General features: G+C 70.0%; 103 protein-coding genes and 2 pseudogenes. 63 read left to right on the top strand and 42 right to left on the bottom strand.

Going from position 1 to position 102,478, the window contains the following annotated elements; translation table 11 throughout:
• Positions 1–102: 102 nt before the first annotated feature.
• Together ACIREE_RS33275 and ACIREE_RS33280 are read left to right on the top strand one after the other, a co-directional pair.
• The gene (locus tag ACIREE_RS33275; RefSeq protein WP_404160621.1) at positions 103–1,164 is read left to right on the top strand and encodes an SMI1/KNR4 family protein; all 1,062 of its coding nucleotides are present in this window, start codon (positions 103–105) and stop codon (positions 1,162–1,164) included.
• Positions 1,165–1,272: 108 nt separating this feature from the next.
• On the top strand, positions 1,273–1,644 hold the full coding sequence (locus ACIREE_RS33280; RefSeq protein ID WP_404160623.1) for an STAS domain-containing protein: 372 nt from the start codon (positions 1,273–1,275) through the stop codon (positions 1,642–1,644).
• Positions 1,645–1,655: 11 nt separating this feature from the next.
• Here the strand turns inward: ACIREE_RS33280 and ACIREE_RS33285 are convergent, their stop codons facing one another.
• The gene (locus tag ACIREE_RS33285; RefSeq protein ID WP_404160626.1) at positions 1,656–2,543 is read right to left on the bottom strand and encodes a LysR family transcriptional regulator; all 888 of its coding nucleotides are present in this window, start codon (positions 2,541–2,543) and stop codon (positions 1,656–1,658) included.
• 93 nt (positions 2,544–2,636) lie between these two features.
• Between ACIREE_RS33285 and ACIREE_RS33290 the strand changes: the two genes are divergently transcribed.
• Genes ACIREE_RS33290 through ACIREE_RS33300 form a run of 3 tightly spaced genes read left to right on the top strand, consistent with a single transcriptional unit; the run spans position 2,637 to position 5,181 of the window.
• On the top strand, positions 2,637–3,848 hold the full coding sequence (locus tag ACIREE_RS33290) for a thiolase family protein (RefSeq protein WP_404160629.1): 1,212 nt from the start codon (positions 2,637–2,639) through the stop codon (positions 3,846–3,848).
• Positions 3,845–4,516, top strand: coding sequence for a 3-oxoacid CoA-transferase subunit A (locus tag ACIREE_RS33295; RefSeq protein WP_404160632.1), 672 nt, complete (start codon positions 3,845–3,847; stop codon positions 4,514–4,516). Before ACIREE_RS33290 ends, ACIREE_RS33295 begins: the two co-directional genes overlap by 4 nt.
• Positions 4,513–5,181, top strand: a complete 669-nt coding sequence (locus ACIREE_RS33300) for a 3-oxoacid CoA-transferase subunit B (protein WP_404160635.1) — start codon at positions 4,513–4,515, stop codon at positions 5,179–5,181. The genes ACIREE_RS33295 and ACIREE_RS33300 overlap by 4 nt, the downstream gene beginning before the upstream one ends.
• Before the next feature lie 139 nt (positions 5,182–5,320).
• Here ACIREE_RS33300 and ACIREE_RS33305 read toward each other — a convergent pair whose 3' ends face one another.
• Entirely contained in the window at positions 5,321–5,977 is a 657-nt protein-coding gene (locus ACIREE_RS33305) for an NADPH-dependent F420 reductase (protein ID WP_404160638.1), read from the bottom strand.
• 79 nt (positions 5,978–6,056) lie between these two features.
• Entirely contained in the window at positions 6,057–6,911 is an 855-nt protein-coding gene (locus tag ACIREE_RS33310) for an inositol monophosphatase family protein (protein WP_404160640.1), read from the bottom strand.
• 150 nt (positions 6,912–7,061) lie between these two features.
• On the opposite strand from ACIREE_RS33310, the gene ACIREE_RS33315 reads away from it, so the two are divergent.
• From ACIREE_RS33315 to ACIREE_RS33325, 3 genes are all read left to right on the top strand, one after another.
• Positions 7,062–7,979: a LysR family transcriptional regulator gene (locus tag ACIREE_RS33315; protein ID WP_404160642.1), complete on the top strand. Its 918-nt coding sequence runs from the start codon at positions 7,062–7,064 to the stop codon at positions 7,977–7,979.
• A gap of 116 nt (positions 7,980–8,095) precedes the next feature.
• The gene (locus tag ACIREE_RS33320) at positions 8,096–8,533 is read left to right on the top strand and encodes a phage holin family protein (RefSeq protein ID WP_404160645.1); all 438 of its coding nucleotides are present in this window, start codon (positions 8,096–8,098) and stop codon (positions 8,531–8,533) included.
• A complete protein-coding gene (locus tag ACIREE_RS33325; protein ID WP_404160648.1) occupies positions 8,530–8,958 on the top strand; it encodes a DUF3618 domain-containing protein in 429 nt (142 codons plus the stop codon). Before ACIREE_RS33320 ends, ACIREE_RS33325 begins: the two co-directional genes overlap by 4 nt.
• A gap of 121 nt (positions 8,959–9,079) precedes the next feature.
• Here ACIREE_RS33325 and ACIREE_RS33330 read toward each other — a convergent pair whose 3' ends face one another.
• Both ACIREE_RS33330 and ACIREE_RS33335 read right to left on the bottom strand, forming a co-directional pair.
• Positions 9,080–9,595, bottom strand: a complete 516-nt coding sequence (locus ACIREE_RS33330; RefSeq protein WP_404160650.1) for a putative immunity protein — start codon at positions 9,593–9,595, stop codon at positions 9,080–9,082.
• Positions 9,596–9,911: 316 nt separating this feature from the next.
• Complete coding sequence (locus tag ACIREE_RS33335) at positions 9,912–10,070, bottom strand: hypothetical protein (RefSeq protein WP_404160652.1); 159 nt, start codon at positions 10,068–10,070, stop codon at positions 9,912–9,914.
• 879 nt (positions 10,071–10,949) lie between these two features.
• Here ACIREE_RS33335 and ACIREE_RS33340 point away from each other — a divergent pair.
• A complete protein-coding gene (locus tag ACIREE_RS33340; protein ID WP_404160655.1) occupies positions 10,950–11,417 on the top strand; it encodes a lamin tail domain-containing protein in 468 nt (155 codons plus the stop codon).
• A gap of 237 nt (positions 11,418–11,654) precedes the next feature.
• The gene (locus ACIREE_RS33345) at positions 11,655–12,425 is read left to right on the top strand and encodes a hypothetical protein (RefSeq protein WP_404160657.1); all 771 of its coding nucleotides are present in this window, start codon (positions 11,655–11,657) and stop codon (positions 12,423–12,425) included.
• 32 nt (positions 12,426–12,457) lie between these two features.
• Here ACIREE_RS33345 and ACIREE_RS33350 read toward each other — a convergent pair whose 3' ends face one another.
• Together ACIREE_RS33350 and ACIREE_RS33355 are read right to left on the bottom strand one after the other, a co-directional pair.
• The gene (locus tag ACIREE_RS33350; protein WP_404160660.1) at positions 12,458–13,123 is read right to left on the bottom strand and encodes a DUF4232 domain-containing protein; all 666 of its coding nucleotides are present in this window, start codon (positions 13,121–13,123) and stop codon (positions 12,458–12,460) included.
• Positions 13,124–13,238: 115 nt separating this feature from the next.
• Positions 13,239–14,345: a LacI family DNA-binding transcriptional regulator gene (locus tag ACIREE_RS33355; protein WP_404160663.1), complete on the bottom strand. Its 1,107-nt coding sequence runs from the start codon at positions 14,343–14,345 to the stop codon at positions 13,239–13,241.
• A gap of 145 nt (positions 14,346–14,490) precedes the next feature.
• On the opposite strand from ACIREE_RS33355, the gene ACIREE_RS33360 reads away from it, so the two are divergent.
• Positions 14,491–15,864, top strand: a complete 1,374-nt coding sequence (locus ACIREE_RS33360; RefSeq protein WP_404160666.1) for an NCS2 family permease — start codon at positions 14,491–14,493, stop codon at positions 15,862–15,864.
• A 53-nt stretch (positions 15,865–15,917) separates the two neighbouring features.
• Positions 15,918–17,627 (top strand): adenine deaminase C-terminal domain-containing protein, encoded by a 1,710-nt coding sequence (locus tag ACIREE_RS33365; protein ID WP_404160669.1) that lies wholly within the window; start codon positions 15,918–15,920, stop codon positions 17,625–17,627.
• A gap of 73 nt (positions 17,628–17,700) precedes the next feature.
• On the opposite strand, the gene yicI is transcribed toward ACIREE_RS33365, so the two are convergent.
• Entirely contained in the window at positions 17,701–19,929 is a 2,229-nt protein-coding gene (yicI, locus tag ACIREE_RS33370; protein ID WP_404160671.1) for an alpha-xylosidase, read from the bottom strand.
• 581 nt (positions 19,930–20,510) lie between these two features.
• On the opposite strand from yicI, the gene ACIREE_RS33375 reads away from it, so the two are divergent.
• The 5 genes from ACIREE_RS33375 (at position 20,511) to ACIREE_RS33395 (ending at position 25,755) form a co-directional block, all read left to right on the top strand.
• The gene (locus tag ACIREE_RS33375) at positions 20,511–21,749 is read left to right on the top strand and encodes an ABC transporter substrate-binding protein (RefSeq protein ID WP_404160907.1); all 1,239 of its coding nucleotides are present in this window, start codon (positions 20,511–20,513) and stop codon (positions 21,747–21,749) included.
• A gap of 14 nt (positions 21,750–21,763) precedes the next feature.
• A complete protein-coding gene (locus ACIREE_RS33380; protein ID WP_404160674.1) occupies positions 21,764–22,711 on the top strand; it encodes a carbohydrate ABC transporter permease in 948 nt (315 codons plus the stop codon).
• Positions 22,712–22,716: 5 nt separating this feature from the next.
• On the top strand, positions 22,717–23,553 hold the full coding sequence (locus tag ACIREE_RS33385; protein ID WP_404160676.1) for a carbohydrate ABC transporter permease: 837 nt from the start codon (positions 22,717–22,719) through the stop codon (positions 23,551–23,553).
• 8 nt (positions 23,554–23,561) lie between these two features.
• On the top strand, positions 23,562–24,962 hold the full coding sequence (locus tag ACIREE_RS33390) for a GH1 family beta-glucosidase (protein ID WP_404160679.1): 1,401 nt from the start codon (positions 23,562–23,564) through the stop codon (positions 24,960–24,962).
• A gap of 91 nt (positions 24,963–25,053) precedes the next feature.
• Positions 25,054–25,755, top strand: a complete 702-nt coding sequence (locus tag ACIREE_RS33395; protein WP_404160681.1) for an alpha/beta fold hydrolase — start codon at positions 25,054–25,056, stop codon at positions 25,753–25,755.
• A 17-nt stretch (positions 25,756–25,772) separates the two neighbouring features.
• Here the strand turns inward: ACIREE_RS33395 and ACIREE_RS33400 are convergent, their stop codons facing one another.
• Positions 25,773–26,393 (bottom strand): histidine phosphatase family protein, encoded by a 621-nt coding sequence (locus ACIREE_RS33400; protein ID WP_404160684.1) that lies wholly within the window; start codon positions 26,391–26,393, stop codon positions 25,773–25,775.
• Between the two features lie 347 nt (positions 26,394–26,740).
• Between ACIREE_RS33400 and ACIREE_RS33405 the strand changes: the two genes are divergently transcribed.
• From ACIREE_RS33405 to ACIREE_RS33430, 6 genes are all read left to right on the top strand, one after another.
• Positions 26,741–27,037, top strand: coding sequence for a WhiB family transcriptional regulator (locus tag ACIREE_RS33405; RefSeq protein WP_404160687.1), 297 nt, complete (start codon positions 26,741–26,743; stop codon positions 27,035–27,037).
• A 516-nt stretch (positions 27,038–27,553) separates the two neighbouring features.
• Entirely contained in the window at positions 27,554–27,748 is a 195-nt protein-coding gene (locus tag ACIREE_RS33410; protein ID WP_404160690.1) for a hypothetical protein, read from the top strand.
• A 56-nt stretch (positions 27,749–27,804) separates the two neighbouring features.
• Entirely contained in the window at positions 27,805–28,542 is a 738-nt protein-coding gene (locus ACIREE_RS33415) for a hypothetical protein (protein WP_404160692.1), read from the top strand.
• A complete protein-coding gene (locus ACIREE_RS33420; RefSeq protein ID WP_404160694.1) occupies positions 28,539–29,468 on the top strand; it encodes a DUF6895 family protein in 930 nt (309 codons plus the stop codon). Before ACIREE_RS33415 ends, ACIREE_RS33420 begins: the two co-directional genes overlap by 4 nt.
• Positions 29,468–30,568 (top strand): serine hydrolase domain-containing protein, encoded by a 1,101-nt coding sequence (locus ACIREE_RS33425; RefSeq protein WP_404160696.1) that lies wholly within the window; start codon positions 29,468–29,470, stop codon positions 30,566–30,568. Before ACIREE_RS33420 ends, ACIREE_RS33425 begins: the two co-directional genes overlap by 1 nt.
• A gap of 128 nt (positions 30,569–30,696) precedes the next feature.
• The gene (locus ACIREE_RS33430; RefSeq protein ID WP_404160698.1) at positions 30,697–31,122 is read left to right on the top strand and encodes a DUF6299 family protein; all 426 of its coding nucleotides are present in this window, start codon (positions 30,697–30,699) and stop codon (positions 31,120–31,122) included.
• Between the two features lie 154 nt (positions 31,123–31,276).
• Here the strand turns inward: ACIREE_RS33430 and ACIREE_RS33435 are convergent, their stop codons facing one another.
• From ACIREE_RS33435 to ACIREE_RS33455, 5 genes are all read right to left on the bottom strand, one after another.
• The gene (locus ACIREE_RS33435) at positions 31,277–31,669 is read right to left on the bottom strand and encodes a VOC family protein (RefSeq protein ID WP_404160701.1); all 393 of its coding nucleotides are present in this window, start codon (positions 31,667–31,669) and stop codon (positions 31,277–31,279) included.
• A 62-nt stretch (positions 31,670–31,731) separates the two neighbouring features.
• Entirely contained in the window at positions 31,732–32,811 is a 1,080-nt protein-coding gene (locus tag ACIREE_RS33440) for a hypothetical protein (RefSeq protein ID WP_404160703.1), read from the bottom strand.
• 227 nt (positions 32,812–33,038) lie between these two features.
• Positions 33,039–34,019 (bottom strand): TIGR03557 family F420-dependent LLM class oxidoreductase, encoded by a 981-nt coding sequence (locus tag ACIREE_RS33445; RefSeq protein ID WP_404160706.1) that lies wholly within the window; start codon positions 34,017–34,019, stop codon positions 33,039–33,041.
• Positions 34,020–34,091: 72 nt separating this feature from the next.
• A complete protein-coding gene (locus ACIREE_RS33450; RefSeq protein WP_404160709.1) occupies positions 34,092–34,418 on the bottom strand; it encodes a plasmid stabilization protein in 327 nt (108 codons plus the stop codon).
• A gap of 208 nt (positions 34,419–34,626) precedes the next feature.
• A complete protein-coding gene (locus tag ACIREE_RS33455; protein ID WP_404160712.1) occupies positions 34,627–36,171 on the bottom strand; it encodes a trypsin-like serine protease in 1,545 nt (514 codons plus the stop codon).
• Positions 36,172–36,323: 152 nt separating this feature from the next.
• Here ACIREE_RS33455 and ACIREE_RS33460 point away from each other — a divergent pair, with 152 nt between their 5' ends.
• Complete coding sequence (locus tag ACIREE_RS33460) at positions 36,324–36,587, top strand: hypothetical protein (protein ID WP_404160715.1); 264 nt, start codon at positions 36,324–36,326, stop codon at positions 36,585–36,587.
• A 95-nt stretch (positions 36,588–36,682) separates the two neighbouring features.
• Here the strand turns inward: ACIREE_RS33460 and ACIREE_RS33465 are convergent, their stop codons facing one another.
• From ACIREE_RS33465 to ACIREE_RS33475, 3 genes are all read right to left on the bottom strand, one after another.
• Positions 36,683–38,113, bottom strand: a complete 1,431-nt coding sequence (locus tag ACIREE_RS33465) for an alpha/beta hydrolase (protein ID WP_404160718.1) — start codon at positions 38,111–38,113, stop codon at positions 36,683–36,685.
• A gap of 273 nt (positions 38,114–38,386) precedes the next feature.
• Positions 38,387–38,998, bottom strand: a complete 612-nt coding sequence (locus ACIREE_RS33470) for a hypothetical protein (protein ID WP_404160721.1) — start codon at positions 38,996–38,998, stop codon at positions 38,387–38,389.
• A 299-nt stretch (positions 38,999–39,297) separates the two neighbouring features.
• Positions 39,298–39,975 carry a hypothetical protein gene (locus ACIREE_RS33475; protein WP_404160724.1) on the bottom strand — a complete coding sequence of 226 codons (678 nt, stop codon included), beginning with the start codon at positions 39,973–39,975 and terminating at the stop codon, positions 39,298–39,300.
• A gap of 281 nt (positions 39,976–40,256) precedes the next feature.
• Here ACIREE_RS33475 and ACIREE_RS33480 point away from each other — a divergent pair, with 281 nt between their 5' ends.
• The gene (locus ACIREE_RS33480; RefSeq protein ID WP_404160910.1) at positions 40,257–41,183 is read left to right on the top strand and encodes an NADP-dependent oxidoreductase; all 927 of its coding nucleotides are present in this window, start codon (positions 40,257–40,259) and stop codon (positions 41,181–41,183) included.
• A gap of 95 nt (positions 41,184–41,278) precedes the next feature.
• Here the strand turns inward: ACIREE_RS33480 and ACIREE_RS33485 are convergent, their stop codons facing one another.
• Genes ACIREE_RS33485 through ACIREE_RS33500 form a run of 4 tightly spaced genes read right to left on the bottom strand, consistent with a single transcriptional unit; the run spans position 41,279 to position 43,965 of the window.
• Positions 41,279–41,575, bottom strand: a complete 297-nt coding sequence (locus ACIREE_RS33485) for a hypothetical protein (protein ID WP_404160727.1) — start codon at positions 41,573–41,575, stop codon at positions 41,279–41,281.
• Positions 41,572–42,474 carry an alpha/beta fold hydrolase gene (locus ACIREE_RS33490; RefSeq protein ID WP_404160730.1) on the bottom strand — a complete coding sequence of 301 codons (903 nt, stop codon included), beginning with the start codon at positions 42,472–42,474 and terminating at the stop codon, positions 41,572–41,574. Before ACIREE_RS33490 ends, ACIREE_RS33485 begins: the two co-directional genes overlap by 4 nt.
• A 13-nt stretch (positions 42,475–42,487) precedes the next feature.
• Positions 42,488–43,732 carry a beta-ketoacyl-[acyl-carrier-protein] synthase family protein gene (locus ACIREE_RS33495; protein WP_404160732.1) on the bottom strand — a complete coding sequence of 415 codons (1,245 nt, stop codon included), beginning with the start codon at positions 43,730–43,732 and terminating at the stop codon, positions 42,488–42,490.
• Complete coding sequence (locus ACIREE_RS33500) at positions 43,729–43,965, bottom strand: phosphopantetheine-binding protein (RefSeq protein ID WP_404160735.1); 237 nt, start codon at positions 43,963–43,965, stop codon at positions 43,729–43,731. Before ACIREE_RS33500 ends, ACIREE_RS33495 begins: the two co-directional genes overlap by 4 nt.
• 202 nt (positions 43,966–44,167) lie before the next feature.
• On the opposite strand from ACIREE_RS33500, the gene ACIREE_RS33505 reads away from it, so the two are divergent.
• Positions 44,168–44,569: a hypothetical protein gene (locus tag ACIREE_RS33505; protein ID WP_404160738.1), complete on the top strand. Its 402-nt coding sequence runs from the start codon at positions 44,168–44,170 to the stop codon at positions 44,567–44,569.
• Between the two features lie 29 nt (positions 44,570–44,598).
• Here the strand turns inward: ACIREE_RS33505 and ACIREE_RS33510 are convergent, their stop codons facing one another.
• Positions 44,599–45,366 carry an SDR family NAD(P)-dependent oxidoreductase gene (locus ACIREE_RS33510; protein WP_404160740.1) on the bottom strand — a complete coding sequence of 256 codons (768 nt, stop codon included), beginning with the start codon at positions 45,364–45,366 and terminating at the stop codon, positions 44,599–44,601.
• Positions 45,367–45,516: 150 nt separating this feature from the next.
• Between ACIREE_RS33510 and map the strand changes: the two genes are divergently transcribed.
• Positions 45,517–46,299: a type I methionyl aminopeptidase gene (gene map / locus ACIREE_RS33515; protein WP_404160743.1), complete on the top strand. Its 783-nt coding sequence runs from the start codon at positions 45,517–45,519 to the stop codon at positions 46,297–46,299.
• A 44-nt stretch (positions 46,300–46,343) separates the two neighbouring features.
• On the opposite strand, the gene ACIREE_RS33520 is transcribed toward map, so the two are convergent.
• Genes ACIREE_RS33520 through ACIREE_RS33535 form a run of 4 tightly spaced genes read right to left on the bottom strand, consistent with a single transcriptional unit; the run spans position 46,344 to position 50,178 of the window.
• Positions 46,344–46,802, bottom strand: coding sequence for a MaoC family dehydratase (locus ACIREE_RS33520; protein ID WP_404160746.1), 459 nt, complete (start codon positions 46,800–46,802; stop codon positions 46,344–46,346).
• A 14-nt stretch (positions 46,803–46,816) separates the two neighbouring features.
• Entirely contained in the window at positions 46,817–48,337 is a 1,521-nt protein-coding gene (menE, locus tag ACIREE_RS33525) for an o-succinylbenzoate--CoA ligase (protein ID WP_404160749.1), read from the bottom strand.
• A gap of 24 nt (positions 48,338–48,361) precedes the next feature.
• Positions 48,362–49,264: an amidohydrolase family protein gene (locus tag ACIREE_RS33530; protein ID WP_404160752.1), complete on the bottom strand. Its 903-nt coding sequence runs from the start codon at positions 49,262–49,264 to the stop codon at positions 48,362–48,364.
• Complete coding sequence (locus ACIREE_RS33535; RefSeq protein ID WP_404160754.1) at positions 49,261–50,178, bottom strand: SDR family NAD(P)-dependent oxidoreductase; 918 nt, start codon at positions 50,176–50,178, stop codon at positions 49,261–49,263. Before ACIREE_RS33535 ends, ACIREE_RS33530 begins: the two co-directional genes overlap by 4 nt.
• Before the next feature lie 186 nt (positions 50,179–50,364).
• On the opposite strand from ACIREE_RS33535, the gene ACIREE_RS33540 reads away from it, so the two are divergent.
• The 4 genes from ACIREE_RS33540 to ACIREE_RS33555 all read left to right on the top strand — a co-directional run bounded on the left by ACIREE_RS33540 (position 50,365) and on the right by ACIREE_RS33555 (position 54,947).
• Entirely contained in the window at positions 50,365–50,826 is a 462-nt protein-coding gene (locus ACIREE_RS33540; RefSeq protein WP_404160757.1) for a MarR family winged helix-turn-helix transcriptional regulator, read from the top strand.
• Between the two features lie 35 nt (positions 50,827–50,861).
• Positions 50,862–51,692, top strand: a complete 831-nt coding sequence (locus ACIREE_RS33545) for a PaaX family transcriptional regulator C-terminal domain-containing protein (protein WP_404160760.1) — start codon at positions 50,862–50,864, stop codon at positions 51,690–51,692.
• A gap of 265 nt (positions 51,693–51,957) precedes the next feature.
• Entirely contained in the window at positions 51,958–53,346 is a 1,389-nt protein-coding gene (locus ACIREE_RS33550) for an alpha/beta hydrolase (protein WP_404160763.1), read from the top strand.
• Positions 53,347–53,369: 23 nt separating this feature from the next.
• On the top strand, positions 53,370–54,947 hold the full coding sequence (locus ACIREE_RS33555) for an MFS transporter (protein WP_404160766.1): 1,578 nt from the start codon (positions 53,370–53,372) through the stop codon (positions 54,945–54,947).
• Here ACIREE_RS33555 and ACIREE_RS33560 read toward each other — a convergent pair.
• From ACIREE_RS33560 to ACIREE_RS33580, 5 genes are all read right to left on the bottom strand, one after another.
• Complete coding sequence (locus ACIREE_RS33560) at positions 54,937–55,224, bottom strand: SHOCT domain-containing protein (RefSeq protein ID WP_404160769.1); 288 nt, start codon at positions 55,222–55,224, stop codon at positions 54,937–54,939. The two genes, ACIREE_RS33555 and ACIREE_RS33560, sit on opposite strands and share 11 nt — an antisense overlap.
• 75 nt (positions 55,225–55,299) lie before the next feature.
• The gene (locus tag ACIREE_RS33565) at positions 55,300–55,749 is read right to left on the bottom strand and encodes a DUF6325 family protein (protein WP_404160772.1); all 450 of its coding nucleotides are present in this window, start codon (positions 55,747–55,749) and stop codon (positions 55,300–55,302) included.
• A 120-nt stretch (positions 55,750–55,869) separates the two neighbouring features.
• Complete coding sequence (locus ACIREE_RS33570; protein ID WP_404160775.1) at positions 55,870–56,715, bottom strand: cytochrome c oxidase assembly protein; 846 nt, start codon at positions 56,713–56,715, stop codon at positions 55,870–55,872.
• Positions 56,715–57,269: a DUF2243 domain-containing protein gene (locus tag ACIREE_RS33575; protein ID WP_404160777.1), complete on the bottom strand. Its 555-nt coding sequence runs from the start codon at positions 57,267–57,269 to the stop codon at positions 56,715–56,717. Before ACIREE_RS33575 ends, ACIREE_RS33570 begins: the two co-directional genes overlap by 1 nt.
• 153 nt (positions 57,270–57,422) lie before the next feature.
• Positions 57,423–57,986 carry a TetR/AcrR family transcriptional regulator gene (locus tag ACIREE_RS33580; RefSeq protein WP_404160780.1) on the bottom strand — a complete coding sequence of 188 codons (564 nt, stop codon included), beginning with the start codon at positions 57,984–57,986 and terminating at the stop codon, positions 57,423–57,425.
• A gap of 118 nt (positions 57,987–58,104) precedes the next feature.
• Between ACIREE_RS33580 and ACIREE_RS33585 the strand changes: the two genes are divergently transcribed.
• The 3 genes from ACIREE_RS33585 (at position 58,105) to ACIREE_RS33595 (ending at position 61,481) form a co-directional block, all read left to right on the top strand.
• Positions 58,105–59,313, top strand: coding sequence for an MFS transporter (locus ACIREE_RS33585; RefSeq protein ID WP_404160783.1), 1,209 nt, complete (start codon positions 58,105–58,107; stop codon positions 59,311–59,313).
• Between the two features lie 198 nt (positions 59,314–59,511).
• Positions 59,512–60,336, top strand: a complete 825-nt coding sequence (locus ACIREE_RS33590; protein ID WP_404160786.1) for a PP2C family protein-serine/threonine phosphatase — start codon at positions 59,512–59,514, stop codon at positions 60,334–60,336.
• 107 nt (positions 60,337–60,443) lie between these two features.
• Positions 60,444–61,481 (top strand): MASE1 domain-containing protein, encoded by a 1,038-nt coding sequence (locus tag ACIREE_RS33595; protein ID WP_404160789.1) that lies wholly within the window; start codon positions 60,444–60,446, stop codon positions 61,479–61,481.
• A gap of 27 nt (positions 61,482–61,508) precedes the next feature.
• On the opposite strand, the gene ACIREE_RS33600 is transcribed toward ACIREE_RS33595, so the two are convergent.
• Positions 61,509–62,390 carry an alpha/beta fold hydrolase gene (locus tag ACIREE_RS33600; protein ID WP_404160792.1) on the bottom strand — a complete coding sequence of 294 codons (882 nt, stop codon included), beginning with the start codon at positions 62,388–62,390 and terminating at the stop codon, positions 61,509–61,511.
• Between the two features lie 151 nt (positions 62,391–62,541).
• On the opposite strand from ACIREE_RS33600, the gene ACIREE_RS33605 reads away from it, so the two are divergent.
• From ACIREE_RS33605 to ACIREE_RS33620, 4 genes are all read left to right on the top strand, one after another.
• Positions 62,542–64,587 carry a BTAD domain-containing putative transcriptional regulator gene (locus ACIREE_RS33605; RefSeq protein WP_404160795.1) on the top strand — a complete coding sequence of 682 codons (2,046 nt, stop codon included), beginning with the start codon at positions 62,542–62,544 and terminating at the stop codon, positions 64,585–64,587.
• A 168-nt stretch (positions 64,588–64,755) separates the two neighbouring features.
• Positions 64,756–65,679, top strand: a complete 924-nt coding sequence (locus ACIREE_RS33610; protein WP_404160798.1) for an SGNH/GDSL hydrolase family protein — start codon at positions 64,756–64,758, stop codon at positions 65,677–65,679.
• A 91-nt stretch (positions 65,680–65,770) separates the two neighbouring features.
• On the top strand, positions 65,771–66,136 hold the full coding sequence (locus ACIREE_RS33615; protein ID WP_404160800.1) for an STAS domain-containing protein: 366 nt from the start codon (positions 65,771–65,773) through the stop codon (positions 66,134–66,136).
• A complete protein-coding gene (locus ACIREE_RS33620) occupies positions 66,133–67,065 on the top strand; it encodes an anti-sigma factor RsbA family regulatory protein (RefSeq protein ID WP_404160803.1) in 933 nt (310 codons plus the stop codon). The genes ACIREE_RS33615 and ACIREE_RS33620 overlap by 4 nt, the downstream gene beginning before the upstream one ends.
• Here the strand turns inward: ACIREE_RS33620 and ACIREE_RS33625 are convergent.
• From ACIREE_RS33625 to ACIREE_RS33635, 3 genes are read right to left on the bottom strand one after another with little or no spacing between them, the layout of a single operon-like run.
• Entirely contained in the window at positions 67,050–68,648 is a 1,599-nt protein-coding gene (locus tag ACIREE_RS33625) for an FAD-dependent oxidoreductase (protein ID WP_404160806.1), read from the bottom strand. The two genes, ACIREE_RS33620 and ACIREE_RS33625, sit on opposite strands and share 16 nt — an antisense overlap.
• The gene (locus ACIREE_RS33630) at positions 68,645–69,367 is read right to left on the bottom strand and encodes a class I SAM-dependent methyltransferase (protein WP_404160809.1); all 723 of its coding nucleotides are present in this window, start codon (positions 69,365–69,367) and stop codon (positions 68,645–68,647) included. Before ACIREE_RS33630 ends, ACIREE_RS33625 begins: the two co-directional genes overlap by 4 nt.
• Positions 69,368–69,393: 26 nt before the next feature.
• Complete coding sequence (locus tag ACIREE_RS33635; protein WP_404160812.1) at positions 69,394–70,596, bottom strand: lycopene cyclase family protein; 1,203 nt, start codon at positions 70,594–70,596, stop codon at positions 69,394–69,396.
• A 233-nt stretch (positions 70,597–70,829) separates the two neighbouring features.
• On the opposite strand from ACIREE_RS33635, the gene ACIREE_RS33640 reads away from it, so the two are divergent.
• The 9 genes from ACIREE_RS33640 (at position 70,830) to ACIREE_RS33680 (ending at position 80,541) form a co-directional block, all read left to right on the top strand.
• Complete coding sequence (locus ACIREE_RS33640) at positions 70,830–72,083, top strand: polyprenyl synthetase family protein (protein ID WP_404160815.1); 1,254 nt, start codon at positions 70,830–70,832, stop codon at positions 72,081–72,083.
• 34 nt (positions 72,084–72,117) lie between these two features.
• Positions 72,118–73,692, top strand: a complete 1,575-nt coding sequence (locus ACIREE_RS33645) for a phytoene desaturase (RefSeq protein ID WP_404160817.1) — start codon at positions 72,118–72,120, stop codon at positions 73,690–73,692.
• A complete protein-coding gene (locus ACIREE_RS33650) occupies positions 73,689–74,717 on the top strand; it encodes a phytoene/squalene synthase family protein (protein WP_404160819.1) in 1,029 nt (342 codons plus the stop codon). Before ACIREE_RS33645 ends, ACIREE_RS33650 begins: the two co-directional genes overlap by 4 nt.
• Positions 74,714–75,739 carry a DUF5914 domain-containing protein gene (locus ACIREE_RS33655; RefSeq protein ID WP_404160822.1) on the top strand — a complete coding sequence of 342 codons (1,026 nt, stop codon included), beginning with the start codon at positions 74,714–74,716 and terminating at the stop codon, positions 75,737–75,739. The genes ACIREE_RS33650 and ACIREE_RS33655 overlap by 4 nt, the downstream gene beginning before the upstream one ends.
• 76 nt (positions 75,740–75,815) lie before the next feature.
• Positions 75,816–76,136, top strand: a complete 321-nt coding sequence (locus tag ACIREE_RS33660) for a hypothetical protein (protein ID WP_404160825.1) — start codon at positions 75,816–75,818, stop codon at positions 76,134–76,136.
• Positions 76,137–76,352: 216 nt separating this feature from the next.
• Positions 76,353–76,715: an STAS domain-containing protein gene (locus ACIREE_RS33665; protein WP_404160828.1), complete on the top strand. Its 363-nt coding sequence runs from the start codon at positions 76,353–76,355 to the stop codon at positions 76,713–76,715.
• Positions 76,716–76,824: 109 nt separating this feature from the next.
• Positions 76,825–77,157 (top strand): ANTAR domain-containing protein, encoded by a 333-nt coding sequence (locus ACIREE_RS33670; protein ID WP_404160831.1) that lies wholly within the window; start codon positions 76,825–76,827, stop codon positions 77,155–77,157.
• Between the two features lie 43 nt (positions 77,158–77,200).
• Positions 77,201–78,586 carry a mycothione reductase gene (locus ACIREE_RS33675; RefSeq protein WP_404160834.1) on the top strand — a complete coding sequence of 462 codons (1,386 nt, stop codon included), beginning with the start codon at positions 77,201–77,203 and terminating at the stop codon, positions 78,584–78,586.
• 740 nt (positions 78,587–79,326) lie between these two features.
• Positions 79,327–80,541, top strand: coding sequence for a carbohydrate-binding protein (locus ACIREE_RS33680; protein ID WP_404160837.1), 1,215 nt, complete (start codon positions 79,327–79,329; stop codon positions 80,539–80,541).
• Between the two features lie 95 nt (positions 80,542–80,636).
• On the opposite strand, the gene ACIREE_RS33685 is transcribed toward ACIREE_RS33680, so the two are convergent.
• Positions 80,637–81,074: an STAS domain-containing protein gene (locus ACIREE_RS33685; protein WP_404160840.1), complete on the bottom strand. Its 438-nt coding sequence runs from the start codon at positions 81,072–81,074 to the stop codon at positions 80,637–80,639.
• A gap of 372 nt (positions 81,075–81,446) precedes the next feature.
• Positions 81,447–82,661 (bottom strand): mannosyltransferase family protein, encoded by a 1,215-nt coding sequence (locus ACIREE_RS33690; protein WP_404160843.1) that lies wholly within the window; start codon positions 82,659–82,661, stop codon positions 81,447–81,449.
• A 651-nt stretch (positions 82,662–83,312) separates the two neighbouring features.
• On the opposite strand from ACIREE_RS33690, the gene ACIREE_RS33695 reads away from it, so the two are divergent.
• Positions 83,313–84,311 (top strand): D-alanyl-D-alanine carboxypeptidase family protein, encoded by a 999-nt coding sequence (locus tag ACIREE_RS33695; RefSeq protein ID WP_404160846.1) that lies wholly within the window; start codon positions 83,313–83,315, stop codon positions 84,309–84,311.
• Between the two features lie 132 nt (positions 84,312–84,443).
• Here the strand turns inward: ACIREE_RS33695 and ACIREE_RS33700 are convergent, their stop codons facing one another.
• The gene (locus ACIREE_RS33700; protein WP_404160849.1) at positions 84,444–84,938 is read right to left on the bottom strand and encodes an Lrp/AsnC family transcriptional regulator; all 495 of its coding nucleotides are present in this window, start codon (positions 84,936–84,938) and stop codon (positions 84,444–84,446) included.
• A 73-nt stretch (positions 84,939–85,011) separates the two neighbouring features.
• On the opposite strand from ACIREE_RS33700, the pseudogene ACIREE_RS33705 reads away from it, so the two are divergent.
• The 4 genes and pseudogenes from ACIREE_RS33705 to ACIREE_RS33720 all read left to right on the top strand — a co-directional run.
• Positions 85,012–85,860 (top strand): annotated as a pseudogene (locus tag ACIREE_RS33705) (EamA family transporter); the annotation flags it as partial.
• A 92-nt stretch (positions 85,861–85,952) separates the two neighbouring features.
• Positions 85,953–86,090: pseudogene (locus ACIREE_RS33710) on the top strand (cupin domain-containing protein); the annotation flags it as partial.
• 174 nt (positions 86,091–86,264) lie between these two features.
• Positions 86,265–86,753, top strand: coding sequence for a spore-associated protein A (locus ACIREE_RS33715; protein ID WP_404160852.1), 489 nt, complete (start codon positions 86,265–86,267; stop codon positions 86,751–86,753).
• A gap of 51 nt (positions 86,754–86,804) precedes the next feature.
• Positions 86,805–87,722, top strand: a complete 918-nt coding sequence (locus ACIREE_RS33720) for a GNAT family N-acetyltransferase (protein ID WP_404160854.1) — start codon at positions 86,805–86,807, stop codon at positions 87,720–87,722.
• A gap of 91 nt (positions 87,723–87,813) precedes the next feature.
• Here ACIREE_RS33720 and ACIREE_RS33725 read toward each other — a convergent pair whose 3' ends face one another.
• Positions 87,814–88,020 (bottom strand): hypothetical protein, encoded by a 207-nt coding sequence (locus ACIREE_RS33725; RefSeq protein ID WP_404160857.1) that lies wholly within the window; start codon positions 88,018–88,020, stop codon positions 87,814–87,816.
• A gap of 355 nt (positions 88,021–88,375) precedes the next feature.
• A complete protein-coding gene (locus ACIREE_RS33730; RefSeq protein WP_404160860.1) occupies positions 88,376–89,506 on the bottom strand; it encodes an NADH:flavin oxidoreductase in 1,131 nt (376 codons plus the stop codon).
• Between the two features lie 164 nt (positions 89,507–89,670).
• Here ACIREE_RS33730 and ACIREE_RS33735 point away from each other — a divergent pair, with 164 nt between their 5' ends.
• From ACIREE_RS33735 to ACIREE_RS33780, 10 genes are all read left to right on the top strand, one after another.
• Positions 89,671–90,102, top strand: coding sequence for a DUF2809 domain-containing protein (locus ACIREE_RS33735; RefSeq protein WP_404160862.1), 432 nt, complete (start codon positions 89,671–89,673; stop codon positions 90,100–90,102).
• Between the two features lie 48 nt (positions 90,103–90,150).
• Positions 90,151–90,948, top strand: a complete 798-nt coding sequence (locus ACIREE_RS33740) for a thymidylate synthase (protein WP_404160864.1) — start codon at positions 90,151–90,153, stop codon at positions 90,946–90,948.
• A gap of 254 nt (positions 90,949–91,202) precedes the next feature.
• Positions 91,203–92,585 carry a ricin-type beta-trefoil lectin domain protein gene (locus tag ACIREE_RS33745; RefSeq protein ID WP_404160867.1) on the top strand — a complete coding sequence of 461 codons (1,383 nt, stop codon included), beginning with the start codon at positions 91,203–91,205 and terminating at the stop codon, positions 92,583–92,585.
• Positions 92,586–92,772: 187 nt separating this feature from the next.
• Entirely contained in the window at positions 92,773–94,929 is a 2,157-nt protein-coding gene (locus tag ACIREE_RS33750; RefSeq protein ID WP_404160870.1) for an RICIN domain-containing protein, read from the top strand.
• A gap of 231 nt (positions 94,930–95,160) precedes the next feature.
• The gene (locus ACIREE_RS33755; protein ID WP_404160873.1) at positions 95,161–95,361 is read left to right on the top strand and encodes a hypothetical protein; all 201 of its coding nucleotides are present in this window, start codon (positions 95,161–95,163) and stop codon (positions 95,359–95,361) included.
• Positions 95,362–95,722: 361 nt separating this feature from the next.
• Complete coding sequence (locus ACIREE_RS33760; protein WP_404160876.1) at positions 95,723–95,926, top strand: cold-shock protein; 204 nt, start codon at positions 95,723–95,725, stop codon at positions 95,924–95,926.
• A 318-nt stretch (positions 95,927–96,244) separates the two neighbouring features.
• A complete protein-coding gene (locus ACIREE_RS33765) occupies positions 96,245–97,534 on the top strand; it encodes a PP2C family protein-serine/threonine phosphatase (protein ID WP_404160879.1) in 1,290 nt (429 codons plus the stop codon).
• 122 nt (positions 97,535–97,656) lie between these two features.
• Positions 97,657–97,926, top strand: coding sequence for a hypothetical protein (locus tag ACIREE_RS33770; RefSeq protein ID WP_404160882.1), 270 nt, complete (start codon positions 97,657–97,659; stop codon positions 97,924–97,926).
• A gap of 401 nt (positions 97,927–98,327) precedes the next feature.
• Positions 98,328–98,792, top strand: a complete 465-nt coding sequence (locus ACIREE_RS33775) for a DUF2267 domain-containing protein (RefSeq protein ID WP_404160885.1) — start codon at positions 98,328–98,330, stop codon at positions 98,790–98,792.
• A gap of 100 nt (positions 98,793–98,892) precedes the next feature.
• Positions 98,893–99,738: an alpha/beta fold hydrolase gene (locus ACIREE_RS33780; RefSeq protein WP_404160888.1), complete on the top strand. Its 846-nt coding sequence runs from the start codon at positions 98,893–98,895 to the stop codon at positions 99,736–99,738.
• Positions 99,739–99,774: 36 nt separating this feature from the next.
• Here ACIREE_RS33780 and ACIREE_RS33785 read toward each other — a convergent pair whose 3' ends face one another.
• Positions 99,775–100,473 carry a nucleotidyltransferase domain-containing protein gene (locus ACIREE_RS33785; protein WP_404160891.1) on the bottom strand — a complete coding sequence of 233 codons (699 nt, stop codon included), beginning with the start codon at positions 100,471–100,473 and terminating at the stop codon, positions 99,775–99,777.
• Positions 100,474–100,502: 29 nt separating this feature from the next.
• Positions 100,503–101,660 carry a serine hydrolase domain-containing protein gene (locus tag ACIREE_RS33790; protein ID WP_404160894.1) on the bottom strand — a complete coding sequence of 386 codons (1,158 nt, stop codon included), beginning with the start codon at positions 101,658–101,660 and terminating at the stop codon, positions 100,503–100,505.
• 94 nt (positions 101,661–101,754) lie between these two features.
• Between ACIREE_RS33790 and ACIREE_RS33795 the strand changes: the two genes are divergently transcribed.
• Positions 101,755–102,387, top strand: coding sequence for a TetR/AcrR family transcriptional regulator (locus tag ACIREE_RS33795; RefSeq protein ID WP_404160896.1), 633 nt, complete (start codon positions 101,755–101,757; stop codon positions 102,385–102,387).
• The last annotated feature ends 91 nt before the right edge of the window (positions 102,388–102,478 follow it).

Consider the following 102,478-nt stretch of genomic DNA (forward strand, 5'->3'; position numbering starts at 1 on the left):
CCCGCCTGATCACACTGACGGCATGACGACCCACCCACCGGCAGGCGACGAACTTCGGCTGTAGACCGACACAGCGTCCCACCCTCGGATACGGTGCCCGGCGTGAAGGACGACATACAGCGGGTTCAGGCGATCGAGGAACGGCAGGTGACCGACGCCTGGCAGCGCGTCGAGTCCTGGCTGCGCCGCTACGCTCCGGCGACCCGGGAGGCCCTTCGGCCCGGAGCCGGCGAGGAAGAGATCGAGGCCCTGCAGCAGACGCTCGGGGTGCGTATCCCCGCGGGTCTGAAGGCGTTGTGGCGCCAGTGCGCGGGGGTGTACCGCATGCCGGGCACCGAATTCCTGCTGGATCAAGGGGGTTTGATGCCCTTCGACGCGGTGGCCACCGTGTATCGGCTGAAGATGACACGACAGAAGCGGGAGCAGGAGAAGGAGCGGGACCACGACGACGAGTTCCTGTTCTGGCGGGCCGCGTGGATCCCGTTCTGCTCGCTCGATGTCGACCACATGTCCGGGCTGTGTCTGAATGCCGAGACCGGCAGGCTCCTGACGTGGAGCAGGTACTACGGGCATGACGTCGCCTACGAATCGCTGACCACGTACTTGGAGGAAATGGCCGACATACTGGAGGCGCCCGCGTTGGCCGTCGGACATGAGCCGGGTCTGTTGAACGGCACCTTGGTGTGGGGGCGGCCACGGGCCCCTGAAGATGCGGCACTGTGGCGGCCGTTCACCGGGGGAGCGGAGCAACCGCCCGCGCCTGACGTGGACTTCGAGGCTCTGGTGCGGCAGGTGAGGGACACCGGAGAGCGGGTGTGCCTGGATGCGGGCGGCGGGCAGGCCGCCGTCCTCTTCCCGGCGGCGGAGCTCGCCGAGCTGGACGAGCTGGCAGGAGGGCTCGGCCGGTTGCCGTCGGCGGACGACGACGGGACGCTCGTCCCCGCACCGGTGGAAGTCGGTGACTTCATCGGGCACACCCACATCGGGGGTGGGGGAAAGACCTTCACCAAGGACGGTGAGGCTGTGGCGATTCTGCTCACGACCGTTGAGGTCGAGCGCCTGGAAGAGCGTGCGGCGATTGCGCGGCAGAGCAGGATGAGCCCCGAACAGGCCGCGGCGTTCGAGGAGTTCCTGGCCCGGCAGCCCTCGGGGCCTGACGCTTGACCGCGCTTGACCGCGATGGCCCGGATCAGGGCGCGTCGGGCGCGGCGATGCACGGCTCCGCACCGCCGAAAGTGCGGGGCCGGCCCCGTCTGTGCCAGGGTGGCGCCCATGACGTCCGGCAGCGGAAAAGTACGGGTTGACCAGCAGGAACGGGTGGCAGTGATCACCCCACACGGCGATGTGGACCTGAACGACCTCACCGAGGTCGTCGACTCTTTCGCGCAGGTGCTCTCCGACGCGTCCACGGACGCGACGTTGATCGATCTCTCCCGGATGACGTTCGCCGACAGCGTCTTCCTCAACCAGATCCTGGTCACCTTCTCCGGGCATGCGCTGAAGCGCCGCCCGCTCCTCCTGTGCGGACCGCTCCAGCCGGACGTGTACCGCCTTCTGCACGTCACCGGCGCCGACACCGTCCTGCCGTTCGTGGCCACCCGGCTGGACGGCCTCCGGCAGCTGCGCGCCCCCGGCACCGTATAGCCGTACAGGGGTCACGCCGCGCCCGCGCACCGCTCGATCACCGAGGCGACCTGTTCCGCGGCGGGGGAGTTGCGGTGTGCCCGGCGGGCCAGCAGCAGATCGACGGACTCGGGGTCCTCCAGCGGCACGTAGGTCACCCCTTCGAGGCTGAGACTTCGTACCGACTGCGGTACCAGTGCTACGCCGTGACCAGCCGCCACGAAGACGACCAGGGTGGCCGTCTCCCCGACCTCGGTCAGCGAGACGGGCCGAAAGCCGGCCCGTTCGCACGCGGACAGCACGCGCTCGTACATGGAGGAGCGGGACTGGGACGGGTGGACGACGAACGCTTCGTCGGCCAGGGCCTTCAGCGGGATGTGTGACCGGCCGGCCAGCGGGTGATGCCCGGGAAGCACGGCGACCAGAGGCTCGGACCGCAGCGGCGTGACACGCAGGCCCGCGTCGGCGACCGCGCCCCGGACGACCGCGAGATCGTACGTACCGGAGAGCAGCCCCTCGACGAGTTCCGGGGTGAGGAGCTCGCCGCGCAGGTCCATGGTGATCCCGGGCAGCTCCGCCCGTACGGTGCGCGCGACCCGCGGCAGTACGTCGTAGGTGGCCGTGCCGATGAAGCCCACGCAGACCCGCCCCGCGTGACCGGTCGCCAACTCCCGCATGTGCACCCGCGCACGCTCCTCCTCGGCGACCAGGACACGCGCGTAGTCGGTGAGCCGATGGCCGGCCTCGGTCGGTTCGACGCGCCGCGTGGACCGGTGGAACAACGAGATGCCGAGCTCCCGCTCCAGCACCTTGATCTGCTGGGACAGGGCCGGCTGTGCCACATGCAGGCGGGCCGCCGCGCGGCCGAAGTGGCACTCCTCGACGAGGGCGAGGAAGTACCGGAGCTGACGGAGTTCCATGGTTCCATCGTAGGGGCTTTCATGCGACGGGCTTATCAATCGATGCCAACTAGGTCTTGGACGTGATGAACCGCCCGCTCCTACCGTGAGCAGGTGACCGACAGCTACCTGTACGCAGCAGCACGAACGCCCTTCGGACGGTTCTCCGGCGCCCTGGCGGACGTCCGGCCCGACGATCTCGCGGCCGTGGCCGTCACCGGGACGCTGGCCAAGACCCCCGGCCTCGATCCGGCGGAGATCGGCGACGTCGTCTGGGGGAACGCCAACGGGGCCGGTGAGGACAACCGGAACGTCGGCAGGATGGCCGTCCTCCTGGCGGGCCTGCCGACGTCGGTGCCCGCCACGACCGTGAACCGGCTCTGCGGATCCTCGCTGGACGCCGCCATCATCGGCTCCCGCGCCATCGAGACCGGCGACGCGGACATCGTGCTCACCGGCGGGGTCGAGTCGATGACCCGGGCGCCGTGGGTGCTCCCCAAACCCGCGAAGGCGTTCCCCGCCGGGGACATGACGGCCGTGTCGACCACCCTCGGATGGCGACTGGTCAACGCGCGCATGCCCAAGGAGTGGACCGTCTCCTTGGGTGAGGCGAACGAACAGCTCGCCGAACGCTTCGCCGTCACCCGCGAGCGCCAGGACGTTTTCGCCGCCCGCTCCCACCATCTCGCCGATGACGCCTGGACCACGGGGTTCTACGACGATCTGGTCGTCCCCGTAGCGGTGGATGCCCAGGGCGCCACACTCGACCGGGACGAGGGGATCCGCCCCGGTTCCACCGTCGAGAAGCTGGCCGGGCTCAAGCCCGTCTTCCGTTCCGACGGCGTCATCACGGCAGGCAACGCCTCGCCACTGAGTGACGGCGCCTCCGCCGTCCTGTTGGGCTCGGGCGCCGCCGCCGCGCGGATCGGCGCCGATCCCGTCGCCCGGATCGCCGGACGCGGCGTGTCGGCCCTGGATCCGCAGCTGTTCGGATACGCCCCGGTCGAGGCGGCGAACAGGGCGCTGAAGAGGGCGGGCATCACCTGGTCCGATGTGGCCGCCGTCGAGCTGAACGAAGCGTTCGCCGTGCAGTCCCTCGCCTGCGTCGAGGCCTGGGGCGTGGACCCGGACCTCGTCAACGCCAAGGGCGGCGCGATCGCACTGGGCCACCCGTTGGGCGCGTCCGGAGGACGACTCCTCGGCACCCTGGCCCACCGGCTCCGCGAGTCCGGCGAGAGGTGGGGCGTCGCGGCCATCTGTATCGGAGTGGGCCAGGCACTCGCCGTGGTCCTGGAGAACGTCACAGCCACAGGAGGCAAGCGGTGAGTACGCAGTTGTGTGCCGACGCGGACGAGGCCGTGGCCGGGATCGAGGACGGCTCCACGGTGCTGGTCGGCGGGTTCGGCATGGCCGGGATGCCGGTCGACCTGATCGACGCGCTCATCCGGCAGGGCGCCCGTGACCTCACTGTCGTCTCCAACAACGCCGGCAACGGCGACACCGGGCTTGCCGCGCTCCTGGCCAAGGGCCGGGTCCGCAAGGTGATCTGTTCCTTCCCGCGGCAGGCCGACTCGTGGGTGTTCGACGAGCTGTACCGCGCCGGCCGGATCGAACTCGAGGTCGTTCCGCAGGGCAACCTCGCGGAGCGCATGCGGGCGGCGGGGGCCGGTATCGGCGCCTTCTTCTGCCCCACCGGCGTGGGCACCCTGCTCGCCGAGGGCAAGGAGACCCGCGAGATCGATGGTCGCACCTACGTCCTCGAGTACCCGATCAAGGGCGACGTCGCGCTGATCGGCGCCCACCGCGCCGACCGCATGGGCAACCTCGTCTACCGCAGGACCGCACGCAACTTCGGCCCGGTCATGGCCACCGCGGCGACCACCGTGATCGTCCAGGCCCGCGAGATCGTCGAGACCGGCGAGATCGATCCGGAAACCGTCGTCACCCCGAGCATCTTTGTCGACCGAGTGGTGCAGGAGGTGGGTCGCGCATGAACCCGACAAGCGAATCGACCGTCGCGCAGGGCCCGTTGGGCAAGCACGACATCGCCGCCCTGATCGCGCGCGACATCCCTGAGGGTGCCTTCGTCAACCTGGGCATCGGCCAGCCGACCCTCGTCGCCGACCATCTGTCCGCCGACTCCGGGGTGGTTCTCCACACGGAGAACGGCATGCTCAACATGGGTCCTGCCGCGCAGGGCGACGAGGTCGACCCCGATCTGACCAACGCGGGCAAGGTGCCCGTGACGGAGCTGCCCGGAGCCTCGTACTTCCACCACGCAGACTCCTTCGCCATGATGCGTGGCGGGCATCTGGACATCTGCGTCCTCGGCGCGTTCCAGGTCTCGGCCGGCGGAGATCTCGCCAACTGGCACACCGGCGCGCCCGATGCGATCCCCGCTGTCGGCGGCGCCATGGACCTGGCGATCGGCGCGAAGAAGGTGTTCGTGATGATGACCCTGTTCACCAAGGACGGCACACCCAAGCTGGTGCCCGAGTGCGGCTACCCGCTCACCGGTCTCGGCTGCGTCGACCGTGTCTACACGGACCTCGCCGTCTTCGACATCACACCGCAAGGGGTCACGGTCACGCAGACCTTCGGCATCACACCGGCCGAGCTCACCGCTCGGCTGGAGGTGCCCCTGACCTTCGCCGAGTAGTCTCCGTGCAGCCTCAGGCCTTGGTCGGCGCCCCGGCCGGGCAACCGGAGTTCGTCGGGCGGAAGACGTTGTGTACGTCGATGACCTGGTGGCCACGGCGTCCTGAGAACGCCGTGTCCCAAGCTCGCCGGCGCGGGAATCAGCGTGCGAGGGAGACGGCGAACGGCTGGAATCCACTGCGGCGCAGCACGTGGGGGACGAGCAGGACGAGCGCTTCGGTGGCGCGGGCGGTGGTGATGTCGCCGAGGTCCTCGATCCATTCGGGGTGCCAGCCCAGGTCGGCGAGAAGGCCGGCGGTGACGGCCTTGGCGGGGGCGTCGTTGCCGGACAGGTAGGCGGTGGGCGGCGTGGACAGGGAGGAGGGGGCGGTCATGACCGGGAAGAGCATGGTGTTGAGCGTCTTGACGACCCGGGTGGCGGGCAGGGCCTCCTGAAGCTGCTCGGCGAGGCTGCTGCCGGGATAGCAGAGGTCCGCGGGAAGTCCGTCGGGGCTGTGGCGGGTGGCGTTGGAGACGTCGACGAGGATCTTGCCGGCCAACTCGTTCCGCAGGGCGGACAGTCGTGTCAGGGCGCTGTCGCCCGGGGTGGCGTTGACCACGATGTCGGTGGTGGCGGCCGTGGCGCGTTGATCGGCGAAGCGGATGGTCCGGGCCGCGCCGGACTCGGGGGCCGATGCCCGCTCGGGTGGCTGCCGGTGGCCGAGGGTGACTTCGTGGCCCGCGGCGGCGAGTGCGCGGGCGAGGCCGCTGCCGACGCGGCCGGAGCCGAGGACACCGATGGTGGTCGTGCTGGTCATGGTGGTGTGCTCCTTGTGGCGCAGGGGGTGTTCAAACAAGGGGGTGTTCGAGCAAGGGGGCGTTCGAGCGAGGGGGCGATCAGGCGAGGGGCGAGAGGACCGCGACGGCCGCGGCATGGATGCCCGGGGCGGCGGCCAGGAAGTCGCGGCCGGTCAGGTTCCAGGGGTTGCCGTCGAGGTCGGTGACGGCGCCTCCGGCCTCGGCGACCAGCAGGGCACCGGCCACCAGCCCCGAGCGCACGTCGGAGAACTGCCAGAAGGCATCCATGCGACCGGCGGCGACGTGGATCAGCTGCAGGGTGGCGGGCACGGAGACGCGGACGACGAGGCCGTGGATCAGCATCTGTGTGACGGACGAGCCGATCCGGCGGAACGTCTCCTCGTCCTCCCCGGGCCTGGCCTGGCCCGTTCCGGTCAGTGCGGCGCCCAGCTCGGTCTTGGCCGATACGTGCAGCGGAGCGCCGTTCACGTGGGCGCCGTGTCCGGCCACCGCGGTGTAGGTGTCGCCGGTCAGCGGAAGGTGGACGACTGTGAGGACCGGCTCGTTGTCGCGTACGAGGGTGGCGGTCACGGCCCAGTCCGGCATCCCCTGGACGTGGTTGATGTTGCCCTCGGCCGGGTCGACGATCCACCACTCGCCCGACGGCAGTGCGCCACCGGCGAGTTCGTCCTCGGCCCAGTTCGCTCCGGGCCGGGCGGACAGCAGCGGCGCCTTCAGAACGTCGAGCACCGCGTCGTCGTTGGCGTGGATCTCCGTGACGATCTCCTCGGTGCTGGTACCGCGGGCCTGTGCGGTGTAGCGCTCGCGCAGCAGGTCACCGGCTGCACGGACGGCGACAGTGACCTGGTCGAGCAAGGTGTTTCCGGTGTCGATCGGCAGGCTGGTGTCAGTCGGCAGGCTGGTGTCCGTGGTCAGGCTGGTGTCAGAGGACATGAGCTGCTCCCAGGGGATACGGCTGGACACGGTGGTTCCAGCGAAATGCGAAATGGAGGTCGGCGTGGCGTGCTCCGCCGCTGTTCCTTGACGCTAGGCACCCAGTGGATTAACAGCAAGTGCATGTTTGTTACCTCTAGCATTACCCTCATGCAATTGGATCTGAATCTGCTCACCGCGCTGGACGCGCTCTTGGAAGAAGGCAGCGTGGCCGGCGCCGCCGCCCGGCTGCACGTCACGTCCCCGGCGATGAGCCGGACCCTGGGGCGGATCCGCCAGACGACCGGCGACGAGATTCTGGTCCGCACCGGCCGGACGATGGTGCCCACCCCGTACGCCCTTGAGGTCCGCGCGCAGGTGCACGACCTCGTTCATCAGGCCCACCAACTCCTCGCCAGAGAACGGGAAGTGGACCTGCCCAACCTGAACCGGACCTTCACCGTCCGCTGGCACGACGCGCTGGCCTCGGCCTGCGGGCCCGCCCTGCTCGCCGCGGTCCACCGCCAGGCCCCGGGTGCCCGGCTGCGCCTGGTCGCCGAATCGCACTCCGACACTCCTGAACTGCGGCGCGGCGAGGTCGACCTCGAGTCGAGTTCCGCCGAGCCTTCGGTGCCCGACAGCCGCCATCAACTCATCGGCGAGGACCGCCTCGTCGTGGCGGTCCGCCCCGGTCACCCGCTGACCGAAGGGCCCCTCACACCCGAGCGCTACGCCGCGGCCGGACACATCACCGTCTCCCGGCGCGGGCGTCTGCGCGACCCCGTCGACGACGCCCTCGCCGCCCTCGGCCTCGAACGCCAGGTCATCGCCGTGGCACCGAGCGCGGCGACGGCCCTCCCGCTCGTCCTCGACACCGACCTCGTCGTCACCGTCCCCCAAGCCGTCACTGACTCGGCTCGGCGCGGTCTCGGTCTACGCACACTGCCGCTGCCCGTCACGATGCCGCCGATCCCCTTGCACCTGGTCTGGCACCAGCGTCACGACAACGATCCCGCTCACGCCTGGCTGCGCGCGCAAGCCCGCGCAGCATTGGAATCCGTGTTCGACAGTGGTCACCGTTCTGGATAGGCGCTTCGGTGTCGAGCGGGAGCCCGGCCGGCACCCCTTCAAAACGAGGACCCCGCGTGGGTGTCGTTTTCGCGGATTCGGGGGTACTTGGTCGCCACAGGAAGGAGGCCCCCAGGATGGATGAGACAGCCAGGCAGACAAGCGGCAACACGACCGTTCTCCCCGGCGCGTCCGAGGAACCGGTCGGCGATCTGGTCCAGCGTGCCTCGCAGCAGCTGACAGAGCTGGTACGCGGTGAGATGCGGCTGGCCCAGGCGGAGATGAAGGAGAAGGGCAAGCGCTACGGCAAGGGTGGCGGGCTCTTCGGCGGGGCCGGCCTGGTCGGTTTTCTGATGCTGCAGGCGCTGGTCGCCACGGCGATCGCCGCGTTGGCGGTGCCGCTGCCGGTATGGGCCGCGGCACTGATCGTGACAGGCGTACTCGGCCTCGTCGCCGCAGTGCTGGCGCTGACCGGGAAGAAGGAGGTCAGCCAGGCCGCGCCGCCGACCCCTGAACAGACCATCGACAGCGTGAAGGCCGATGTGGCCGAGATCAAGGAGAGTGCCAAGCGATGACGCAGCCGCCCCACGACGAGCCCACGGCCGCCAGCACCGAGGAGCTGCGCGAGCAGGTCGAGCAGACCCGACACGAGCTGGGCGACACGGTCCAGGCGCTGGCCGACAAGACGGACGTCAAAGCCCGGACGCAGCAGAAGGCCGCCGACCTCAAGGAGCAGACGGCGGCGAAGGCATCGGAACTGACGGCGCAGGCCAAGGTGAAAGCCTCCGAGACGGTCCAGGCGCTGCAGGATCACTTGCCCGACGAGGCCAAGGACAAGGCGGTCGTCGCCGCAGAGCAGGTGAAGGCCAAGGCATCGCAGGCACAGCGGGTGTGGCAGGAGAAGGCGCCCGAGTCGGTGCGCGACAACCGCACCGTCCTGATCGCCGCGGGCGCCGCCCTGGTGGTCGCCTACGCTCTGATGCGCCGCAAGAAGAAGTAGCAGCCGCACGGTCGGTTCCGCTCTCGGGCCTCGCCCCGCGATGCCGAGGCAACGCGTCGAGGCCCGACGGCCGACCGGCTTGCGCCCGGTCGCCGTAGCCCTGGCGGTGGGCTCCCTTGCCTCAACAGTCGAACGCCGACCAGCAGATGTCGTTGCGCAGCCGCTGGTCATCGAGGACGAGCTCGCGGATCGGGTCCGGGAGTCGATCGCGCTGCCATCGGCACTCGAGCCGTCCCGCGGTCTCGCCTTCACCGTCCGGTGCCGCTGCCCGTGCGGCTTTGATCGCGTACGCGGCCGCGCCGAGTTCGTGTGCGGCGACGTGGGCGACGGCCCCGGCCTGGCCGGCGGCGTACGCGGCATGCCGTGCGGCCCCGTGCAGGTCCCTGGCCGCCCCCATCGCATGGCCACCCGCCGCGCGTGCCTGCATCATCTTGACCTCGCCGCGCACCCAGGCCCGGGCCTGCTCGATCGCCCGGCGCGGTCGCGGGTCCCGGGGCTGGACCGACTCGAAGAGGTCCAGGACGTGCTCCGCACATGTGGCAGCCCAAAGTGCGAGAAGACGGTGGTCCGTGTCGGTGAGAGTCCCGCCGCGGCGGATCGTCACGAAGCGTGGGTCCCGCACCTTCGGGAGGATCATGACGCTCTCTCCTACGGGCATCGGCGGCACCCGCTGCGCCATGGCCGGGTGACCGGTCGGCCGCCTTGCGCAGAGGAGGACCCAGAGTACTCATCCGTGGGGCGACACGATGCTGCGGCCCGCTCGCACCCCGTCCTGGGTGGTGCCGGTGCGCTGTTCGACAGCGATCGGTCGGCCGGTGCCGCGCCCCCGAGAACGCCGAAGCCGCCCGCCGCTCGACGATTCCTCGGCCGAGCCTGCGGACGGCGCCCTCGGGCGCTGCGCCACCCGTCTACCGATGGCGCAGCACCAGAGGATTCAGTGCCTGTCGGACCGGTCAGTCCAGGTCCATGTCGCCGAAGTTGACCACGGTGGCGGTGTGGTCGATGACGTCGATGCCGTCGTTACCGAATCCGTCGGCGGCGGCGATCCCCGAGCCGCCGAGGACGGCGATGGCGGCCAGAACCGTGGCGGTGACAGCTGTACGCAAGCGCATGAGGCAGTCCTTTGCTTCGTGTGTGGAAAGATCGAATGAAGATCTATCCGGCCCGTTCGAGCCGTACACGGGCTCCGGGCCAAGCTCACTCGACTGCGTGCGGGCCATCGCCCGATACGCGGAGTGCTCTTGGGCCGTACGAGAGACTGCCGACGGCGCCGAGCCTTTGCACCCCACTACGTTCGACTCCGCCGGCGCAGGCAAGCCTGGGGGCCCGGGCGTGGGGAGGCGGGAGCGGCGTCCGGCGCAACAAAGCGAGCGGCAGGCATCGGCCACGCCGTGGTGTGGACCGGCAGCCGGCCACAACTCTGCCCCTGCGTAAGGGACTTGACTGAAGGAACGCAGGCCGCCGAGCGCTTCGGTCGGCTTGCCGAGACGTGGGGAGCGGCGCCTATGACGGCAGTGCCGACGACGTCGTACGGGGCGCGTGGGGTTTCTGTGAACCGGGACATTCCCGCAGGTCCGCACGGCGGTAGGTCGAAATGGGCGAGGCGAGGTGAGGCGAATCGAATGGAGGGACAGCCTTTGGGTACGTGTGCGAATTTTGGGGGCGGGCGGCCGTTATCGGGCTTGCGGTACGCGTAAGAGGCGCGCGCTGCGCCTCGGCCGGGCCACGGCAACCGCTTGTTGTTGAGTGTTCAAAGGATCGTTGCCGTACGCACCAATCCGTGGGAACCCTCCTATCGCGGTCGGTGCCGGATACAGGTGAGGGTTGCGGAAATATCCGCATCTAGTAACACCATCCGATGAGCCCGCGATCGGCCCCCGCTCGGGTCCGCGGCGGTCCAGAGTGTGGGTCTCCCGGCAGCACGCCGGGGAACCCGCACCGCCCAGCGTCCCGTGCATCGGGGTTCTGGACATGTTCTTGAGGGGGCACTCATGTCCACTGCACGCAGCAAGCGCCGTATCGCCGCGGCGATCCTGGCATCCGGGGTCATCATCGGATCGGCCGCCGTGCCGGCCGTCGCCGACGGGCACAGGGCACCGCACCGGTCATCCGTCGTCATCGGCGAGGTCCAGTACAAGGGGCGGGGCCACGACGACCACTCCAACCGGAGCCTCAACGCCGAGTGGGTGGAAGTGAAGAACAAGTCCCGGCACGGGGTGAACCTGCGCGGCTACACGCTGACCGACCGGGAGGGCAACCGCTACCGCTTCGAGCGCCTGCGCCTGGACGGCCGCTCCAGCGTCAAGGTCCACACGGGCCGCGGACACGACTCCCGCGGCGACGTCTTCCAGGACCGCCGCGACTACTTCTGGGACAACAACCACGACACCGCCACACTCCGCGATGCCCGTGGTCGCGTCCTGGACCGCGAATCCTGGGGCGGCCGTCATCACCGCTGACCCCAACGCGTAACCCCGCAATCCGTGCAGCCCCGCCCGTCACCGGTGCGGGGCTGCACTCTGTGCATACGGCTCGACGGCATGCCCGGCTGGTGGAACGTGGCCTATGGGACGCCACCTATCTGACGTCGCCTACTGGTCCGGACCGGGGGGCGGTCGCTACCGTCGTCCTCCGGCCTCTCGACGAGGCGAACTGCGGTCGGACCGGGCGAACGCCTGCGAGGGGGGGGTGGGGTCTTGCCGGCTTTCGTCGGGACGCTGTGGGTCGTGGGCGTGGTGCTCCTCGTCGGTGCGGTGATAGGACAGGCCGTCACCCTGGGCGGCACGGAGCTGCCCGCCCTCACCTCGGTAAGACTGCGGTGGACCATCGCCGGGATCGGGGTGTTCGCCCTCCTGCTGGGATCGCTGCTGTTCGCGCAGAACCTGTCGGCCACGTCGGGCGCGGGAGGCGGCCACGTTGCGGAACCGCCCCCGAGTACCGCGACCGGCTCGCAGCGGCCGTCGTCACCCGTAACCGGACGGACGTCCCCGTCTGCCTCGCCCACGCCCGACCCGCCCCGTGATCCTGCGGCCTCGCAGGACGAGCGGACAGAGGATCCGCCCGTCATCCCTTCACCGTCGGCGTCGAAAGCCGCGCCCGCGAGGCCCGCGGTGAAAGCGCGGTGGAAAGGCACCCTGCTCATCTACAGCAACGGCGCGCCCACGGGATGGTGGCTCGACCAAGTGCCGCCCGCGCAGGCGGTGATCGGGGATCTCGGGCTCGAATGCGACTGCCACGCCGGCGAGGTGGTCGCCAACGCCATCGCGGAATGGGACGGGCCGCAGGCGCCGACCTACCAGCAATGCTCGTCCGTGAGCGGGCAGTTGGCGCGCCGCGCGCTGGCCGTGACGGAGGGGACCAAGGCGTGTCTGCGCACCCAGAACGGCCGTCTCGGCTCCATCACGGTGACCAGCGTGGCGGGTCCGTATGAAATGAACGTGGAAGCAACGGTGTGGGACAGAGGCTGACACGCCGTGCCGAACTCTCCGCAGACAGGCTCCTACTTGCCGGAGCCGGTGTGGTAGCCGACGGGGTCGACGAAGACGTCGGGGGAGTTGCCGCTGTCGGGGGAGACGGTGATGCTTACGCCGTTGAGGTTCACGACCTCGGAGACGGTCTCGTTCGGCGGGGTGACGGAGAGGCGGGTGTAGGTCTTGCCGTGGCCGCTGGTGTCGGGGATGTAGTGGAGCAGGAACTGGGTCTCTTCGCCGGACGCGATGGTGGTGGTGGAGCCCTTGGTGTCGGTGCGGGCGGCGTCGGGGCCGGTGTCGCCGAGGCCGTCGGGGCCGATCAGCTGGACGCCGGCGAAGCCGTGCATGCTGCAGGTGTTGGCGCCGTTGTTCTTCATGTTGACGACGATCTCGTTCTTGATGCCCGAGGAGGCGGCGGTGAAGGCGAGGTTGTCGGTCTTGCACAGCGAGTTCGACGTGGTGGTGTCGGACTGCGTCTGATTCTGGGTCTCGGAGCTGAGCTTGCTGCCCGAGCCCGAGCCCGAGGTCGACGGCTTGCCGTCGGTGGTGGCGGAGTTGGAGGCGGAGCTGTTCGAGCTGGTGGACGCGCTGGTGTCGGCCGCGGCGCTCGTTCCGTCGCTGCTGCCGCACGCGGTCAGCGAGAGGCCGGCCGCGGCGGCGACGAGGGCGAGTGCGGAGATCTTCTTGACGCGCATCGGTACTCCTGGGGGGAAGTGGGGGGAGTGCTGTCCTCCCGCTCTTTCGGGCTGAGCGGGCGTTGTTGATTCATAGGACACCCATATCCGGGGAGTCGTTGCGACCGGAAGTGGATCAAGACGTCCCTGTGACATACGAGTCGACGGGCCGTGACAGAAGATCGCCGGAAGCGGGAGCAGCCGGGCGCGCCGTAGACGCGCGCAGAACCGGATGGGCGGGCAGCCGCGAGGTGACGGTGCGGCGTTGACCGGCGAGTAGCTCGTGCAGGCGGGTGACCGCAAGCGCGCCCGCCTCCTGGAGCGGGACGTCGAGCGCCGTGACCGGCGGGGTCGTCGCGCCGAGGGTGCTGAGGTCGTCGGCCGCGGCCAGACTCACGTCCTCGGGCACCCGGCACCCCGCCACGGTGAGCCCGTGCAGCAGACCGAGTGCCAGGTAGCTGTTGTACGCCAGGACGGCCGTGGCGCCGCGCGGCAGCGACCGGGAAGCCTCGATCCCGGCGTCGAATGTGGGCGGCAGGGGACCGAGCACGTGGATGCGGGCGCCCGTTTCGACCGCCTGTGCGGTCAGGGCCGTACGCCGCTGCTCGTCGGCCCAGGAGCCTGCCGGACCCGATACGTACGCGATGTCGCGGTGCCCTTGGGACAGCAGATGGCCCAGGAGTTCGGCCAGTCCCGCGGCGGTGTCGGCCACCACGGCGGGCAGCCGCCCGACCTGCCGGTCGACGAGTACGAGCGGGCAGCGGCGGAAACGCTCCCGGAGCGCCGAGTCCGTGCCGACGGGGGTCACCATGATCAGACCGTCGGCCTGCTCGGAGAGGCGGTCGGCGAGCGCCGCCTCACGCTGCGGGTCGTACTCCGATACCGCGATGAGCAGGTGGCTGTGTGTCTCCTCGGCCGCCTGCTGGGCGCCCATCACCAGGGGGGCGAAGAACGGGTTGGAGAGAGTCGGCACGATCAGCCCGACCAGGCCCGTGCGGCCGGTGGTCAGCGCGCGAGCGGCCGCGTTGGGCTGGAAGCCGAGCCGCTCGGCCGCCTCCCGCACTCGCAGACGTGTGGGTTCGGCGACCAGTTCGGGGCGCTGCAACGCCCGGGAGGCCGTGGCCTTGGACACTCCCGCCGCCCGCGCCACATCCATGAGCGTCGCCATCGTCTCCCCCTCATCGGTGTGCCGCTCCATGAGCTGCTCGGGCCCGCTGTTCACTTTCTCTTTACGACATGCCATGATACCTGCAACCGGTCTCTGCAACCGGTTTCAGTACTCGGTTGCAGAGACCGTACCCACGCCGGGTGCCCCGCACGCCCACCGCCTCCGCGCCGATACCGCCGCAGGCGGCCCTGCCCGCCCTCACCCCCGCCGAGGTCCTTGTATGTCCTCCACCGCTCCGCCGGCCGACGAGCAGACCGACGCCGCGACCGAGCCGCCCGCACCGCCCGCCTCGCTCGTCGAGCGGCTCTTCCGGGTCCGCGGCCGTGGCAGCAGCCACCGCACCGAACTTGTGGCGGGCGCGTCGATGTTCATGGCCGCCGCCTACGCGGTCGTCGTCGTGCCCGGACAACTGGCGGGCGCCGGTGTGCCGCACGGGGCCGCCACCACCGCCGTCATCATCGCGATCGCCCTCGCCACCCTGGCGATGGGCCTGGTGGCCAACCTGCCCTTCGTCGTCGCCCCCGGCCTGGGCGGAGTGGCGCTCGTCGCGTTCACCATCGTCGGCCAGGACCACGTCCCCTGGGACACGGCGCTCGGCATGGTGTTCTGGTCCGGTGTCGCCTTCCTGGTCCTGACCCTGCTCGGGATCCGCGACCTCGTCACCCGGCTGATGCCGATGAACCTCAAGTACGCCATCAGCGGCGGCCTGGGCCTCTACATCGCCCTCATCGGATTCCGGGACGCGGACCTCGTCGTGGGCAACGCGGACAAGGCGGCCCTCGCTGTCGGCGACCTGTCGAAGGCGCCCGCGCTGCTCGCGCTCGGCGGTCTGCTGCTGCTCACCGCGCTTGCCGCGCGGAAGGTGCCGGGCGCGTTCCTCATCACCATCGCGGCGGTGACGATCGTCGGCGTACCGCTGGGTGTGACGGAGGTGCCGCACAGCCTGTTCACCGCCCCGGACTCGCCCGGACCGCTGCTGTTCCACATCGACGTCCTCGGTGCCCTCAAGCCCGAGTACTTCCCGTACATCTTCGCGTTCTTCGTGTCCGAGTTCTTCTCCATGACCGGCACCCTGCTGGCCGTCTCCGGGCGTGCCGGACTCCTCGACAAGGACGGCAACATTCCGGGCGCCCGCCGCCCCTTCCTCGTCGACTCGGTGTCCGTGATGGGCGGGGCGGCCGTGGGCGCGCCCTCGATGACGGCCTATCTGGAGTCGTCGGCCGGAGCCGACGCCGGCGGAAAGACCGGTCTGGCCTCGGTGTGGGCCGCGTGCGGCTTCGGGCTGCTGCTGCTCGTCACGCCCTTCGCGACGCTGATCCCCTCGGCGGCCACTGCGCCCGTGCTGATGTACATCGGCCTGAACATGCTGGGCGCGCTGAAGAACGTCGACTTCAAGGACCCGACGAACGCGATCCCGGCGGCCCTGACCGTCGCGACGACGCTGTTCTTCGGCAACTTCGGCACCGGCATCGCGACGGGTCTCGCGGCGCACGTGCTGGTCAAGACCGTCAGCGGTCGTATCCGCGAAGTGGCCTGGCCGTTGTGGATCGTCATGATCCCGCTGGGCTACTACTTCTACACCCTCGTTCCGTGACCCCCGTTCGTCCTGTGACGAGCCCTTCCGTCCTTTCGAAGGAGTACGACCTCATGAGTGAACAGCACGACCTCCGGATCAGCGGCGGGCGCGTCGTGTCCACGTTCACCGGTGAGGAGTTCGCCGCCGACGTCCTGGTCCGGGGAGAGCTGATCAGCGCGGTGCTGCCGCCGGGCACCCCCGCGCAGGCGCGGGAGGAGATCGACGCCACCGGCATGCTGATCGTCCCGGGGTTCGTGGACGCCCACATGCACATCGAGAGCGCGTTCCTGACGCCGCAGGAGTTCGCCGCGGTGACGCTGGCCCGCGGGACGACGACGGTCCTCGCCGACCCGCACGAGATCGTCAACGTCGCAGGACGGGACGCGATGCGCTGGATGATCGACGCCGGACGGGAGACCGCACAGACCCAGCTGTGGGGCGTGCCGTCGTGCGTGCCCGCGCTGGAGGGCCTGGAACACGCCGGCGCCGCCCTGTCCGCCGAGGACATCGCGGAGATGCTCCGCTGGCCGGGCGTGATCGCGCTGGGCGAGGTCATGGACTACCGGGCGGTCGTCGCGGGTGACCGACGGATGCACGAGATCACCGGCGTGGCCCGCGAGCAGGGCGCGATCCTGGACGGCCACTGCCCGAACCTGTCCGGTGCCGAGCTGAGCGCCTACCTCGCCACCGGTGTCGACTCCGACCACACCAAGAACCGCACCGAGGTGCTGCTGGAGAAGGCCCGCCTGGGCATGACGATGATGCTCCAGGAGAAGTGCCTCAGCGAGGATGTGGCCGCGGCCCTCCTGGCGTTGCCTCAGATGCCGCCGCTGTGCCTGGTCACGGACGACCTCGCCGCCGACCACATCGTCACCAAGGGACACCTCGACCACATCGCCCGGGTCGCGGTCGCCGCGGGGTTCCCGCCGCACGTCGTCCTGCGGGCCCTCACCTGGACGCCGGCCCAGCGGATGCGGCTGTACGACCGTGGCGTGGTCTCTCCGGGCAAGCGAGCCGACCTGGTGCTCCTGCGCGGTGAACTGGCCGCGTTCGACCCCGCGTCCGTGCTGGCAGGGGGCCGGGTGGTGGGCCGGGACGGAACGCCCGTCCACGAGACTCCGCCCACGGCCGTCCCCGGTCTGGACAGCCGGGTGGACGTGGAGGCACAGCACGCGGACGGGTTCCGCTGGCAGGTGGACCTGCCGGACGGAACGCACCGCTTCCGGGCCATGCGTGTGAACCCGCGCGACACCTACACCGAGGCGGCGGAGATCGAACTGCCCGTCTCCGGTGGCGAGGTGCAGTGGGAAGGCCGGGCCGTCCTGGTCCGGGTCCGCAACCGTTACGGGCGCGACGGTGTCGTCTGCGCCCCCCTCCTCGGCCGAGATCTGGGCGAGGGCGCGGTGGCGACGACGTACGCCCACGACAGCCACAACCTGCTGACGATCGGTACGTCGCGGGCGGCGATGGCCGCGGCCGCGGCGACCGTGGTCGCCGACGGGGGCGGGGTGGCCGTGGTGCGCGGCACCGAGGGAGAGACCGTCGCGGCGCGCATGCCGCTGCCCGTGGGCGGCGTCCTGTCCGCCCGGCCTGCCGGTGAGGTCGCCGAGGAGGCCGGCGCCGTGCGGGCCGCACTGGAGGCCTGGGGCTGGGACCACCTCAACCCGTTCATGAGCGTGTCGACCCTGACGCTGGCCGTCTCGCCGGCGCTGAAGATCACCGACCGATCGCTGGTGGATGTCGTGCGCCGCGAACCGGTGGGGGCGACGGTCGCCGACTGACGTAGGGGATGAGAGACGGGCTGTGTCCCGGTCTCGCGCACGCCGTGCGCGAGACCGGGACACAGCCGTGGTGTCACAGCTCCGTGATCGTGGGCTCTGGGACCCCCTCGGACGTGGCCACCGCCACCGCGCCGCTGCCCGCGTCCCGCGTCACCCGATACGCGGCGGCCTGACGGCCGTGCTGGTCGGGGACCGTGACGGTCACGTCGTGCGCGTCGGGGGCCACGAGCAGGGTCAGGCCGTCGATCCAGTCGCCGTCCGGGCGTTGCTCGTCCGCTCCGTACGGGAGCACCGCGCCGGGACGCACATACAGCGGCAGGCTGTCGTAGCCGTGGGTTTCGCGGCGCCAGGCCGGGCCCGTGACCCGTTCGCCGGTCAGCAGGTGGGTCCAGGTGCCTTCCGGCAGGTAGAACTCGACGTCGCCGTCGGCGGCGAAGACGGGCGCGACCAGCAGGTCCGGGCCGAGCATGTACTGGCGGTCCAGGGTGCGGGCGGTCGGATCGCCGGGGAACTCCAGGAGCATCGGCCGCATCAGCGGCACGCCCGCGGCGTGGGCCTCGGCCGCGACCCCGTACAGGTACGGCATGAGGCGGTGCTTGAGCTTGGTGAACTTCCGGGCCACGTCGACCGCCTCTTCACCGAACTCCCACGGCACCCGGTACGAGCTCGAGCCGTGCAGGCGGCTGTGGGAGGAGAGCAGGCCGAAGGCGAGCCAGCGTTTGAAGACCGCCGGGTCGGGTGTTCCCTCGAAGCCGCCGATGTCGTGGGACCAGAAGCCGAAGCCGGACAGGGAGAGCGAGAGGCCGCCGCGCAGGGACTCGGCCATGGCGCCGAACGACGACCAGCAGTCGCCGCCCCAGTGCACGGGGAACTGCTGTCCGCCCGCCGTCGCCGACCGGGCGAACAGGACCGCCTCGCCGATGGCGCGCTCCTTCTCCAGGAGTTCGAAGACCACCTGGTTGTAGAGGTGCGTGTAGTAGTTGTGCATGCGCTCCGGGTCGGAGCCGTCGTGCCAGACCACATCGGTGGGGATGCGCTCGCCGAAGTCGGTCTTGAAGCAGTCGACCCCCTGGTCCAGGAGGACCTTCAACTTGCCCTGGAACCAGGCGGATGCGTCGGGATTCGTGAAGTCGACGAGCCCCATGCCGGCCTGCCACAGGTCCCACTGCCAGATGTCGCCGTCGGCCTTCTTCACCAAGTAGCCGTTTGCGGCGGCCTCGTCGAACAGGGCTGACTTCTGCGCGATGTACGGGTTGATCCAGAGGGAGATCCGCAGGCCGCGCTCCTTGAGCCGGGCCAGCATGCCCACCGGGTCGGGGAAGACGTCCGGGTCCCAGGTGAAGTCCGACCACTGGTACTCGCGCATCCAGAAACAGTCGAAGTGGAAGACACTGAGCGGGATGTCGCGCTCGGCCATGCCGTCGACGAAGGACGTCACCGTTTCCTCGTCGTACTGCGTGGTGAACGACGTCGTCAGCCACAGGCCGAACGACCAGGCCGGCGGCAGTGCCGGGCGGCCGGTCAGCGCGGTGTAGCGGCGTAGCACGTCCTTCGGGGTCGGGCCCGCAATGACGTAGTACTCCAACGCCTGGTCCTCGACGCTGAACTGCATCTGGCCGACCGCTTCGGAGCCGATCTCGTAGCCGACCCGGCCGGGGTGGTTGACGAACACGCCGTAGGCCCCGGTGGGGGAGAGGTGCAGGCTGAACGGGACGTTCTTGTACGCCTGATCGCTGCTGGTGCCGCCGTCGGCCTGCCACATGTCGACGACCTGGCCGTTCTTGACGAACGGAGTGAAGCGCTCGCCGAGGCCGTAGACCTGTTCGCCGACGCCGAGCGTCAGCTGACCGGCCATGTGGTGGGCGCCGTCGCCGGTGGTGAAGAAGGCAGTGCCCTTGCGGCCCACCGAGGTCACCTCGCGCCTGTCAGCGTCGCGGAAGGACAGCGTCCAGGGCTCGGCCGTGTTGAGGCGTACTGCCAGGGAGCCGCTCGTCAGCTCGACGACGTCGCCGTCCCGGTGTACGTGCCCGGCGGTGGTGTCCGTGCCGGTGAGCGCGAAGTGGGGGCCGGTCCGCCGCGTGCCCGCCAGGTGGGTCGTACGGACGCCGATCACTCCCTCGGCGGGAGAGAAGCAATCAGTGGTCAGCAAGGGGGAGTTGAGGGTGTCGCCGCGCCGCTCGACGCGCTTGACGGCGGCGTACGCGGTGAAGCGGCCGTCGCCCGTACGGACGTCGCGGACCTCGGTGGCGTACGAGGCCTGAACCCCGTCGCGCATCAGCCAAAAGCCGTCGGTGAACTTCATGATCTTCCCTGGGAGCAGAGGTGGTTCGGGTCAGTGGGCGGGCGTCGTCCGGTCGCCCCTTCGTGGCTCTGCCGACGCCATTTGACCGCACGGAAAACAAAAGAGCAAGGGCGCAAGGTGAAGATTCATCGAAGCGCTTCGACACCCATAAACACTGGTGAAAGTGGGGCTGCGACGTAGAGAATGCACCCTTGGGTCTAGCGCTTCGACGCTCCATGGCGTATTAGTCAACCAGGAAAACAAACACCCGGTGGACGCCGGGGCACCGCGCAGCAGCAAAGGGCCGCACCATGTCCGATCCCGTCACTCGCACCCCTCGCCGGGCCGGCTCCCCTCGCGGTCCCGCCTCGGTCGAGGCGCGACACGTACAACGCCTCCCGCACCTCCGGCCACTCGGCGTCCGCTGACGCCCGGCCCCCCTTCCGCGCAGCAGTCCACGCGGCGCGGGTCGGAGCCGTACCGGGACACGCGAACACCCCGGCGGGACACCGGAGTTCCGCCGGGCCGGCCACCCCTCTCAGGCAAGGGCAACCACCGTGACAGCAGTACCTCCACCGGACGCGACGCGCACCGGGCGCCGTATCCCCGGGCGACGGGCCCGACGAGCCCGACGAGCCACAGCCCCGCTCACAGTTGTCTCCGCGCTCGTCGCGACCGCGGCGCTCGCCGGCTGCGGCGCGCAGCGTGACGACGACGTCTACACCGTCCTCAACTCCTCGACGGACGACTCGTACCACGGCTGGGACGCCGCCACGCTGACCCGCTGCAGCAAGCAGCTGGGCATCGACATCGAGCAGCAGAGCGTGCCCGCCGCGCAGGTCATGACGAAGTCGCTGCGCATGGCCTCGTCGAAGTCGCTCCCGGACGTCATCCAGTTCGACGCCTCCGAGGTACCGACCTTCGCCGAGGCGGGCGGCCTGATCGACCTGCGCACCCTGGGCCTGTCCAGCAAGGGCATACCCGAGGGCATCGTCGACTTCGGCTCGTACAAGGGGACGTACTACGGGGCGGCGCGCACGGTGAACACCCTCGCCCTCTTCTACAACAAGGACATCCTCGACAAGGCCGGTCTCGAAGTCCCCACGACCTGGGCCGAGATGCGGGAGACGGCGAAGAAGCTCACCCAGGGCAAGCAGTACGGCATCGCCCTGAGTGCGGGCGGCGCCGAGGACGGCGTCTTCCAGTTCACCCCGTTCATGTGGTCCAACGGCGGCGACGAGACGGACCTCGCCACGCCGAAGGTCGCCGGGGCGCTCGACTACTGGAAGGGCCTCCTCAAGGACGGCTCGCTGTCCAAGTCGACGGTCAACTGGACGCAGGCCGACGTCAACGACCAGTTCATGGCGGGCAACGCGGCGATGATGATCAATGGTCCGTGGCAGGTCGAGACCCTCAACACCAAGAAGGACCTGCACTGGGGCATCGCCCAGATCCCGGTCCCGAAGGCGGGTGACAAGTCCGTCGGCCCGCTCGGCGGCGCCGTGCTGACCGTGCCCAAGACCGGTGACAGCGCGCGCGAAAAGACTGCCGCGAAGATCATCGGCTGCATGTCGAGCGAGAAGGAGCAGATCTCCTACGCGCGCAACAGCTGGATGGTTCCGGCGAATGAGAAGGCCGCGGCGATCTGGCGCAAGGACGTGCCCGAACTCGACGCGCTCGCCGACCAGGTGGCCACCGCCCGTTCCCGCACTACGAAGGTCGGGGCGCGCTGGGCGTCCGTGTCGCTGGCCCTGCAGAGCGCCTTCCAGTCGGCGCTGACCGGCCAGTCGAGCGAGGCCGCGCTGAAGAAGGCGCAGACCCGCGCCATGAGCGGGAACTGAGGAGACTCACGAACATGTCGACCACCACGGCCTCCGCCGCCACCCGCCCGGCGCCCGCCGCCACTGTGAAACAGCGCGACACGCGACGCCGCCGCAAGCTGTCCCAGTGGGGCTTCATCGCCCCCGCCGTCGTCTTCATGCTGCTGTTCTTCGGCTACCCGCTCGTGCGCAACGTCGTGATGAGCTTCCAGGACTTCTCCCCGTCCACGTTCTTCGACGGCAAGTCCCCCTTCAACGGCACCGACAACTGGAGCAAGGTCTTCCACGACGACCTCTTCGGCAAGGCGCTGTGGCACACCATCGTCTTCACCATCGGTTCCCTGCTCGGTCAGTTCGGCATCGGCCTCGCGCTCGCCGTCTTCTTCACGAAGAGGTTCCCCCTCAACGGGGTGCTGCGCTCGCTGATTCTGCTGCCCTGGCTCGTACCGATGGTCGTCTCCGGCATCGTGTGGCGGCGCATCCTCGACCAGGACACCGGTGTCCTCAACTCCTTCTTCGACACCCTCGGCCTCGGCGGCGGCCACACCCCGTGGCTGACCAGCCCCGGCATGGCCCTGTTCTCCGTGATCATGGTGAACATCTGGATCGGCATCCCGTTCAACATGGTGATCCTCTACGGGGGGCTGCAGGAGATCCCGAAGGAGTTGTACGAGGCCGGTTCCCTGGACGGCGCCTCGGCCTGGCGCACGTTCCGCTCCATCACGCTGCCCTTGCTGAAGCCGGTGATCACGGTCGTCCTCGTGCTGGGCTTCATGTCGACGGTGAAGATCCTCGACCTGATCCTGGCCCTGACCGACGGCGGCCCCGCCGACTCCACCCAGACGCTCGGCACCCTCACCTACCAGAACTCCTTCGTCCAGCTCGACTTCGGCGCAGGTGCTGTCGTCGGCAACGTCCTGATCCTGATCTCCGCCGTCTTCGCGGTGTTCTACCTGCGGGCCAACCGCTCCGAGGGGAAGTGACCGGCATGGCGACCACTCACCCGTCCGTCGTACAGAAGCCGAAGCGCCGCTGGGGCACCACCGTCGCCGGCGTGGTCATCCTGTGCGTGATGCTGTTCCCGCTGTACTGGATGATCAACACGGCGCTGCAGCCCGAGTCCGGACTGCTCGAAGTCTCGCCCGTACCGCACTCGTTGGACCTGTCCGGCTTCACCTCCGCCGTCAGCGAGCAGGGCGGTCATCTGCTCACCTCGTTCGCCGTCGCGCTCGGCGCGGTCGCCATCTGCCTCGCGATCGCCGCGCCCGCCGCGTACGGACTCGCCCAGTTCCGGCTGCGCGCCACCCGCACCATCGTCTTCGGCACACTCATCACGCAGATGGTCCCGGGCATCGTCATCGCCAACGCCCTCTACAGCGCGTACGTCGATCTCGGCCTGGTCAACTCCTACTTCGGCCTGATGCTCGCCGACGCCTCGCTCGGCATCCCCTTCGCCATCGTCCTGATGCGCTCGTTCATGGTGGCCATCCCCAAGGAGGTCATCGAGGCCGCCGAGGTCGACGGCGCCGGCAAGCTGCGCACCTTCGTCCGGGTCGTGCTGCCGATGAGCCGCAACTCCCTGATCACAGCGGGCCTGTTCTCCTTCCTCTACGCGTGGAGCGACTTCATGTTCGCGCTCACGCTCAACACCACCGACGACGTCAAACCGGTCACCCTCGGCATCTACCAGTACATCGGCGCCCACGTCGGCGACTGGGGCTCCGTCATGGCCGCGTCCGTCCTGTCGGCGATCCCGGCGGCCGTGCTGCTCGTCCTCGCCCAGAAGTACATCGCCGCCGGCATCACCGGCGGATCCGTCAAGTAAGGCTGATCATGAGCGACCTGACCCCCTTGCCCGCGTTCCCCGAAGGCTTCGTGTTCGGAGCGGCCACCGCCTCGTACCAGATCGAGGGCGCCGCCACCGAGGACGGCCGCGGCCCCTCCATCTGGGACACCTACAGCCATACGCCGGGCCGCACGGACGGCGGCGACACCGGTGATGTGGCCTGCGACCACTACCACCGCTACCCCGAGGACGTGGCGCTGCTGCGCGACCTCGGCGTGGACTCGTACCGCTTCTCCATCGCCTGGCCGCGGATCCAGCCGACGGGCGAGGGACCCACGAACCAGAAGGGCCTCGACTTCTACTCCCGCCTGGTCGACGAGCTGCTGGAGGCGGGCATCGAACCGGCCGCCACCCTCTACCACTGGGACCTGCCGCAGGCCCTGGAAGACCGCGGCGGCTGGCGTGTGCGCGAGACCGCCGAGCGGTTCGGCGAGTACGCGGGGATCGTCGCCGAACACCTCGCCGACCGTGTGCCGCGCTGGATCACCCTCAACGAGCCGTGGTGCAGCGCCTTCCTCGGCTACTCCGTGGGCCGCCACGCGCCCGGCGCGAAGGAGGGCACCGGCGCCCTTGCCGCCGCGCACCACCTGCTCGTCGGGCACGGCCTGGCGATGAAGGCGCTGCGGGCGGCCGGAGTGCGCGATGCGGGCATCACCCTCAACCTCGACCGCAACGTCCCCGCGACCGACTCGGCCGCCGACCGTGCCGCCGTGCTGCGCGCCGACACCCAGCACAACCTCGTATGGACCGAACCGATTCTCGCGGGCCGCTACCCGGCCTCGGACGAGGACACCTGGGGCGAACTGATCACCCGTCAGGAGTTCCGGCGCGACGGCGACCTCGAACTGATCGCCCAGCCAATGGACTTCCTCGGCATCAACTACTACCGGCCCATCGTGGTCGCCGACGCCCCCCACCGCGAGCCCGACCCGGCGGCGCGCGTCGCCACCGACAACCGGTACGCGGAGACGTCCTACCCGGACGTACGGAAGACGGCCATGGGGTGGCCGGTCGTCCCCGAGTCCTTCACGGACCTGCTGACCGACCTGAAGGCCAGGTACGGCGACGCCCTGCCGCCCGTCCACATCACCGAGAACGGCTCCGCCGAACACGACGCCGTCGCTGACGACGGCGCCGTGCACGACGCCGACCGCGTCACCTACCTGCACGACCACCTCACGGCGCTGCGCGCGGCCATCGACAAGGGCGTCGACGTGCGCGGCTACTACGTGTGGTCGCTCCTGGACAACTTCGAGTGGGCGCTGGGCTATGCCAAACGGTTCGGCATCGTCCGCGTCGACTACGCCACCCAGCAGCGCACCCCCAAGGACAGCTACCACTGGTACCGACGGCTGATCGCGGCGCACCGCTCAGAGGAATCCGCGTAGCGTCTCGTCGTCCGGGCTGCCGGCCTCGGGGTGGTGGGCGTGCACGGGCGTGGGCGTGCACGCCCGGACGGCACAAGGGAGAGAGCGTTCGATGGGTGGGAGCAGTACGCGCGCCGCGGGGCGATCGGCATTGCGGGTCATATCCGGTGGCGTCGATCCGCAGAGCGCGGTGCTGGTGCTGCACGGTGGCCGGGAGGCGGGGCGTGAACCGGCCAGGCCCTGGCAGCCGCCCGCCCTGCGGATGCGCCCGTTCATCGCAGCCGTCCGCCGGGCGGCACCGCACCACCGGCTCCTGGTCGGGTCGGTCCGCTACCGCTACAGGGGCTGGAACGGTGCCGCCGCCGACCCTCTGCGCGACACCGAAGACGCCCTCGCCGAACTGGCCCGCCGCGTGGGCGACATCCCCGTGGTGCTCCTTGGCCACTCCATGGGCGGCCGCGCCGCGCTGCGAGCAGCCGGTGCCTCCCCCGTACGCGGTGTCGTGGCCCTCGCCCCCTGGTGTCCCGACGGCGAACCGACGAGCCACCTGCACGACCGGACCGCGATCGTCGTACACGGAGACCTCGACCGGATCACCGACCCTCGCGCTTCTACGGCGATGATGGTGCGCGCCCGTGCCCAGGGCGCCCGCACGGCGACACTCGTCGTGGCGGGCGGCGACCATGCGATGCTGCGCCGCAGCCGGGTATGGCATCGCACGGCGACCTCGGCGGTGGCGGAGATTCTCGCGCCGGGCACCGGGTCGCCTCTCGTGCGCCGCGCCGTGAAGTCCGGTGTGCCGCACACGATGTGACGGCCGGGGCGTGGTTCTCAGGGCGTGCGGAGTTCGGAGGGGAACCCGGTCCAGCGCAATTCGTGCGGGAGGTGGCTCACGTCGTTGTGGACAAGGACGCCGGCGGGCCGGGCCTCGGCGTAGCGGATCACGGTCAGTGCCGCGTTGCCGTGGGTGAGACTCATCCAGCGCCAGGCCGGTGCGTCCAGCGCGGCACGGACCAGCCAGGCGACGAGGAACGCGTGGGTGACGACGAGGTCGTGCCGGGGCGCGTCCCCGTGGGCCGTCGGCCCGGTGAAATCCGCGAGCGCCCGGCATGCCAACTCCGCGCCCTGCGCGCGCTCTTCGGCCGAGACCGAAGCCAGGCGCGACAGCATGGCGTCGGCCGACTCCGGCGGGAGCTCGCCCCGCTCCGGTACGTACGGGACGTAGTCCCCGGCCGCCTCGCACTCGCGCAGCGGCACTCCGTTCAGCTGCTCCGCGACCAGTCGGGCGGTCTGCGCCGCACGAGGCAGCGGACCGTGGTGGACGGCTGTCAGCGGGACGCCACGAAGACGCCGACCCAGCAGCTCGGCCTGCCGTCGCCCAGCACGTGAGAGTCCGCCCTCTTCGGATGTGGCTTCACCATGACGGGCGAGGTACAGGTATCGATCTTGCATGCCGAGGGGGACGCCATCCCGGCAGCGCCGGTTCCCGGGGCCGAGCGGCGGGGCGAGGAGTGGCGGCGGGCAGGGCGGTGCGGGCCAGGCCGAACAGGTAGGTGCGGTCGTCCTCGTCCAGCCGCAGGGCCCGGGCGACCGCGGCGAGCACGCCTTCGGACACGCCGCCGGACATGGCCGACCGAAAGAGCCTGAAGCGAGCACGCCCACTGTCGTTCCCCGGGCGTAACTCCCCGTTCAAGCAATGGTGATGGGCTGCACAGGCCAGATGCGTGCCGTACAGTCACGCGCCATCTGCGGCTCAGGCCGCGCGAGCGAGATGCAAAGGGGGCGGGAGCGTGTCCGGCATGCGCGACACGTGGTGGGAGCGTGCGATGTGCCGCACGGCCGACCCGGACGACCTGTTCGTGGAAGGTGCCGCGCAGACGGGCGCCAAGCGCATCTGCGCCGCCTGCGTGGTCAAGACCGAATGCCTGGCCCATGCGTTGGACGAGCGCATCGAGCACGGCGTATGGGGAGGTATGACCGAGCGTGAGCGCCGCTCCCTGCTGCGTCGCCGCCCGACGGTTGCTTCCTGGCACCGGCTGCTGGCGGCGGCCGAGGCGGATCACGCCCCGGGCGACCGGCAGGCGAAAGCTTCCTGACCGCGCCTGCTGACCACGCTGCGCAGCGGGCTGCCTTCGCCATGCCCCACAGGCGGCAGGCATATGCCTGCCGCCTGGCATATGCCGCGACGTACTGCGGATGAGCGCACTCTTGAGCCAAGCCTTGGCGGCGACTCACGCGACAGAGGCCCGCAGGCTCGCCAAACACGCGGGGCGTCACTTCTCCCTTCGGCCATTTCTCGCCACCTGTGCAGGAGTTGGGGCAGGGGAGCGGTCATATACGACTACTGTGGGGCCCGGCTCAACGCCACATCCCCCCGTGTGTGGCGTTGAGCCGCTACTCCGTGGAGCGTCACCCGTTTGGCCTAACGGTGGTGCTCGATTTCATGTCGCCCGGGCGTGTCGCATGGACAGGTATGGCGGGCCCAGTTGGTCGGCGGTATCGGCGAGCTCCTCCTCGACGCGGCTGTATCGGTTGCTATGTGCCCTTATGTGGTGTTTCCGTGAGGTGTTCGGGCATGACGAAAGTGCCGACGTCGATACGGAGGAGCAATGATGCTCACTCTCCAGACCACGAGCCTCGTACTCGACAAGGAAGTCATCGAAGGGTTGATGGCCCCATCAGAAGCGCCCGTGAGTGACGCTCCGATCCCGTCGGTGGAAGACGCCGGCAGCGGTACCGGAGCTCTCCTGCTCGGGCTGGGCCTTCTCCTCTCGCCGAAGGAGCCGAAGGAGCCGAAGGGCCGGTGATCAGCGAATGCTCACGCACCGCCCACAACGGGTCGGCTGAGCGTTTGGCTTGTCGTGTGCTCGGCGCCCTGCAGGGCGCCGAGCACACGACGCTCGCCGCCGCCCACATGGAGCTCGCCGCGGGCCTGTCCGTGGACGAGCAGATGGTGGCCGTGGCCGCGGTGCGTCTCCTGGGCGCGGACGTGCTGGCGCCCTACGTGCTGACCGGCCGTACCCCGCCCGCCGAGGAGAGGGCCGCCATCGAAGTGGCGCTTGCCGCACTCCCGCCGGCCCAGCCTCCCCCCGCCGCGCCGCCCGAGGGCGCGGAACAGGCGTGGGTGAGGGCGTGGATCGACTGGTCCCTCGTCACCGTTCTCGCACGTATCGACCCCTCGTACATGGCGCCGGCGACGCCCGAACCTCCACCGCCACCGCGGTGCGACGCCGGAGCGGCGCGCAGGCAGCCACCCACCACCGTGCCCGGCGACGCGGCACGAGAGGGCTGGGTGCCCTGGTCGGTGCGGATGGGACAGCTGTCCTCGCTCGCCCTGCCCGGTCAGGACGGGCCGGTGCACCAAGCCGCACGTTCCGGTGTGCTGGGGCTGGCGCGCGGTGCCACCCGCGCTGTGTTGCGGCGTGATTTCCCCACCGCCGCACGCATCACCCGCTGGCTGGCCTGGCTGCACTCCGAGCGCGTGGAACTGCCGCTGGACCCGGCGCCGTTGACGGAGCACATCGCCCTGCTCGGCGCGGGCGGACGCGTCGCCCTGGACACGGCCATCTCCCGTCGGATGCTCGGCTTGGAACCCGTATGAGTCACCCTCCCGCCGATATCGCACACGCCGTGAGTTCCCGGGCACTGCGCTGGCTGCACGACAACCGCCGGTACGGCGCGTTGTCCGACCTGCCCGACGCCGACCTCAGTGCCGACAGGGGTGCGTACAAGGCCCTGGGCGAAACAGCCTTGGCGACCTCACTGGTCCTGCGCAGTGGCGCCGCCGGAACGACCGAACTCACCCTCGCCGGCGACCTGCTCACCTTCTGCTGGCAGCAGACGGGTGAGGGCACGCTGCTCTACGAGCGACTGCTGCGCAACCCCCTGAAGACAGACCCGCTGGAGACGTACGCACACTTCGTCCGCGGTGGCTTCCGCAACCGGGAACTGGACGCACTTCTCGCCCATACGGTGCCTCTGACCTCCACACACGCGGCGGAACACGTGCCCAACCGTCGTCTCGGCGTAGCCAACGCCATCCGCGTGAGCGGACTGGACGAGGGGCCCGGCACCCCCCGGTGGGCCGCGCTCACCCGCGCCACCTGGCTGGGCAACACACCCGACCCCTGGCACATCGACTGGCTGACCGCCTACGCCGTCACCCACACCGTCTACCACCTCACGGACTGGGGACGGCTCCCCGCCGGGCTTCCGGCGGACCTCGTCGACTATCTGCACCGCTGGCTTCCGGTGTGGACCGACATCTGGGCGGAGGCCGGTCACTGGGACCTGATGGCCGAACTGATGATCGCCGAGATGTGCCTGACCGACTCTCACGTGGACGCCGAGGACTGGCAGCGTCTTGCCGACGTCCAGCACGAGGACGGCATGGTGCCCCGCGACGACCAGCCCGTGGACGACGATCCCGCCCAGCGCTTCGACGATCACCAGCACCCGACCATCGTCGCCGTCATCGCCGGCAACCTGGCGCTCACCCGCGCGCTGGAAGCCCCGCAGCCGAACTGATGGCGCCCGAGCCGACCTCTCCCGACCTGGCCGCCTCGCTCCTGGACCGCACGCTCTGGCCGACGCTCCCTCTTTCCGCGCTGCTGTCCTCGGCGCCGACAGCCAGCGCTGTCGCGATCGGCCTGCACCGCGACGGGCGGCGCGCTCTCATCGTCGACGGCACCACGGAACACCACGGGGATGTACCGGTGGACGCGGCGACCCGCTTCGAACTCGGCTCGGTCACCAAGACCTTCACCGCCCTGCTGCTGGCCGAGCAGGCAGCCCGCGGCGAACTGCGCCACCACGACCCCGTCCTCCGCCATCTACCGCCCGGCACCCGCCCGCCGCCCGGCGGAACGGCCATCAGCCTGACCCACCTGGCCACCCACACCTCCGGCCTGCCCCGACTGCCGCCCGGCCTGGTGCGCACGGCGATCCCGCACCTGTTCACCAACCCCTATGCCGCCTTCACCCCCGCCGACACCCTGCGCGCTCTCTCCCGCGCCCGGCTACGGTTCCGGCCGGGCACCCGCATGCGCTACTCGAACTTCGGCGTCGGCATTCTCGGACACGCCCTGAGCGGCGCGGCCGGCGTACAGGACTATGAATCCCTGCTGAACGACCGGATTCTCCGCCCCCTCGGGCTGCACGACACGGACTGCGGCAGCACCGCGCGTGACGGCGCGTCCTACGTCACCGGTTACTGGCGCGGCCGTGCCCGGCCGCCGTTCCGCATCCCCGGGATGCCGGCGGCCGGAGCCGTCCGCGCCGGCGTGCGTGATCTCCTGACCTTCACCGAAGCGCTGCTCGCCCCGGACGATGCCGTACAGGAGTCGGCGCGGCCGGACCCACTGCGTGCTGCCCTCCACGACACGACCCGTCCGCGGCTCGCCACCCGAAAAGGCGCCCAGCAGATCTCACTGATCTGGAACATCCGCCCGCAACGCGACGGTTCGAGCATCTATCACCACTCGGGCGGCACCCGCGGCTGCACCGTCTTCGCCGGCTTCAGCCCACAACAGCGCATCGCGGTCGTCGCCCTCGCCAACTGTGCCCCCGGCGGGGGCAACGACCTCATCCAGCGGGCCTACGACACCCTGCTGGCTCTCGGCGTCTGAGTTCACGGGCGGGGTCGTACGGGGAGCATGTCCATCAACGGCGAGGACTCGCCGCCGAAGGGATGACGGTCGGCGACCCGACGCGGTGTGCCGGTTATGAATGGAGTCCCGAAATTAGGAGATTTTCCATGTCATCTCGGTCTCGCATCGTCTTGGGCACGACGGTCGGCGTCTCACTTCTGCTCGGCGCTCAGACATCCACCGCTGCCGAACCGAACGAGTTCGTCACTGTTGATTCGCTCGGCCGCGTCGCCACGGACGGCACGGTGACGCTGTCCGGTACCTACCGCTGCCATCACGCCACCGGCATCGCCTTCCTCTCCTCCTCCGTCAAGCAGGGCCCCACCCGCGTTCAGCATGGCATCGGCGGTTCCACTGCCCTGTGCGACGGGCTCGAGCACCATTGGAAGAACTCCGGCAAGGCCGGCGGCGACGTGCTCAAGCCCGGTGTCGTGCACGTGGAGGCCACCGTGATGGAACTTCGTCCGCAACACGGCCTGCCCCTCCCGTACTTCCACGCGGTGTACAAGGGGGACGTGACACTCGGCAACTGAGTCCCGGCTCCGTCCTGCCTTACGCGAACCGGCGTGTACCAGGCCAACCGCATCAGCGAAGACCCCTTTACGCCTGCGGCTTGGCCTGGGCTCCCTTTGTCCGCGGCGGGGTCGCCGGGCCGGCGCGGGCCGAGCCGCGCACGAGGCCGAGCGCCTACTGCGGTGGGGTCGCGATCTGGATCAGGTTGCCGCAGGTGTCGTCGAGGACGGCTGTGGTGACGGGGCCCATCGCCGTGGGCTCCTGGGTGAAGCGGACGCCGAGGCCCCGCAGCCGCTCGTACTCCACCTGCACGTCGTCGACGGCGAACTGGGCCAGCGGAATGCCGTCCGCGACGAGCGTGTCGCGGTAGGTCCTGGCGGCCGGGTGAGCGGCAGGCTCCAGGAGAAGTTCGGGACCGCCGGGCTCGTCGGGCGAGACGACGGTCAGCCACCGGTCCGTCTCGCCCACCGGCACGTCGTGCTTCTTCACGAACCCGAGGATCTCGGTGTAGAAATGCAGCGCTTTGGCCTGGTCGTCGACGAAGACACTGGTCAGGTGGATCTTCACGGGTGCTCTCCTACGGTTCGGATGTGCCGGGCACGGGCCGTCACGCGATGATCGCGCAGATCCTACGAGGCAGGGAGAGCCGGGGAGACAGGTGAGGCGGGGGACGGCGCGCTGCGGGGCAACACGATGCCCGCTTCCTGGGCCGCGGCGCCCGGACGCAGGGTCCAGGGGACCGTGCCCGTGGTGGTCAACCATTCGTTCGCGATCAGACGTTGCACCACGAATCCTTTGAGCGGACGGGCGAGATCCCAGCCGAGCCCCTCGCTGAGCTGCGTGTACGAAGGGCCGTGACCGTGCTGCGCGCGGAAGGACAGGGTGAACCGGGCTGCCTCGGGGCCGCGGTCAGGATGGGCGTCCTTCCACTCCCCGTAGGCCGTGCGCTGCCGACGCGGCACGGGACGCCATTGAGCGGGAACGGTGAATGCGGCGGCCACGTCCTCGACGGTACGGGCGCAGCGCGTACAGGTCTCCACGGATTGCACGTGGCGCAACAACGCGGGGCTTGCCTTCAGCTTCCATGCTTCCCACGCTGCGGGATCGAAGTCGAGGCTCCGCGCTGCCGCGTCCTCCTCAGCGGCCACGCCGTCCGGAGTCTCGGGGACCATGCCGGACAGATGCGCGACGGCGGGAGCCAGCATGAAGTGTTCGCCGTCGATCGATGTGGCCTGCGTGGCCTGCATGGCTTGCGTTGTCTGTCTGACCTTCGTGACTTGTGTGAGAAAGCCCCTGGCAACCAGCTCCGGCACCGCGTCCCGGCACGCCGCGGGCATCTCGCCGGGCAGCTCTCCACCGGTCCGGGGCGAACTGTGTGCCGCCATGAACAGGGCAGCCCAACGGGCCTCGACCGACGCCTTCTTGAGCGGCTTCGCCGCAAGCGTTTTCGTCACCCACCCGGACACCCGCGAACGCGTGAGCTTGCCGAAAGGCAACGGCTTGCCCTCACGCGCCACGAGGTCGGGCACGGCCACAGCCACCGGCGCCTCGAAGTCGGGATCCAGCAGCTCATCCGCCACGTCCCAGCCCAAGCCCCGCAGTGCGTCCAAGGTGCCGCGCGGATCGGACAGTCGCAGGCCGCGCAGATCGAGACCGGTGACGTTCCCCGAACCGCCCTGTGCCGCCCGAATGGCCACGATCGTCGCCAACAGGCGGCTCCCGTCCTCGGGAAGCCGAAGACCCACGACGTAGCGAAGGAGCTCGCGGGCCGCCCGGCCCTGCGAACTGGTCAACAAGCACGGCAGAGCGCTGGTACGCGTCTCGGGATCCTGAGGCCTGGAAGGTAGGGACATACCGCGACAACGCGCCCAAGCAGCCGCGGTTACGCGAAACCCCGCATCGGGGTCACCACCGCATGCCCAGGGTGCCGAGGTGATCAGGATGGTGTGCCGGTCGGCTTCAGTTGGCGGATGCGTGTGTCGAGTTCGCGCTGATAGAAGTCGATGAAGCCGTCGGGGTCGGGACCGGCGTTCTGCATGACCAGCCTGTCGAAACCGGCGTCGACGAAAGGCTGGGCCGCCTTGAGGAACCGGTCCGGATCGGTGCCGCAGGCGAACTTCTCCAGAATGTCCTCCTCGCGCACGGTCGAGGTCGCGGCATCGAAGTTGACCGGGTTGGGCAGCTCGCTCATGACCTTCCACCCGGTCAGGGCCCAGCGCGAGGTCTCCAGCGCCGCCTGCGCCGCGGTGTGTTCGTCGGGCGCCCAGGCCATCGGGACCTCGGCGTAGCGGGGGCCGGCGCCCCCGGCCTTCTCGTAATGCTGGACGATTTCCGGTTTCGCTTCGGTGGCGAACAGACCGTCGCCGAGTTCCGCGGCGACGCGTGCGGACAGTGAGCCGCTGGCGGCGACCGCGATCAGCGGCAGTTCGCCGGGGAGGTCGAATACGCGGGCGTCCTGCAGCTGCAGATGCTTGCCCTCGTAGGACTGGTACCCCCCGCCCCACAGCAGCCGGATGATCTCCAGGGCCTCTTTGAGCATCTCGTGCCGGGGACGGACCGTGTTGGGGAAGCCGGGGCCGACGACGTGTTCGTTGAGGCGCTCTCCGGATCCGACACCGAGGACGAACCGTCCGTCGGACATCAGGGCAAGAGTGGCGGCCGCTTGAGCGATGATCGCCGGGTGGTACCGGACGGTCGGACAGGTCACACCGGTCGCAAGCCCGATCCGTGAGGTCTTGGCAGCGATGCCGCCGAGCACCGTCCAGGCGAAGGGGGAGTGGCCTTGATTGTCGAGCCACGGGTGATAGTGGTCGCTGATCTCGACGAAGTCGAAGCCCGCCTGCTCTGCCAGAACGGCCTGTCGTACCAGCTCCACCGGGCCGAAGGCCTCGGCGGCCAGCTTGTAACCTACCTGCACGTGTTCCTCGTTCCTCAGGTTGTTCGTCGGGTATTCCGGCCGGTCGGGGGGTGCCGTCGGCGGTCTCGGGTGTCAGCGTCCGAGGGCCTTGGCCAGATCCCGCTTGTTCATCGACGAACGGCCCGCGACGCCCCGCTTCTTGGCCTCCGCGTAGAGCTGGTCCTTCGTCGGTCCCTGCGCGCCGCTGTGGGAGCGTTCGCCGCCGCGCTCCGACGCGGACTTCTTGTCACGGGTGGAGGTCTTGCTCGCCGTTTCCGACTCGCCGGAACGGGCGCGTTCCTTGTTCACAGTGCGCGCCGCGATCTCCTTGGCCCGCCCCTTGGACGTGCCGCGCTTCTCGGCGCTGTCCTTGATGTGCTCGTACTGGCGCTCACGCTTCGCGTTCGAACCCTGCGGCATGGAGTGTCCTTCCCGACGGGTGCGGCAAGATCAGCCGCTGCCGATGGTGTCCTGTTCCGGTTGTCCACGGCTTTTCACCCGAAACCGGAACGCATCACTCTCATCTCATGCGGGCTCCGCCAGATGTGCGAGCAGGCAGACACCGAACGGATGAGCGTGCATGGCCCCCGCGTTCGACGCGGGGGCCATGCACTGGGTCAGCGCTTGTTCAGGGCCGGGCCGTGGCGCCGGTGAGGGTGCAGTCCCGGCGGGACAGGTCCAGCTTCGATCCCGTGGTCAGACAGGCCGCGATCATGTCTACCTGCTGGCCGTAGGCGCGGCCCTGCGCGGAGCTCACGGCGCCGTCCCGGTCGACCTCGCAGGGATTGTTCTCGGTGCACTGCTCGCCGTCGCGGTTGTGGGTGTTGTGAATTCCCATGACCGTGTTTCCGTCGGGGGCCAGCAGCGCCGAACCGGATGTGCCGGGCCAGGGGGCGCAGTCCGCACCCGTGGCGTACCGGATCGAGTCGTCCTGCTGGTAGCCGCCTTCGCGCAGATGCGTGACCACGGTCTCGGCGGTGCAGTTCAGGCGGACGCTGGGATAGGCCATGGTCAGCGGGTCGCCTGCGCGTATGGGGGTGGAGGTGAGGCGGAAGACCTTCGCGCCCGCGGCCCGCAACTGCGCGTAGGTCTTGTCCAGGCGGTAGAGCGCGACGTCGGCCCCGGTCATCGTCGCGTACATCAGCCGGTTCGCCCGCGCGGTGGCCTTCGGGTAGCCCTGGCGGTCGGCGATGGGCACCTCCAGGTCGGCGGGCCGGTCCACCAGTGCGGCTCCGGGCGCGGGGCGCTGGTCCCGCACGCAGTGGCCGTTGGTCAGCAGCACTGCCGGGTCCTTCGGGCGGGAGGCGGCGGTGCGGACCACCGACCCCGCGCAGCCGGTCAGGTCCACGGCGCCTTCCACGTTCGGGATCTTGTCGTCCGGGGGCACGTCGGTGCCGGTGATGATGCCGTTGATCCAGTCGGCGTGCCGGGTGACATCGGTGTAGAGCGTCGGTGCCTTGTCGCCGTCGGGCCCGCTGACCGTGCCGACCAGCGCCCACCGGCCGTCCTCGCGGACCAGCGCGGGGCCGCCGGAGTCCATGTTGGCCGCGGCGACGCTGCCGTCGCGGCTGCCGACGCACAGCTCACCCGGGGCGGCGTTCTTGCATACCGAGGTCGGCTGCACCACCGTGTCGGCCTCCCGCAGCCGCGTGGGGTAGCAGGCAGGATCGGCGCTGTCGTCGCAGGTCATGCCCCAGCCCGTGATGTGGACGGGCGTGTTGTCCGCAGGCGTGGTCGAGGCGATCCGCACGGGCTCGCCCCGGACCGGGGTCCGCAGGTGCAGCAACGCGAGGTCCTTGCCCCAGAAACCTCCCTCGTCGTCGTTGGTCGCCAGCCGGTAGTAGTGGTCGACCTCGGCGACCTCGCCCCCGGAGGTGGTGTCCAGCGACCCGACCCGGACCTTCCAGCCACGCGGGACACCCGCTTTCGCGCCGGTCGGGTTCCGGCCGGCGCAGTGGCCGGCGGTGAGTACCCACTGCGGCGCGAGGACCTCCACCCCGCAGCCGTGCTTGTCCGGACGTGGGGGCGCGGGATAGGAGAGCTGGAACGAGCCCATGAACGAGTAGGCCCGGGCCGACTCGGTGCCGCCCACGATGGCCTGCGCCGGAGAGGCACCGGTGAGCGGCGCGGTCACCACGAGCATGGCGCCGAGCAGCAGAGAACGATTTCGCATGTGCCGCACGGTGCTTGGTCATTGAGCGCGCGGTGGGACCACAGGAGGACTGTTTCGTAACAGCGGGACCGGCGGGCATGCCGCGGCTCGTCGACGATCATGTCGGTCCGAACGGCCAGGTCTCAGCGGACAGGGGAGATGAGTCGTGACGCGTGTCCGCAGCGGTCAGCCATGTGTTCCGGCGGCACCGGATGGCGCGCACGGACGTGGGCACGGACGTGCGGGCGCCAGGGACGAGACGGGGGCGCCGTTCCACTGGGGGCCCGGTGCGCAGTGCCGCCGATGCCGCGCTCATGGCCGCGCGGTTCCCGCACGCGGTCGTGCACACGGTGGAGGCGGGACACCGCTCGATGTACGAGCTTCCTGAGGCGGTGCGGGCCGCATTCGAGGACCCGGTGGCCTGCTCGGAGGTGTGAGCGACGGTGTTCGGCCACGGTGTTCGGCCGCGGATCGACCGGCGCATAACGTCTGACGCCGGTCGATCCGCGCGCCGTTCAGGCGGGTGGCATGCTCAGGACGAGGTGGCCGGGCATCGGGCGCCGCGCGGTGGCACGGTCAGGTCGATGAGGTAGTCGTCGACGGCATTCTCCATGCAGGGGCCGCTGGTGACGCTGCCGTGTCCCCGGCCCTCGTAGGTGAGGAGCGCACCGCTGCGGCCCAGTTGCCGGGCCACCGAGACCGCCCACGGGTAGCCGGTCGCAGGGTCGTGGAGTGCGTTGGACACCAGTATCGGCGGGGCGCCGTGGGCCGTCAGACGGTGTTGTGGGTTGGTGGTCGGGGCGCCCAGGCAGGCCGCTGCCATCTGGATCGGCAGGAGCTGGGGCAGGTCGGGTGCGGTCCTGTTCATCACGCCGACGAGTGAGGTGTACTCCTGATAGTCGCGCACCGGCAGGTGCCAGTCCGCGCAGAAGACGGGGGTCGCCGGCGGAAGCGGTGCCACCGAGGTGGGAGAGGCGGGCAGCGGGCTGCTCGCCGCCATCCCGGCGATGCTCGTCGCCAGCTCGGCGTAGTCAGCACCGTAGAAACGCTTGAGAGCAGACTTGTTGACCAGATCGGCCAGCGAAAGCGCGGTCCCCGGTTTGGCGGGATCTTCGAGCTCGCCGCGGCGAGCCCGGTCCAGCAGCCCCTGCCAGACCGCGCGGATGTCGTGACCGTGCAGGGCGCAACTCGACTGTGCGGCACACCACTTGACGAATTCGTCGAACGAGTCCTGTGCCGAGGCCGCCTCGGACCGAAGGAAGTCACGTGTGCTGGTGACGCTGTGGTCTATCACGCTCTCCAGCACCATCGAGCGCACCCGGCGCGGATAGGTCTCGGCGTACTGCGCGCCGAGCAGTGTGCCGTACGAGCTGCCGTGGAAGGTCAGCCGGCCCTCGCCGAGGGCGGCCCGCAGAGCCTCCAGGTCCTGGACCGTCTGGGCGCTGTCAAGGTGGTCGAACACGGGGCCGGTGCGTGCCCGGCAGTCCGCGCGAAGCCGGCTGTTGTAGGCCAGGGTCGCGTCGAAATCCGCCTGGTTCGACAGCTCCGCCGACGGCCGCCCGGCGAGCAGGTCGCCGGAGCACGTCACCGGATTGCTGTCGCCCACACCACGCGGGTCGAAGCTGACGATGTCGAATCTGCGGCGGACCTCGGGACTGAACCGGCTGATGCCGCCCACCACCCGCTCCACGCCGGAGTCGCCCGGGCCCCCGGGACCGAACACCATCGATCCGACACGTGCGTCGGGGTCGGTGGCCTTGCGGCGGGCTATGGCCAGGCCGAACGTCGCCCCGTCCGGGTGCGCCCAGTCGACCGGCACCTCGAGGGTGGCGCACTCGGCCCCCGGGGTGTCCGCCGAGACGCACGGAGCCCACCGCACCGCACCGGCGGCCACCGTCGCCGCCCCCGCTTGCGGCGCGATGGCGAGACCGGCGACGGTGGCGATGCCCGTCACCGCGGCCATGGTCGTGCTCCACACGGCGGTACTGCGAACCGGGGACCTGCCTCTGCCTCTGAACAGCATCAATCGTCCTCCTGACGAGACTGGGCGTGCGAGACGTGCTCGAGAACGTGCGGACCCGGCCGGGGCGTCGCAGCCACGCTAGGCGTGGCGTGGGCTGCCTGGTGCGGATGTCAGGGGTCGTTCCGGGATGAGTCAGGGCTGAACCAGGGATGCCCTGAGCCGGATCCGACGCGGACGCTCAAAAGCGCCAACCACCGTCTGACGTAGAGCTGTTCACACCTGACGCGGAGGCTCCCGGTCGGCCACGACTGCCTCGTTCCTCGCGCGGGCGCGATCGACGAGCCACGCGACCAGGCCGACGAGTACAGCTGCTCCGACTGCGTAGACGGGCAGCCACAGTGTTGTCGTGGCGGACAGGCAGTCGGCAACGGCATCGTGACTCTGGACGTGCTGCGCCTGGGCCAAAGCGGCCCCGTCACGCCCGGCCAGAGTCGCGAGCGCCGCCTCGGTCCTGAGGCTTTCGTAGGCGCCCAGCGCGACACACCTGTCACGCGTTCCGGGCATCGGGAACAGCCAGGCCCAACGCTGCAGCATGGGAGCGAGGGAGATCGACAGACACAGACCGACGACCAGCGAAAACGCCGTCAGATTCCGCACGTACGCGGGCCGGAGGCCGGGAGCGCAGGTCGGGAGCCGGTAGTAGGAGAGGATCACGGCAAGAAGCGTCACCCCGATGTAGGTGGCGAACCACTGCCAGGAACCTTGCGCGAGCATGGCCGTCAGAACGGCGGCGAGCGCGATGCCGATGACCCCGGGCTGGTCGGGAGCGGCGACGCCCGCCCGGGCGGATGTCGTGTTCCGGGTGCCGCGCGTGTGACCGTCCATGGTTCTCCTGACCTGGTGCGGCCCCCAGCATCCGGCCGCGTCGCACCTCCGGCCCGAAGCCATACCGGAGCGCCGCGCGCGCGTGGCCCGGTTGGCGGGGCGTGCGCCTTGCCGCCGGCTCGCCCCGGCGCGACGGGCCAGGGGCAAAGGTCCACACGGCGGGGCCCGGCACGCACACCATGCGGCCGGGCCCCCTTCACTGCTGAACCGCCCGGTGCATGACGCGTACGTACCGGCCACGGCGCACCTGTCGACGGCTGCACCGTCACGCCTGCCGGAGCCTTCGCCCGGACCCGGTGTCAGGCTCCGGCATCCGCCTTGACCGGGGCGGGCGTGACGGCAGCGGTGGCCGAGGCCGGACGGCCGCTGTACAGCACCGAGTTGCGCTGCTTGCTCTTGTCGATCTTGGCCTTGCCCACGAGCCGGTCGAGGGTGTTGCGCAGGACCTGCGGCTTGAGGGCGGACCGGTCGGGGTGTGCCTCGGTGAGCTTCTTCTGGATGTCGGCGGCGGTGAGCGGATCGCCGGGCTGCTGGGCGAGCAGGGACACCACGAGGTCACCAAGCGTCGGTACCGCGGCGGTCGTCTTCACCGTGCCCGCTGCGGCCTTGCGTGCTGCGGGCTTCGAATTCTGTCCGCTCGGAGCCTTCTTGCCGTTCGGCTTCGCCGTCTTCGCAGCCGGCTTCTTGGCCGCCTTGACCGCCTTGGCCGGGGCCTTCTTCGCGGAGACCGCCGCGGCGGGGGAGTCCTGACGAGGAGCGGGCACGGCCGCACCTGCCGGAGCAGTCGTCTCCTGCGCACCAGCGGCCGCGGCGTCGGGCCCGATGGCGCCCCGCAGCGTGACGAGATAGGCGTGGTCCTGCTCCAACTGCGCAAGCTGCTCACTGAGTTGCGCCCGCTCGGCACGGTTCTTCTCGATGTCCGCGGCGATGCTCTCCGCGTACTTGTTCTGGATGAGGTTCTCCGACTCGCCGGCCATGGCGCCACGCTCCTTGTGCCTCAGGGGTAGTGCTGGTGGATGCTACCCACCCTTGAGGCGCGCGGTGTTGAACTTACGAAGGTTCAACACCGCCGGCGGGGGTTCCCCGCATCCGTCCCGGGGTGTGCGGCTCACCGTGCTGCCCGCGCTGAGCCTGATGGCGGGCACGGGTGGCCGCGTCGACTGCCTGCGGCAAACATGGGTACCGGGAGCACTGCTGACCCACACCACGAGTCCGGCCGGAGTGAAGCATGGGCAACGACAAGAGTGAACAGGCCACGATGAAGGCCATGACGTATGACCAGTACGGGGACAGCGGCGTCCTGTCGTCGACCGAGCAGCCGGTGCCGAAGGTGGGCCCCGGTGAGGTTCTTGTACGGGTGCGCTACGCCGCGGTGAACCCGGTCGACTGGAAGGTGATGGCCGGCGGCCTGGACGCGATGCTGGACGCCGTCTTTCCGGTGATCCCGGGCTGGGACGTCTCCGGGGTCGTGGAGCAGGTGGGTGTAGACGCCCCGGAGTTCACGGTGGGGGACGAGGTCTTCTCCTACGCCCGTAAGGATTACGTGCACGGGGGAACGTTCGCGGAGTTCGTGGCGGTCCCCGTACGCGCCCTGGTCGCCAAGCCGCGCTCCCTGAGCTGGGGTGAGGCGGCCGGTCTGCCCCTGGCGGGGCTTACCGCGTACCAGACCCTGACCCGTCTGGACACGGGCAGCGGTGACACGGTGCTGATCCACGGGGCAGCCGGCGGCGTCGGTACGTTCGGCGTACAGATCGCCCGGGCCCTCGGAGCCCGCGTCATCGCCACGGCGTCCGAGAGCAATCACGACCGGCTGAGGGAGCTCGGGGCGGAGCCGGTCAGCTACGGGGACGGTGTGATCGACCGGATCAAGGCGCTGGCACCCGAGGGAGTGGACGTGGTCGTCGACTACGTCGGCGGGGTGCTGGACACCACGCGGGCGGTGCTGCGCGAAGGCGGCAGGCATGCGTCGATCGCCGATCCGGACGTCACCGGCGCCGGTGGTCAGTGGATGTGGGCACGCCCGGACGCGGCGGGACTGCGGGCGCTGTCCGACCTCGCGGACAAGGGACAGCTGCGGGTGCCGATCGCCGAGACGTTCCCGCTGGAGCGTCTCGCGGATGCCTTCGAGCTCAGCCAGACGGGGCATGTGCACGGAAAGATCCTCATCCGCGTCTCGGACGAGTGATGGAGGACGCGTGACAGAGGACGCGTGACGAAGAGCGCCCCGCGGCCGCTCACGATGGGCTGCCGCGGAGGCGCTCCGCGCCCCGGCTCGGGTGATCAGGCCCTGACGTGGCGGGCGGTCGCGGCGGGCCCGGGGTTCACCGGACTGCCCTGCCGTGGGGTGCGGCGGGAGGGCGCGGGCCTGCCCAGCCACAGGGAGGTCGTGGCCAGGAGACCGCTGAATACGGCGAGAAGAAGGAGCGACACCCACATCTGCCTGCTGCCCGGGTGCAACCATCCTGTCCACGCGGCGGCCGCTGCCCATAGGACGGTTCCTCCCGTGTAGAAGACGCGAATACGGCGCAGCCCGCGCACCGCCGAGGAACGCTCAGGGAGTTCGGTGGTTGCTGTCATGCGGGCCGTGTACCCGCTCTTCGCCCGTTCACCGGAAGCGGATCGGCGATGTCGGAACTGCCTGCCGTCGGCTCTTGCATGAGGAAGGACGCCACCAAGGACGTGACTGCTTCGGGACGCTGCAGCGGCAGCATGTGATCGCAGTCGGGAAAGGTCACGAAGCGGCTGTCGTCGATCGTCGCGTTAAAGGCGTGCTGCCGTTCGAGAGGGTGGAGGTGGTCGTGTTCACCGGTGAAGACCATGGTGGGTACCCCCGTCAGGCCGCCCGTCAGGGGATGGTGACGGCTGGTCAGGGCGGTCGCCAGCAGGTCGACCTTGTGGGGCGTGCGGGCCGCGTTGCGCATGAAGCGCTGCAGGTAGCCGAGGGTCAGCTCGCGGCGGTGCACGGAATGGCTCTCGTCGAGGCAGAGCAGGCGCTCGGCCATCAGCGCGGCGAAGCCGTCCGCGTCACCGGCCCGCGCCCGGTCGGTGGCACGCCGCAAGTGGGCCACGAGCTCTTCGGTGACCTGGTCGGGGACGCCTCCGATGAGCAGACGCGCGACGCGCTCGGGGCGGCGCTGTGCGTACTGGAACGAGACGGCCGCGCCCAGGGAGTACCCGTAGAGGTTGACGCGCGGGGCGCCGAGGTCCTCGATGATGCCCTCGAGTCCTACGCAGAGCGTGTCCACGTCGTCCCGGTCCGCGCCTTGGAAGGCCGTGGACCGCAGACCGGGCAGGTCCACGGTGACCAGGCTCGCCCTGGGCAGTACGGTCCCCTCCAGGTACGCCCAGTCGTGCATGCCCTCGAGCACCCCGCCCAGCAGGATGACCGGCTCGACGGTGGGGGTCGACGGCTGGAGCACCCGGTAGGTGTACGCCACCCCTTGCACGGTCACGGTGCGGATGTGCTCCTTGATCATGCTTCTTCCCGGTTCAGTCACGAGCGAGGACAAGGACGGAGTTGTGCCCGCCGAAGCCGAGCGAGGTGCTCATCGCACAGTTCAGGCGAGCCGTTCTCGCCGACTGGGCCACTACGTCGACGGGGACGCCCGGGTCCTGCGTCTGCAGGTTCACCGTGGCCGGCACCAGCTGGTTCTCCAGGGCGAGGACGGTGAAGGCCGCCTCGATGCCGCCGGCGGCGCCCAGCGTGTGCCCGGTCATCGCCTTCGTGGAGGTCACCAGTGGGCCGTCACCCAGGACGCGGTGCAGCACGGCGGCTTCCACCAGGTCGTTCATGACGGTGGATGTGCCATGGGCGTTGACGTGCTGGATGTCGCCGGGGCCCACATCGGCGTCGGTCAGCGCGGCGCGCAGCGCCAGCTCGATGCCGGCCTCGCTCGGGGCGACCGGTGAGGAAGCCTCACTGGAGGTGGCCGCCCCGTACCCGAGGACGGCGGCCCTGGACCCTGCGCCTCGGGCCCGGGCATGATCCGCACGCTCCAGCACCAGGATTCCGGCCCCTTCCCCCACGACGAAGCCGTCCCTGTCCACATCGAACGGGCGGCACGCGGCGGCGGGGTCCTCGGTGCGGGTGGACAAGGCCTTCGCGTTGCATGTTCCGGCGAAGACCGCACGGCTGCTCATGGACTCGGCACCGCCGGTGATGGCGATGTCGCAGGCCCCGGCGCGCAACAGCTGAAGAGCGGTGCCGATGGCGTCGGTGCCGGAGGAACATGCGGTGGCCACCGCCAGGCTGGGCCCCCGCGTGCCGAGATCCCGGGCGACACTTCCGGCTGCCCCGTTGACGACGCTCAGCGGTGCCAGCCGCGGCGACACGCGGCGTGCGCCACGCGCGGTGAGCGCGCTCTGCTGCTCGTCGTAGAAGTCGAGACCGCCGTGGGCCGAGCCGATGACCACCGCGACGCGTGTGCTGTCCCAGATGTCAGGGCCGAGCCCGGCGTCCGCCACGGCCTCCCGCGCCGCGACCACCGCCAGTTGGGCGAAGCGGTCCATGAGCCGGGAACTGGCCACACCGAGCACGGCGTCGATGTCGAGGCCGCCGACGGTGTACATGAAGTCGCAGGGCAGATCCTGCAGCGAGGGTGGCCGCCGCACGCCGCGGGGAGCGGTCGCACCGGTGACCTGGCTCCACGTCTCTTTCACGCCGATACCCGCGGCGGTCACCAGGCCAAGTCCCGTCACAGCGACGGCGATGGGGTCGTGCCTCGCAGTGCTCATGCTGTCGCTGTCCTCTGACGAACGATGCTCATCAGTGTCTCGACCGTGTCACGCGACGTCAGGGTCGTGTCGGCCAGGTCGATGGCGCACTCGTCCTCGATCAGCAGGAGCAACTCCTCCAGCGCGAGGGAGTCGATGGCCAGCTTGTACAGGGGAGCGTCGGGGGAGACGTTGTCGAGGCGGACCCCGAAGTTCTTGTTCAAGAGAACCGTGACACGCTCAGTGGCTTCCACTTCGGTACCGCTCCTTATCGCTCCTTGCTCACGATGGTCACCTTGGGAAACGCGTCAATGCGCGCGAGGTCACGGCTGCCGGCGATGCCGATATCGAACTGGACGGGCACCCGTTCTCCGGGGTATGGAAGGCCTGTTGGCGGCACGGGACCTTTTCGCTGAAGGGTGTGTTCCGCTGCGAGAGTGCGGCAACTCGCTGGACATGGACACTGCACACGCGGTCGTACTCGCCCGTGGAAAATTCATCGACTACACGCATGTCGGCTGGTTGGACGTACTCCTCAACATTGCCGTCATCGCCGCCCTCTGGGGTCTCTTCGCCTGGATCGCGGGCGCCTGGCGCGATCGTCGGCCGCGCCCCGACGAGCCGGAGAAGAAGGGCCCCAGCGCGCGAACCAGAATGATCGCGCTTCCGCTCTCCGTGGTCGGGGCGCTCGTCATGCTGGCGACGGGGATCGTCGTGCGGGGGGACGCGGCTCCGCGGGGCGAGGACGCTTCGTTCCTGATCGTCGCCGGCCTCGTGGTGCTGGTCTTCTGGGCTGCGGCGGGGTGGTGGCTCAGGCCCGGCGCACGTGCTCGGCGGAACGTCGCGGCAACCCGGTGACCTCGGCTCTTCGTCGCCGCTCCGCGCGCTCAGGGCAGCCGAACTCCGGTGAGGCGGTGCAACTCGTCGAGGAGGGCGTCCTGGAACGCGGCGTCGGAAACCGCCGGGAGCGGCTCCCGGCGGCGCCGGTGGAACCAGTAGCCGCCACTGACGGCTGCCTCCGGTTCGTCGCTCCCGGCGAGCCAGACCTGTGTCGTGCGGCCCAGCGTGAGGTCGTCCGACGCGCTCGGCCCACCCATGCGGGTGGGGACCCAGCCCGGATCGACGACGTTGCTGAGCACGTCCGGCCACCGCCTGGCCACCGCGAAGGCGAGCGTGGCGACGAGAAGTTTGCTGTCGCAGTACGCCTGGACGCCACTCCATCGCCGCGCCGTCCAGTCGAGGTCGTCCAGGGACGTGCTGCCGTCGCTGAGCATGCCGCTGCTGATGTGGACGAGCCGGTCCGGACGCGTGATCTCGGCGGTCAGCACGTAGGGCGCGAGCACGTTCACGGCCAGCGTGCGCGGGTGGCCCCCGGAGGTCGCCACGCGCTCGGAGTCGATGTAGATGCCCGCGTTGTGGATGACCGTGTCCATCCTGCCGAGCGCGTTGAGCTGCTCGGCGAGCGCGTGCGTCTCCTTGGCGTCGGAGAGATCACCGACGACCACTCCGTAGGCCCGGTCCGCGAGGGTGCCCAGGTCCGCCGCCCGCGACGGGTTGCGTGCGTGCAGGACGACTTGGTGCCCTTCGTCGAGCAGATCCAAGGCGGCCGCTCTGCCAAGTCCTTCGGTGGATCCGGTGATGAAGATGCGTGCCATGCGAGGTCACCGCTTCCGTGTGAAGTGATCGTGGCAGCGTACGGCCGCGCTTGCCCTGTTGAGGCTCGCCCCCGTGGCGGAGCTGCGTCCGATTCCAATACCGGTATAGTATGGACGGTATAGTTATTGGCTGCGTGAGAAGAGTGCCACATGATCGAGATCCTCAACCCCGCCCTGCTGGACCGAGCGAAAGTCACCGGCGCCCTGGTCGCCGACATTCTGCAGACGCTGAAGAGTCGCAGCACGGTCGGCACGAACCTGCTGGACATCGACCGGTGGGCCAAGGCCATGATCGTCGAGGCGGGAGCGGAGTCCTGCTACGTCGACTACGCCCCATCCTTTGGACGTGGCCCGTTCAACCATTACATCTGCACGGGCGTCAACGACGCCGTGCTCCACGGCAGGCCGCACGAGTACACACTTGCCGACGGCGATCTGCTGACACTCGACCTCGCGGTCTCCAAGGGCGGAGTCGCCGCAGACGCTGCCATCAGCTTCATCGTGGGCGACGCCAAGCCCTCGGAGAGCATCGCGATGATCAGCACGACCGAGCGCGCGCTGGCCGCCGGTATCGCCGTTGCCGGGCCGGGGGCTCGTATCGGCGACATCTCCCATGCCATCGGCACGGTCCTCAGCGAGGCGGGGTACCCCATCAACACCGAGTTCGGAGGTCATGGCATCGGATCGACGATGCACCAGGACCCGCACATCTCGAACTCCGGACGGCCCGGCCGTGGGTACAAGCTCCGCCCAGGGCTGCTGCTGGCGCTGGAGCCCTGGGTCATGGCGGACACCGCTGAACTCGTCACCGATGACGACGGGTGGACGCTCCGCAGTGCGACAGGCTGCCGGACGGCGCACAGCGAGCACACGATCGCCATCACCGAGGACGGAGCCGAGATCCTCACCCTGCCGACGCAGGGACAGGTGTGAGGCCGAAGCTCCCGCGGACCGCCACGGCTCCCTGACGCCGTCCCTCAGGCGTAGAACCGGGAAAGGCTCTGCAGCACCGCTGCCGGCTTCGCCCCGCCCTCGATCTCGATCGTTCCGTCGACGGTGATCTGTACTCCGCCGCCGGCCACCCGCTCGACGGCCGAGAGTTTCCCGACGAGGCGGATGCGCGCGCCCACCTTCACGGGCGCGGGGAAACGCACCTTGTTCAGGCCGTAGTTGACCTTCGTCGTGACGCCTTGGACATCGAGGAGCTCGGTGAACAGGGGGATGAACAGGGAGAGGGTCAGGTAGCCGTGGGCGATGGGGGCGCCGAAGGGGCCGGCGGCGGCCTTCTCGGGGTCGACGTGGATCCACTGGTGATCGCCGGTGGCGTCCGCGAACGTGTTGATCTGGTCCTGGGTGATCTCGATCCATCGGCTGGTGCCGAGGTCGCTGCCCGCGAGCTTCTCGAGGTCGTCCAGGCCGTTGACGGTGAGGCTCATGCTCTTCGTAGTCCTTACGGGAGTTGACGGTTTCCGTACCGGTCGCGCACGCGCGCTTTGAGGAGCTTTCCGGAGGCGGTGCGCGGGAGTTCGTCCGTGATCACCACGGACTTGGGGATCTTGTACTTGGCGAGGCGGTCGGCCAGGGACGCCAGCACCTCGTCCGGGTCCGGGCGGGTGCCCTCGCGCGGGACCACGACCGCGCGCGGCACTTCGCCCCACTTGTCGTCGGGTACGCCGATGACCGCGCACTCGGCGACGTCCGGGTGCAGGAGGAGGAGGTCTTCGATCTCGGCGGGGTACACGTTCTCCCCGCCGGAGATGATCATGTCCTTGATGCGGTCGACGATATGGACGTAGCCGTCCTCGTCGGTCCTGGCCGCGTCGCCGCTGCGGAACCAGCCGTCGGAGAAGGCCGCGGCCGTCGCGTCGGGCAGGCCCCAGTAGCCGGGCATGACATGCGGGCCGCGCACCAGGATCTCGCCGGTCTCGCCGGCTTCGGTGGAGGTGAGGTCCGGGCGTACGACGCGTACGTCCGTGAAAAAGTGCGGCACGCCCGCCGAACCGGCCTTCTCCACCGCGTGTTCGGCGTCCAGGAAGAGGGCGCCCGGCGAGGCCTCGGTCATGCCGTAGCCCTGCAGGAAGGTGAGGCCGCGCTCTTGATACGTGGCGATGAGTGCGGTCGGCACGGGGGCACCGCCGCACAGAAGGGTGCGCAACGAGGTGAGCTCGGCTGTGGGCCAGGCGGGCTGCCGCGCCACCAGGTCGTACATGGTGGGCACCCCGAACATGGTCGTGATCCGGTGTTCCTCGATCAGCCGCAGTGTGTGCTCCGGGTCGAAGGAATCGACGAGGACACAGGTGCCGCCCTTGAGGAGGACCGGCAGGGCGAGCATGTTCAGGCCCGCCGTGTGGAAGAGCGGGGCGCTGACCAGGGCGCGTTCGTCGGCGGCGAGGTCGGTGTCGACGAGGACGTTGACGGCGTTCCAGGTGAGGTTGGCGTGGGTGAGCATGGCGCCCTTGGGACGGCCCGTGGTGCCCGAGGTGTACATGATGATGCAGGTGTCGTCGCCGGTGACCGTCTCGTCGATGGCCTCGTCCGTGGCCGCCGACGCGATCAACTGCTCGTACTCCGGGCCGACTTCGACGTACGTACGGACGTCCGTGCTGCCCGGGAGGCCGCCCACCAGGGGCCGGTGTGCGGGGGAGTGGATGAGGACCTTGGCGCCCGAGTCGGCCAGTTGGTAGGCGATCTCGGGCCCTGCGAGGCGGGTGTTGAGCGGGACGAAAACCGCGCCGAGGACGCCGGCCGCGAAGAACGTCTCCAGGTAGGCGGGGTGGTTGGGGCCGAGGTGTGCCACGCGGTCGCCCCGGCGGATCCCGCGGGCGCGCAGGGCATGGGCGAGGCGGGTGGTGCGCGTGTGGAGTTTGGCGTACGTGTGCCGCGTGCCCGTGCCGTCGTGGACCAGGGCCGTGCGGTGCGGGGTCTTGCGGGCCCGGCGAGCGGGCCACGACCCCAGTCCCTCGTTGCGCATCCTGTCTCCTACGGTTTCTGTCTCCTACGGTTTCGTCAGCCCCAGCAGGCGAGCCGCGTTCTCCTTGAGGATCTTCGGCCGCACCTCATCCTTGATGGGAAGCTTCGCGAAGTCGGCGAGCCAGCGGTCGGGGGTGAGAACCGGGTAGTCGGAGCCGAAGAGGACCTTGTCCTTGAGCAACGTGTTGGCGTACTGGACCAGTTGAGGCGGGAAGTACTTCGGTGACCAACCGGAGAGGTCGATGTGCACGCCGGGCTTGTGGGTGGCGACCGCGAGGGCCTCGTCCTGCCAGGGGAAGGACGGATGCGCCAGGATGATCTTCAGGTGCGGGAAGTCGGCCGCCACGTCGTCCACGTGCAGCGGGTTGCTGTACTTCAGGCGGATGCCGCCGCCCCCGGGGACGCCCGCGCCGATGCCGGTCTGCCCGGTGTGGAAGAGGGCGATGGCGCCGGCCTCTTCGATGACCTCGTACAACGCGTAGGCCACGGAACGGTCGTTGGGGAAGAACCCCTGGATGGAGGGGTGGAACTTGAATCCTCTGACCCCGTACTCCTCGACCAGGCGGCGGGCCTGCCGGACGCCCGCCTTGCCGCGGAACGGGTCGATGGAGGCGAAGGGGATCAGCACGTCCGGGTTGGCGGCGGCCGCCTCGGCGACCTCCTCGTTGGGGACGGGCGCGGTTCCCGTCGCGGATTCGGCGTCGACGGTGAAGACGACTGCCGCCATCCGCCGCTCGCGGTAGTACGCCGCCATCTCCTCCAGGGTCGGCTTCCGCTTCCCCTCGATCTTGAAGTACGCGGAGGAGGCGTCGTGCAGGTCGTCGTCGAGGGAGGCATGGCCCTTGGAGGAGACCTCCGCGTGCGTGTGGACGTCGATCGCGACCAGATCGTCAGGGTTGATGCCGGGGTTGCCGCCCGCGGTGCTCATGAGGCCTCCGGGACACGAGGTGCGGGGATGCCGACCGTCTGGGGCTCGGCGCCGACCGACGTGGGCCAGGCGTCGGCGAGCGCTTCAGGGGTCCAGCCCCCGTCCGCGTAGGCCGACTTGATCTCCTGCGGGTGGGACCAGAGGGTGACCCGGTCGCCGCCGATGCCGATGGCCTGCCCGGTGATGTCGCGGGCGGCGTCGGATGCGAGGAAGGGGACCAGGGCCGCGCAGTCCTCGGGGGTGCCGAAGCCCTCGCCCTTGCGGAGGAAGTCGGGGAGCGGTGCGCCGCCGCGCATGGCCTCGACGTACGGGGCGAAGGCGGGGATCGTCTCGGTCATGGCGGTCGCGGCGACGGGCACGATCGCGTTCACCGTGATCTGCGCGCGGGCGAGCTCCATCGACCACGTACGGGCCATGGCGGCGATGCCCGCCTTGGCGGCCGCGTAGTTGGTCTGCCCGAAGTTGCCGCGCTGGCCCGCCGGGGAGCCGACCAGGATGAGAGTGCCGCCCCTGCCTTGCTCGCGCATCCGGACGGCGGCGGCGCGGGCGCAGGTGAACGTGCCCTTGAGATGGGTGGTGACCACCGCGTCGAAGTCGTCGTCGGTCATCTTCCACAGCACCTTGTCGCGCAGGATGCCCGCGTTGGTGACCAGTACGTCGAGGCGCCCGAACTCGGCCACGGCGCGGGCGACTAGGCGGTCGGCGGCCTCGGCGGTGCCGACCGGGACGACCTCGGCGACGGCCGTGCCGCCCGCGTCGGTGATGGACTTGACGGCCGCCTCGGCAACGGCTTCGTCGATGTCGTTGACGACGACGGAGGCGCCATGGGCGGCCAGGGCGTGCGCGTAGGCGAGGCCGAGGCCCCGGCCGCTGCCGGTGACGACGGCTGCCTTGCCGGTGAGGTCTATGGACACGTGCAAGTCCTTTCACGGGGACGTGACTTGGGGGGCGCTGCGCCCGGGTCCGGGTGGCGGACGGATCGGGGGCGCGGTGCCTGAATGGAAGTTAAGAGCAATAATTGGTGGCGTCAATAGTTGTTGGCGGCTGGTTCGTGCGTCAGACTGGGCACCGATACGCACGCACGGAACCAGGGAGACCGCATGAACCCCGCCCCCATCGACGCGCACGAGCCGTGGATGCGCAGACTGCACGCCGACACGGGCTATCTGCTGTACCGGCTGGGACTGCGGTCGGGGCAGCTGTTCAACGCCTCGCTCCAGGAATCCGGATTGCGCCTGCGCCACTACGCGGTACTGCGCTTCCTGGCCACCTCGGAGGGCGCCCTGCAAAGGGAGTTGAGCGCCCGGCTCGGCTACGACCCGAGCGCGATCGTCGGCCTCGTCGACGACCTGGAGAAGGCCGGCTTCGTCGAGCGCCGCCCCGCGCCGGACGACCGGCGCAGCCGTATCGTCGTGCTCACCGGGGACGGGCGCGGCTTTCTCCGCGACACGGACGAGGCGGGACAGCGTGTCACGGCCGAGCTGCTCGACCCCCTCGCGGCCGACGAGCGCGAAACGCTGCACGCGTTGCTGCTGCGCATCGCGGAGGCAGGACTCGCCTGACCCGTGTCCCGCCGAGCGCCGGTTACCGTACCCGGGTGAGTATCGACACCACCCCTCGCCCGCAGTCCCTGATGCTGAGCTTCCTCGGTGATCAAGTACTCGGGCGCGGGGTGTGCGTGTACTCCGGCAGTGTCATCGAAGTGTTCGCGCGGGCCGGGGTCGGCGAGCACGCGACCCGTTCGACCCTGACCCGGATGGCGGGCCGCGGCCTGCTGCGCCGTCAACGCGAGGGCAGGCGCACGTACTTCGGGCTCACCGACCGCTCCGAGGAGATCCTGCGCGACGGCGAACGCCGCATCTGGCAGACCGGCGCCGTCAACGACGACTGGGACGGCACCTGGTCGTTGCTCGGGTTCTCGCTGCCCGACTCCTGGCAGCGGCAGCGGCACGATCTGCGCGCGCAGCTCACCTGGGCCGGGTTCGGGCCGCTGTTCAGCGGCCTGTGGATCGCGCCCGGCGCCGTGGACGTCGCGGGCATCGTCGCCGAGCTCGGTCTCGCCGCGCACGTCAAGGTGTTCCGGGCCACGGCGGACATCGGGATGGATGTCGCCGAGATGATCGACGACACCTGGGACCTGGCCGGACTCGCCCGCGCCTACCGGGAGTTCGGCGACCAGTGGCGGCGTTACGCGGGTCGGGACGCGGTGTGTGCGCAGGACGCGCTCGCGCTGCGGCTGCGGCTCGCGACCGATTGGCTCGGCGTCATCCGCGGCGACCCCCGACTGCCGGTGGAGCACCTGCCGGCGGAGTGGCCGGCGGGGCCGGCGCAGGACCTGTTCCGCACGGTGCACGAGCGGCTCGACGGGTCCGCGAGGGACGCGGCGCGGCGCGTGATCGAAACGGTGCCGGTGCGCGCGGAGGCATAACCCTTCCGTCGCCACGGAACCGCGCCCGCTGCGTCCGCTGCCCGCCTGCCGCGCGCCTGCCGTGCGTCCGGCGCCCGTCTGGCATCCGTCTGGCATCCGTCAGTTCTGCGTCTGTCCATGTGTCCGCGCGTCTGTTCCGATGTTGTGCATTTCATTGACTGCCGTTTGGGAACTGCCTTACATTCCGTGCCGATCCCCAGTCCGCTCAGTGCACTGAGCATCGCCCGCCCCCCCAGCGCTTCCGCCCGCAGATCGGAGCCCCGTCATGCCCGCCCGCATACGTGTGACAGCCGCCCTGGCAGCGGCCGCCGCCCTCTGCCTCGCCGCGCCGGGCACTGCCCGCGCCGACACCGCCGCCGCGCAGCACCTCACCGGCACCCTCGCCGACGGCGCCACCTGGATCGCGGACGCCCCGGCGCCCGGCCAATGGAACGGCACCCTGCTCCTGTTCAGCCACGGTTTCGGGCCCACCGTCGCCCAGGACGCCCCGTCCGACGCGGCCCGCGCCGCCCTGCTCGCCGAGGGATACGCCCTGACCGGATCCTCGTACGACCCGAACGGATCCCAGTGGGCCCTCGCCAGTGCCGAACGCGATCAGTTCGCCACCCTCGACGCCGTCACCGCGAAGATCGGCGAACCGCGCCGCACCTTGTCGGTGGGCCAGTCCATGGGCGGCCTCGTCAACGCGCAGATCGCCCGCGACGGAGCCGGCCGCGTCGACGGCGCCCTCGGCCTGTGCGGACTCGTGGCGGGCGGCACCGACCTCGACAACTACCAGCTCGACGCCGAGTACACGATCGCCCGACTCCTGCTCCCCGGCGAGGAGTTGCGGCTCGTCGGCTTCGACTCGCAGAGCCGGGCTGCCGCCACCGCCGACCGTCTCACCGCCGCCGTCACCACCGCCCAGACCACGCCCGGCGGACGCGCCCGCATCGCCCTCGCCGCCGCCTACCTCAACGTCCCCGACTGGGCCCCCGGCAAGGACCGACCGGCCGCCGACGACTGGCAGGGGCAGGAGGAACAGCAGTACGCCTGGCTCGCCCAGGGCCTGCTCTCCTTCGTCGAGGGCGGTCGGTACGCCATGGAACGGTCGGTCGGCGGCAACAACTCCTGGAATCGCGGCGTCGATTACGCCGCCCTGCTCTCCACATCCCCGCACGCACCTCGCGTCCGCGCCCTGTACCGGGCGGCCGGACTCGACCTGCGCGCCGATCTCGACGAGCTCACCGCCGGCGCCGCCGTCACGGCGGACCCGGCCGCCGTCCGCGCCGCCGCGCGCACCTCGTCGGCGGGACAGGGCCTCGCCGTACCCCTGCTCGACGTACACACCACGGCCGACAACCTCGTCCCCGTCGAGCAGGAGAACCGCTTCGCCGACCGCGTCCGCGCGTCCGGTGACGGCGCGCTGCTGCGCCAGGCCTACGTCGAGCGACAGGGGCACTGCGCGTTCACCACCGCCGAGACGGTCGCCGCCGTGCATGCCGTGGAGCGCCGCGTGGCCACCGGCCACTGGGGCGCCGTCGCCGAACCCGCCGCGTTGCAGCGGGCGGCCCTCGCTCTCGGCCTGGACGGAGCGGCGTACGTCCCCTACCGCGCCGACGAGTTGACGGTGGGCCGCGAGTCCGCCCGCACCGCCCCGCCCTCCCGGCACTGACGACGACGTAGGGAAGCTCCTTCATGAACACATCGAGTACACCAGAGACGTCAGACACGCCGGGTACACCTGACCCGTCGAAGGTGCCGCCGCGGCTCGCGATCGGCACGCTCATCGCGGGCTGTCTCGCCGTCTGCCTCGCCCAGATCGGCATCGCCATCCCGGCCACGCTCAACGGCCTGTTCCAGGAACATCTGCACCCGGTCGGCTCTCAACTCACTTGGATATCCGACGCGTTCCTGCTCCCGGTCACCGTTCTGGAGCTGTCGTTCGGCGTGCTCGGCGACCTCTTCGGGCGCAAGCGGCTGCTCGTCGGCGGCGCGGTGCTGCTCGGCGCGGGCGAGGTGGTCGCCGCGGCGAGCAGCGGCATCCACCAACTGTGGGCCGGGCAGGCGCTCGCCGGGCTGGGCGCCGCCGCGCTCTTCCCGACCTCGCTCGCGATGATCGCCGCGGGCACCACGGGCCATGCCCAGCGCGCGAGGGCCATCGCCCTGTGGGCCTCCAGTCTCTCCGCGGGCGGTTTCCTCGCGCCGCTGCTCGGCGGCATCACGGGGACCTACGGCTCATGGCGCTGGTCGTTCGTGGTCGTGGCGATCGTCGCGGGGCTGAGCGCACTGATCAGCCTGTTGTTCGCCACCAACTCCTCGTCCCCCGAGGGGCGTTCGCTCGACATCGGCGGTCAGGTCACCATCGGCGTCGGCCTCTTCGCGCTGCTCTACGCCGTCATCCAGGGGCCGACCGACGGGTGGGGCTCGGCACCGGTGGTGGTCGCGTTCGTCGTCGCGGCCGTCTTCGTCTGCCTGTTCGTGGTGGCCGAGCACCGGGCGCGGTCGCCGCTGCTGCGGCTCGACCTGTTCCGCAACCGCTCGTTCGCGGTCGCGTCCGTCGTCGCCGTCGTCGGCATGTTCAGCTTCCTGGGCACCGCGTACGGGGCGAGCATCAGGCTCGGCCCGATCCAGCACCAGAGCCCGATGCGCACGGCCTTCGCGTTCCTGCTCCTGAATGGCATCACCCCCTTCCTGACGCCACTCACCTCCCGGCTGCTCGCCCGAGTCCCCGCGCGCACGCTGCTCAGCGCGGGGCTCGCGCTGATCGCCGCGGGTGACTTCGTCGCGGCCACGCTCGACGTCGACGACCGCGCCCTGACCTCGCTGATCCTGCCGCTCGGTTTGGTCGGCATCGGCTTCGCGTTCACCGTCTCCTCCATCACGGCGACGGCCGTGAACACGGTCCCGGTGCACCTCGCGGGCATGGCCAGCGCCTCCACGAACCTGCTGCGGGACTTCGGCTTCACGCTGGGCCCCGCCGTCATCGGCGCCGTCGCCCTCAGCCAGGCCGCATCCCGCGTCACGGGCGCGCTCCCCGGCTCGGCCCTGCCCGCCGACGCGAAGACCGCGGCGCACGAGGTGCTGGCGGAGGGCGGCCCGCTCGCGCTGAACTCCGTACCCCCGAACTCCCCACCGGGGGCGGCCCGTTCATTCGCTCTCGACGCGCTCGGGCACGGCTACTCGATCGGCTTCGCGGTGTGCGGCGGCGCCGCTTTGTTCGCGGCGCTGCTCGTACTCGTCGCCCTGCGCGGTGCCAGGGCCATCAGGAGCTGAGGATCCGCGCCTTCTCCGCAGCGAACTCCGCGTCCGTGAGGACCCCTTGGGACTTGAGGTTCGCGAGCGCGGAGAGCTGGGCGACGCGGTCCGTGGCGGCCGGCGGGGGAGCGGCCGCCGGTGCCTGAGCCGCTGCCTGCGCGGCCGCCTGGTCGACCAGCGCCTGCTGCTGGGCCTGCGCGTCCATCTGGCGGTGTGTGTCCCGCTCGGCCGCGCGGCGGTTCACACGGTTGGAGACCGCGGAAGCGGTTCCCGCGATCGCCGCGGTGCGTGCCACCGTGCCGAGCAAGCCGGGTCGTCCTGATCGTCGCGGCATGGGGCGCCGCCCTTCGTCGTGTCGATGCGTCAGAAGTCAGGTGGTGTCGAGCGCCGCGATCGCCGCGAGCACGGCTTTCCTGGGGATGCGTTCCAGCATCATGATCTCGCCTTTGGAGCGGCGCAGCGCGGCGCTGAGTTGGGCCGCCCACGTGTTCTCCCAGACCACGATCATGGCCGAGGACCCAGGGGTCAGGTCATCGGTGACGGCCCGCAGGTCCGCGTCGCTGAGCAGGTCGAACTGGACGTCGGTGACGTGCTGAAACGCATCGGCCACCTCTGTGTCCGATGTGTCCGACAGTTCGACGATGACGACCGAGCCGTCGGCGTCCTTTCTGACGAAGGTCAGGTCGAGGACGTGCACGGTCCCGTTCTGCTGGAGTTCCTGCAGGGCCGGCACGATGTTGCCGTCGAAGCGGCTGCCTTGGAAGGCGACTACGGCGACGTCCACCGGGCCGACGGTGTCGGCGTTGAGGCCATGGGGCACGGGTCCACCTTCCTCACACAGAAGAGCCGGACACGTATGAGCGTAGGGCGAACCCGGGGATGTGCCCAGGGCCGCACGGCCCGGTCTTCGAGGCTGGCTCAAGGCTTTCCGTGCAAGGGGTCAAGCGGCGGCCGGCCCCCGCGCAGAGGTCGCGGCAGCCCGGGGAGCGGCGCGCCGCCGGTTCCTTGTCGGGCGCCACGTGGCCACCAGCGCCGCGGCCAGCAGCAGCTCGGCGATGTCGCCGCCGTAGTACATGATCTGCGCGGCTCCTTGGACCTGGGAGACCGGCGCGTGCACGTCGATGAGGAATCCCCCGTACATCAGCTGGGAGAGCGTGGCGTGCGCCGCGACAGCGACGCCCAGGACCACCAGCCGCACCGGCACCGCCGGGCGGGCCGGTGCGGGGTCGGGGCCGGCGATCACCCAGGCGAACAGGCACCCGGACAGCAGGAAATGCGCGTGCAGGAACCAGTGCAGGACCGGCCGGCCCATCGTCGCGTTGAACAGGGGTGTGCAGTACAGCAGCGCGAGCGTCGCGGTACTCAGCACCAAGGCGGTGACCGGATGGGCGAGCGCGCGCGACGGCCGACCGTGCAGCAGAGCGCTCAGACGCCGGGCCCGCGCGGCGGGCAGCGTCCGCAGCAGCAGCGTGACCGGAGCACCCAGTACAAGAGCGAGCGGCGCGTACATCCCGATGAGCATGTGCTGGACCATGTGCCCGCGAAAGTCGCCGTGGGCGAAGGGTGCGACGGGCGGCAGCAGCGCGATACCCAGCACGGTGCACCCGCTCAGGAAACTGACCGTTCGCCAGGCCCCCCACCCCGCCGACGGGTTGCTCGTCCGTGCCCGGTGGGCGAGCACGAGGTAGCTGCCCGCGAGCACGACAACGGCCACGGCGGGAAGCACTACATCCAGCCCACCGGCCCCCGCCCCTCCGCTGTGTACGTGGTGCATGTCGCCGTTCATCAGAGCGCCCGCCCGTTCTGCTCAGGCGCGTCGGGGTCGAAGGGCCGGCCGCCGCGCTGCAGGAGGTGACCGCCGGTCAGCAGGATGAGACCCAGGAGAAGAAAGCCCATGTCCCACCAGAGCTGGTGGGAGCCTGCGCGCACGTGATGGATTCCGAGGATCTGATGGTCCAGAAGTCCTTCGACAAGGTTGAACAGGCCCCAGCCCGCCAGCATCCAGCCCCACAGCACGCGCGAGGTCCACACCCGCCGCCGATGGTGCGTCACCCGCGAGTAGAGGATGCCCAGGCCCAGCAGCACGGCGACCCAGCAGACGGTGTGGAAGATGCCGTCCCACACGGTGTTCATCTCCAGTCCGGAGACCGTGTTCGGCGCGTAGTACTTCACCCCGATGCGGTCACTGTTCGTGCTGGTCAACATGTGGTGCCACTGGAGGAGCTGGTGCAGCAGGATGCCGTCGACGAAGCCGCCCATCCCCACCCCCAGCACGAGCCCCGGTAGCTGAAGACTCCTGGGCACAGTGCTCGTACGTACCTCGTCCGTGCTGGTGGCCATCGCCCGTCCTTCCCGTAGCTGCGCCCGAACCGGCCGTAACAGACACCTGTTCCCCCGACGCGGCAACCTTTCACGGCGGAGGGCCCGTTCGGGCGCGTGGGAGAAGGAAAGGCCGGATGCATACGGCGCCCGGCGCGTAAGTCCTGCGTCTCTTCAGCGTGTGACGCGGCGATCGATGACGGCGCTGACGATGGCCGCGACGTCCGCGCGATCCGTCGGCTGCGGGTCGACGGAGTTGTGGATGGAGAAGCCCTCGACCAGCGCGTCGAGGGCGCGGGCGGTCAGCGGGTCGAAGTGGGCGGCGAGCGACTGCCGACTCGCCTGCATCCAGGAGCGCATGACCGTACGGAGTTCGGGATGGCGGGCGGCGAAGGCGTAGAGCTCGTAGCTGAGGAGCAGGTTGCGGTCGGTGCCCCAGACCTTGCCGCAGATGATCTCGACGACGGCGTCCTGCGCTTCCTCAGGAGTGTGCGCCGCGGCCAGCAGAGCTCCGTAGGGCGTGGAGACGGACTCGGCGAGGCGGCTGAACGCCTCGGTGAGCAGGTGCTGCATGTCGTCGAAGTAGTAGGTGAGCGAACCGAGCGGCACCCCCGCCGCCGCGGCGATCTTGCGGAAGGTCACCTTCATCGCGCCGTGCTCGGCGATGACGTCGAGCGCCGCATCGAGGATGCGCTCGCGCCGCCGGGGGTCGTTGGGGCCGCGGGTGTTGCCGGTCATCTATGTGGTCCGCCTTCTCTTCTCCCCGCAACACTGAGTATGTACATTTGTACATACTCGACGTCTGCGAGACCGTCGTCAGCCTGCCCATTCTTACGAAGTCCAGCGGAGCCTCCTCTTGACAGACCGTGCCGTGCGCCGACGTCGCCAGTCCTTGTATCTCCTTTTCTTCCTCAACGGCATCACCATGTCCTCCTGGGTCACCCGCACCCCGGACGTGCGCGATCAACTGGGCGTGTCCACCGGGCAGATGGGGCTGATTCTGTTCGGCCTCTCCGTCGGATCCATGACCGGCATCCTGTGTTCCGGCCGCTGTGTGTCGCGCTTCGGTACCCGGCCGGTGATCGCACTCGGCACTCTTTTGATCATCGCGGGCACGACGGTCGTCGGCCTGGGCAGCGCCGTTCCGTCGGCGCCCGTGGTCACGGCCGGACTGTGCCTGTTCGGCGCGGGCATGGGCGCGGGCGAGGTGGCGGTCAACGTGGACGGCGCCGACGTGGAGCGGCTCGCCGGCACCGCGGTGCTGCCCACGCTGCACGGCTGCTTCAGCCTGGGCACCGTGGTGGGCGGCCTGGCCGGGATGGCGGCCACGGCCGTCGCGTTTCCCGCCCACTGGCATCTGGCCGTTGCCGCGCTGATCGCTACGGGGATCCTGATCTATGCCATGCGTGCCGTGCCGGGCGGCGTCGGCATCAGCGCCGCACGTCGGGCGCCGGGTTCGACGCCGGGTTCGACGCCGGGCTCACGGCCACAGGTCTGGAAGGACCGGAAGTTGCTGCTGATCGGAGCCATCGTGCTGGCGATGGCGCTGGCCGAGGGCGCTGCCAACGACTGGCTGCCGCTGCTCATGGTCGACGGTCACGGCCTTGACGCGACGGTGGGCTCGCTCGTCTATGTCGGGTTCGCCGCCGCGATGACGCTGGGGCGCTTCAGCGGCACGTTCTTCCTCGACCGTTTCGGGCGGACCGTCGTCGTGCGCGCGAGCGCCATATCCGGTGCCGTCGGACTCCTGTTGGTGATCTTCTCCGACAACGCGGTTCTGGCGGCAACCGCCGTCCTGTTCTGGGGACTCGGGGCCTCTCTCGGCTTCCCTGTCGCCTTGTCGGCGGCGGGCGACTCGGGCCCCGAGCAGACCGCGCGCGTCTCCCTGGTCGCCATCATCGGCTACGTCGCTTTCCTGGTCGGGCCGCCTGTCCTCGGTTTCCTCGGCGAGCACTACGGGCTGCGCTCCGCGATGGTCGTGGTGCTGGTCTTCGTCGCCTCCGCCATTCTCCTGGCCCCCGCCGTCGACACCCGCGCCCGCACTCCCGTGAAGGTCGATGCCTGATCCGGTTCAGCAGGACGGTCAGGGCCGGCGTACTTGGCGGGCCCGTGGCGGGCGGCCCCCTCGGGCTGCGGCGTGCTCCGCCTTGAGGGTGCGGTCCCGGCCCTCACCAGGCAAAGTGGAGGGCGTCTTGTGCCAGTGGCGTGCGTGGTCGACCAGGCGAACTGATGCGAGGGGCCCTCGCGGAACCCGGAGTGATCGATGTTCCGCATCGGGGCGACCGACGAAGGCGAGGAACTGCTCTCCCGGCTCGGCGCGCTGACCGCACGGGCCCGGGAACTGGCGGAGACACAGCGCTCCCAGGTCGAGCTGGCAGTGGCCCTGCAGCGCGGGATGCTGCCCCAGGACCTTCCCGGCGCGCCGGGCGTCCGGCTGGCCGTGCGCTATTCGCCGGCCAATCACGGGCTCAATGTCGGGGGAGACTGGTACGACGCCTTCGACATGCCCGACGGTCGTATCGGCCTGTCCATCGGAGACGTACAGGGGCACAACATCCAGGCTGCCGCGTTCATGGGGCAGGTGCGTGTGGGGCTGCGCGCGCTGGCCTCCGTCACGGGGGACCCAGGAGAACTCCTCAGCCGGACCAACGATCTCCTGATCTCCCTCGGCGCGGACCTCTTCGCGACCTGCACCTTCCTCCGGCTCGATCCGGCCAGCGGAATCCTGGAGTGCGCGCGGGCCGGCCACATTCCCCATATCTGGGCGACCGCCCACGGGCGGTCCGGCATCGACAACGGGGACGGCGGCCCGCCACTCGGTGTGCTCCCGGGCGCCGAGTACCCCGTCACGTGCCATCGGCTCACCGCCGGCGGCGTGTTCGTGCTGCTGACGGACGGGGTGGTGGAGGGGCCGTCGCTGAGCCTCGACGACGGCCTGGGACAGGTGAGGCGGCTCGCCGAAGTCACCGCGGCCGCGGGGCTCGGCATCGACGCTCTCGCCAATGGCGTGATGAAGCTGGCGGACACGGTGGGGCATGAGGACGACGCCGCGGTCCTGGTCGTCGGCCATGACGGCCGCACCCCATAGGGCGCCCATCGCAGGGCCGAGAGAACGCCGAGGCGTGCGGCCCGGGGCAGCCGCGTCGGACACGGACAGGGGCGCTCGCATGGCCGAGTGGCCGCGGCCGGTGTGTGATGGCTGCTGTGTTGGTGACTCGGCCGGTCCGGCTGCCCCTGGAGCCGGTCCTCAAGGCATTGGCCGTGGCCGCCTGCTACTACGTGGCCGGGCGCCTCGGCCTGCTGGGCCGGGTCGTCGTCGAGGGAGTGGTGGTCACCCCCATCTGGCCGCCCACCGGCGTCGCCGTCGCCGCCCTGCTGGTCTACGGCGTGCGGGTGTGGCCCGGGATCGCCCTGGGTTCCTTCCTCGTCATCGCCTCCCTCACCACTCCTCAGGTCGGCACCCTGGTCACCGTGGCGGGCAATACCGCCGGACCGCTGTGCGCGATGTGGTTTCTGCGCCGGGTCGGTTTCCGGCTCGACATCTCGCGGCTGCGGGACGGGCTTGCCCTCGTCCTCGGAGGACTCGGCGCCATGCTGGTCAGCTCCACGGCAGGAGTGGGCCTGCAGGTGCTGGGCGGGGGGCTGGAATCGGGCGAGTTCTGGTCCGTGTGGCTGGCCTGGTGGGTGGGTGACGCGATGGGCGTCCTGCTGGTCACTCCGCTTCTGCTCGTGGTGGTGGGAGCCGCGGGACGACTCCGACGGGCCGGTTGGACGGAGATGGCGTGTCTGGGCCTCACCGCCGTGATTTTGCTGCCGGTGGCCGCGCTCAGCCGGATGAGTCTGCTCTTTCTCGTGTTTCCCCTGCTGATCTGGGCGGCCCTGCGTTTCCAGTTGGCCGGAAGCATGGCGTGCGCGTTGTTCGCGTCCGTGCTGACCACGTTCGAGGCGAACGCACAGCGAGGCGCCTTCCAGAACCTGTCCGCCGTCGAAGTCATGGTCAAGCTCCAGGCCTTCAACGGCGCCACGGCGCTGACCGCTCTGCTGTTGTCCGCGATGGTCGCAGAACAGCGGGCGACGCGACGCTCGGTGCAGAACGCCTGCAACGAGCTCGGGGAAGTTCTGGAACACCTCGCCGCCGGAGAGACCCCGCCCGGATCAGCTGCCAGTCATGCGGCCGACACCCACGCCGACGACAGGACCGCGCCGCCGTCGGGCCCCCACCCGGACAGGTGAGCGGCCCGCGGTCCGCGGTGGGGTCCGTCAGCGCTCGGCGAGGGACCGGATCTCGCCCGCGATCATCTTCGGGTCCTCCTCAGCCATGAAGTGGCCGCAGGAGACCGTCCGATGCCGCAGGTCCCCGGCCCAGGCGTGCCACAGGCTCTGGGGGTGGTAGCCGAGCGCGGCGCCCCAGTCCTGCTGGAGGACGGTGACCGGCATGGCCAACCTGTTGCCGGCCGCCCGGTCGGCGGTGTCGTGGTCCACGTCCGCACCGGCGGAGGCGCGGTAGTCGGCGACGATGGAGGGCACGGCCGCCGCCGAGGCATCGAGGTAGCGGTGGCGGACGTCGGCGGGTATCGCGTCCGGGGAGTTTGTCCACGCGTCGAGGAAGTGGGCGAAGAAGGTGTCGGCGGACGCCTGGATCATCGCTTCCGGCAGGCCGGGGGGCTGGGCCATCAGGTACAGGTGGAAGCCGACCGCGCCGGAGACCCCGCTGAGGGCGTTCCACATGTCGAGGGTCGGCAGGATGTCCAGGAAGAGCGCCCGGGAGACCGTGTCGGGATGGTCCATGGCGGCGCGGAAGGCGACCAGGGCGCCGCGGTCGTGACCGGCCAGGGTGAAGCGGTCGTGCCCCAACTCGGCGGCGAGGCGGACGATGTCCTGGGCCATGGTCCGCTTGGAGTAGGTCTCGGGGCCGGTTTCGGCGGGCTTGTCGCTGGCTCCGTAGCCCCGCAGGTCGGGGCAGATGACGGTGTGGTCGACGGCGAGGTCGGCGGCGACGTGCCGCCACATCAGGTGGGTCTGGGGAAAACCGTGCAGCAGCACGACGGGGCTGCCGGTGCCCCCGACGGCGGCGTTCAGCGTCACGCCGTCGTCGACCCGCACGCGACGCTCGGTGAAACCGGGAATGCTCGGGTGTGTCACGGGGACTCCTACAGCTCGTGGCAGAGTGGACGCTCCGGTCCGGCGGACCGGTCGACCGGGGACGTCAGCCAGCTTCCGGGCCCCGGATCAGCGATCGATGAGTGCGTACGCGGCACCTCCGGGAACGGGCCGCCCGCGAAGGGACCGTGCGGTGGGCGTGGAGTTCGGACTACTGGGACCGGTGGCCGTCTGGGACGTCGACGGCACGCCGCTCCCGCTCGGCGCGCCCCGCCACCGGGAGGTGCTCGGACGGTTGCTGATCGCCCGCAACCGGGTGGTGCCCGTCGGCCGGCTCGTCGCGGATCTGTGGGGGGAAGAAGCCCCGTCGGGCGCGGTCGGCGCGGTCCGCACCTTCGTGGCGGCGCTGCGCCGTGCCGTGGAACCCGGGCGTCCTCCTCGGCAACCGTCCCGTCTGCTCGTCACCGACGGCCCCGGCTACGTCCTGCGCGCCGAACGCGCGGCGGTGGATGCCTGGCTGTTCGAGGACACCGCCTCGCGGGCCGCCGAAGCGCCACCGCACGCGGCGGTCGGTCTGTGGGACGAGGCGCTCGCCCGATGGCGGGGACCGGTTCTGGCGGACTTTCCCGGTGCCGCGTGGGCCGCCGCCGAACAGGCCCGGCTGGAGGCGCTGCGTCTCGACGCGGTCGAGCGGCGCGCCGACGCCTTGCTGGCGACCGGCGCCGCCCGCGACGCCGTCGCCGACCTGCGGGCCCACGTCGCCGCGCACCCGGGCCGGGAGGACGGCTGGGTCCTGTTGGCGACCGCGCTCGACCGGTCCGGGCGGCGTGGTGAAGCCCTGGAGAGTCTGCGTCAGGCCCGCGGCGCCCTCGCCGATGGGGGCGGCGGGCACGGCCCCGGGCCCGCGCTGGCCCGTATCGAAGCGCGCGTTCTCAGCGGCGCGGCCGGCTCCGCGACCGAGCCCACCGGAGTGGCGGACGGTGTCTGGCACCGGGCGTCGGCCGCGTGGGAGCGCTCGGTGCCCGCCCGGTCCCGGTCCCGGCTGCACGCCACCGCGGGACTGCTGCGCGACCTCGCGGTGACCGGCGCCGACGGACTGGAGGCGGCGCGCGAGCACCGGCGGGACCTGGTCGCGGCCGCCGAGACGACCGGCGACGACGAACTGGTGGCCAGGATCATCGGCTCCTACGACGTGCCGGCGCTGTGGACCCGCGCCGATGATCCGGCGGAAGCCGGTGCGCTGTCCCGGGCCGCCGCTCGTGCCGCCGCGCGGCTCGGCCCCGACGGACCGCCCGCCCTGCGCGCCCGGCTGCTGTCGGTCGTCGCGGTCGAGTCACGTGGCGACGCCGCCGCCGACGCGCCGCTGCCCCGAGCGGCGGACGCGCCCGCCGCCGAACCATGGCGGCTGCGCGCCGAACGCGCCGCCGACGAGGCCGTCCGCATCGCCCGGCGTCTCGCGGATCCCGCGCTGCTCACCTTCGCCCTCAACGGCGCCTTCATGCAGTCGTTCGCCACGTGCGGATCGGCCGCACGCCGTGCTGCGCTCGGCGGTGAACTGGCCCGGCTGGCCGGGGACCACCACCTACCCGGCCACGAGGTACTGGGGCGCCTGATCCGCCTCCAGGCATGCGCCGGACGCGGCGACTTCGCGGCGGCCGACGCCGAGGCCGAGGAGATCGACCGGCTAGCGCACCGCAACGAACGGCCGCTCGCGGGGGTGTTCACGTCCTGGTACCAGGCTCTGCGCAGCTGTGAGACAGACGGTTGGGCGGCGGCCCGCTCCCGGTACGCGAAGCTGCTCGAGACGACGGCGAACTGCGGTATGCCCGGCCTCATCGGGGGAGCGGCCGCCCTCGTCGCGCTGGTCCCGGTCATGCGGGGCGACGCCCTGCCCGACCCCGACGACTTCGCCCACCTCGACGCCGGCCCCTACCAGCCGTGGCTCGACCCCCTGCTGCTGGCCGCCTCCGGCGCCACGGAGCAGGCCCGCCGAGCGCTCGCCGTCGTCCCCCGCCCTCCGCACGACCTCCTCCAGGAGGCACTCTGGTGTGTACTCGCCCGAGCCGCGGCGGCGGTGGGACACGAGCCGGTCCTGCGCCGCGCCCGCGACGAACTCGCCGTAGCAGCCGATGAGTTGGCAGGCGGTGGCAGTGGCATCATCTCCTTCGGCCCCATCGCACACCACCTCGGGGCAGCTGAAAGAGCAGCCGAAAGAGCCGCCGGAAGAGCCTTCGACTGAGTTCGCCCGAGCGCTGGTCTAACGGTCTACTGGCCGGTATACAGACGAGGTTGGGGTCCGCCGGGCACGAGCCGCCGAGCGACCGGGTGGTGCCTGCGAAGGTCTCATGCCCGTGGTCGCCGCTGCCCGTTCCGTGGACTGTCAGGGTTTCAGGGGAGGGGCATGATCATGCATCGGACGCATGCGGACAAGGCCGTATCGAAGAGACGTAGAGCCATGGTGCTCGCTGTGCTGAGCAGTTGCGCGCTCACCGTCGGCATCACCGGGACGGCCTCCGCCACGACGACCTCCGCCACGGCGGGGAAGCAGCACGGAACACCCCGCACGAACTATGTCGCGCTGGGCGACTCCTACACCTCCGGGCCCCTGATCCCCCTTCAGGTCGACGCGAACTGCGCCCGGTCCGACCACAACTACCCCTCGCTCACCGCGAGAGAGCGCGAGGTCACCTCGTTCACGGACGTCAGCTGCGGCGGCGCGACGACCGCCGAGATGTGGCAGGCGCAGGGGACCAACGGACCCCAACTGGATGCGGTGAAGCGCGACACCGACCTGGTGACCGTGCAGATCGGCGGCAACGACGTCGGCTTCGGCTCGATCATCAGCACGTGTGCCGGACTCAGTTCGCAGGACCCGTCGGGCAACCCCTGCCAGCAGCACTACGGGTCGGCGGGCTATGACCAGTTGACACTGGAGATCCTCCGGACGGCACCCAAGGTCGCCCGGGTACTGAAGGCGGTGCACACCAAGGCACCCCATGCCCGCGTGGTCGTCGTCGGCTACCCCGACCTCCTTCCCGACGACGGCACCGGCTGCTATCCGTCCGTCCCGTTCGCCGCGAAGGACTTCCCGTACTTGCGGAACACGGAGAAGCGCCTCAACGTCATGTTGCGCGCGGTGGCACTCCTGAACCGGGCCGACTACGTCGACACGTATGGTCCGACGGTGGGACACGACATGTGCAAGGCGCCCGCCGACCGCTGGATCGAGCCGCTGCGCCCGACCTCGCCGGCCGCTCCGGCACACCCCAACGCCAAGGGCCAGGAGGCCATGGCGCAGGCGCTCGCGAAGACGCTGGGAAGGCGCCGGTAGGGGGCCGGTAGGGGGCCGGCTCAGCCGGCGGGTGCGGTGTCCGGGCTCCGGGGTACAGTCCAGGGCATCGCAAGGGGAATGGGGGGGCGAGGTGACCGAGCCGCACGCAAGGTATCCGTCGGCAGGCGAAGGCGGCACCCGTGCGGCCGAATTACGGTTCCGTCCCCTGACGAGCCGCACCGGACTGCACGTGGCCGGGGAGATCTGTCTGCCCACGCACCCTGCGTGGGAGCGGGCCCTGGAACGCGTGGTCCAGCGACAGGACGGGGACGCGTACCTCCTGGAGCTCTCGGCCGTGACCTTCGTCGACATGGCCGGGACCGAGGCTCTGGCCTTCGCCGCCCAACGCCTGGACCGCGGCCGACGCCTCGTTCTCGTCCGCCCGCCGGCCAGTCTGAGCCGCCTGCTGGAACTGTTCTGGCCCGACCTGCCCGCCATTGAGGTGGCCGCCGCATGAGCACCGTGTCCGCACCCCGCCCCTTCGACCACCCTGCGCTCTTCTACCGGGACGAGCAGGAGTACCTGGCGGGCACCGTGCCGTTCGTCCGGGACGGGCTGGCCGCCGGTGACCCCGTGGCGGTGGCGGTGCCCGGAGCCAATCTCGCCCTCATCCGTGCCGAACTGGGCGAGCAGGCCCGGGAGGTGCGCCTCCTCGACATGACGCGTGCCGGTCGCAACCCCGGGCGGATCATCCCCCGAGTGCTGCGCGCCTTCGCCGACAGCCATCCCCGGCGGCGGCCGCGCATCATCGGCGAGCCGATCTGGGCCGGTCGCACCGAGGCCGAGTACCCGGCCTGCGCCCAGCACGAGGCACTGATCAACCTGGCGTTCCAGGGGAGAGAGGCAACGATTCTCTGCCCCTACGACGCGACGCGGCTGGCCGAGTCGGTCCTCGCCGACGCTCACGTCACGCACCCCACGATCATCCGGTCGGGCGCCCAGGCCGACAGCACGGCCTACGCTCCGGAAGCCCTGGTCGCCCGCTACAACCAGCCCCTGAAGGCACCGGCCGGCGTGATGGCGACGGCTTACACGGGGGCAACGCTGGCCGCCGTCCGGCAGCACGCGACCCGCTGGGCGGCCGACCTCGGCCTGCCCGGGTCCCGCCTGGACGACTTCGAGCTGGCCGTCGCCGAACTGACGACGAACAGCGTGGTGCATGCAGGGGGGCAGGGCGCACTGCGGATCTGGGCCCAGAACCAGCACGTCATCTGCGAGGTCCATGACGCCGGCCTCCTCGACGACCCGCTCGCCGGCCGCCGCCTGCCGGCCGGGGACCAGCGCGGCGGGCGCGGACTCCTGCTGGTGAACGTGGTGGCCGACCTGGTACGTGTCCACAGCGCCTCGGACCAGGGGACGACCACGCACGTCTACTTCCGCTGCTGATTTTTACCGTGTCCGGCGCCGGACCCTGGTTCGGATGCTGCTCCCCAGCGTGCGAGCCGCCGCAACAGAGCGTTCCGTCCGCGACGGGGCACGGTCCACAACTCATGGCCCTGGAGCTGCCATTGCCCGAGCAGCGCATTGGCCGCGAGCATGCCGCTGGTCGCGGCCCGTTCCATCAATGCCACCGGCAGTTCGGTGCGCACCAGGTCACCGGCGATCATGAGGGAGGGGTTGGAGGTGCGAACGGTGGGACGGGCGTCATATCCGGCCACGGCGAACATGGGGCAGTCCTGGCGCCATTCGTGCCGGGAATCGATGACGCGCGCCGCGCGCGTCTCTGGATAGAGCAGATGCAACTGGTCGACGAGGCGCTGTTGCTCGGCAGGCCGATCGGCGTTGTCCGCGAGGGCGTAGGCGTGCAGTTCGACGACTGATCCCCCCGTGCGACGCGACCAGTTCTGTGCCTCGTGCTCCCACCGCTCCAGCACACTGACGTTGTCGAGGCCGGCGTAGCCGCTGGTCCCGAGAAAGCCCGCCCGGTCAGCGGCGACCGGACGGTCGAGCCACAGCCGGGAGACGAGAAAGGCAGGCGCGGTGCGCAGCCGTGCGATGCGGGCGTACCAGCCTTCGTCGGCCAGGCCAGGACTGCGCCGGATCAGCTGTTGCAGACCGTGGGTGTCGAGGGCGAGTACGCAGGCGTCGTACTGGTGAGTGTGTGTCCCCGCGTCCAGGCGGAAACCGCCGCCGGGGGACGAGGTGACGCGGTCGACCGGTTCGGATACGCGCAGATCGACGCCGAGCTTCTCCAGGTAGTGGGCCAGGGGGTCCCACAGCGCCGTCGGAAAGGGGTCGTTGGGCACGTCGAACAGAAGCCCTTCGGCGGATCCCAGGAAGTAGATGTGGAACATCAGCGCCATCTCGGCCGCCGACAGCAGGCGCGGATCAGCGAAGAAGCTGCGCGAGAACACTTCGAAGGCCAGGTGGTGAGCGGCCTGGGGAAAGCGGATCGAGGCCAGCAAACTGTGCGCGCTGACCGCGTCCAACTGGTCGTAGACCTCCGGGACGCGTACATCCATGAGCGGAAGCGCCGCCCGCGCGTTCATACGGGGCAGGTCGCCGAGGGTGAACGTGGGGCTGGAGAAGGCAAATCCCATGGCGCTCCACGGCGGGGTCCGCGGGACTCGCCGGAAGCTGTCCCGCATCCCGCTCGCGTGCCACAGCGGGTAGTCGGGCAGCCGCGTCAGCCTCTCCAGATGCGGATCGGTCCGGCGCAGCAGAGCGCGCAGGTTGTAGTACTGACGGAAGAAGGCGTGGAAGCCGCGGCTCATGGTGGCTGACGAGCCGTCGGCGAGCTGTGTGCTCCAGCCGGCCAGGCGCCCGCCGAGCGTGGCCTCGCGTTCGAAGAGGGTGACCCGCACTCCGCGTTCGGCCAGCGCGACGGCGGCCGCGAGGCCGGCGATTCCCCCGCCGATGACGGCCGTCGACGGCGGCGTGCCGGTGGCCCCGGACGATCCGGGTGCGGGCGGCACACGGACTGCCCGGCGGTCCAGTGCGCCCGGCGGCAGATGGTGCTGGTGCCTCATGCGCGGGTCCCTTCGTCCGCTGCCCGGCCGACGATGGTGTGTGTGATACCGGTCTGCCAGCCGGGCAGCGGCACGATGCGTACCTGGGTGAATCCCGCGGTCGCCAGCCGCTCGGCGAAGAGGTCGGCGGTGTCGAACTCGATGACGCTGCGCCACAGATGCCGGTACAAAGCACCGTCGCCCAGAACGGTGGTGACCGGCATCAGCCCGGCGCAGACTGTCGACCACAGGGCGCGATGGCGGCGCTTGCCGCTGAGCGTGTAGTCGTGAACGGCCAGTCTGCCGCCCGGAGCGAGCACGCCTCGCACCGCGGACAGGACCTCGGCCGGGTCGGCTGTGTTGCGGAACAGGTAGGCGGCGAAGACCGCGTCGAAAGGGCCTCTCACATCTGCTTCGGCCAGGCGCTCCGCCGGTGTATGGACGAAGGTGACGCTGCGGGGCCAGTGTTTGGCTTCGGCCCGTTCCAGCATTCCTGCGGAGGCGTCCACGGCGGTGATCTCCGCTTCAGGCAGTACGGACAGAAGGGCGGCGGTCGACGCCCCCGTGCCGCATCCCAGATCCAGCACGCGCAGACCTCGTCCGCGGTCCGGGTAGCCCAGACGGCGCACCGAGCGCCGCAGCTGCGCGTGGTAGCCGGGGTTGGCCCGCACGAGGGCGTCGTAGCTGCGCGCGGCGTGGTCGAAGGCCCGGGCGAGGGGAGCGTCGCGCAGAGTGGGCATGGTTCTCCTTGGCAAAACCCGGCAGGTCAGGGCGTGGGGGAGGGGCGCAGAGGGCGGGACGGGAGCGTCACCGCGCTGCGCAGGAGGGGCAGGACCGGGCTGTTCAGACCGATGGACAGATCCTCGTACAGGGTGGTGGCGCCGTCGAGGAAGCGCAGCAGCCGCTCGGTGGGGACACGCGAGAACAGCCGTGTGAAGAAGGCCGCCCCGTCGAGCCGGCCGCTGGCCAGGGCGTGCAGCAGGATCGCGTCCATCGTGTGCGACCGCTTGGAGTGCGGGGCCGGCGGCAGCGGACGGCGCCCCGCGAGGAGGGCGGTGGCGATCGATGCCGTCTGGCGCTGGATGGCGGTGAAGGTGTAGCCCGTCGACGGACGGGTGGCGCCGCCGGCCGCGCCGATCCTGAACACCGACCCACCGACCTGGCGCGCGAACCGGGCATCGGTCATGGGGATGACGCCTTCCTCGCGCGCCTCGACGTCGAAGTCGCGGATACCGAGCACCTCGTGCAGATACGTGCGCAGGGCGCGGTCGTAGCAGTCGGCAGGCAGGAGCGAAGCCGAGAACTGCGTGTACTCCACCAGTGCGGTCCGGGGGCCGGTGGGCAGTACGTAGCTGAAGGCCAGGCCGCGCTCCGGCTGCGGCGTGCGGAAATCCATCAACTCGACGGAGCCCGGGTCGAAGGCCGGACGCGGCGTGCGCACGAACCAGCCGCGGAAATGCTGCAGCAGCGTCGTGCGGGCCCGTGGGAGGCTGCCCAGCGGCCGTGAGTCGAAGACCCAGCGCGCCGACAGGCTTTCGGGCCGGCCCTCAGGAGTGCGCACCAGCACGCGAGCACCGTCCGTGCTCCCTTCGACGGCCTCCACCGTGGCCTCCGTACGGGCAAGTCCGTGCCCGCCCGCCAGCCGTCGCGCGATCACCGCTTCGAAGTCGGTGGAGCGGATCATCTTGTACTGCAGAGAGCCCGTGCTCGCATCCACCAGATGCCCGTCGGGGCTGCGCACCCGCAGGTGGTTCCAGGCCGCCGTGACCGCCTCGTCGTAGCGGCCCGCCCCGTTCTCCCAGAAGCACCAGGTCCGAGGAGCCGGCCGCAGGGGGCCGGCGGGCGCCTGGATCAGCCGCACGGAAAGAGCGGACTTCGCGGACTGCCCTGCCGCGGTGCACAACCGCTCCGCCAGCGACAGCCCCGCGGCTCCCGCGCCGATGATCACCACGTCCGACCGCACACTCACCTCCGGCGTATGGACCGCCTGGTTCGAGAAGATCTTCCGCCTGCTCCAAGGAACTCTTCCGGTCCGCGATCGATCACGGATGCACCGGTCCGTTGATCCGGACGGCGCCGGAAACCGGGCAAAGAATGGCGATTGTTCCGGTTGCCGCGGCGCAGTGCATCCGATCACGTGGGAGACAAGGAAAGCCCCAGGACAGCACTTTGCCAGCCCTTGTCACCCCGGAAGGAGCCGACATGCCCGCCGATGCGGCACGAGGAGTCACCACGGCTGTTGCGCCAGACGACGGGGCGGACCGAGCGAGTCACGGTTTCCCGGCGCGCAACGACCACGCGCCGGGCCCGCCGCGTGTGCGGCAGATCGACGCCGAGGTGGCGCCGACGGTGGAACGCCACCTCACCGAGTTGTTGGCACGCCGCGTCGCACAGGCCACCGCGACCCACGCGATCTTCGGCACCGATGTAGCCGAACGCCTGGCGCGCTTCACGCTCGGCGGCGGGCGGCGCATCCGCCCGCAGTTCCTGTGGTGGGGCATGCGCGCTTGCGGCCTGCCCGACGACGAGCAGATCGACGCCGCCCTCCACCTGTGCGTGGCCCTGGAACTCCTGCAAACCTGCGCCCTGGTCCACGACGACGTCATGGACCGGGCGCCCACGCGGCGTAGCCGGCCCTCCCTGCACATCGACTGCGCCGCGCAGTACGCGGCACCCGCGCGACCGGACCCTCACCGGTTCGGTGAAGCAGCCGCGATTCTCATCGGTGACCTCGCGCTGGCCTGGGCCGACGACGAGGCCGGGGCCCTCCTCCTGCCCGGCCGACGCGCCGGCCGGATCCGTGAGACCTGGTCGCGTATGCGCATGGAAATGGTCGCCGGGCAGTACCTGGACATCCAAGGAGAGATCACGCAGACCAGGTCCCGCAGCCAGGCGATCAGCGCCGCGTGCCTCAAGACCGCCCGCTACACCGTGGAACGCCCACTCCAGCTCGGCGCGATCCTGGGCGGCGCGGACGAGACGACCCTGCGTGCCCTGTGCTCGGCCGGCGGCGGCGCCGGTCTCGCCTTCCAACTGCGCGACGACCTCGACGACGTCTTCACCGGCCCCTCCCACCGCGACAAGCCCGTCGGCGGCGACCTGCGCGCCGGCAAACCCACCTACCTGCTCGCCCTGGCCCACTCGCGCGCCGAAGCGGACGGCGACCGGCATGCTCTGCACGTCCTGAACCGCTGCCTGGGCCGGCCGGGCTTCGACGAGACCGATCTGGACGACGTCAGACACGTGCTCGAGCGCACCGGTGCCCGGCGCAGCGTCGAGGAGAAAGTCCACCGCCTGATCGCGCAGAGCATGCGCGAGTTGGACACGGTGCCTCTCGATCCTGCGGCCCGCGTCCACCTGCGGACCCTGATGCACCAGTCAGCCGGGGCCCCCGCGCCGCCGACCGAACCGGAGCGCGGCCGGTCGACCGTCGCGGTCGAAGGAGCGGTCACATGAGAACCGTATGCGGCCCAGTTGAAGGAGCGGCCACATGAGAACCGTAGGTGGAAAGACGGATCACGTGGTCGTCGTGGGCGCAGGCCTGTCCGGCCTGGCGGCCACGCTCCATCTGCTCGGCGCGGGCCGCCGCGTCACCTTGGTGGAACGCGACGACCTGCCCGGGGGCCGCGCGGGACGGCTGGTGCGCGGGGGGTATCGGATCGACACCGGGCCGACCGTTCTGACGATGCCGCACCTTGCCGACGAGGCCTTCGCCGCGGTGGGGGAGCGGCTGCGTGACCGCGTGGAGCTCATCGCGCTCCACCCCGCCTATCGGGCCTCGTTCGCGGACGGCAGCACCCTCGACGTCCACACCGAGGCGGCGGCCATGCAACAGGCCGTCGAGGACTTCGCCGGGCCCCGGGAAGCGGCCGGCTACGCGCGCCTGCGCCACTGGCTGCACCGCCTCTACCAGGCCCAGATGAAGCACTTCATCGACACCAACTTCGACTCCCCGCTGCAACTGCTCACCCCCGACCTGGCCCGGCTCGCCGCGCTCGGCGGCTTCGGCCGGATGGACGCCCAGATCAGCCGGTTCATCAAGGACGAGCGCCTGCGCCGCGTCTTCTCCTTTCAGGCCCTGTACGCCGGAGTTCCCCCGGCCCGCGCCCTCGCGGCGTACGCGGTCATCGCCTACATGGACACCGTCGCCGGCGTGTACTTCCCCCGCGGGGGCATGCACGCCCTGCCGCAGGCCATGGCCGACGCCGCCGAGGCGGCCGGTGCCGAACTGCGCTACGGCCGCAGCGTGGAGCGCCTGGAGCGCACGGGCGACCGGATCACCGCCGTGGTGACCGACGCCGAGCGGATCCCGTGCGACGCCGTCGTCCTCACCCCCGACCTCCCCGTCACCTACCGACTCCTCGGCCGCACCCCGCGCCGCTCCCTGCCGCTGCGCCACGCCCCCTCGGCCGTGATCCTGCACGCCGGGACCGACCGCACCTGGCCCCAACTGGCGCACCACACCCTCTCGTTCGGAGCCGCCTGGCACGGCACGTTCGACGAACTCACCCGCCACGGCCGCCTGATGAGCGACCCCTCCCTCCTCATCACCCGGCCCACGGCGACCGACCCCACCCTGGCTCCCCCCGGTAGGCATCTGCACTACATCCTGGCGCCCTGCCCCAACACCGACATCGGCCCCGGCCCCGCCCACTGGGGCGAGCTGGCACCCCGCTACCGCGCCCAACTCCTCACCGAACTGGAACGGCGCGGCCTGGACGGCATCAGCACCGCCATCGACGAACAGTGCCTCGTCACCCCCGCCGACTGGCACGCCCAGGACCATGCGGCCGGCACCCCGTTCTCCGCCGCGCACACCTTCGGACAGACCGGCCCCTTCCGCCCCCGCAACCTCGTCCGCGGTACCGCCAATGCCGTACTCGCCGGCTGCGGGACCACGCCCGGCGTCGGCGTGCCCACGGTCCTGATCTCCGGAAAGCTCGCCGCCGCCAGGATCACCGGATCCCACACCACCCCGCCGTCCCGCGCCCGTGGCAACCCCAAGACCGATGCGACGTACTGGACCCGCAGGGCCCGTAGGACCCGAAGAGGAGCACCCTCGTGACCGCCCGAGAACTCGACGCCGCAGGCATCACCGACCCGTCCCTGCGCCACGCCTACACCCGCTGCCGCGAGCTCAACGCCCGCCACGGCAAGACATACTTCCTCGCCACCCGGCTGCTCCCGGCCCATCGGCGCCCCGCGGTGCACGCGCTGTACGGCTTTGCCCGCTGGGCCGACGACATCGTCGATTCCCAGGGCAGCCACCGCAACAGCCCGGAGCGCGCCGCCGCGCTGGAGGAACTGTCGACCAGCCTGCGGCACGGTTTGAGCACACGCAGCAGCACCGAACCCGTCGTGCATGCCCTCGCCGACACCGCCCACCGCTACGAGATCGACCCGCGCCACTTCCACGACTTCATGACAGCGATGCGCGATGATCTCACCGTCACGGACTACCCCACCTATGCCGACCTGTGCCGCTACATGCATGGTTCGGCAGGCGTGATCGGACTGCAGATGCTTCCCGTACTGGGTGCCACGGTGCCGCGTACCGAAGCCGAACCCTACGCGGCGGCCCTCGGCGTAGCCTTCCAGCTCACCAATTTCCTGCGCGACGTAGGAGAAGACCTCGACCGCGGGAGGGTCTACGTCCCCGCGGACCTGCTGAACGCATACGGCGTCGACCGGGACCATTTGCAGTGGAGCAGGGACACCTGCCGCCGCGACACCCGCATCACGCGCGCGCTCCGGGCGTTCGAAGCACTGACGCGTGGCATCTACCGGCAGGCGGTACCGGGAATCGCCTTGCTGTCTCCGGTGTCCCGCCCCTGTATCCGCAGCGCCTTCGTGCTCTACTCCGGCATCCTCGATGCCGTCGCCGACGACGGGTACAACGTGCTGCACCGGCGTGCCGTGGTTCCGCGGCGCCGCCGCGCGGTCGTCGCCCTGGACGGCCTCGCCCGGATCATGCACGCCCGGATCCGCCACCGCTCAGCGCCCACGGGGGACTCCCCTCAACCCAGTAACTCCGCCCCCGCGCCTGTCCGGTCGAGGCCGGCCGCTCTCGTGCGCCGGGGGACGGCATGAGCAAGCAGCCCGGGTCACCGAGGTTTCCGCTGGCTCTGCGCAAGAACCCCACATCATGGGAGCGCCAGGAACCCACCTGGCGCGGAGCGCGGCCCGCGGTGATCGACGCGGCTCTGAAACGAGCGCAGGCCCGCCCCTCGGGCAACTGGTACGTCGTCGGAGCCGTCGCCGAGGTACCCCGCCAGGAGCCGCTCGGGCGCACGGTGGCCGGCCGTGAGCTCGTCATCTGGCGTGACGCGCGCGGCGACCTCGCCGCCGGCCCGGGTGCCTGCCCCCACCTGGGCGCCCCGCTCAAGGACAGCCCCGTACGATGCGGAACCCTCGTCTGCCACTGGCACGGCCTCGCTCTGGGCGCGCAGGGACAGCCCGGCTGGCGGACCCTGCCCGTCCACGACGACGGCGTCCTCATGTGGGTGCGCCTGGACGGCGTCGGCGAAGAACAGCCCCTCGACCGGCCGGTCATCCCCCCGCGCCCCGACCCGGCGCGGTCCGTCCACGCTGTCTATACCGGCGTGGGGCGCTGCGAACCCGAAGATGTCGTCGCCAACAGGCTGGACCCCTGGCACGGTGCCTGGTTCCACCCGTACTCATTCGTAGACCTCCAGGTCACCGGCAGCCCCCCGGGCGATGCCACGGACACCGACACAGACACGGACACTGACGCGTTCGTCGTAGAAGTCTCGTTCCGGCTCACCTCGCGGCTGGTCGTCCCGGTCCGTGCCGTCTTCACGGCGCCGGAACCCCGCACCGTCGTCATGCTCATCACCGATGGCGAGGGACGGGACTCGGTGGTGGAAACGCACGCCACACCCCTCACCCCCGAGGGGCACCACGCGCCACGGACAGCGGTCGTCGAGGCGGTGATCGCCACCTCCGAACGCCCCGGCTTCGCCCTCGCGCGACACGCGTCCTTCGCGCTGCGGCCCCTGATGCGTGCGGTGGCAGGACGACTGTGGCGCGACGACCTCGCCTACGCGGAACGGCGCTGGACGCTGCGCACACGCCAGAACCTGCGCTACTGACACGGACAGTCGGCGTCACACCCGGCACTCGGTCCCCGACGGGCGAGGCGTGGCGTGTTCGGCGCAGACTCGTCCTGTGCAGAGGAAGAGCGGCAGTGAGCTGAGCGACGACGGCCATCACATCGTCATCGACGGTCGTAAATGGAGGGCTACGGATCCGTTGGTGCCGGAGGAGGTTGCCGCGGAGCTCCGACGGCACCTCATGGCGGCCCGCCGTGCCGTGCGTGATGCCTTGCGGCAGGCGGATGCCGAGGCCGAAGGCCGGGCACGCGCCCGGGTCCAGATGGCGAAGACCGCTCTCGGCGAACGAGGTGCCGCCTGGTGGGAGCAGTCGGAAGGGAAGCGTAAAGAGCGCTGGGAGGAAGGGCTGAAGCGCCTCGACGAGGAGCAATCCTGATGGCTCCCACCGGAGAAGGCTTACGAAAGGTGACGAAAAGCCCCGGTTCGTTCGATGGGTACGGGGAACCCGTCGATCATGGCGCACACCTGCCCGACGGGGAGTGAACGCGAGGGGAGCGCGCTGTTCCCCTGAGGCGCGCCGAAGAACGCAATGACCTCATCCGACACCTCATCATCCGACACCTCATCCGACCGCGTCACCGGAGTACCGCCCATGACCGAACTGACACTGACCATCGACGAGGAATCGCCGGACGACCGGGTCATGGTGAGCGCCCGGGGCGATCTCGACCTGCACACCGCGACCGGCCTCTACACCAAGGTCGGCGAGCTCCTGACCCGGCACACCTTCGTGTTCATGGACCTGTCCCGCGTCGCGTTCTGCGATTCCTCCGGCTACAACGCCCTGCTCCGTCTGCACCGCCGTGCGCACGAAGCAGGCAGCCGGTTCATCCTCGTGTCCCCGCATCCCACCGTGAGCCGGCTGCTCGCCCTGACCGCCTCCGACGGCGTCTTCGACGTGTACGGCAGTCGGGCCGAGGCGTTCGCCGCGCACCCCGTCGCCCACGACAGCTGACTCACGAGGTTCACCCACGCCGAGTGGAAGGGTTGCACGCCGCCCGAGGTAGGGGGGACGGTGGTGGCACGGTCAGGCCGCTGCCCCCCCGAGACCCCGGAGGCAAGAGTTGACGTCCGACGCCCTGTGGCACAACGCTGCTCCGCAACTGGAGCAGGCCCAAGCGAAGGTCGCGGAGCTGGAAGAAGAAATCGTCCAGCTGAAGCAGGCGGTCACCTCGCACCAGGAGATCGGCCAGGCGATCGGCATCGTCATGGCCGTCGCCCACGTATCCGCTGCCGATGCCTGGGACGCCGTCCGGGAAGTCTCCCAGCGCACCAACATGAAACTGCGGCACGTCGCCTCACTGCTCACGGAGTGGAGCCTCACCGGCAACCTGCCGGCCGAGGTCCGCACCGAACTCGACCGCCAGCTGCGCATGCGGCGCACCGGCTCCGGATGAGGCGGCAGGGTGTGAAAAGCGGGGCGAGGGCTACTGATCCTCTATGACACATCACGATGTTGTTGTGGTCGGTGCGGGCTCCGGGAATGCCGTGATCGACGACCGTTTCTCGCATCTGGACGTAGGGATCGTCGCCGAGGCACCGTTCGGGGGGACCTGCCTCAACGCGGGGTGCATCCCCAGCAAGATGCTGTCGGTCACGGCAGACGTCGCGGACACGGTCCGGGACAGCGAGCGGCACAACGTGCACGCCGAGCTCGGTGGGATCTCCTGGTCCCAGATGCAGGAGCGGGTGTTCGGCCGGCTCGACGCGCAGGCCCGCGAGGGCGAGCAGGGCAGACGCGAAACGCCGTGGGTGACCGTCTACCGGGGGCATGCACGCTTCACCGGCGCCAGAGAGCTCCTCGTCGACACCGCATCCGGCAGTGAGCGTGTTTCCGCGGACCGGATCGTCGTGGCGGCCGGGAGTCGTCCCGTCGTTCCTCCGGCGATCGCCCGATCGGGCCTGCCCTACGAGACCTCCGACACCGTCATGCGCGTGCCGGCGGTGCCCTCTCGGTTGATCGTGGTGGGAGGTGGCTACATTGCCGCAGAGCTCGCGCACGTCTTCTGCACGGCCGGAGCCGAGATCACGGTCATCGAGCACGAGGAACGGTTGCTGGCCCCGCAGGACGAAGCGATCTCCCGGGCCTTCACGGACAGTGTGCGCTCTCGCTGGGATCTGCGGCTGGGCCGGGAGGCGACCGGCGTGCACGGCGCCCCGGGCGACCTCACCGTGACCCTCGACGACGGGACCCGCCTGCGGGGGGACATGCTTCTCGTCGCGGTGGGACGCCGCTCCAACGCGGACTCACTGCACGTCGAGGAGGCCACGATCGCCTGCGACGACCAGGGGCTGATCACTGTGGATGAGCAGCTGCGCACCAGTGCCGCCGGTGTCTGGGCGCTGGGCGACATCACCGACGGCGGGCCCCCGCTCAAGCACGTCGCCAACCGGCAGGCGCAGGTGGTCGCCCACAACCTTCTGTACCCCGACCGTCCGCGTCAGATGTCCTACGATCCGGTCCCCTCGGCAGTCTTCGCGCACCCCCAGATCGGGCAGGTCGGCGTCACCGAGCAAGAAGCCAGAGCGCGCGGCCTCGATTTCGTCGTCGGCCGCCGCGATTATTCGGATGTCGCCTACGGATGGGCGCTGGAGGACACGCAGGGGTTCTGCAAGGTCCTCGTCGAGCGCGGCACAGGCGTCGTCCTGGGAGCGCATGTGCTCGGCCCACAGGCGGCCACACTCATTCATCCCCTGGTTCTCGCCATGGCCCACGGCATCCGCGCCCGTGACGTCGCCGACGGGCCGATGTGGATCCACCCCGCCCTGACCGAAGTGGTCGAGAACGCTCTGCGCGACGCCGTCGAGAAGGCGGATGCGGGATGAAGGGCCGCGCCGGGCCGGACTGATTTCAGACGCGACGCCCACACCCGGCGCCCGACGCGGCCACCGCGCGGATCGCGGAGGAGCTCGACGGCTGTATGGACGTCCTCCCCGCGTCTGCGGCGCCAGGGCCCTTCTGACGGATCTCCGCGGCGTCACGACGCCCGGCACGCCCCCTCACCGCACGGCGCAAAGGGACAGGTGGCTCCGCCACATGACCCTTCACACCGCACGCCGAGGCACGCTTCCCCAAGCTCTCAACTCCGTTCGAGCAGGGGAGACCCCACTACGCCGCTCCTTCTCCCACGGAGATCCGTCAGAAGGGCCCTAGTCGTTCGGCACGTCAGGCTCTGGCAACCCTTGCCACGCCTGAACTGCCATGAGAGCCACCTCGTCCTGCGACGTCCCTGGCTCGACCTTGAGTGACACCACGAGGCCATCCGGCAACATGGCCACACGCGACTCCGAAGCCGGTTCCTGCTCCCATTCGTCCGACACGACGACCCCTCTCACGAGGCTGCGGGGAACCCTCGAGTGCCCGAAGGCCATCACGCCATGCACCCGCCACGCCACCAACCGCGGCAACGACAACGACAACGGCCCCGCCCCGGTGAGCCCCCCGAGGCAAAGAGAGTGCATGGACCAGCCCAAGGCATTCTTTGGTCCAGTCCAATCCGTTGACGTGTTCGTCCCTGCTCACGAAGCTGTCTCGACTCGACTTCCCCCCGAGCAGGAGGCACAGAGTGAGACGACTTCGCGCATGCCTGGGCGCGGCCACCGCCGTCACCACCGTCGCGCTTGCCACGACCGCGTTCGTGGCGGCCAACGCATCAGGCGCGTCAACCGACTTGAGCAGCCGCTGGTACGCCGCGGCCCCCTATCTCATGCCGCTCGACAACGACCCGCCGGACGCGGGCGCCATCATGGACGCCACCGGGCTCAAGGCCTTCCAGCTCGCCTTCGTCCTGGCGCCCAACGGCGGTGGCTGTTCGCCGACATGGGACGGTACGGCCGCGGTGTCCTCCGACACCGCGGTCAAGTCGGTGATCGACGCGATCCGCGCCAAGGGCGGCGACGTCTCCGTGTCCATCGGCGGCTACGGCGGAACCAAGCTCGGCCAGGCCTGCTCGGACGCCGCGTCCACCGCGGCGGCGTATCAGCAGGTCATCACCAAGTACGGCCTGCGCGCGATCGACTTCGACCTGGAGGAGCCCGAGTACGAGAACACGGCGGCCATCAAGAACGAGATCGGCGCCGCCAAGATCCTCCAGCAGAACAACCCGGGCCTCTACGTCTCCGTCACCACGGCGGGCACGGCGGACGGCACCGGCTGGTTCGGCAAGCAGATGCTGCTGGAGGCCAAGTCCCAGGGCTTCACACCGAACAACTTCTCCATCATGCCCTTCGACGGCGGCTTCAACGGCGCGGCCTCGCAGACCGGCGCCCTGACGAACTTCAACCAGATCCTGCAGTCCACCTTCGGCTGGGACCAGGCCACCGCCTACGCCCACGAAGGCTTCTCCGGTATGAACGGCCGTAGTGACACGGGCGAAATGTTCACGCAGGATGACTTCCGGACGGTCCTCGACTACGCGACGAATCACCACATGGACCGGTTCACCTTCTGGTCCCTCAACCGTGACCGCCAGTGCTCCCCGCCCGACAACGGCAGCCGCACTTCCGGCACTTGCTCGAGCGTCGCGCAGAACGCCTGGGACTTCGCCACGTACTCGGTGCAGTTCGCCGGTGCCACCCCGCCCGCCACGACGCCGCCCCCGACCGGCACCCCGACCCCGCCGGCCACGGGCTGCACGGTCCAGTGGAGCGCGACGGCGGTGTACACCGCGGGCAACGAAGTCAGCTACAACGGCCACAACTTCAAAGCCAAGTGGTGGACGCAGAACGAGAAGCCCGGCGCCGCCGAGTGGGGCCCGTGGCAGGACGAGGGCGCCTGCTGACCGTTGGCCCGCAACCCGGCGGCGTCCCTGTCGCCGCCGGGTTGCGGCCAGTCTCCAGATCGACGCGCTCGCTGTCGACGGGCCTGCGGCCGCGGTTACCCGGGGCTCTCCGCAGGCGCGGAGCCGTCGTCCCGAGCTGCGTCCTGGGGCGGCTCGTGGGCGGGCAGATGCAGGTCGTGCAGGGGCAGTTGGCCCTGCAGGACGCTGCGGGACAGCGCATCGTGCACGCAGCGGCTGGGGTTGGCCAGGGTGAGGCTGCCGCCGGCGTGGTGGATGGCCTGGCGGATGCCCAGGAGCGTGTAGAAGCTGGCCTCGTCGCAGCGGGTCACCGCGGACAGATCCATGATGAGGTGACGGCTGCCCTCGGCCAGCACCTGCGAGGTGAGCTCGCACAGCGCGGGAATGCTGCCGGTGTCGAGTTCGCCGTCCAGGTCCAGGGTCATGAAGTAGTCGGCTGTGATGGGGGTGCGCTTGAGCGCCATCCGCAGGCCCTGGCTCCGCTGCCGGTCCGTTCCGCCGGCCACCCCGCTCACGCCTGCGGGACGGTGCGTTCGGCCGGATCCGTGGTCCGGGCGGGGCAGCGGGGCTCGGTGCCGACCGCGCTGCGATTGCGGTCGTAGAGGCGCCGGGCGGCGGCACCGGGTACGTCAAGCCGACGTGCACGGTACAGGCGCTTTCCCGCCCACCCCGGCACTACGGCATCGCACCTCACCGCGTCCGGCTCGACCTCCACCGCCGATCTGTGCATCCCAACCCCCAACGGGAGAAACACGCCAATCGTCCCACCGGAGAGCACGCCCGTCTTCACATTGGGGATACAGCGCCCTTATGAGATAAGGGCCCCAAGCCGGCGACAACGTCCGCGCGGCACGCGCCGTGCCCCTGACTGGCGGGAGACGCCTCCGTCACAGTGGCTGCTTACCCAACACCACCAGATACGCGCCGTACGTCAGGGACACCGCGGTCAGCATCCCTGCCACGGCCAGCACTTGTCCCCGCCGCGCCCACCAGCCCCGCACCATGGCCCGCGCCACCGGGATCAGCAGCGGGAATGCGGGCAGCAGGAAGCGGGGCTTGGAGGCGAACGGGCCCGAGGCCAGCACCACCAATGTCACCAGCGCACCCGCGTACACCACGAGCGCCAGCGGCGCCCGGTCCAGGCACAGCAGTACGAACAGCAGCACACTCACCACGACGATCACCAGCGCCAGGGGATACCCGACCTTGCCTCCGTTCAGGAACAGCCCGCGCAGGAAGTCCAGTTCCTGCACACCGAAGTCGAACCGGGAGTTCCAGGCACTCTGCACCTTGAGGTATCCGTGCGGTACGTCGCCGGTGCGCGATCCCACCCAGAGCACGTATCCCACCCAGCCCACGGGCGCCAGGAGCGCACCTGCCCACAGCCCGGCGGGCACCCGGCCGCGGCGGCGGACCACCTGGTGGAGAGCCACCACCAGGACCGTCGCCGCGAGGGCGTACCCGCTGGGCCGGGTCAGGCCCGCGAGCGCCGCCAGCGCACCGGCCGCCGGCCAGTGGGACGTGAGCAGGGCGTACAGGCACCAGGCGGCGAGCGCGCAGAACAGCGGTTCGGTGTAGGCGAGGGTGAGGACGACCGAGTGCGGAAGCATCGCCCATAAGGCGACGGTCACGGTGGCGACGGCGACGCCATGGACATGATGCGCGACCGCGTACACGCCGTACGCCGCCGCCAGCGCCGCAGTCCACGCCACCACCAACGCGGCCTGGTCGACGGAGAGTCGCAACACGGTGGCGACGGCTCTGATCAACGCCGGGTAGAGGGGGAAGAACGCCCAGTCGGTCTGCAGCAGTCCGGCGGCCGTCTCCCGCGAGTGGTGCCCGTACCCGTGCTGCGCGATGCTCAGGTACCACTTGGAATCCCAGGAGTGGGACAGCGACTTGGAGAGGGAGCGCCCCACCGCGTGGTCGAACGCGGCCACGACGGCGAGACCCGCGAGGCGGACGGCGGCGAACACGGCGATGGCGCGCAGCACGCCCGGCGGCTTCGTGAACCACAGGCCCGCAGGCCCGGACACCGTCCGGGCCTGCACCGCCCGCGTCTCAGCGGCGTCGTCGTCGGGACGTCGGACGATCGAGGACATAAACACGATCGGCAGGATCTCCCGCTCGACGTACCGGAACAATGAAAATTCCGGCTATTTCGGTAGGGGTGGAGCGAGTGATCGCCCACGGGGGAGTCGCGGTGGCGGGTGAGGGTGCAGCCGATGGTGGGGAAGACCGGGAAGCGGATGCTTTGCCGCTCGTAGCTGCGGTGAAGGCGGCGGCAGCCGGTGAGGCAGGTCCTGCTGCGCTCGATGGCCCGGCGGTGACGGCCTGGTTACTTCTGTGAAGTCTCAACTCACCTGCTGGAGAGCCGGCGTGATGTGAGGTGCCGCAGGGGGAGTCGTTGCAGAAGACGGCAGTTGTCGTAGGCCTGGTCGGCGCAGAGCTTGGCGGGATGCCGACGGCGGGGCCCGCCCGCGCACATCGCGACGGTGACGGCCACGCGGGTCGGCCGGGACACGTAGCCCGCCAGAGGCGGGTGTGGTGGCGCGGCGGTCTCGGATGGGTGCGGTGTGCACGTCACGCCATGGGATCTGCCAGTCGTCTGCACGACATCTCCATGCCCGTGAGCCCTGTTACCCGGCTATGACATTGCGATCTTGAAATGGCTGTCAACGCGCAAGTAGGTTCGATATGCAATGACTTTCCGTTACAAGCCGGCGTCCGTACGCCGGGAGAAGGGATGCCTTATGGGTTCCCACGCCCGTCCCAACCGGATCCACCGGACGGGGGCCCGGATCGCGACGGTCGCTCTGTTCGGGGCCGTCCTGCCGATCACCGCTGCGGGCCTCGCCGAGGCGGCCACCGCAACCACCACGCACTCCGCCGAGGAGACCGAGGCGAGCGGCGAGGCCACCACTCCCGCGAGTCAGAACCAGGGCGCCCTGGACACGAGAGACCAGGCCGCCCCTACCATCAAGGCCGACCACGCCTTCCTGCTGGACGCCCGCGACGGCAGCCAGGAGCGGGAGATGTGGGCCGGGCCCAAGGCCGACGAGAGCGTGTCGATGGCCAGCACAACCAAGATCATGACCGCCTTGGTGGTGCTCAAGCACCCGGAGTGGCTCGACCGGCAGATCACGGTGAAGCAGTCCTACCGGGACTACGTTTCGGCGAACGGTGCCAGTACGGCCGACCTCCAGGTCGGCGACACGCTGACGGTCCGGCAGTTGCTGCACGCCATGCTGCTCCCGTCCGGGGCGGACGCCGCGATGGCTCTGGCCGACAGCTTCGGCGCCGGGGACACCGAGGACGCGCGGATCGCCGACTTCGAGAACCAGATGAACGCCGAAGCGCAGCAACTGGGCATGACCGGCACGCACTTCGACTCCTTCGACGGTATCTCGCACGGAGACAACCGCAGCACCGCCCGCGATCTGGCCAAGCTCGGCCAGCGCGCGATGCTGCAGCCCGTCTTCGCCGACGTCGTGAAGGACAAGCAGTTCAAGACCGAGGCTCCGGCGGCCAACGGTCACACCCGGTACTACACCTGGAACAACACCAACGACCTGCTGAGCACCTACGACGGTGCCCTGGGCATCAAGACCGGCAGTGGCGCGGAGGCCGGCTACTCCCTCGTCTTCGCCGCCAAGCGGGACAACCGCACCCTGGTCGGCGCGATCGTCGGGGCCGACCAAGAGGTCTTCGACGACGCCACCAAGATGCTCGACTGGGGCTTCGCCCACTGACACTGACGAGACAGCCCCCGGTTGTCCGTGCCGCACGGCGTACCCCCGCCTGCCCCGATCGCGGGCGAGCGGGGGTCTTTGTGTCGCAGGCGCGTGAATCGTAAAACGGGGCCCCGAAGCGGAGCCGGCCGGTCAGCGGGCTCTGCGGGCGAAGCGGGGGCGATCGGGCCCGGCCGGCTCGATGCAGCGGGACTGGACGTGCTCGTAGGCCATGGTGGTCTGCACGTCGGCGACTTCTCTGCGTTCGGTGAGCCGGTCGATGACGAAGGCGTACACGCCGTCGACATCGGCGACGGCGATGTGCAGAAGAAAGTCGTGCGTGCCTGAGGTGACGAACAGACCGATGACCTCCGGCAGGCGTGCGGCCCATTCCCGGAACCCCTCGATGACCGGACGGGCCGGGGGCCGGATGCGCACCGAGATGAGCGCCTGCACGGGCCGGCCGGCCGCGTCGAGGTCCAGGACGGCGTGGTAGCCGGTGATCACGCCGCGCTCGCGCAACAGCCGTACCCGCTCGAGCGAGGTGGAGGGGGAGACCCCGGTCTTGGCTGCGAGGTCGCGGTTGGTCTGCCGTGCATCGTTCTGCAGCTCCCGCAGAAGAGCCAGGTCCAACGCATCAAGTTCCATATAACCGACCCTACGGCGTACGAAATGCGGCTCTCGGCCGTGTTGCTTGGAATATTGCCTAGTGTCGCCTGCTATGGAGACACGAACGAACGGTCCGCTGCTCGGTGCGGGCCTTGTACTTGGCGCGGCTGTGCTGTGGGGCACGGTCGGCCCCGCTCAGGTGCTGGCGTCCAGCCCCATGGCACCGGCGGCCCTGGGAGGCTGGCGGCTGCTTCTGGGCGGGCTGATCCTGGGGATCTTCACCGTCCGCCGGACCACCGTGCGGGCCCTCGCCTCGGGCACAGTGGTGCGCCCCCTGCTGATCTGCGCCGTGTCTACGGGCGTCTTCCAGGCGGCCCTCCTGTCCTCGGTGGCGCGGACGGGGGCGGCCCTGGCCACGGTGGTCGCCCTGGGCATCGCCCCCGCGGCGATCGGCCTGTGTGCCCGGTGGGTCACCGGGGAGCGGATGACGGCCGTTTGGATGGCCGGCACCATCGCGGCCGTCGGCGGCTGCGTCCTGCTGCTGGCGCCGGGGAGCGCGGGGGTGGATGCGCTGGGCCTGCTCCTGGCCGTGGCGGCCGGTGTTTGTTACGGCCTGTACACCGTCTATGCCAAGAAGCTGGCTGCTGTCGTTCCCCCTGCCCAACTGCCGGGGCTCGCCGCGCTTTCCCTGATCGCAGGAGCCCTCCCCCTGGCCCCCTGGATGATCAACAGCGCAATTTCCGAGCAGCAGGGCGCCACCTTCGCGCTGATCGTCTGGCTGGGCGTGGCGACCACCGCCCTTGCCTATTGGTTGTTCACCACGGGACTCACCCAGGTGCGCGCGACCACGGCAGGAACCCTCAGCCTTGCCGAGCCCCTGGCCGCTGCGCTGATCGGCGTGCTCCTGCTCCACGAGCACCTCTCGCCGGTGGCATGGGCCGGGGGCGCACTGATCCTCGCCGGAATGATCACCATGTGCCTGCCGCCGCGGTTCTTCCCTCGCTCCGTACGGATGCCGCGGGCTTCTCGCGACAGGCGCATCACGTCGTCGTGCGGGCCATGTCGGAGTCCTTCTACGTCCTGTCGGGAGAACTGGAGCTCTACAACGGTGAGAAATGGGTGACCGGCCGCGAGGGAGACTTCCTGTACGGCCCGGCGGGCGGGCTGCATGCCTTCAAGAACGTGTCGGACGCAGCGCGGAACTGAAGGCGTTTCGGGGAGCGGTGCAGTGACAGAACAGTGACAAAAGAGGCCACAACCAACCCCCGGGGCCCCTGGTCTGATCGGGTGTGGGGCGGACGGCAGTTGACCGGCCGGACGCACCGCCCGACATGCATGCACGACCACATCGCAGGGGGAACAGTAATGAAGCTCGTTCGTCACGCAGCCGCCGTCGCCGTCGTTGTCACCGGTGGCGCTCTCGCCCTCGCGGCGCCCGCATCCGCATCGGCGCCCGTCGCCGCGCCCGCGTCCGCCAAGGTGGCCCCGGCCGAGGCAGCGTCGGAGGCCCCGGTCGCGAAGTACAACGGCGCCTGCGGCGCCGGGCACACGGTGATCGACTCCGCCAACATGGAGAACCTCGGCACCACCTTCCTCACCTACAACAAGACGACCGGCGAGAACTGCGTGGTCACCGTGCGCACCAAGCCCGGGGCCGCAGTGAACATGTTCGCGAGGCTCAGCTCCCGGACCGGGGGTACGACCACCGACCGCGGCCAGTTCACCACGTACGCCGGGCCCGTCTACCTCGAGGCCCGCGGCGAGTGCGTCACCTGGGAGGGCGGCATCACCACGTACTCCACGAAGGGGACCGGCCACTGCGGTTCTCTGACGGCCGGGCGGTCGGTCGGCTGAGTCGCTACCTGACTCGTTGGCCGTTCTCCATTCTCTGACTAGAGTCAGAGAATGGAGAACGAGCTGGTGGAGCAGGTCGAGCAGGTCGAGCAGGTACGACGCTTCAACCGCGCGGTCGCGGAGCGCGTGGGGGTGCTGCATGACCAGTACCTGGGCGGCGCGCGCCCCTATGGGCAGGCGAGGCTGCTCTGGGAACTCGGCGGCGATGGCGTGCACGACGTGCGCAGCGTGCGGGACCGGCTGGGCCTCGACTCCGGTTATGTGAGCCGGCTCTTGAGGGCCCTCGAGCGCGACGGCCTGGTCGCCGTCGAACCCCACCCCCGTGACCGCCGGGTCCGCACGGTGCGGCTGACCGGAACCGGGCAGAGAGAGCGCGCGCATCTCGACGACAGAAGTGACGCCCTCGCCCTTTCGCTCCTCGAACCCCTCGACGCCGCACAGCGGGACCGGTTGACCTCGGCCATGGCGGAGGTGGAACGACTGCTGACCGCCTCGGTGGTCTCCCTGGAAGTACTCGATCCCGACCATGCGGACGCCGTGCGCTGTCTGCGGTCCTACGCTGCCGAACTCACGGAGCTGTTCGAAGGTGGCTTCGACCCCGCGCACAGCCTGCTGCCCGATCCGGGCGAACTGCGCCTGCCCCGCGGCCTGTTCCTCGTCGCGCGGCTGCACGGCGAGCCGGTCGGCTGCGCCGGACTCAAGCTGCCGTCCGGCGCGCCCGCCGAGATCAAGCGGTTGTGGGTCAGCCCTCGTGCCCGGCGGCTCGGCCTGGCCCGGCGCCTGCTGTCGGAGCTCGAAGAACGCGCCGCCCGGCACGGCAGCGACCGGGTGCGGCTCGACACCAACAAAGTTCTGGAAGCCGCCACGCGTCTCTACCGCACCAGCGGGTACGACGAAGTGGCCGCCTTCAACGACGAGCCGTACGCCCACCACTGGTTCGAGAAGCGGCTCACCGCTGGACCGCGGTAGGCCCGGGAGAGTGCGAGCGCCCGGTCGGTCGCCAGTGGTCTCACTCGGCCGCGGGGCCACACCAGGAGTGGCCCCGCTCGGCCGTGTATTCCTACTCGTAGGGCATGACCGCGGGATATCCGTACTGCCAGGTCCGTACCCCCTGTTCGCCTGGGATGGGGTCCGGTGTGCTCGGCCCGGTGAGGTTGTGACAGGTGGTCAGTTCGTAGGCCAGGGCGAGTACCGCTTGGGGATCGGCGCCTTCCAGGGTGAGACGTACGAGGTCGGGCCGTTCGAGGTGGGTGTGGTCTGCGGTCATGTCAGTGGCGACGCCTGTCGTCCGCTCCTGGTTCGGCCGGTGGCAATACGTCCCCCGATCGGGGCACGGAAGGGAGTTCCGGGGCGCCGTCAGCCGGCTCCGCGAGCGGGCGCGGACACCGTGCGGCCGCGTAATCGGGCGCAGGCGCACGTCACCCGACAGATGGGAAGCAGACCCGCGGGCCGGCGCGAACGTGCCACTTCGGCGCCGGCCGGCTGTATACGGCACGACCAGCACGCCGACGTCGGCGGACCGGGCCGGGGGGGGGCGGGCCGCGCCCCCCCCCCCCCCCCCCCCCCGGGGGGGCCGGGGGGGGGGGGCCCCCCCCCCCCCCCCCCCGGCCCGTCGACACCGGCTAGCTCAGGGTCTTGAGCGCCGCCGCGGCGTCGTACGGCTTCAGTTCGTCGAAGCGGCCCGCCAGGACCTTTGCCGCCCACTGCGGGTCCTGGAGCAGGGCGCGTCCGATGGCGACCATGTCGAACTCGTCGCGCTCCAGGCGGTCCAGGAGGTCATCGATGCCCTTGACCTCGGAGCCCTTGCCCGCGAAGGCGCCGATGAAGTCGCCGTCCAGACCGACGGAGCCCACCGTGATGGTCGGCTTGCCGGTGAGCTTCTTGGTCCAGCCGGCGAGGTTGAGGTCCGAGTCGTCGAACTCGGGGTTCCAGTAACGGCGGGTGGAGGCGTGGAAGGCGTCGACACCGGCCGCGGCGAGCGGGTTCAGGATCGCCTCCAGCTCCTCCGGGGTCTCGGCGAGCCGCGCCTCGTAGGCCTCCTGCTTCCACTGCGAATAGCGGAAGATCACCGGGAACTCGGGGGAGACGTTCGCGCGGATCGCCGCGACGATCTCGGCGGCGAACTGCGCGCGGGCCACCGGGTCGCCACCATAGGCGTCGCTGCGGCGGTTCGTTCCGGCCCAGAAGAACTGGTCGAGCAGATAACCGTGGGCGCCGTGCACCTCGACGCCGTCGAAGCCGATGCGCTCGGCGTCCTTGGCGGCCTGCGCGAAGGCACCGATGACATCGTCCAGGTCGGCCCGGGTCATCGCCTTGCCCATGCCCTCGGTCCCGTCGATACGGAGTCCGGAGGGGCCGACGGGCGGGGCGTCGGCGAAGGGCGGCTGGCCCGGCTTGCGCACCATGCCGATGTGCCACAGCTGCGGCACGATCGTGCCGCCCGCCGCGTGCACGTCCTCGGCGACCTTCGTCCATCCGGCCAGCTGCTCCTCGCCGTGGAAGCGCGGCACCCGGTCGCTCTCGCCCGCCGATGCGTGGCCGACGTACGTCCCCTCGGTGACGATCAGACCCACGCCCGCCGCGGCACGCCGGGAGTAATAGGAGCGGACGTCGTCGCCGGGGATGCCGTCCGGCGAGAACATGCGCGTCATGGGCGCCATCGCGATGCGGTTCGGCACGGTCAGACCGTTCAGGGCGACGGGCCGGGACAGGATCTCGGCCGCGCGGGAGACGGGCGACACAGCGTCAGTCACAGAGTGCTCCTTATAAGTACCAGTCGGTATGTGCACAGGCATGTAATCCCCTGCGGCAACCGCCCCGCTCACCCGTGCATTCCATCGCTACGGGTGAACCGGCCTGTGATCCCGGCCACGGGGTGGGCAGCGCTGTTCTGCGCGCCGCACGTAAGGTGCCGGTGATGAGCAGACGGTGGTGGGCTTTCGGCGGAGCGGTGGTGACCGTCGCGGCAGGCCTCGGCGTACGGTCGTGGACCGGCGGGGTTTTCGCGAAGTACGCGGGGGACGCCCTCTATACGGTGCTGGTGTGTGCTGCCGTGGTCATGCTGGCGCCCCGGCTGCGGCCCGCCGTCGCGGCCGGCGTCGCGCTGGCGTTCAGCTGGGCCGTGGAGCTGTGGCAGATCGCGGGGATCCCGGCCGCGCTGCAGCCGCTCCTCGGGGCTACCTTCAACGCGCCGGATCTGTTCTGGTACGTCGTGGGAGCAGCACTGGGGTGGTGTATCGCCGGGCGAGGAGGGGGCCACCGGGCTCGGCTCCGCCCGCGCAGGCCCGAACTGATCCCCGCCCGTGAGTGGCAACCGGGTGGGGAACAGCCCAGCACTCCGAGGTCCTGACCTGCCTCGGCGACCATCCCTCAGGCGTGGACAGTAGACTCGACGGTTGTGGCGGACACCCAGTACGAAGACCTGTTGCGGTTGGCACTCACCTCCGGGACGGCCAAGGCCGACCGGACGGGGACCGGCACCCGGAGCATCTTCGGGCACCAACTGCGCTACGACCTCTCGCAGGGGTTCCCGCTCGTCACCACCAAGAAAGTGCACCTCAGGTCCATCGTGTACGAGCTGCTGTGGTTCCTGCGCGGTGATTCGAACGTCGGCTGGCTGCAGGAGCACGGCGTCACCATCTGGGACGAATGGGCCGACGGGAACGGTGAACTCGGCCCGGTCTACGGCGCGCAGTGGCGCTCCTGGCCCACCCCGGACGGCAGCCACATCGATCAGATCAGCGAAGTGCTCAGCACGCTGCGCAGCGACCCGGACTCCCGCCGGATGATCGTCTCCGCCTGGAACGTGGCCGAGCTGACCAAGATGGCACTCGCGCCGTGTCACGCCTTCTTCCAGTTCTACGTCGCCGACGGCAAGCTCTCCTGTCAGCTCTACCAGCGCAGCGCGGACCTGTTCCTCGGTGTCCCGTTCAACATCGCCGGCTACGCCCTGCTCACGCGCATGGTGGCGCAGCAGACAGGCCTGGAACCGGGTGACTTCATCTGGACCGGCGGCGACTGTCACATCTACGACAACCACGTCGAGCAGGTGACCGAGCAGCTCTCGCGCTCCCCGTTCGAGTTCCCCACGCTGCGTCTGCGCCGGGCCGACTCGCTCTTCGACTACGCCTTCGCCGATGTGGAAGTGCTCGGCTACCGGCATCACCCGGCCATCAAAGCCCCGGTCGCGGTGTGAAGGTCGGGCTGCCCCGGGCGTAACGCGCGCTCAGGCAGCAGAAGTTGAGGCCCCCGCGATGTTTGTGAGGGCCTTCGCGCGTTCAACTCCTCGCGAGCGCAGCTCTGTTCGCACCCTTCTTGGTTTCATCTCTTGACGGCTTTGGTGCAGACCTTTAGGTTCCGGGGCGCCACAGTTTCACGAGTGCACTTGCCGTTCATCATCATGAACGCCGGGCGTGCCCGTACGCACCCATGAAGGGCTGTGATCCTGCGATGACCGGACTCAGACCGTCCCTCACGCGCTCGACCGTGATACGCGGCGCACTCACCACCGCACTGCTCGCGTTCTCCGCCGGTGTCTTCGGCGCCGCTCCCGCCTCCGCCGCCACCGGCACGATCACGGGCCTCGCGGGCAAATGCCTCGACGTGGCCGCGGCGAGCTCCGCGAACGGCGCGGCCGTACAGCTCTACGACTGCAACGGCACCGCCGCCCAGCAGTGGACGGTCGGCTCCGACGGGACGATCAGGGCCCTCGGCAAGTGCCTTGACATCACCGGCAATTCCACGGCGAACGGGGCCAAGCTCCAGCTGTGGGACTGCACAGGCGGCGCGAACCAGAAGTGGTCGGTCTCCGCCGCCCGCGACATCGTCAACACCCAGGCCGACAAGTGCGCCGACGTCACCGGCAACACCTCGGCCAACGCCACCCCGATCCAGATCTGGACCTGCACCGGAAGCGCCAACCAGAAGTGGACCGCGCCCACCGGCGGCGGCACGACCCCGACCGCGCCGATGGCTGTTGCCCCGTACCTCTACAACGGCTGGGGCAATCCGCCGAGCCCGACCACGGTCATGAACGCGACCGGCGTCAAGTGGTTCACCCTCGCCTTCGTGCTCAGCAACGGCTACTGCAACCCGCAGTGGGACGGCAGCCGTCCGCTGACCGGTGGCGTCGACCAGCAGACCGTCACCACGGTGCGGGCGAACGGCGGCGACGTCATCCCCTCCTTCGGCGGCTACAGCGGCAACAAGCTGGAGAGCTCCTGCTCCAGCGCAGGGGAGTTGGCGGGCGCGTACCAGAAGGTCATCAACGCGTACGGGCTGAAGGCGATCGACATCGACATCGAGGCCGACGCGTACAGCAATCCGACGGTCCAGCGGCGCACGGTGGACGCGCTCAGGACCGTCAAGGCCAACAACCCGGGCATCAAGGTGTACGTCACCATCGGCACCGGGCAGTCGGGACCCGACACGAGCCTCATCAACCGGGCCGCGAACTCCGGCCTGAGCGTGGACAGTTGGACGATCATGCCGTTCGACTTCGGCGGCGCGGGGCAGAACATGGGCACGCTCACCCTGCGGGCCGCCGAGGGTCTGAAGACGGCTCTCAGGAACGCCTACGGCTACACCGACGACCAGGCGTACCGGGACATGGGCATCTCCTCCATGAACGGGATCACCGACAACAACGAAACCGTCACCCCCGCGGACTTCCAGACCATCCTCGGCTACGCGCAGACGCACCACCTCGCGCGGCTGACGTTCTGGTCCGTCAACCGGGACCGCCCCTGCACCGGCGGCGTCGCCGACAGCTGCTCGGGCGTGGCCCAGAGCAACTGGCAGTTCACCGGCATCTTCGCCCAGTACCGCGGCTGACGGACCCGCCCCACCTGTACGCCCCCTCCACCCCCCATCACAGGAGAAATCCGTGCCCAGACCTGTGCCAAGGCTTGTGCCCAAACCCGTGCTCAGACCGCTTAGACCCGTGCTCAGATCCGCGCTCAGACAGAACAGGTCGTCCGGCCATCACCGGATATCGAGGGCCCTGACCGTGGTCGCGCTCGTGGCGACCACCGTGACCGGCATCGAGTTCGCCGCGCAGGGCTCGGCGAGCGCGCAGACCACGGCGGCCGCCGCGCTACCGACCGGATACACCACCGTGGTCAACAAGGGCAGCGGCAAGTGCGTCGACGCCCGCTCGGCCGCGAGTGCCGACGGCACCGCTGTCCAGCAGTACGCGTGCAACGGGAGCATCGCCCAGAACTGGCAACTCGCGGCCACCAGCGGCGGCTACCACCGCGTGAACAGCAGCCTGGACGCCACAAAGGCGTGGGACGTCACCGACGTGTCCACCGCCGACTCCGCGACTGTCCAGCTGTGGTCGTACTCCAGCGGCAACAACCAGCAGTGGCTGCCCGTCGCCGAGGCCGACGGCGCCTACCACTTCGTCAACCGCAACAGCGGGAAATGCCTGGACGTCCCCAGCGCCTCCACCGCGGACAGCGTGCAGCTGGCGCAGTACACCTGCAACGGCACCGCGGCGCAGTCCTTCATCCTGGGCGGCGGCACGACGATCCCGCCGGGCACTCCGGATTTCGGCCCCAACGTCACGGTGTTCGACCCGTCGATGCCGGCCTCCAGCATCCAGTCCAAGCTGAACTCGGTCTTCGCCCAGCAGGAGACCAACCAGTTCGGCTCGGCCCGCCAGGCCCTGCTGTTCAAACCCGGTACCTACAGCGCCGACGCCAACGTCGGCTTCTACACCCAGGTCGCCGGCCTGGGCCTCTCACCCGACGACGTGACGATCAACGGTTCCGTGCACGCGGAGGCCGACTGGTTCCAGGGCAACGCCACCCAGAACTTCTGGCGCGACGCCGAGAACCTGTCGGTCAACCCCACGGGCGGCACCGACCGTTGGGCCGTCTCGCAGGCGGCCCCGTACCGGCGTATGCACGTGCGCGGCAACCTCGCGCTCGACGACGGCGGCTGGTCCAGCGGCGGCTTCGTCTCCGACAGCAAGGTCGACGGGCAGATCCGGTCCGGCACCCAGCAGCAGTTCCTCACCCGCAACTCGCAGATGGGCAGCTGGTCCGGCTCCAACTGGAACATGGTCTTCGTCGGCGACCAGGGCGCGCCCGCCCAGTCCTTCCCGACGTACACCAACGTGGCCAGTTCGCCGACGATCCGCGAGAAGCCGTTCCTGTACGTCGACGGCGCGGGCGCCTACCAGGTGTTCGTGCCCGGACTGCGGTCCAACGCCGTCGGCACCACGTGGAGCGGGAAGACTCCGGCGGGCCGGTCACTGCCGATCGACCAGTTCTACATCGTCAAGCCCGGTGCCACCGCGGCCGACATGAACTCGGCCCTCGCGGCGGGTAAGAACCTGCTGGTCACGCCCGGCGTCTACCACCTCGACCAGACGATCAACATCACGCGCCCCGACACGGTGGTGCTGGGCATGGGTCTCGCCACCTTCGTACCGGACGGCGGGATCACTGCGATCAGCACGGCAGACGTGGACGGCATCCAGTTGGCGGGCCTGCTGATCGACGCGGGCACCGCCAACTCCCCGACGCTGGTGCAGATCGGCCCGGCCGGCTCGTCGGCCGGCCATGCGGCCGACCCGACGCAGCTGTCGGACGTCTTCATCCGGATCGGCGGCGCCACGGTCGGCAAGGCGACCAACTCGCTGGTGATCAACAGCGCCCATACGGTCATCGATCACACCTGGATCTGGCGGGCCGACCACGGCAACGGCGGCACGGTCGGCTGGACCAGCAACACGGCGGACACCGGGCTCGTGGTCAACGGCGCCGACGTGACCGCGTACGGCCTGTTCGTCGAGCACTTCCAGAAGACTCAGGTCATCTGGAACGGCAATGGCGGCAGAACGTACTTCTTCCAGAACGAGATGCCCTACGACCCACCGAACCAGGCCTCCTGGATGAACGGCACCGGAAAGGGCCATCCCGCCTACAAGGTGGCCTCCTCCGTCACCAGCCATGAGGCGTGGGGCCTGGGCAGCTACTGCTACTTCAGCGCCAACTCGAGCGTGGTCGCCGATCGCGCCTTCGAGGTTCCGAACGCGTCGGGGGTCAGGTTCCACGACATGGTGACCGTCTCGCTGGGCGGTACCGGCACCATCAGCCACGTCATCAACAACACCGGAGGGCCGTCCAACTCCAGCTCGAACGTCGCCTACCTCACCAACTATCCGTAACCGGCGCGGAGACACAAGGCACTGTGACGACCGGCGATCTGGCGGCCGTCACAGAGTCCACGCTCAACGACGACGCGGCTCCGTCGTCGTGCGGGAGGGTCGCAAGGTGACGGCCCATGACACGTTGCCCTCGCCGAAGTCATTTGATTAAAGCTGTGCCCGACGGGCATTCTGAGCGCGTCCCGCGCGTGCATTCGATGGCGGCGGATTTTTCGAGTGATTGAAGGATGCATGACCACGTCTGAGCCCAGTCGCCGTGACGACACCGTTGCCGGGCAGGCGGCCCCGCCGCAGCCGCAATGGCAGAACCTGTTCGTCGCGCCCGCCCACCCCGAGGGCTCCGCAGCGGACGAGCAGGATGGGGCCGAGGAGCAGGCACCCTCGACTCCGCTCCGTAGCCGCGGGGGCCGACGCACCCACCGCGCCGCCTAGTCATGAGGGACGCCCTCGTTCGGGGAGCCCGACCGTGGTTCGGAACGGGGGCGCTCCTTTTTCACAACAGCGCTCCGGGTGGATTCATAGCTGTGGCCGCGACATGAGGGTTTTACTCGTCGGGCTGTGAATGTTTACGCCACAACGGGCAGATAAAGAATTGTATAACTTACGCAGGTCACCAGGCGTGCTACTCTCGATCCGAGTTGTATTGCAGGTGCCCAGGCGACAAGCGTTTCCTACGGTGGTTTAGCCGTTGGAAACGCTTTTGTATTTCCGGTAATTCCGGGGAGGGCGCCGGCAGGGTGGCTCGGGATCCGTGCACTGCGGGTCCCCGCGACGGCCCATAAGGAGACACAACATGGCATCCGGCACTGTGAAATGGTTCAACGCGGCAAAAGGTTTCGGCTTCATCGAGCAGGATGATGGAGGTGTCGATGTCTTCGCCCACTTCTCGAACATCGCCGCCCAGGGCTTCCGTGAGCTGCTCGAAGGTCAGAAGGTCACGTTCGACATCGCGCCGAGTCAGAAGGGCCTGACGGCCGAGAATATCGTCCTTGCATGACGCCGGCACCCGATCAGGGGTGTTATCGATACGAAATTCACCGCGGGCACTCGTATTCCGGTCGGCGCATCCTTGTGGTCCCTGCGTGGATCTTGTGCGGCGGGAATTCCTTGAACGTGTCATATCGAGGAGATTCTGAGTGAACTTGACGCCTGCCGATGACCACTCCTTCCGCAGCCCTGGTGGCGGCTCCGCATTCCGATTCGGCGCCGGTTCGGGCCGAAACACTGGCATGGGCAAGTTCACCGCGGACGATATCGGGGCGAGCGAACCGCAGGCCACCGCTGATGCGATCACCGGCTGCATAGAAGCAGTCCGATGACGGGCCGCACCGACCAGGCTCCAGAAGGCGCGCAGGACCAGGGCGCGGCGGCCCCGAATGTGGCTTTCACCGCTCTGCTGGAGGACAGCGCGGAAGACCTGTATGAAGAGGCTCCGTGCGGCTACCTGTCGACTCTGATGGACGGCACCATCGCGAAGATCAACACGACCTTGCTGGAGTGGCTCGGCCTGGCGCGGGAGGACGTGGCAGGCCGGATGCGGTTCACCGACCTGCTCACCGTGGGCGGCAAGCTGTACCACGAGACGCACTTCGCGCCGCTGTTGCAGATGAACGGTGAGGTCGGCGGTATCGCCCTGGACATCAAGACCGCCGACGGACAGCGCATACCCGTGCTCGTCACGTCGAAGGTGAAGACCAGCCACGACGGCCAACCGATGCTCGTGCGCACCACCGTCTTCGACGCCCGTGACCGCCGCGCCTACGAAACCGAACTGCTGCGCGCACGCCAGGCGGCAGAAGAAGCGCGCCGACAGGCCGAGGCCGACCGCGAACGGCTCCAGGAAGCTCTCGCCGTCCTCCAACGCAGCCTGCTGCCCGCCGAGTTGCCCACAGTCCCCGGACTGGAGGCGAGCTCCTACTACCACACCGCCTCCCCGGATCTGCTCGGCGGAGACTTCTACGACCTGTTCCCCCTCGGCGGGGACCGGTGGGCCTTCTTCCTCGGCGACGTATGCGGCAAAGGCCCCCGGGCGGCCGCGGTCACCTCGCTGACCCGCTACACGCTGCGGGCGGCCGCGCTGCACGACCCGGACCCCGTCGCCGTTCTGACCACCCTGAACACCGTGCTGCACGAGCGGTACCACAGCGTCGCCCCCCGCTACTGCACGGCCGTCTTCGGTGTCCTGCACCCCGGCAATGACCATGTCAGCGTGCACCTGGCCGCCGGTGGCCACCCCTCCGCGCTGATCCAACGTGCCGACAACACCGCGCACTACCTGCCCACCCCCGGCGGCATGCTCATCGGCGTCCTGCCCCAGGCACGGTTCACCTCCGCCCGTACCCGACTGTTTCCCGGCGACACCCTGCTGCTCTACACCGACGGACTGACCGAAGCCCGCACCGGCTCCGAGCGTGAGCTCTACGGCGAGGACGCCCTGCGCGCCTTCGCCGCCGAGCAGCCCGCCACCGGCCCCCGGTCCTTGATCACCGCCCTGAGCGGCCTGCTCGCCGGATTCGGCGATGGACTCGACGACGACACCGCGCTGCTCGCCCTCGGCGTGCCCGCTCCGCCACCCGCCTCCCCGGTGGAAGACCTGAAGAGCTGACGCGCGTCGGCTGACCGTCACCGCCCGATTCGCGGTCACCGGTCCCGTACCGGATATGGGCGGTGGTCTCGACTCCGTGCGATTGCGTTGTTGGCACACCTATCCGGAATCGCGTCCACCGGATGCACGAATTCCGCGACGCCGAATTGACGACCCGTCGCTCCCGCGCGGTGCAGATCGTTGCCGCAGGCGTGGACATCAATGAACCTGGTTCGAGCCGATTTGCCGAATTCGCCTACGAGTACGGGGGCGGCGAGGTCTGTCCGCGAGGTGCGTGCCAGTGTCCGCTGGACCACGCGGCGCGCGACCGGCTCTTGACCATGCTGCGGTACGCGATGCTCGCCGTCGCCACCAGCGCCATCGTCGCCGGCGCCGCCTGCGTCCACGTCTGACGAGTTGGCCACGCGTGCGCCGCACGCGTGATCCAGAAGGTTCGCCGCTGTGCGGGGCTGTTACCTGTCCGCTGCACCCACACAAATCTATGCTGGCCGAAGTAGACATTGGCCCACTGTGGAGCTACTCTTTTTCTCGCTGCCCGGAGAGACCGCACAGTTGGCGGAGCCGAATTGCCGGACGGCACCACGGAAGTAGCAGTGAGCAGGACCTCGGTGAAGGCGTCGGCTGCGGGCGCGCGCGCCGGGAGGTTCGGCAGTGCAGCAGTCCGTCGCCCGCGAACCGAGCAGCCCTCTTTCTGATCCCCACCCACCCCGGTGGCTGTAGGGGTCGACGCGCGCCGACCGGCGCCCCGGCACCTGCAGCGGCCCCGTGCGATGTGTGAAAGGCCACCGCTTCCATGTACAGCCCGACCTCGACCCCGAATTCCTCCCACGCCGACACCGCGCTGCTGGAGAAGATCCGCTACCAGGGCGCCTACGCCACCCTGGAACAGGCGGAGCGTGTCACCGCCACCGTGCTGGACGCTCTGGGACAGCAGATTGTCGGCGACGAACGTGTCGACCTTGCACGCCGGCTGCCGCCGCGGGCCGCCCGATACTTCACTCAGGCTCTGCCCCGGCAGTGCCGGCTGACGGCTCACGCTTTCGTCAAGGACCTCGCCGAAGCCACCAACGCGCCCTACGCCACCACACGGTGGGACGTGGGATCCGTCCTGGGCCCCCTGGCTCGCACCCTGGACAAGGAACTGCTCCACCGTGTCCTGGCCCAACTGCCCAGCGGGTACGCCCTGTTGTTCGGGCAGGCCGACCTCACCGCGGCCTCCCGCCGCCTGTCGGCCGACCACGTCGTTCAAGCAGCCTGAAAGCCACACGGGCACCGTGAGCCGGTGCGGCTCGGCCCTGGCCTCAGCCCTCGGCCTCAGGTGTTACCGAAGACAGTCATGTAGTGGGATGGAATGGAACATGGTGCGGGCTGATTCACATGGTGAGCGGGCTCTGGCCGCTGCGGACATCAAGCGGCGCAACAACGTCACCCTCACCGGCAACCCGCAGGGGCCGACGGTAGTGCTGGCGCACGGATTCGGCTGCGATCAGAACATGTGGCGTCATACTGTGCCCGCGTTGGCCGAGGAGTACCGGGTCGTGTTGTTCGACTACGTGGGTTCGGGCCGTTCGGACCCGGCCGCGTTCTCGGAAGAGCGCTACGCCTCCCTCAACGGCTATGCCCGGGACGTGGTGGAGGTGTGCGCAGCGCTCGATGTGCACGACGCGGTCTTCGTGGGGCATTCGGTCAGCGCCATGATCGGGGTTCTGGCGGCCGGGCTGGCCCCGGAGCGCATCGGTGCGTTGGTGATGGTGGCTCCGTCTCCGCGGTACATCGACGACGAGGGATACCGGGGCGGGTTCAGCGCACCCGACATCGACGAACTACTGGAGTCGCTGGAGTCGAACTATCTGGGCTGGTCGTCGGCGATGGCGCCGGTGATCATGGGCAACGGGGACAGGCCTGAACTCGGTGAGGAGCTGACGAACAGTTTCTGCGCCACCGACCCGGACATGGCGCGGGTCTTCGCCCGGACCACCTTCCTGTCGGACTCACGCGATGATCTCAAGGGCGTGCGGATACCGACGCTGGTGCTGGAGTGCACCCAGGACGTGATCGCGCCACGAGAAGTGGGTGCCTTCGTTCATCAGGCGATCCCCGGCTCGAAGTTGGTCACTCTCGACGCGACCGGGCACTGCCCGCACCTGTCCGCACCTGCCGCCACCAACGAGGCGATCGTCGACTTCCTGGCGAGCTTGCGCTGATCCCGGCCCGACGGTCATTTCCCCCGGCGCGGCGGCTCAACGGATGGCATACCCGTCCCACAGTGGGCCGCCGACCTGGTCCAGCACCTGCGTCAGCACCGCGGCGAAGGCGCTCGTGTGCCCGGCGATCGCTTGCGCGGCGGCGTCGGTCAGGGAGCGGTGCAGCCCGGGGTCGGCCGCTGCCAGTCGGCGCGACAACCACTTGCCTCCGCCGAGCCAGTGGCCGCCGGCCAGGAGGGCCAGTTCCGCGGCGCGCTGCAGCATGTGCGAGACCAAGTACACCCGCTCCGCGGGGTCCGTGCAGCCGCGCAGGTCGTCGAGCAGGTCGGTCAGGATGTACCGCTGGTAGTCACGCTCACGTTCCGAGAGCTGCGGAGGGCCGGCTGCCCACCGCTTTCGCGCCTCGCTCTGGAGCGAGGCGCCCAACCCGTTCGCGTCCACGAGCAGCATGCCGTCGGAGCACATGGCGAGCAGCGGTGAACTCCGCTTCGCGGTCTCCTGGTCGGCGAAGCTGTGCCAGACGGCCTCGGTCTGCACGAACAGCTCCACCGGCCAGCCGCGGTACAGCAGGTTCTCCCGGCTGGGGGCGGGCGGCCCGTCCAGCAGGACCACGATGTCCAGATCGGAGGTCGGCGTCCGGCGGTCGGTCAGCACGCTGCCTGCGAGGAATGCCGCCAGAGCGGTGGGAAACCGGTCCCGCAGCAATGCGCGGGCGGTGAGCACGGGGTCGTCCATGACCGCAGCGTATGTGCCTGCGGGTGGCCCTACTCGGACCGAGCGGTGCAGTAACCCTGCTGGAAGGCATTCCAGAAGTCTTTGTCGACAGCATCGGTGAACGGGTTCCAGTTGGTGTGGGCGACGAGTTGGGTGCGCCCGCTGCGATCGTTGAGGGCATAGGTCAGGTACCCGAGTGCGCTGCCGCCGTGGCCGTAGGCGCGGCCGCACTCGGTGGCGTAGACGTAGATTCCCAGGCCGTAGGCGACAGCGGGCGGGGCGCTGCCGGTGGTGGGGACCGTGTCGGTGAGCATCCGGCGGAGGAGGTCCGGGGGCAGCAGCTGCCCTTGCAGCAGGGCACGGTAGAAGCGTGCGGTGTCGGCGGCGGTCGTGACGAGGGCGCCTGATGCGCCGGCCTCGGAGGGGCTGAACGTACTGACGTCGAATCGGGTCGGATCCGGCGCGTTCGGCAACAGGAGGGAGACGTCTGCGTAGCCGTGTACGTGAGCTCCGCCGATGGTCGTCCGCGCGAGCGGGTACGAGGTGTTCCGCAGCCCGAGGGGGGAGAAGATGCGGCGTTCGAGGTTGGTGCGCAGGTCGCGGTCGGTGGCCCGTTCGACGATCAGGTCGAGCAGCAGGTAGTTGGTGTTGGAGTACCGGAACCGGGTGCCGGGGGCAGGGAAGTAGCGGGGTCGGGCGAGACCGATGCCGATCAGCTGGTCGCGTGGCCAGTACTGGTCGAGCTTGTGGAAGTGGGGGAGCAGTCCGTCGATGTAGTCGTACAGCCCGCTCGTGTGGTGGAGCAGCTGGCGGACGGTGATGGGTGCACCGGACAGTGCGTTGTCGGTGCGGACCTGGTCGGGCAACAGGTTCTGGACGGTGTCGTCGAGCCGCAGCCGGTGCTCGGCGACGAGTTGCAGGACGACCGTTGCGGTGAAGGTCTTGGTGAGGCTTCCGGCGCGGAGTCTCAGATCTGGTGTCATCGGCGTGCCGGTGGACCGGTCGGCGACACCGGCCGCGCCGACGCGGTCCCGCGAGCCGTGGCGAGCGAGCAGAAACGCGCCCGGATTGGGGTTCGGTTCGGCCACCACCTGCTCGGCCAGAGACTGCAGGGCTTGATCGTGGCGGCTGTCGGCCGCCCGGTCGGCACGGGTCGGGTCCGCGGTGGCCAGGCCCGGTGGCGAGCAGAGAGCAAGAACAAGTCCCATGCCTATTAAGCGGGTTGAGCGTCGGCGGTTCATCGCCAGCCTCTCTCCGGTAGCAATATAGGCGTATGGTTATAGCACGCGATACCGTCTGCTCGTGCCGAGATTCGCTGACCATGAAGCCCGCCACGGGCAGATCACCGACGCTGTTCAGCGTCTGATCGTGCGGCACGGCCTCACCGCCGTGACCGTTGCGCGAACCGCCGCGGAGGCGGGCATGTCCGTAGGCCTTGTCCAGCATTACTTCACGGCGAAGGGCGAGATGCTGCAGGCCACGTTCACCCGCGTCAACGAGGGCTTCCTGGCGCGGGTGGACGAGTTGGTCACCCGAGGCGAGGCCGAGAACCGCACCATCGCCGAGATGCTGCGGCAGGCGCTGGCCGAGCTCGTACCGCTCGACGACGCCCGCCGCGCCGAGTTCCTGGTCCGCCTCGCCTTCGCGGACCACGCCGCGCACGACGTTCGACTTGCCGCCGTGCAGCGGGAGACCCTCGCGGGTATCCGTTCACGCGTCGCCCGGGCCATCCGTAATGGCAAGGTGTGCGGCGAGGTTGCCCAGGATGTCGAGGCGGACGACCAGGCCTTGCGGATCGTCGCGTTCGCCGAAGGGCTCGCCCTGCACGCGCACATCGATCCCGGCGCCGCGTCGAAATCGGCGATCCTCGCCGCGATGGACGAACAGCTCGGCCGGGTGTTCGGCGGAACCTGCCGACGCGCTCGGCTCGGCTAGGTGTTCTGTCCGGGGAGGTTGTGGACGGGTGAGGCAGATCTCGGCTGAGGGATCTTGAACAGGTGAGGGCCTTCCGGTTCGGTGTGGATTG

This window comes from Streptomyces sp. NPDC102467 (genome assembly GCF_044765445.1).
In the GTDB taxonomy this organism is placed as follows: Bacteria; Actinomycetota; Actinomycetes; order Streptomycetales; family Streptomycetaceae; genus Streptomyces.

Excerpts from the sequence above, each read along its gene's own strand:
- ACIREE_RS33305 (WP_404160638.1), bottom strand. The coding sequence starts at position 5,977 with ATGACCAGCACGACCACCATCGGTGTCCTCGGCTCCGGCCGCGTCGGC.
- ACIREE_RS33590 (WP_404160786.1), top strand. The coding sequence starts at position 59,512 with ATGTTCCGCATCGGGGCGACCGACGAAGGCGAGGAACTGCTCTCCCGG.
- ACIREE_RS33465 (WP_404160718.1), bottom strand. The coding sequence starts at position 38,113 with ATGGCCGCGGTGACGGGCATCGCCACCGTCGCCGGTCTCGCCATCGCG.
- ACIREE_RS33310 (WP_404160640.1), bottom strand. The coding sequence starts at position 6,911 with ATGTCCTCTGACACCAGCCTGACCACGGACACCAGCCTGCCGACTGAC.
- ACIREE_RS33735 (WP_404160862.1), top strand. The coding sequence starts at position 89,671 with ATGAGCAGACGGTGGTGGGCTTTCGGCGGAGCGGTGGTGACCGTCGCG.
- ACIREE_RS33775 (WP_404160885.1), top strand. The coding sequence starts at position 98,328 with ATGTACAGCCCGACCTCGACCCCGAATTCCTCCCACGCCGACACCGCG.
- ACIREE_RS33340 (WP_404160655.1), top strand. The coding sequence starts at position 10,950 with ATGTCCACTGCACGCAGCAAGCGCCGTATCGCCGCGGCGATCCTGGCA.
- ACIREE_RS33315 (WP_404160642.1), top strand. The coding sequence starts at position 7,062 with ATGCAATTGGATCTGAATCTGCTCACCGCGCTGGACGCGCTCTTGGAA.
- ACIREE_RS33695 (WP_404160846.1), top strand. The coding sequence starts at position 83,313 with ATGGGTTCCCACGCCCGTCCCAACCGGATCCACCGGACGGGGGCCCGG.
- ACIREE_RS33335 (WP_404160652.1), bottom strand. The coding sequence starts at position 10,070 with ATGCGCTTGCGTACAGCTGTCACCGCCACGGTTCTGGCCGCCATCGCC.
- ACIREE_RS33540 (WP_404160757.1), top strand. The coding sequence starts at position 50,365 with ATGAACCCCGCCCCCATCGACGCGCACGAGCCGTGGATGCGCAGACTG.
- ACIREE_RS33470 (WP_404160721.1), bottom strand. The coding sequence starts at position 38,998 with ATGGACGGTCACACGCGCGGCACCCGGAACACGACATCCGCCCGGGCG.
- ACIREE_RS33480 (WP_404160910.1), top strand. The coding sequence starts at position 40,257 with ATGAAGGCCATGACGTATGACCAGTACGGGGACAGCGGCGTCCTGTCG.
- ACIREE_RS33725 (WP_404160857.1), bottom strand. The coding sequence starts at position 88,020 with ATGACCGCAGACCACACCCACCTCGAACGGCCCGACCTCGTACGTCTC.
- ACIREE_RS33715 (WP_404160852.1), top strand. The coding sequence starts at position 86,265 with ATGAAGCTCGTTCGTCACGCAGCCGCCGTCGCCGTCGTTGTCACCGGT.
- ACIREE_RS33610 (WP_404160798.1), top strand. The coding sequence starts at position 64,756 with ATGCATCGGACGCATGCGGACAAGGCCGTATCGAAGAGACGTAGAGCC.
- ACIREE_RS33655 (WP_404160822.1), top strand. The coding sequence starts at position 74,714 with ATGAGCAAGCAGCCCGGGTCACCGAGGTTTCCGCTGGCTCTGCGCAAG.
- ACIREE_RS33405 (WP_404160687.1), top strand. The coding sequence starts at position 26,741 with ATGCGCGACACGTGGTGGGAGCGTGCGATGTGCCGCACGGCCGACCCG.
- ACIREE_RS33780 (WP_404160888.1), top strand. The coding sequence starts at position 98,893 with ATGGTGCGGGCTGATTCACATGGTGAGCGGGCTCTGGCCGCTGCGGAC.
- yicI (WP_404160671.1), bottom strand. The coding sequence starts at position 19,929 with ATGAAGTTCACCGACGGCTTTTGGCTGATGCGCGACGGGGTTCAGGCC.
- ACIREE_RS33595 (WP_404160789.1), top strand. The coding sequence starts at position 60,444 with ATGGCTGCTGTGTTGGTGACTCGGCCGGTCCGGCTGCCCCTGGAGCCG.
- ACIREE_RS33495 (WP_404160732.1), bottom strand. The coding sequence starts at position 43,732 with ATGAGCACTGCGAGGCACGACCCCATCGCCGTCGCTGTGACGGGACTT.
- ACIREE_RS33280 (WP_404160623.1), top strand. The coding sequence starts at position 1,273 with ATGACGTCCGGCAGCGGAAAAGTACGGGTTGACCAGCAGGAACGGGTG.
- ACIREE_RS33530 (WP_404160752.1), bottom strand. The coding sequence starts at position 49,264 with ATGAGCACCGCGGGCGGCAACCCCGGCATCAACCCTGACGATCTGGTC.
- ACIREE_RS33395 (WP_404160681.1), top strand. The coding sequence starts at position 25,054 with ATGGGTGGGAGCAGTACGCGCGCCGCGGGGCGATCGGCATTGCGGGTC.
- ACIREE_RS33350 (WP_404160660.1), bottom strand. The coding sequence starts at position 13,123 with ATGCGCGTCAAGAAGATCTCCGCACTCGCCCTCGTCGCCGCCGCGGCC.
- ACIREE_RS33625 (WP_404160806.1), bottom strand. The coding sequence starts at position 68,648 with ATGAGGCACCAGCACCATCTGCCGCCGGGCGCACTGGACCGCCGGGCA.
- ACIREE_RS33620 (WP_404160803.1), top strand. The coding sequence starts at position 66,133 with ATGAGCACCGTGTCCGCACCCCGCCCCTTCGACCACCCTGCGCTCTTC.
- ACIREE_RS33785 (WP_404160891.1), bottom strand. The coding sequence starts at position 100,473 with ATGGACGACCCCGTGCTCACCGCCCGCGCATTGCTGCGGGACCGGTTT.
- ACIREE_RS33420 (WP_404160694.1), top strand. The coding sequence starts at position 28,539 with ATGAGTCACCCTCCCGCCGATATCGCACACGCCGTGAGTTCCCGGGCA.
- ACIREE_RS33450 (WP_404160709.1), bottom strand. The coding sequence starts at position 34,418 with ATGCCGCAGGGTTCGAACGCGAAGCGTGAGCGCCAGTACGAGCACATC.
- ACIREE_RS33690 (WP_404160843.1), bottom strand. The coding sequence starts at position 82,661 with ATGTCCTCGATCGTCCGACGTCCCGACGACGACGCCGCTGAGACGCGG.
- menE (WP_404160749.1), bottom strand. The coding sequence starts at position 48,337 with ATGCGCAACGAGGGACTGGGGTCGTGGCCCGCTCGCCGGGCCCGCAAG.
- ACIREE_RS33390 (WP_404160679.1), top strand. The coding sequence starts at position 23,562 with ATGAGCGACCTGACCCCCTTGCCCGCGTTCCCCGAAGGCTTCGTGTTC.
- ACIREE_RS33790 (WP_404160894.1), bottom strand. The coding sequence starts at position 101,660 with ATGGGACTTGTTCTTGCTCTCTGCTCGCCACCGGGCCTGGCCACCGCG.
- ACIREE_RS33325 (WP_404160648.1), top strand. The coding sequence starts at position 8,530 with ATGACGCAGCCGCCCCACGACGAGCCCACGGCCGCCAGCACCGAGGAG.
- ACIREE_RS33765 (WP_404160879.1), top strand. The coding sequence starts at position 96,245 with ATGACGGGCCGCACCGACCAGGCTCCAGAAGGCGCGCAGGACCAGGGC.
- ACIREE_RS33430 (WP_404160698.1), top strand. The coding sequence starts at position 30,697 with ATGTCATCTCGGTCTCGCATCGTCTTGGGCACGACGGTCGGCGTCTCA.
- ACIREE_RS33720 (WP_404160854.1), top strand. The coding sequence starts at position 86,805 with ATGGAGAACGAGCTGGTGGAGCAGGTCGAGCAGGTCGAGCAGGTACGA.
- ACIREE_RS33285 (WP_404160626.1), bottom strand. The coding sequence starts at position 2,543 with ATGGAACTCCGTCAGCTCCGGTACTTCCTCGCCCTCGTCGAGGAGTGC.
- ACIREE_RS33755 (WP_404160873.1), top strand. The coding sequence starts at position 95,161 with ATGACCACGTCTGAGCCCAGTCGCCGTGACGACACCGTTGCCGGGCAG.
- ACIREE_RS33320 (WP_404160645.1), top strand. The coding sequence starts at position 8,096 with ATGGATGAGACAGCCAGGCAGACAAGCGGCAACACGACCGTTCTCCCC.
- ACIREE_RS33665 (WP_404160828.1), top strand. The coding sequence starts at position 76,353 with ATGACCGAACTGACACTGACCATCGACGAGGAATCGCCGGACGACCGG.
- ACIREE_RS33455 (WP_404160712.1), bottom strand. The coding sequence starts at position 36,171 with ATGCGAAATCGTTCTCTGCTGCTCGGCGCCATGCTCGTGGTGACCGCG.
- ACIREE_RS33520 (WP_404160746.1), bottom strand. The coding sequence starts at position 46,802 with ATGAGCCTCACCGTCAACGGCCTGGACGACCTCGAGAAGCTCGCGGGC.
- ACIREE_RS33640 (WP_404160815.1), top strand. The coding sequence starts at position 70,830 with ATGCCCGCCGATGCGGCACGAGGAGTCACCACGGCTGTTGCGCCAGAC.
- ACIREE_RS33300 (WP_404160635.1), top strand. The coding sequence starts at position 4,513 with ATGAACCCGACAAGCGAATCGACCGTCGCGCAGGGCCCGTTGGGCAAG.
- ACIREE_RS33385 (WP_404160676.1), top strand. The coding sequence starts at position 22,717 with ATGGCGACCACTCACCCGTCCGTCGTACAGAAGCCGAAGCGCCGCTGG.
- ACIREE_RS33555 (WP_404160766.1), top strand. The coding sequence starts at position 53,370 with ATGAACACATCGAGTACACCAGAGACGTCAGACACGCCGGGTACACCT.
- ACIREE_RS33700 (WP_404160849.1), bottom strand. The coding sequence starts at position 84,938 with ATGGAACTTGATGCGTTGGACCTGGCTCTTCTGCGGGAGCTGCAGAAC.
- ACIREE_RS33580 (WP_404160780.1), bottom strand. The coding sequence starts at position 57,986 with ATGACCGGCAACACCCGCGGCCCCAACGACCCCCGGCGGCGCGAGCGC.
- ACIREE_RS33485 (WP_404160727.1), bottom strand. The coding sequence starts at position 41,575 with ATGACAGCAACCACCGAACTCCCTGAGCGTTCCTCGGCGGTGCGCGGG.
- ACIREE_RS33330 (WP_404160650.1), bottom strand. The coding sequence starts at position 9,595 with ATGATCCTCCCGAAGGTGCGGGACCCACGCTTCGTGACGATCCGCCGC.
- ACIREE_RS33365 (WP_404160669.1), top strand. The coding sequence starts at position 15,918 with ATGAGTGAACAGCACGACCTCCGGATCAGCGGCGGGCGCGTCGTGTCC.
- ACIREE_RS33645 (WP_404160817.1), top strand. The coding sequence starts at position 72,118 with ATGAGAACCGTAGGTGGAAAGACGGATCACGTGGTCGTCGTGGGCGCA.
- ACIREE_RS33550 (WP_404160763.1), top strand. The coding sequence starts at position 51,958 with ATGCCCGCCCGCATACGTGTGACAGCCGCCCTGGCAGCGGCCGCCGCC.
- ACIREE_RS33360 (WP_404160666.1), top strand. The coding sequence starts at position 14,491 with ATGTCCTCCACCGCTCCGCCGGCCGACGAGCAGACCGACGCCGCGACC.
- ACIREE_RS33400 (WP_404160684.1), bottom strand. The coding sequence starts at position 26,393 with ATGCAAGATCGATACCTGTACCTCGCCCGTCATGGTGAAGCCACATCC.
- ACIREE_RS33510 (WP_404160740.1), bottom strand. The coding sequence starts at position 45,366 with ATGGCACGCATCTTCATCACCGGATCCACCGAAGGACTTGGCAGAGCG.
- ACIREE_RS33630 (WP_404160809.1), bottom strand. The coding sequence starts at position 69,367 with ATGCCCACTCTGCGCGACGCTCCCCTCGCCCGGGCCTTCGACCACGCC.
- ACIREE_RS33355 (WP_404160663.1), bottom strand. The coding sequence starts at position 14,345 with ATGGCATGTCGTAAAGAGAAAGTGAACAGCGGGCCCGAGCAGCTCATG.
- ACIREE_RS33410 (WP_404160690.1), top strand. The coding sequence starts at position 27,554 with ATGCTCACTCTCCAGACCACGAGCCTCGTACTCGACAAGGAAGTCATC.
- ACIREE_RS33770 (WP_404160882.1), top strand. The coding sequence starts at position 97,657 with ATGCACGAATTCCGCGACGCCGAATTGACGACCCGTCGCTCCCGCGCG.
- ACIREE_RS33425 (WP_404160696.1), top strand. The coding sequence starts at position 29,468 with ATGGCGCCCGAGCCGACCTCTCCCGACCTGGCCGCCTCGCTCCTGGAC.
- ACIREE_RS33490 (WP_404160730.1), bottom strand. The coding sequence starts at position 42,474 with ATGATCAAGGAGCACATCCGCACCGTGACCGTGCAAGGGGTGGCGTAC.
- ACIREE_RS33505 (WP_404160738.1), top strand. The coding sequence starts at position 44,168 with ATGGACACTGCACACGCGGTCGTACTCGCCCGTGGAAAATTCATCGAC.
- ACIREE_RS33475 (WP_404160724.1), bottom strand. The coding sequence starts at position 39,975 with ATGGCCGGCGAGTCGGAGAACCTCATCCAGAACAAGTACGCGGAGAGC.
- ACIREE_RS33745 (WP_404160867.1), top strand. The coding sequence starts at position 91,203 with ATGACCGGACTCAGACCGTCCCTCACGCGCTCGACCGTGATACGCGGC.
- ACIREE_RS33675 (WP_404160834.1), top strand. The coding sequence starts at position 77,201 with ATGACACATCACGATGTTGTTGTGGTCGGTGCGGGCTCCGGGAATGCC.
- map (WP_404160743.1), top strand. The coding sequence starts at position 45,517 with ATGATCGAGATCCTCAACCCCGCCCTGCTGGACCGAGCGAAAGTCACC.
- ACIREE_RS33380 (WP_404160674.1), top strand. The coding sequence starts at position 21,764 with ATGTCGACCACCACGGCCTCCGCCGCCACCCGCCCGGCGCCCGCCGCC.
- ACIREE_RS33760 (WP_404160876.1), top strand. The coding sequence starts at position 95,723 with ATGGCATCCGGCACTGTGAAATGGTTCAACGCGGCAAAAGGTTTCGGC.
- ACIREE_RS33575 (WP_404160777.1), bottom strand. The coding sequence starts at position 57,269 with ATGGCCACCAGCACGGACGAGGTACGTACGAGCACTGTGCCCAGGAGT.
- ACIREE_RS33570 (WP_404160775.1), bottom strand. The coding sequence starts at position 56,715 with ATGAACGGCGACATGCACCACGTACACAGCGGAGGGGCGGGGGCCGGT.